At 69.3% G+C, this 115343-nt stretch carries 70 protein-coding genes and 6 pseudogenes (2 of these 76 cut by a window edge); 32 read left to right on the forward strand and 44 right to left on the reverse strand.

The genetic code is table 11. From position 1 onward, the window contains the following. From OG417_RS34025 to OG417_RS34035, 3 genes are all read right to left on the reverse strand, one after another. A protein-coding gene (locus tag OG417_RS34025) for a hypothetical protein (protein WP_329237437.1) crosses the window boundary here: on the reverse strand, positions 1–906 show its 5' portion. It extends 291 nt beyond the left edge of the window; the window shows 906 of its 1197 coding nt (coding positions 1–906); its start codon is at positions 904–906; its stop codon lies beyond the left edge, outside the window. 535 nt (positions 907–1441) lie between these two features. Beyond that, positions 1442–2296: an ABC transporter permease gene (locus tag OG417_RS34030; protein ID WP_329237439.1), complete on the reverse strand. Its 855-nt coding sequence runs from the start codon at positions 2294–2296 to the stop codon at positions 1442–1444. Beyond that, positions 2293–3330, reverse strand: a complete 1038-nt coding sequence (locus OG417_RS34035) for an ATP-binding cassette domain-containing protein (RefSeq protein WP_329237442.1) — start codon at positions 3328–3330, stop codon at positions 2293–2295. Before OG417_RS34035 ends, OG417_RS34030 begins: the two co-directional genes overlap by 4 nt. A gap of 125 nt (positions 3331–3455) precedes the next feature. On the opposite strand from OG417_RS34035, the gene OG417_RS34040 reads away from it, so the two are divergent. Together OG417_RS34040 and lanL are read left to right on the forward strand one after the other, a co-directional pair. After that, the gene (locus OG417_RS34040) at positions 3456–3611 is read left to right on the forward strand and encodes a hypothetical protein (protein ID WP_329237445.1); all 156 of its coding nucleotides are present in this window, start codon (positions 3456–3458) and stop codon (positions 3609–3611) included. A 137-nt stretch (positions 3612–3748) separates the two neighbouring features. After that, positions 3749–6403 carry a class IV lanthionine synthetase LanL gene (lanL, locus tag OG417_RS34045; protein WP_329237448.1) on the forward strand — a complete coding sequence of 885 codons (2655 nt, stop codon included), beginning with the start codon at positions 3749–3751 and terminating at the stop codon, positions 6401–6403. Positions 6404–6693: 290 nt separating this feature from the next. On the opposite strand, the gene OG417_RS34050 is transcribed toward lanL, so the two are convergent. Next, positions 6694–7860, reverse strand: coding sequence for a recombinase family protein (locus OG417_RS34050; RefSeq protein WP_329237452.1), 1167 nt, complete (start codon positions 7858–7860; stop codon positions 6694–6696). Between the two features lie 409 nt (positions 7861–8269). Between OG417_RS34050 and OG417_RS34055 the strand changes: the two genes are divergently transcribed. Beyond that, positions 8270–8578, forward strand: a complete 309-nt coding sequence (locus OG417_RS34055; RefSeq protein WP_329237455.1) for a hypothetical protein — start codon at positions 8270–8272, stop codon at positions 8576–8578. A 98-nt stretch (positions 8579–8676) separates the two neighbouring features. After that, a pseudogene (locus OG417_RS34060) lies at positions 8677–9323 on the forward strand (transposase); the annotation flags it as partial. A gap of 39 nt (positions 9324–9362) precedes the next feature. On the opposite strand, the gene OG417_RS34065 reads toward OG417_RS34060, so the two are convergent. The 3 genes from OG417_RS34065 to OG417_RS34075 form a co-directional block, all read right to left on the reverse strand. Beyond that, positions 9363–9890, reverse strand: coding sequence for a hypothetical protein (locus OG417_RS34065; protein ID WP_329237458.1), 528 nt, complete (start codon positions 9888–9890; stop codon positions 9363–9365). A gap of 435 nt (positions 9891–10325) precedes the next feature. Beyond that, complete coding sequence (locus OG417_RS34070) at positions 10326–11336, reverse strand: tyrosine-type recombinase/integrase (RefSeq protein ID WP_329237461.1); 1011 nt, start codon at positions 11334–11336, stop codon at positions 10326–10328. Beyond that, positions 11333–11845 carry a GNAT family N-acetyltransferase gene (locus OG417_RS34075; RefSeq protein ID WP_329237464.1) on the reverse strand — a complete coding sequence of 171 codons (513 nt, stop codon included), beginning with the start codon at positions 11843–11845 and terminating at the stop codon, positions 11333–11335. Before OG417_RS34075 ends, OG417_RS34070 begins: the two co-directional genes overlap by 4 nt. A 189-nt stretch (positions 11846–12034) precedes the next feature. Here OG417_RS34075 and OG417_RS34080 point away from each other — a divergent pair, with 189 nt between their 5' ends. Beyond that, positions 12035–12400, forward strand: a complete 366-nt coding sequence (locus tag OG417_RS34080; RefSeq protein ID WP_329237466.1) for a hypothetical protein — start codon at positions 12035–12037, stop codon at positions 12398–12400. On the opposite strand, the gene OG417_RS54500 is transcribed toward OG417_RS34080, so the two are convergent. Next, entirely contained in the window at positions 12291–12779 is a 489-nt protein-coding gene (locus OG417_RS54500; protein WP_442875589.1) for an integrase core domain-containing protein, read from the reverse strand. The genes OG417_RS34080 and OG417_RS54500 overlap by 110 nt on opposite strands. After that, positions 12665–12985 (reverse strand): hypothetical protein, encoded by a 321-nt coding sequence (locus OG417_RS34085; RefSeq protein ID WP_329237470.1) that lies wholly within the window; start codon positions 12983–12985, stop codon positions 12665–12667. The genes OG417_RS54500 and OG417_RS34085 overlap by 115 nt, the downstream gene beginning before the upstream one ends. A gap of 192 nt (positions 12986–13177) precedes the next feature. Between OG417_RS34085 and OG417_RS34090 the strand changes: the two genes are divergently transcribed. The 10 genes from OG417_RS34090 to OG417_RS34135 all read left to right on the forward strand — a co-directional run bounded on the left by OG417_RS34090 (position 13178) and on the right by OG417_RS34135 (position 24688). Beyond that, positions 13178–14527 (forward strand): NtaA/DmoA family FMN-dependent monooxygenase, encoded by a 1350-nt coding sequence (locus OG417_RS34090; RefSeq protein ID WP_329237473.1) that lies wholly within the window; start codon positions 13178–13180, stop codon positions 14525–14527. A gap of 80 nt (positions 14528–14607) precedes the next feature. Beyond that, positions 14608–15807: an LLM class flavin-dependent oxidoreductase gene (locus tag OG417_RS34095; protein WP_329237476.1), complete on the forward strand. Its 1200-nt coding sequence runs from the start codon at positions 14608–14610 to the stop codon at positions 15805–15807. Beyond that, positions 15804–16862, forward strand: a complete 1059-nt coding sequence (locus OG417_RS34100; RefSeq protein ID WP_329237478.1) for an LLM class flavin-dependent oxidoreductase — start codon at positions 15804–15806, stop codon at positions 16860–16862. The genes OG417_RS34095 and OG417_RS34100 overlap by 4 nt, the downstream gene beginning before the upstream one ends. A gap of 2 nt (positions 16863–16864) precedes the next feature. Beyond that, on the forward strand, positions 16865–17986 hold the full coding sequence (locus tag OG417_RS34105; protein WP_329237481.1) for an MsnO8 family LLM class oxidoreductase: 1122 nt from the start codon (positions 16865–16867) through the stop codon (positions 17984–17986). 34 nt (positions 17987–18020) lie between these two features. After that, the gene (locus OG417_RS34110; RefSeq protein WP_329237484.1) at positions 18021–18494 is read left to right on the forward strand and encodes a flavin reductase family protein; all 474 of its coding nucleotides are present in this window, start codon (positions 18021–18023) and stop codon (positions 18492–18494) included. A 32-nt stretch (positions 18495–18526) separates the two neighbouring features. Beyond that, positions 18527–20125 (forward strand): ABC transporter substrate-binding protein, encoded by a 1599-nt coding sequence (locus tag OG417_RS34115; RefSeq protein WP_329237486.1) that lies wholly within the window; start codon positions 18527–18529, stop codon positions 20123–20125. A gap of 3 nt (positions 20126–20128) precedes the next feature. Further along, positions 20129–21088: an ABC transporter permease gene (locus OG417_RS34120; RefSeq protein WP_329237489.1), complete on the forward strand. Its 960-nt coding sequence runs from the start codon at positions 20129–20131 to the stop codon at positions 21086–21088. Further along, positions 21085–21993 carry an ABC transporter permease gene (locus tag OG417_RS34125; RefSeq protein WP_329237492.1) on the forward strand — a complete coding sequence of 303 codons (909 nt, stop codon included), beginning with the start codon at positions 21085–21087 and terminating at the stop codon, positions 21991–21993. Before OG417_RS34120 ends, OG417_RS34125 begins: the two co-directional genes overlap by 4 nt. Continuing rightward, on the forward strand, positions 21990–23648 hold the full coding sequence (locus OG417_RS34130; protein ID WP_329237495.1) for an ABC transporter ATP-binding protein: 1659 nt from the start codon (positions 21990–21992) through the stop codon (positions 23646–23648). Before OG417_RS34125 ends, OG417_RS34130 begins: the two co-directional genes overlap by 4 nt. Continuing rightward, the gene (locus OG417_RS34135) at positions 23645–24688 is read left to right on the forward strand and encodes an LLM class flavin-dependent oxidoreductase (protein WP_329237498.1); all 1044 of its coding nucleotides are present in this window, start codon (positions 23645–23647) and stop codon (positions 24686–24688) included. The genes OG417_RS34130 and OG417_RS34135 overlap by 4 nt, the downstream gene beginning before the upstream one ends. Positions 24689–25227: 539 nt before the next feature. Here the strand turns inward: OG417_RS34135 and OG417_RS34140 are convergent. Continuing rightward, positions 25228–26124, reverse strand: a complete 897-nt coding sequence (locus tag OG417_RS34140; protein ID WP_329237499.1) for an MBL fold metallo-hydrolase — start codon at positions 26122–26124, stop codon at positions 25228–25230. A gap of 125 nt (positions 26125–26249) precedes the next feature. Between OG417_RS34140 and OG417_RS34145 the strand changes: the two genes are divergently transcribed. Further along, the gene (locus OG417_RS34145; protein ID WP_329237501.1) at positions 26250–26651 is read left to right on the forward strand and encodes a winged helix-turn-helix transcriptional regulator; all 402 of its coding nucleotides are present in this window, start codon (positions 26250–26252) and stop codon (positions 26649–26651) included. A gap of 347 nt (positions 26652–26998) precedes the next feature. On the opposite strand, the gene OG417_RS34150 is transcribed toward OG417_RS34145, so the two are convergent. Beyond that, complete coding sequence (locus OG417_RS34150) at positions 26999–27826, reverse strand: TetR/AcrR family transcriptional regulator (RefSeq protein ID WP_329237504.1); 828 nt, start codon at positions 27824–27826, stop codon at positions 26999–27001. A 108-nt stretch (positions 27827–27934) separates the two neighbouring features. On the opposite strand from OG417_RS34150, the gene OG417_RS34155 reads away from it, so the two are divergent. Genes OG417_RS34155 through OG417_RS34165 form a run of 3 tightly spaced genes read left to right on the forward strand, consistent with a single transcriptional unit; the run spans position 27935 to position 31326 of the window. Then, positions 27935–29416, forward strand: coding sequence for an MFS transporter (locus tag OG417_RS34155; protein ID WP_329237508.1), 1482 nt, complete (start codon positions 27935–27937; stop codon positions 29414–29416). A 3-nt stretch (positions 29417–29419) separates the two neighbouring features. After that, positions 29420–30502 (forward strand): LLM class flavin-dependent oxidoreductase, encoded by a 1083-nt coding sequence (locus OG417_RS34160; RefSeq protein ID WP_329237511.1) that lies wholly within the window; start codon positions 29420–29422, stop codon positions 30500–30502. 23 nt (positions 30503–30525) lie between these two features. Then, on the forward strand, positions 30526–31326 hold the full coding sequence (locus tag OG417_RS34165; RefSeq protein ID WP_329237514.1) for a GNAT family N-acetyltransferase: 801 nt from the start codon (positions 30526–30528) through the stop codon (positions 31324–31326). Here OG417_RS34165 and OG417_RS34170 read toward each other — a convergent pair. From OG417_RS34170 to OG417_RS34200, 7 genes are all read right to left on the reverse strand, one after another. Next, positions 31271–34030 carry a helix-turn-helix transcriptional regulator gene (locus OG417_RS34170; RefSeq protein ID WP_329237517.1) on the reverse strand — a complete coding sequence of 920 codons (2760 nt, stop codon included), beginning with the start codon at positions 34028–34030 and terminating at the stop codon, positions 31271–31273. The two genes, OG417_RS34165 and OG417_RS34170, sit on opposite strands and share 56 nt — an antisense overlap. Before the next feature lie 521 nt (positions 34031–34551). Next, complete coding sequence (locus OG417_RS34175) at positions 34552–36303, reverse strand: fatty acyl-AMP ligase (protein ID WP_329237521.1); 1752 nt, start codon at positions 36301–36303, stop codon at positions 34552–34554. Positions 36304–36317: 14 nt separating this feature from the next. Then, positions 36318–37199, reverse strand: coding sequence for a TIGR03621 family F420-dependent LLM class oxidoreductase (locus OG417_RS34180; RefSeq protein ID WP_329237524.1), 882 nt, complete (start codon positions 37197–37199; stop codon positions 36318–36320). After that, complete coding sequence (locus OG417_RS34185) at positions 37196–41131, reverse strand: type I polyketide synthase (protein ID WP_442875590.1); 3936 nt, start codon at positions 41129–41131, stop codon at positions 37196–37198. The genes OG417_RS34180 and OG417_RS34185 overlap by 4 nt, the downstream gene beginning before the upstream one ends. After that, the gene (locus tag OG417_RS34190; protein WP_329237530.1) at positions 41121–49448 is read right to left on the reverse strand and encodes a type I polyketide synthase; all 8328 of its coding nucleotides are present in this window, start codon (positions 49446–49448) and stop codon (positions 41121–41123) included. Before OG417_RS34190 ends, OG417_RS34185 begins: the two co-directional genes overlap by 11 nt. After that, positions 49445–54091 carry a type I polyketide synthase gene (locus OG417_RS34195; protein ID WP_329237532.1) on the reverse strand — a complete coding sequence of 1549 codons (4647 nt, stop codon included), beginning with the start codon at positions 54089–54091 and terminating at the stop codon, positions 49445–49447. Before OG417_RS34195 ends, OG417_RS34190 begins: the two co-directional genes overlap by 4 nt. Further along, complete coding sequence (locus OG417_RS34200) at positions 54088–62241, reverse strand: type I polyketide synthase (RefSeq protein ID WP_329237535.1); 8154 nt, start codon at positions 62239–62241, stop codon at positions 54088–54090. Before OG417_RS34200 ends, OG417_RS34195 begins: the two co-directional genes overlap by 4 nt. Positions 62242–62495: 254 nt before the next feature. On the opposite strand from OG417_RS34200, the gene ccrA reads away from it, so the two are divergent. Continuing rightward, on the forward strand, positions 62496–63821 hold the full coding sequence (gene ccrA / locus OG417_RS34205; RefSeq protein WP_329237538.1) for a crotonyl-CoA carboxylase/reductase: 1326 nt from the start codon (positions 62496–62498) through the stop codon (positions 63819–63821). Between the two features lie 20 nt (positions 63822–63841). Beyond that, positions 63842–65053, forward strand: coding sequence for a cytochrome P450 (locus tag OG417_RS34210; RefSeq protein WP_329237541.1), 1212 nt, complete (start codon positions 63842–63844; stop codon positions 65051–65053). On the opposite strand, the gene OG417_RS34215 is transcribed toward OG417_RS34210, so the two are convergent. From OG417_RS34215 to OG417_RS34235, 5 genes are all read right to left on the reverse strand, one after another. Next, a complete protein-coding gene (locus tag OG417_RS34215; protein WP_329237544.1) occupies positions 65019–66836 on the reverse strand; it encodes an ABC transporter ATP-binding protein in 1818 nt (605 codons plus the stop codon). The genes OG417_RS34210 and OG417_RS34215 overlap by 35 nt on opposite strands. Further along, a complete protein-coding gene (locus OG417_RS34220; protein ID WP_329237547.1) occupies positions 66833–67651 on the reverse strand; it encodes an ABC transporter permease in 819 nt (272 codons plus the stop codon). The genes OG417_RS34215 and OG417_RS34220 overlap by 4 nt, the downstream gene beginning before the upstream one ends. Beyond that, positions 67648–68589 carry an ABC transporter permease gene (locus OG417_RS34225; RefSeq protein ID WP_329237550.1) on the reverse strand — a complete coding sequence of 314 codons (942 nt, stop codon included), beginning with the start codon at positions 68587–68589 and terminating at the stop codon, positions 67648–67650. The genes OG417_RS34220 and OG417_RS34225 overlap by 4 nt, the downstream gene beginning before the upstream one ends. Further along, positions 68586–70232 carry an ABC transporter substrate-binding protein gene (locus OG417_RS34230; RefSeq protein WP_329237553.1) on the reverse strand — a complete coding sequence of 549 codons (1647 nt, stop codon included), beginning with the start codon at positions 70230–70232 and terminating at the stop codon, positions 68586–68588. Before OG417_RS34230 ends, OG417_RS34225 begins: the two co-directional genes overlap by 4 nt. Positions 70233–70346: 114 nt before the next feature. After that, a complete protein-coding gene (locus tag OG417_RS34235; RefSeq protein ID WP_329237555.1) occupies positions 70347–72161 on the reverse strand; it encodes an FAD/NAD(P)-binding protein in 1815 nt (604 codons plus the stop codon). A 424-nt stretch (positions 72162–72585) separates the two neighbouring features. On the opposite strand from OG417_RS34235, the gene OG417_RS34240 reads away from it, so the two are divergent. Both OG417_RS34240 and OG417_RS34245 read left to right on the forward strand, forming a co-directional pair. Next, positions 72586–73470, forward strand: coding sequence for an amidohydrolase family protein (locus tag OG417_RS34240; protein WP_329237558.1), 885 nt, complete (start codon positions 72586–72588; stop codon positions 73468–73470). A gap of 338 nt (positions 73471–73808) precedes the next feature. Further along, positions 73809–74879, forward strand: a complete 1071-nt coding sequence (locus tag OG417_RS34245; protein WP_329237561.1) for an LLM class flavin-dependent oxidoreductase — start codon at positions 73809–73811, stop codon at positions 74877–74879. A 138-nt stretch (positions 74880–75017) separates the two neighbouring features. On the opposite strand, the pseudogene OG417_RS54505 reads toward OG417_RS34245, so the two are convergent. From OG417_RS54505 to OG417_RS54515, 8 genes and pseudogenes are all read right to left on the reverse strand, one after another. After that, positions 75018–75245: pseudogene (locus OG417_RS54505) on the reverse strand (SbtR family transcriptional regulator); the annotation flags it as partial. A 377-nt stretch (positions 75246–75622) separates the two neighbouring features. Continuing rightward, entirely contained in the window at positions 75623–76186 is a 564-nt protein-coding gene (locus tag OG417_RS34250; RefSeq protein WP_329237564.1) for a hypothetical protein, read from the reverse strand. A gap of 34 nt (positions 76187–76220) precedes the next feature. Beyond that, positions 76221–76451 (reverse strand): annotated as a pseudogene (locus OG417_RS54510) (methyltransferase, FxLD system); the annotation flags it as partial. A gap of 521 nt (positions 76452–76972) precedes the next feature. Beyond that, positions 76973–77548, reverse strand: coding sequence for a hypothetical protein (locus tag OG417_RS34260; RefSeq protein WP_329237569.1), 576 nt, complete (start codon positions 77546–77548; stop codon positions 76973–76975). A gap of 1119 nt (positions 77549–78667) precedes the next feature. Next, positions 78668–79324: an N-acetylmuramoyl-L-alanine amidase gene (locus OG417_RS34265; protein ID WP_329237573.1), complete on the reverse strand. Its 657-nt coding sequence runs from the start codon at positions 79322–79324 to the stop codon at positions 78668–78670. Continuing rightward, on the reverse strand, positions 79321–80814 hold the full coding sequence (locus OG417_RS34270; RefSeq protein ID WP_329237575.1) for a sulfatase-like hydrolase/transferase: 1494 nt from the start codon (positions 80812–80814) through the stop codon (positions 79321–79323). The genes OG417_RS34265 and OG417_RS34270 overlap by 4 nt, the downstream gene beginning before the upstream one ends. Positions 80815–80932: 118 nt before the next feature. After that, the gene (locus tag OG417_RS34275; protein ID WP_329237578.1) at positions 80933–82285 is read right to left on the reverse strand and encodes a family 43 glycosylhydrolase; all 1353 of its coding nucleotides are present in this window, start codon (positions 82283–82285) and stop codon (positions 80933–80935) included. A gap of 526 nt (positions 82286–82811) precedes the next feature. Then, positions 82812–83258 (reverse strand): hypothetical protein, encoded by a 447-nt coding sequence (locus OG417_RS54515; protein WP_442875591.1) that lies wholly within the window; start codon positions 83256–83258, stop codon positions 82812–82814. 243 nt (positions 83259–83501) lie between these two features. On the opposite strand from OG417_RS54515, the pseudogene OG417_RS54520 reads away from it, so the two are divergent. Next, positions 83502–83627: pseudogene (locus OG417_RS54520) on the forward strand (IS630 family transposase); the annotation flags it as partial. A gap of 17 nt (positions 83628–83644) precedes the next feature. Here the strand turns inward: OG417_RS54520 and OG417_RS34285 are convergent. Then, on the reverse strand, positions 83645–83923 hold the full coding sequence (locus tag OG417_RS34285; protein WP_329237581.1) for a hypothetical protein: 279 nt from the start codon (positions 83921–83923) through the stop codon (positions 83645–83647). A gap of 282 nt (positions 83924–84205) precedes the next feature. Here OG417_RS34285 and OG417_RS34290 point away from each other — a divergent pair, with 282 nt between their 5' ends. Continuing rightward, on the forward strand, positions 84206–84847 hold the full coding sequence (locus OG417_RS34290; RefSeq protein ID WP_329237583.1) for a YrhB domain-containing protein: 642 nt from the start codon (positions 84206–84208) through the stop codon (positions 84845–84847). Positions 84848–84880: 33 nt separating this feature from the next. Here the strand turns inward: OG417_RS34290 and OG417_RS34295 are convergent, their stop codons facing one another. Next, the gene (locus OG417_RS34295; RefSeq protein ID WP_329237586.1) at positions 84881–85246 is read right to left on the reverse strand and encodes an ATP-binding protein; all 366 of its coding nucleotides are present in this window, start codon (positions 85244–85246) and stop codon (positions 84881–84883) included. A 415-nt stretch (positions 85247–85661) separates the two neighbouring features. After that, positions 85662–85895 (reverse strand): hypothetical protein, encoded by a 234-nt coding sequence (locus OG417_RS34300; protein ID WP_329237589.1) that lies wholly within the window; start codon positions 85893–85895, stop codon positions 85662–85664. Between the two features lie 776 nt (positions 85896–86671). Between OG417_RS34300 and OG417_RS34305 the strand changes: the two genes are divergently transcribed. Both OG417_RS34305 and OG417_RS34310 read left to right on the forward strand, forming a co-directional pair. Beyond that, positions 86672–87004, forward strand: a complete 333-nt coding sequence (locus tag OG417_RS34305; protein WP_329237592.1) for a hypothetical protein — start codon at positions 86672–86674, stop codon at positions 87002–87004. Positions 87005–87135: 131 nt separating this feature from the next. Next, a complete protein-coding gene (locus OG417_RS34310) occupies positions 87136–87801 on the forward strand; it encodes a S1 RNA-binding domain-containing protein (RefSeq protein WP_329237595.1) in 666 nt (221 codons plus the stop codon). A gap of 890 nt (positions 87802–88691) precedes the next feature. On the opposite strand, the gene OG417_RS34315 is transcribed toward OG417_RS34310, so the two are convergent. The 3 genes from OG417_RS34315 to OG417_RS34325 all read right to left on the reverse strand — a co-directional run bounded on the left by OG417_RS34315 (position 88692) and on the right by OG417_RS34325 (position 100409). Then, a complete protein-coding gene (locus tag OG417_RS34315) occupies positions 88692–89195 on the reverse strand; it encodes an SUKH-4 family immunity protein (RefSeq protein ID WP_329237598.1) in 504 nt (167 codons plus the stop codon). Between the two features lie 6 nt (positions 89196–89201). Beyond that, positions 89202–96068 (reverse strand): polymorphic toxin-type HINT domain-containing protein, encoded by a 6867-nt coding sequence (locus OG417_RS34320; RefSeq protein WP_329237601.1) that lies wholly within the window; start codon positions 96066–96068, stop codon positions 89202–89204. A 138-nt stretch (positions 96069–96206) separates the two neighbouring features. Further along, a complete protein-coding gene (locus tag OG417_RS34325) occupies positions 96207–100409 on the reverse strand; it encodes a LamG domain-containing protein (RefSeq protein WP_329237604.1) in 4203 nt (1400 codons plus the stop codon). A gap of 406 nt (positions 100410–100815) precedes the next feature. On the opposite strand from OG417_RS34325, the gene OG417_RS34330 reads away from it, so the two are divergent. After that, positions 100816–102615: an alpha/beta hydrolase gene (locus OG417_RS34330; protein WP_329237607.1), complete on the forward strand. Its 1800-nt coding sequence runs from the start codon at positions 100816–100818 to the stop codon at positions 102613–102615. A gap of 346 nt (positions 102616–102961) precedes the next feature. On the opposite strand, the gene OG417_RS34335 is transcribed toward OG417_RS34330, so the two are convergent. The 3 genes from OG417_RS34335 to OG417_RS34345 all read right to left on the reverse strand — a co-directional run bounded on the left by OG417_RS34335 (position 102962) and on the right by OG417_RS34345 (position 106251). Further along, complete coding sequence (locus OG417_RS34335; RefSeq protein WP_329237610.1) at positions 102962–104554, reverse strand: tyrosine-type recombinase/integrase; 1593 nt, start codon at positions 104552–104554, stop codon at positions 102962–102964. A 4-nt stretch (positions 104555–104558) separates the two neighbouring features. Continuing rightward, positions 104559–104828, reverse strand: coding sequence for a DNA-binding protein (locus tag OG417_RS34340; RefSeq protein ID WP_329237611.1), 270 nt, complete (start codon positions 104826–104828; stop codon positions 104559–104561). 361 nt (positions 104829–105189) lie between these two features. Further along, positions 105190–106251, reverse strand: coding sequence for a TRM11 family SAM-dependent methyltransferase (locus OG417_RS34345; RefSeq protein WP_329237614.1), 1062 nt, complete (start codon positions 106249–106251; stop codon positions 105190–105192). A gap of 472 nt (positions 106252–106723) precedes the next feature. Here OG417_RS34345 and OG417_RS34350 point away from each other — a divergent pair, with 472 nt between their 5' ends. Then, entirely contained in the window at positions 106724–107107 is a 384-nt protein-coding gene (locus OG417_RS34350; RefSeq protein ID WP_329237617.1) for a hypothetical protein, read from the forward strand. Positions 107108–107512: 405 nt separating this feature from the next. Here OG417_RS34350 and OG417_RS34355 read toward each other — a convergent pair whose 3' ends face one another. Continuing rightward, entirely contained in the window at positions 107513–108745 is a 1233-nt protein-coding gene (locus tag OG417_RS34355) for an IS256 family transposase (protein ID WP_329237621.1), read from the reverse strand. 606 nt (positions 108746–109351) lie between these two features. On the opposite strand from OG417_RS34355, the gene OG417_RS34360 reads away from it, so the two are divergent. The 3 genes and pseudogenes from OG417_RS34360 to OG417_RS34370 all read left to right on the forward strand — a co-directional run. Continuing rightward, positions 109352–110308 carry a hypothetical protein gene (locus tag OG417_RS34360; RefSeq protein WP_329237624.1) on the forward strand — a complete coding sequence of 319 codons (957 nt, stop codon included), beginning with the start codon at positions 109352–109354 and terminating at the stop codon, positions 110306–110308. Next, a complete protein-coding gene (locus OG417_RS34365) occupies positions 110305–111573 on the forward strand; it encodes a lanthionine synthetase C family protein (RefSeq protein ID WP_329237626.1) in 1269 nt (422 codons plus the stop codon). The genes OG417_RS34360 and OG417_RS34365 overlap by 4 nt, the downstream gene beginning before the upstream one ends. 56 nt (positions 111574–111629) lie before the next feature. Next, positions 111630–112334: pseudogene (locus OG417_RS34370) on the forward strand (thiopeptide-type bacteriocin biosynthesis protein); the annotation flags it as partial. A 96-nt stretch (positions 112335–112430) separates the two neighbouring features. On the opposite strand, the pseudogene OG417_RS34375 reads toward OG417_RS34370, so the two are convergent. The 3 genes and pseudogenes from OG417_RS34375 to OG417_RS34385 form a co-directional block, all read right to left on the reverse strand. Continuing rightward, a pseudogene (locus OG417_RS34375) lies at positions 112431–113354 on the reverse strand (IS3 family transposase); the annotation flags it as partial. Positions 113355–113422: 68 nt separating this feature from the next. Then, positions 113423–114685 carry a group II intron reverse transcriptase/maturase gene (gene ltrA / locus OG417_RS34380; protein ID WP_329237630.1) on the reverse strand — a complete coding sequence of 421 codons (1263 nt, stop codon included), beginning with the start codon at positions 114683–114685 and terminating at the stop codon, positions 113423–113425. 573 nt (positions 114686–115258) lie between these two features. Further along, positions 115259–115343: the 3' portion of a transposase gene (locus OG417_RS34385; protein WP_442875592.1), read on the reverse strand. 230 nt of this gene lie beyond the right edge of the window; 85 of the gene's 315 nt are visible here — the last part of the coding sequence; its start codon lies beyond the right edge, outside the window; the stop codon is at positions 115259–115261.

Consider the following 115343-nt stretch of genomic DNA (forward strand, 5'->3'; position numbering starts at 1 on the left):
CAGCATCGTGTCGATCGCGGGTGTCAGAGTGTCGTGTACGAGGTCGAAGTCGGCGTTCCACAGCGGGCATCCGCCGACGAGGGTCCGCCCGGTCATCTTGCCGCCTCCGGCCTCGGGGAAGATGGCTCGCACCCTGGCGCTGGTCGGTACCGGAGAGGGGTAGGACTGCAAGATCAGCTTGTAGCTGTCGGAGGGCGATCCGGCCGCGTTCATCACCTGGCGGATCTTGTCGATCGCTTTTCCGACGTTCGTGGCCACCTGCGGTAGTTGGTCGAGTATGCGTTTCCCCTCGCCTGTGGAGGCGCATGATGGCTTTTTGTTCATGTACTGATCGGTGCAGTGGCGCAGGGCATCGGAGACGTTCAGGTCGTTGCCCCCGATCGACACCACGATCAACTTCACCCGATGAGTGGCGGCCAGTGTTTGCAGCAACTGCGCCTGTGATGCTTTGTTCTCCTTGTAGGGCTCGCTGAGGATGTGCTGGGTCTCGGCTCCCGAGCAGGCCAGGTTGACCGGCGTGAGCGCGACCTGCCGGGTGCCGTTGATCTCGGCCACATCCGAGCGGTGGCATCCGGTGGTGGTGGGCCGTCGGGGATCGACCGCGGTGTCGCCATAGACCCGCTTCGGGTCATAGCGGCAGATGGCCGCGACGCGGTAGGCGGCGCGATCGGTCCCGCCACGGGTGCAGAACGCCGCGGCGGCGAGATCGCCGTTGCCCCACCAGCGGCCTGCCTCACCGGAGATGAAGCTGTCTCCCAGCGACACCGCCACCGGCCCGCCCTGTTGCGCGAGAGCCCCCTGGCCTGCGGCTCTGGCCTGGGGTACCCAGGCCGAGTAGGCGGCCAGCACCCCTGCGCTGACGGTGGCGAGTGCGATGAGACCAGCACGCTTGTTGCCTTTGGTCACGAACGGAACCTCCCAGGCGATATGAGGATGAGAGCCGTTCCTCCACTGCCTGGTCCGGAACCATGGAGAGAGGAGGGTGACGGCGTTCAGCGAACGCCTCGTACCCAAATAATTACACGCAGTAACAACCGTGGGATTGACTGAACGGAGAGTGCTTTCTGGCGGCCGGAATAGCGCACTGTGCATCGCCCGCCAGGACATCACCGCCGTCCCGGAAAAATCGGCGACATCATGCCGCGTCGGCGCTCCTATACGTCCATTCCTCGTCTATTTCGAGCATGGGCCACGGGACGTGAAATCCAGAAGATCACCACATGACGGATTGATAGATAGTCGACTGGAAGACACGCGCTGAAGCAGGCATGTTTCAGAGCATGAATAACGCGAGGGTTCCTCGGGCTGCGAAGAACTCAGATCATCCCGGCCGATATCGGGGACTGACCGCAGCGCTCCAACCTGCCTACATCGCGGTCCCCTCCGTGTTCGTGGGCACACCCTGCCGGCCCGCTGGCGGCAGCGGCGAGCCGCTCCCCCGTCATGGAGCGCGGCTGAAGCGGCGGCTCGCCAACGCGAGCATCGCAGCGCCCGCGACGGTGATGCACGCGAGTTCGAGAATCACGGGTGGATGCCAGCCGGCCCACTGTGGTCCGTCGAACAGCGTCGCGGGTACGGGGCCCGGCAGGCGGGCGACGGTCGTACGGCGGAGCGCGTCGACGGCGTAGCTCACCGGGTTGATGAGGACCGCGGAGAACAGCCAGCCGGGCAGGCCGTTCACCGGGAACATCGCTCCGGACAGGAAGATGAGCGGCATCGTGACGATGCTCAGCACGGCGTAGAAGGACTCGGTGCGGGTGATCGCTATCGCGAGCAGGACGCCGAGTGCGGTCATCATGAACGCGGTGATCACCATTTCGCCGAGCAGGAGGGCGAGTGTGATCGGGTCGTAGGGCAGCCGGGCGATTCCGGCCAGCGGCAGGAGCAGGGCGCCCTGGCAGGTGGCGATGCTGGCGCCCCCCAGGCATCGGCCGATGAGCACGGTCTCCCGGCGTACGGGGGCCATGACGATCTCACGCAGAAAGCCCGACTGCCGGTCGGTCACCAGCGCGACACCGGCGGAGATCGCCGGGGCCTGGACCGTCATCATCAACATGCCCGGGAACAGGAAGGTCCGGTAGTCGGCGCCTCCGGGGGTGGCGGGCAGCAGCGAGGCCAGGCCCGCACCCAGGACCGTGAGCATCATGATCGGCTGCAGGACCGTGACGAGGATCTTGAATCGGTCGCGGCGGTAGTGCAGCATGTCGCGTTGCCAGATCACCAGCAGGGCGGCCAGCTCGCCGGAGAGCCGCCGGGCGGCCCGGGGGGCGGCCAGGCCGGGTGCCGGCGCGCTCATCGCCTGCCCTCCGGCTGGTCGGTCTCGCGGATGGTGCGTCCGGTGTAGTGGAAGAACACGTCGTCGAGGCTCGGCCGCGTGACGGTGACCGATCGGATCGCGACGGTGAGGGCCGCGCACATGCGGGGCACGAAGGCGGCACCGTCTTCGACGCGTAGCCACAGGGAGTCGCCGTCGGCGACGGCGTCGAGGCCGAACCGGTCGCGCAGTTGCGCGGTGGCGGCCCGGTCATCGTTCGTGCGGAGTTCGACGCGGTCCGCGCCGATGACGGTCTTGAGCGCGGCGGGTGTTCCCTCGGCGATGATCCGGCCGTCGTCGATGATGGCGATGCGGTCGCAGCGCTCGGCCTCATCCAGGTAGTGCGTCGTCAGGAAGAGCGTGATCCCCTCTTGGCGGCGTAGTTGGTGCAGGTGGTCCCAGATCTGGGCGCGTGTCTGCGGGTCGAGGCCGATGGTCGGTTCGTCCAGGAAAAGCACACGGGGCCGATGCATGAGACCGCGCACGATCTCCAGGCGGCGTTTCATGCCGCCGGAGAAGGTGCCCACGAGGGAGTCGCGCCGGTGGCTCAGGCCGGCCAGGTCCAGCAGCTCCCGCGCGCGCGTCTGGGCGGTGGACGCCGGGACGCCGTGAAGACGCGCGTGGAAACGGAGGTTCTCCCAGGCGGTGAGTCCCTGATCGAGAGTCGTGTCCTGGAAGACCAGCCCGATATGGCGCCGTACCTGGTGCGCGTCGGTGGTCACGTCATGGCCGGCGACCCGGGCCCGTCCGGCGGACGGCGCCGTCAGCGTGCACAGCATCGCGATGGTGGTGGTCTTCCCGGCGCCGTTGGGGCCGAGGAAACCGAACGTCTGACCGGCCGGAACGGTCAGATCGATCCCTCGCACGGCGGGACCCTCCGGATAGGACTTGGTCAGGTTGCGAGTCTGGATGACCGGTACCGCCGTCACCGCGGTCGGCGCGGCGCTCAGGGAGGGCACGGCGTCCTCGATGCCAGGGGCGGGCCGGCTCCCGCTGTAGGGGAAACGCGCAGCCATCTGATCTCCCTTAGTTCACGGTTCGTAGTGATCGGCCGCTTACCTGCGTATGACTACGCAACTCCACCACCCGATGTTACTATGCGTGTGTAGTCAATGACCGAGCGTAACCACAGGAGGAGAGCATGCTCACACTGACCGAACCGCGCGACGCCGGTGTGATCGAGCTGGAGTCCCTGGCCGCCGTGCCGTCGGAGGCGCCGGACTTCCAGGCCGGTAGCTGCACGGTGTGTCACTGGGGTATGACCAGGCTGTGCGATGACTTCAGCACCCAGGCCTGACCAGACACCATGCTGACGCCCACGGCGAGCGTGCCCTGACCGACGGGCGACCGAGGGGCCATCGAGCGTGATGGTCCCTCGGGCATTTAGGGACCGGCCGTACGCCGGCGAGGAGATCGAGCGGAAGGCCGGCGAACATGCCCATCGACACCGCCCTCGGGCCGGAGGAGGACGCGGTCCGCGCCGAACTGGCCGAGCCGGTCGCAGGACACTCCCGGGTGCACTACCCAAACGGTATGTGGCTCGTCGTCGAGGATCCGGCGTTCCGGCTCCCGCCCCAGGGCTGGAAGATCCATTTGGCCGCGCGCCCCGCGACACTGCTGGAGACGCTCCGGCGAAGCCTGCCGGCGGTACTGTCCGTTCCCTGCCACTTCAAGGTCATCAGGTCCGGCCGACTACTGCGGGACCTCAACTCCTCCAACAATCATCCCGGCTCAATCGGCAAGGCGGTAACGGTCTATGCCGGTGAGAGGGACGTGGTGGGTCTGGCCCGCCGGCTCGCCGCCGACCTCGCCGGGCTGGAGGGCCCCCGCGTCTACAGCGACCGGCGCGTCGCGCCGGACGCCCCCGTCTACTACAGGTACGGGCCCTTCCGCGCGGCGTACGACGACAACGACGACGGAGACCTCGAACTCGTGGTCACCGGCCCGGACGGCCGGACGCTGCCGGGCGCCGCGGGTGAATCGTTCTGGCAGCCTCCTTGGACTCCCGACCCTTTCGTCACCGTCGCCGTGCGAGGCCAGGAGCCTCAGCCCGTACGAGAGGCCGAGCGTGTCGTCCCTGAGGGCGATGTCGACGTCGCGGTGGTCATGCTCGGCGGGCGCTATCGGGTGGTGCGGGCGCTGACCCGCAACGGCAAGGGCATCGTGTATCGCGCGGTCGACACCACCGGGAACCGGGAGGTGATCATCAAGGAGGCGCGGGCCTTCGTCAACGAGGATTCCCGAGGACGCGACTCACGGGCACGGCTGCGCAATGAGCGGTACGTCCTGGAGAAGCTGCGCGGGCTCGACGGGGTTCCCGCAGTGGTCGACCACTTCCGGCACGACGACCGAGAGTATCTCGCCATCACCGACATGGGCGCGCTGGCGCTCGGCCGGGACGTCGCCGAAAACGGGCTCTACACCGCTGATCCGGCGCCGTGCGGACGGAGCCTTCCCCGGCTGGCCGCCGCGCTGGCCGAGCTCCTCGACCAGGTGCATGAGCGAGGGGTGCTGGTACGCGACATCAGCCCGACCAACATCGTTCTCGACAGCGCCACGGGCCGTCCCTGCCTGGTCGACTTCGAGATCAGCCATGCCGAGGGTCCGCAGATATTCGGCTGGACCCCCGGCTACAGCCCGCCCGAACAAGAACGCGACGAACCGGCCACCGTGGAGGCCGACTACTACTCCCTGGGCGCCACGCTCTTCTACGCCGCGACGGGCCTGCCGCCGACCTGGCTCACCGACGATCCGCACAACCACGACATCGAACGCGCCGCCGCCCTACTGGACGGGCGCGGCGGAATCAGCGACACGATCCTCGGCCTGCTGGCCGCCGATCCCGCACAGCGGCAGATGGCGGCCGACGCCCTCCGCTCGCGTCGCCTCTTCGGCGAACCCGCCCCCGTACCGTCATCGCATGCCTGTTCCTCCGCCCCGGAGCCGTCCGCCGCCGGCGAGCGGACGGGCCGGCTGAACGCCGCGATCGAGCACAGCATCACGGAGGTCTCGCGGTACACCGTCCGGCTCATGACCGGCGCGGATCTCACTGGCGGCGTCGTGGCCAGCCCCGTCAACATCTACCGCGGCAGCGCGGGCATGGGCATGGAGCTGCTGCACCACGGGCCCACTCGGGACCTGGCACGGGCCCTGGCCTACTGGACCAACGGGCTGCGGACCCTGCGCCGTGGCCGGCCCGCGTTCTATACGGGCGACACCGGCATCGCCGTCTTCGTCACCGCGGCCGGCGTCGCGCTGAACGACGACGTCCTGATGTCCCTCGCCGCGCCCATGGCCCGGCCGGTCCTCTCCCGCGTGACCGGGGACGATCAGCACAACGGCCTGGCGGGCATCGGCACCGGGCAACTGCTGTTGTGGCGGCTCACCGATGACGCCGACCGGCTGGACCTCGCCTCGGGGTGCGCGGAAAGACTGCTCACGAGCGACCCCGTCCCGACCGAGGAACCGCCCGACTACGCCGACTGCGGGCAGGTGTCGCGCACCTTGGGCTTTTCGCACGGCCTCGCCGGCATCGTGCACTTCCTGCTCGCCTACCGCACGACCGCGGAGGGGCACACCGTCGAACCCGCCCTGCGCAAGCGATGTGACCTGCTCGCCCAGCACCTGGTGCCGTTGATCGACGCCGCCCGGTCCCCGTCGGCCAAGCCGATGCACGCGTCGTTCTGCCAGGGGCTCGCCGGGATCGGCGCGGCACTCCTACGGGCCGCGCACGAGCTCGGCGAGGACGGTCATCTGGAACTGACCCTCGACGCCGCCGCGGCCTGCCGGGATCTCGCGCCGCGCATGTACGCCCTCACACAGTGCTGTGGGCTAGCCGGAATCGGGGAGTTCTTCCTCGACCTCGTCCAGGTGACCGGAGACCGGACGCACCTCAGCCAGGCGCACCGAGTCGCCGACCTGATCATCAACCGGGCCGGAGGCCCTGCCGACGCCCCCGTGTTCCCCGACACCTCCCTCCACGGCAGCAGCGGGAGCTGGTCGACCGGCACCGCGGGCGTACTGTCCTTCCTACGTCGGCTCCGTGACCCCGGCTCGCCACGTCTCTGGTTGGACCCCGTGGCCCTGTAGCCGATCGGCGAAGCGGTACAAGACCCACACTCCGTCATCGAAAGGCGGGCTCCAGAGCGTGGTGTTGGCCAGGTCGGTGTTCGTGGTCACCCCGTCGATGTAACCGCAGCCGGTCGCCGGGTCGAATTCCTCCAGCCACGGGCCTCCGCTGGCGCCGGTGGTCAGCGGGCACGCCATCCGCAGGCGGCGCCCGGCCGGCATGTGCACTGTAAGCCGCTTTGGCTACCATGCCGATCGTGTTTAGTGCATAATTTTTCACCCCGTTGTGTCCCGGGGACACTTGTTCAGGCTCAAATCAGCCGGACGATGATGTCCCCTTGCTGCCCGCCGACGATGAGAGACTGCGCGAGACGGTCATACCGCAGCGTCAGCCCGAGTCGGCGACACACCGTCGCCTGCTGGTTCGTATCCCTTGGGATACTCGGCGGTGTGATGCATCCTCGGGATTCGATCGTGGCGCGGAAGAGCAACGCGGCCAGATGCGGTAGAAGCCTGTCCTCGCGGATTGAGATGGTTCCTGGTAGCTCTGAGTGTGCGGCGTGAGGGTGGTGGCAGCGGTAGTTGGCGCGCCCGTTGTTCCAGGCACCCTCCATACGACGACCGCATAGCGCGCAGCGGAGCAGTCCCTTGAGCAGGTATGTCCGCCGTTCCCCACGGATGGCATGAGTGTGCTGGGCACGTTCGAATTCCTCGTCGTTCACGATCGCCGGATGCGCCATCTTCGACGAGGAGACCCACTCCTCAGAAGGGTTCCACCGCATCGAAGTCCGCACGCCCAGGCCGACGTTGTGGGGGTCGATCAACACCTCGGTCTTGGACTGCTTGTTCCAGACCTCGTGACCGGTGTAGCGCGGATTTCCGAGGATGGCCAGGACTGTTCCTGTCGTCCAGCCGGCAGCAGATCGATGCCGATTGCGAGCCGGGTCATGCGCCGAAGGACACGATATGCCATCGGCGTCGAGCGCCCCGGCGATACGCCGTGCGCCGTACCCTGCGATCCGCATCGCGAAAATCCGCTCCACCACCGATGCCGCTCGTGGATCGAGTTCGAGCCGGTGCCGGCGCGCACCCAATGCAGCGAGCGCCGGATTACGGTGCGGACCCGCGTCAGCCAGCCGATATCCGTACGGCGGTCGTCCACCCAGGAAACGCCCCTCGCGCTCGACCTGAGCGATCATCGCCGACCGGACTCTGACTTGAATCCGCCGCCGTTCAGCCCTCGACATCCCGGCATACACCGACATGATCAAACTGTGGGCCTCCGAATTCGGATCGATCGGGCCACCGACCTCCGGCACCCAAAGCCCGACATCGAAGTGCTCGAACAGCGGGAAGACCAGCCCGAACTGGTTGTCGTAGAAGACCCGCTGTGGTTCACCGATCACCACAGCCTCAAACCCACGGTCCGGGTCCTCCACGCCGTCAGCAACCGCGCCGACTCCGGCCGCCGCAACCACGACACCGACCTGGACTGCCCGATGTCGAAGAACTCCGCCACGATGCGGCCGTGCTCGGCTACCAGCGGCTCCGCACGCGACAACTGCCACTGACGCGAAGCCACCGGATCCTGAAGATCCTCCGTCGACACCCGCCCCAAGAACGCGAACCTCATCCTCACCACCTCCCAGGTGACCACACCGACGAAGCCACGTGAGTTCACCGTTGCAAGAGCGTTCCACGCTGCCGGGCGGTGAGCTGACCGCAGGCCCGCGCCCGGACGGCAGCTTCGAGGTACGGGAGCACCTGCCACTGCGCCCTGAACCGGTGGTACGCCAGCGACATCACCGCAGCAGCCGCCAAGGACCAGATACTCGCTGCGCGCCGGTTTCGAGGTCCTGCTCGGCCTAGACGACATCGAGCTGGTCGATGAGGCGGCCGACGGCGGCCGAAGCGGTCGTACTCGCCCGCACCGACGTGATCCATGGACAGCCGCATGCCCTGCTCAACGACATCCGGGCCGCTAGGAAGATCGCCGCCACCGCCGGGCTGCACCAGGTGCGGGTCCTGAACTTGACCGGCTACGACACTGACACCTACGTGCACGAGGTGCTGGAGGCCGAGACCAGCGGCTTCCTCCTCAGAGACAGAGGACCGGGCGAGGTACTGCACGGCATCCGGGTGGTCGCCGGCGGCGCAACCCTGCTGGAGCAGAGCCCCCATCAAGCTCGACCATGAAATACCTTCGCGCCGATTCGACGAGGCCCAGCCCCACCCGACAAGGGGCAGTGTCTGACAATTTCTGCCTGTTTAGTTTACTGAGAACTCGCGCAGACTGCTCGGCCACCACCATCCGTAACCGCCGCGACGAGTGGATCACTCTGGGGCCATTCGCCCGCTCAAGCAGATCTCCCTGACCGCTTACGACCGGGTCATCGGGCTCGTTTTGGATCAGATCGCCATTGACGGCTCCATCACCAAGGCACCCGGCGGAGGCGAAGCCGCCGGCCGGTCCCCGGTCGACCGTGGCAAGCTGGGCATGAAGCGTTCTGGCATGACCGACGGGTATGGCATTCCGCTTGGACGGCTCCTGGCAGGAGCCAACCGCCACGACTCTCCGTTGCTGGAACCCACCCTCGACCTGCTTGACGACCTCGGTCCGCTCCCCGAGGAGGTCACTGTGCACCTGAACGCCGGCTATGACTCCGGCAAGACCCGCACCACGCTCGGTGAGCGTGGCCTGCGCGGGCAGATAGCCCACAAAGGCGACAAAGCCCCCATCCAAGCCGAGCGGAGGTGGCACGTCGAGCGCACCCACGCCTGGCAGAACGCCTTCACCCGCCTGGCCCGCTGCTACGAACGCCACACGATCGTCATCGACACGTTCTTCGACCTCGCTGACACGATCATCACCGTTCGTAGCCTGATTAGACGGGCATCGATCCACTACCGCTGGGACACCCGCCCCGAACGCCGCCGATAACGGCCCCAACTGCGTGACCCCAAAGGCTGCATGACGCTACTACGGCATCTGGAGTCCGAACCCCTCGCACATCGGCTGGCCCAGCCTGGCAGTGATCTCGGCCGACTCGAGATGTGTGAGGACCACAGCGCCAGCGAGCACGAGCACGGCCAACCCGCCCAACATCGCGAATCCGCTGGCCAGTCGTCCCTGCCACGTGGCGTCTAGATCCCAGCCGCGTGCCCGCGCATACCACCACAGGGCAATCCACAGCACCACGGCCCCCAGCGCCGCCAAGAGCCCGCCATAGCTGGTGGCCCAAATGGTCCACGGCAGCGGCATCCAATGGCATGCCTGCGATTCGTGGTGGGTGTGGCTATTCGACAGCGAGATGATCGCGCCGAACAGTGCACATGCGAGCACCGCAAGTGGCGGAACCGCCAACGCGGTACGCCGCCAGCAGCGCGAGGGCGCTGTTCGGACGCGATGGTGCAACCGGTCAGTTGCCGTATCCGTATCTTCCATGTCCTTCGGGCGAATGGCCATCAGTAGCGGGGCCGGCTCGTCGATATGCGGCCAATCGTGCACGCTACCAATCAGGGTGCGTACACATGACACGGAGGTTCTACCGATACCCCAACGATCACAGAACGTCACACCTTCGTGATCGACAGGCATAAGGCCCGTGCTGCATCCGGGGTACGGCTATGCACGCCTATTTGCGCTGGCTCTAAATCCTGCTCGCCTGCTTACTCTCCTTGCGTGCGATCAATGTTCAAGGGCCGCTGCTGCTGTTGAAAAAACACATCCGTCGCATCGGAATACGCCAAGTTCACTGACCGGACCCATATAGTCGGCTGCCCCCGCTCGTGCGGGTCTGCTAGCTGCGGGACGACTTCAGTCCCTTCCGGCCGCCGACATCACGTTGTTATGCGCGCCAGACCGACCGCTGCCATCGGAGGCTGCGATGAAGCCCCGGATCCGCTCGGGCGGGTCTTCGACCTGCGGTCGCCGCTCGGCGGGCTACCGGCCGAGGTAGGCCGCGATCTCGCCGGGCGCGGTCTCGCAGTAGTGCCGCGAGTCCGAGCCGGAGCACGGTGGCATGCGGGGGTCGGTGTGGCCGAGCAGGCACTGGACCTCGCGCAGGGGCACGCCGGCCTCGATGGCCAGGTCCGCGCAGGCGTCGCGCAGGGCGCGCGGCGTGAGGTCCAGGCCGGCGGCGCGTCCGGCGAGGTGGACGGTGCGGAACACCTGCGAGTCGGCGACGCGCCGGCCGTTCCGCGTCGCCACGATCGGGCCTTCGGCGCGCCCGCCGGCCGCCCGGCCGATGGCCCGTGCGACGCCGGGAGGCAGGACCAGCCGCCGGGTTCCGCCCCGGCGCGTCACGGTCAGTGTCCGGCGAGCGCGCTCCGGCCCCGGGGCTTCCGTGTCCCTGCCCGGTGAGTCGGGGGCGGCTGCGGCATGGCCGCGTGGATCTCGACCGGCTCTGCCGTTCGCGGGCGGGGCGTGGCCGGCCCCGGCCGGGGTGCGAAGGTCGCCCAGGTCCTCGATGCGGGCGGTCGTGACGTCGCGGGCTCCGCAGCCGAGCAGGAGGATCAGGCGGATGACGACGGCGGCACGCGGGCCGGTCTCGTCGGCGGCGTTGATGACCGCACGCGCCTGGTCGGCGGTCAGGTGGTGCGTCGCGCCCTCGCCGGTGCGGTCGACGTACGGGCGGCGGGCGCGGGCGGTCGGTTCGCGGGTCACCGTGAGGCCGAACCGCCGGCCCTCGTCGATCGCGTACGTGTAGAACGAGCCCAGGCTGGACAGCATGCGTGCGCGGGTCGACGGTGCCTTTCCCGAACGTTCCAGGGACGCGGCCCATGCGTCGACGTGGGCCCGGCTCGCCGTGAGCGGCTCGGCGTCGCGTTCGTTCAGCCAGGCCGCCCATGCCCGCAGGTCGTGCCGGTACGCGCGCCGGGTGTTCGGTGATCGGACCGATGACAGCCACGCGTCCATGACCGGGGCCAGCGCCGACGGCATCGGCGGAGTCATCGGAGGGCCTTCGCGAAACAGCGGGAGAACCATAACGTCTCGTACCCCGGCAGGATCGGGATCGGCGTGTAGCCCTCCCGTTCGTACAGCCGGACGGCGTCGGGTTGGCGGTCGCCGGTCTGCAGGACGATCCGCCGGGCGCCGCGGCGGCGGGCCTCCTCTTCGGCCGTGCGCAGCAGCGCGCCGGCCACGCCCTTGCCGCGGTACGGCGGGATCACGTACATCCGCTTGAGCTCCAGGTCGCCCTCTGCCGCGGGGCGCAGGACGAGGTGGCCGACGGGCAGGCCGTCGCCGGTGACCGCGATCGCCGTGTACACGACCGTGGCCGCCTCGACCCTCATCGCGGGCGAATGAACACGTGGATCGGCCAGCCGGTCGGCGTACCGGCGGGCCATCTCGGCGTCCAGCGCCCGCCGGAGCGATTCCGCGGCCGGGTCGGCGTAGTCCACGCCGACGACGGTGATCCGCGGAGGGCGCAGCGGGACCGGGTGCACGGGATCACCGATCATGGCGCCTCGATGGGGACAGGGCCGGCTGCTCCGGCAGGCCTCGCCGGGGCGACGGGCGTCTCACCGCGACCGTCAGGAGAACCACCGCCTTCCACTCATCGTGGAGGCCACCTTAGGCATATTATCTACTAAATTGGTAGGCAAGGTATTGTTACGTACGCCGATGCCCTTTGACGCCGCGGTCCTCCGATGGGCGCTCTTCCGGTCGTGCTGGTCGTCGTCGGCGGCACCGTGCCGCTCGAGCGCCTCAGCGCGCCGACCTGGAGCCGCTCATCGCGCGGGAGCCGACCTGCGCGAGGACCGCATGGACTGGACCGGCTCCCCGACCCGCTCGCGAGGAACGATTCACGGACCCCGAGGCGCTCCAGAAGGTACGTCGCCGCCGACGTCGAACGCCACGCCGACCCCGCGCACACCTCCGACCTGGCCGTCTTCTATGGCCCGCTCACCGTCTTCGGCGTGCCGGTCGACGCGGTGAACAACGGGCGCCGGTCGGCCCACTCGCAGGCCGAGGATGTCGGCGCATGGCCGCACGAGATGTTCGGCGTCCGATGATCCGGCGGCGCCCGATCCGGCCGACCGGCAGGCGGGCCATGCCTGCGCCATCGGCGGGAGCACGAAGATCCAAAGATCGGTGTGGCCTGCGCCGGTTGTAGTGGGTCACGTACGCGGTCAGCACCGTCCGCAGGTGCCGCTCCCCGAAGATCAACATCCGGTCGGTGCATTCGGAACGCACAGTGCGTACCCACCGTTCCGCGAATGCGTTCGCCCAGGGCGACCGGGGCGGGATCTTGATCACATGTGTGCCGTTATCGGCCATCACGTCATCAAAGACCCGCGTGAACTTGGCGTCCCGATCGCGGACCAGGAACCGAAACGCCCCACCCGGTCCCCCAGATCGATCAACAGGTTGCGGGCCTGCTGAGCGACCCATGCGCCATCCGGGTCGGCGGTCACGCCCAGAACATGGACGAACCGGGCCCCGACCTCGATCACGAAACCGCGCGACCGGTCATCCGCGCGCAGCGGCGCCGGCCCCTGGGTGCGTGTCGGGCAGCCGGTGGATGGCCCGCCGTGGCCGATCTTGCCGATCGAGTCGAGGATGTCCCCGGGTCCGCGGCCGTAAGCCGAACCGGCCACCCCGCCGCCCCCGCGATCCGCTCACCACCGTGACGTGATCGGCGGCGGGACGACCTCGAGTCCGCTCGCCCTGAGATCCAATGACGCGCCCCAAGCGGACAAGACAGGACATCGGGGCATTGACGGCTTAACGAACTTTTCCTACCTTTTTAATCAGGTTCTCTGAGCGCTCACGGCAGGGAGAAGCTATCGATGGCGCGCAAGCAGGTGCACCTCGCGGCGCACTTTCCCGGTGTCAACAACACCACGGTCTGGTCGGACCCACGGTCCGAGAGCCAGATCTCGTTCGACTCCTTCGTTCATCTGGCGCGAACGGCCGAGAGGGGGAAGTTCGACTTCTTCTTCCTGGCCGAAGGGCTTCGGCTGCGGGAGCTCAAGGGCCGGATCCACGACCTGGACGTCGTCGGGCGGCCGGAGTCGCTGACCGTCCTGTCCGCTCTCGCCGCGGTCACCTCCCACCTCGGTCTGGCCGCCACGGTCAACTCCACCTTCAACGAACCGTACGAGGTGGCTCGTCGCCTCTCGACCCTGGACCACCTGAGCGGCGGCCGGGCGGCCTGGAACGTCGTGACCAGCTTCGACGCCTTCACCGGGGAGAACTTCCGGCGTGGCGGGTACCTCGCTGAGGCCGACCGGTACACGCGCGCGGCCGAGTTCCTGCAGACCGCCAGGGAGCTGTGGGACTCCTGGCGGCCGGGCGCCGTCGTCGCGGATCCCGTACGGGGGGAGTTCGTGCGGCCCGAAGGTATCGAGACCTTCCGCCACGACGGGCGGCACATCGGCATCTCCGGGCGGTTCAACGTGCCGCGCGGGCCGCAGGGGCACCCCGTCATCATCCAGGCCGGCGACTCCGAGCAGGGCCGGGAGTTCGCCGCGTCCTCCGCCGACGTGATCTTCAGCCGGCACAGCAGGCTGGAGGACGGCCGGGCGTTCTACAGGGACGTCAAGGCGCGGCTCGCCAAGTACGGTCGCCGGCCCGACGACCTGAAGATCTTCCCCGCCGTCACGTGTGTGCTCGGGGACACCGAGGAGGAGGCGGCCGAGCGCGCGGCGGAGATCCGGCGGGCGCAGGTCAGTCCGCAGAACGCCATCGTCTTCCTCGAGGCGATCTGGGGGCGGGACCTGTCGCACGTCGATCCGGACGGGCCGCTTCCCGACATCGAGCCCGATCTCGGCGAAGGTGTCTCCAAGGGGAGGGCTCAGTTCCGCGGTGACCGAAGCGCCACGGTCCGGCAGTGGCGGGAGCTGGCCCGGCAGAAGGGCCTCACCGTACGGGAGCTGGTCATCGAGGTGACCGGGCGGCAGACCTTCGTCGGCACCGCGCGGTCGGTCGCCGACCAGATCGATGAGTTCGTCCAGACGGACGCCGCCGACGGGTTCATCTTCGTGCCGCACCTGACGCCCAAGGGGCTCGACGACCTGGTCGACCAGGTCGTCCCGCTGTTGCAGGAGAAGGGTGTCTTCCGCGCCGACTACACCGGCTCCACGCTCCGCGACCACCTCGGGCTCGGCGCTTCCCGTACGCCGCATGCCCGCTCGTGACAGGAGGGACCATGACCGAGCGAAGCGAGGGAATCAAAGGACGCGCCCCTGTGGTCATCCTCCCCGACGAAGGAGGGCACATGACCGAACTGCATCTCGCGGTGGCGCTCGACGGGGCCGGCTGGCATCCGGCCGCCTGGCGTTCGCCGGACGCGCGGCCGGGTGAGCTGTTCACCGCCGGGTACTGGGCCGATCTGGTCACCGAGGCCGAGCACGGCGGTATCGACTTCGTCACCTTCGAGGACTCCCTCGGCCTGCAGTCCTCCCGGCTCGACGGTCCCGACGGCCGTGCCGACCAGGTCCGCGGGCGGTTCGACGCCGTGCTGCTGGCGGCCCGGCTCGCGCCGCTGACCTCCCGCATCGGGCTGGTGCCGACGACGAGCACCACGCACACCGAGCCTTTCCACGTCGCGATCGGGATCGCCACGCTCGACCACGTCAGCGGCGGCCGCGCGGGCTGGCGGCCTCAGATCTCCGGGCGGGCGAGCGACGCGCGTAACTTCGGCCGCCGGGAGTTCCCCGAGCTCACCGGCGACCCGTGGAACGATCCCATCTTCGCCGAGCACGTACGCGACCTGTTCGCCGAGGCCGGCGACGCGGTGGAGGTCGTCCGGCGGCTGTGGGACAGCTGGGAGGATGACGCCGAGATCCGCGACGTGGCGACCGGCCGGTTCATCGACCGCGACAAGCTGCACTACATCGACTTCGAAGGCGCGCACTTCAGCGTCAAGGGCCCGTCGATCACTCCGCGTCCACCCCAGGGCCAGCCCCTGGTCACCGCCCTCGCCCATGACGTGCTGCCATACGAGTTCGCGGCCGGTGGAGCGGACGTCGTGTACGTGACGCCGCACGACCGCGCGAAGACAGCCACGATCATCGGGCAGGTCCGCGCCGCCGAGACGGCCGTGGGCCGGACCGGCGCGCCGCTGAGGGTCCTCGCTGACCTCGTGGTCTTCCTGGACGACGAAACCGCGGCCGCGCGGTCGCGTAAGGACCGGCTCGACGAGCTGGACGGCGCGCCGTACTCCTCCGACGCGTTCGTCTTCACCGGTACGCCGGGCGACCTCGCCGACCTGCTCCTGGACTGGCGCTCCGAGGGGCTGGACGGCTTCCGGCTGCGGCCTGGAGCGCTGCCACACGACCTGACCGGGATCACTCGGGGGCTGGTCCCGGAACTGCGCCGGCGCGGGGTTTTTCACCTCGAGTACAAGGCGGACACCCTGCGCGGTCGTCTCGGCCTCCCCCGGCCCGCCAACCGATACGCGGAGGCGACGCGGTGAAGTTCCTTGCGATCACCCTGATCGCGCACACCCCCGACCTGGTGACGGGGGTACGGAAGCCGACCACCGAACGGTTGCGCGAGGTGGTCGACAACGCGGTACTCGCCGAAGAACTCGGGTTCGACGGCTTCGGAGTGGGAGAGCGGCACGAGCGACCGTTCATCTCCTCCTCCCCGCCGGTCGTACTGAGCCACATCGCGGCGCGGACCTCCACCATCCGGCTCTTCACCGCCGTGACCACACTCAGCCTGCTCGACCCCGTACGCGCCTACGAGGACTACGCCACCCTGGACCACCTTTCCGGCGGGCGCCTCGAGCTGATGATCGGGAAGGGGAACGGTGCGGCACAGGCGAAGCTGTTCCACGTCACCGCCGAGGACCAGTGGGACCGCAACCGCGAGGCCTACGAGCTGTTCCGCCGCCTGTGGCGGGAGGACAGGGTCACCTGGTCCGGACGGTTCCGGCCGTCGCTGACCGACGCCGAGACCTGGCCGCGCCCGCTTCAGCAGCCGATCCGGATCTGGCACGGCAGCGCCACGAGCAAGGAGTCGGTCGACCTCGCGGCGCGGTGGGGCGACCCGCTCTTCTCCGCGAACGTCACCAACCCCATCGAGCCGTACGCCGAACTGGCCGACCACTACCGGGAACGCTGGGCGCACTACGGCCACGACCCGAAGGACGTCCTCATCGGAGCGGGCAGTGCCGGCTACTACGCGACGAAGCGGTCCCAGGACGCCGTGGACACCTACCGGCCGATCTTCGAAGCCCGGCTGGCGACCTTCCGGCGGTACGGCGTCGAGCCGGTGTTCCACTCGATCGAGGACGCCATCGAGCGCAGCTCGATCCTCGTCGGCAGCCCCGAGCAGATCATCGACAAGGTGCACCGATACCACGAGCGATTCGGTCACGAGGTCATGCACATCCAGGCGGACGGCGACGGCCTGACCACCCGGCAGCACCGCGCCTCACTCGAGCTGTTCCAGAGCGACATCGCTCCCGTGCTCCGCCGGGAGATTCCCAGCAGGCCGTTTCCCGCCGCCCCCGCCGGAAGGTGACCATGCCCGTACCCCTGTCCATCCTGGATCTCGCACCGGTCGTCGCGGGCGGCACGGTCCACGACGCGTTGCGCGCCACGATCGACCTGGCCCGGCAGGCCGAGGAGGCCGGCTACCACCGGTACTGGCTGGCCGAGCACCATCTCGCCCCCGGGGTGGCCAGCTCGGCGCCGGCCGTGCTCATCGCCCTGGTGGCGGCCGCCACCGAACGCATCCGAGTAGGGTCGGGCGCCGTCCAGCTCGGCCACCAGACGCCCCTGGCGGTCGTGGAGCAGTTCGGCACCATCGACGCGCTGCAGCCCGGCCGGATCGACCTCGGCCTGGGCCGGTCCGGACAGCGGCGCACCGAACTCGCCCGCGCGGCGAGCGCACCGGCGCCGCCCGTACGGGAGGCGCGTGTCGTCGACGGCCTCCTCATCCCACCCCCGTTCTCCTTCGCCTCGCTCGCGAGGTCACCGCTCCTGGCTCTGACGGCCGGGCTGTTGCAACAGCCCGGCGCGCAGTCACCGGACTTCGCCGACCAGGTGGACGAGATCGCCGCGCTGCTGGCCGGGACGTACCGGTCGCCCGAGGGTCATGAGGCCCACGCCATTCCCGGGGAGGGCGCGGACCTGCAGCTGTGGATCCTGGGCAGCAGCGGCGGGCAGAGCGCCCAGGTCGCCGCGGAACGCGGCCTGCCGTTCGCCGCGAACTACCACGTCAGCCCGGCCACCGTGCTGGAGGCGGTGAACGCCTACCGGGCGGCCTTCAAACCGTCGGCGACGCTGGCCGAACCGTACGTCCTCGTGTCGGCCGACGTCGTCGTCGCGCCGGACGACGAGACCGCGCGGCGGCTCGCCTCGCCGTACGGGCTGTGGGTGCGCAGTATCCGCAAGGATCTGCGGGCCATTCCCTTTCCGAGCCCGGAAGAGGCCGCCGCGCACTACTGGAGCGAGGAGGACCGGGCGCTGGTCGCGGACCGCGTCGGCACGCAGTTCGCCGGCTCGCCCCGGACGGTCGCGGAACGCCTGCGCGTGCTGCGACGGGTCACCGGTGCGGATGAGCTGCTCGTCACCACCATCACCCACGACCATGCCGACCGGGTCCGCTCGTTCCGGCTGCTGGCCGAGGAATGGTACGCATGACGACGCGGCGAGGCCGGGCGCCGGGGTGCCGTGCATGACCGCGGTCGAGGTCGACCTGCGTCGCGTCTACGGTGCCCATCCGACCGGCGTCACGGTGGTGGCGGGCCTCACCCGGGGCGGGCCGGCGGGGATCGCCGCGAGTTCCTTCGTTCCGGTGTCCCTGCGCCCACCGCTCGTGTCGGTGTGCGTGGCGCACACCTCGACGACCTGGCCGGCGCTGCGCGCCCTGCCGCGCATCGGCATCAGCGTGCTCGGCGCCCATCAGGAAGACATCGGGCGGCGGATCGGCGCGCGCCGCCGCGACCGCTTCGCCGGTGTCGCCTGGCGTTCGACCCCGGACGGCTGCGTGCTCATCGAGGGTGCGGCGGCGTGGTTCGACTGCACGATCGAGCAGCAGTTCCGGTCGGGCGACCACGACATCGTGGTGTTCCGCGTACATGACCTGGACGCCTCCCCCGACGTCGCCCCGCTGGTATTCCACGCCAGCGGTTACCGCCGGCTGCGGTAGGAACCGCGCTGACTGAGAAGGAGTTTTCTCCCGTGAGAGGAACCATATGGCTGGCCGCCGCCGCGCTGGTGGCGGTCGCCGGGACGTCGGCCGGGTGCGGTTCCGGTGACAGCGGTGCCTCGGCGTCCGGTGCCCCCCGGTCCGGCGGCACGCTGACCTTCGCGGTGGGCTCTGACGCGGGCTGCGTCGACCCCCAGCAGGTCGGCAGCAACGACACCATCTACTCCGTCCGGCAGCTCGTCGACTCGCTCACCGACCAGGATCCGTCGACCGGGAAGATCGTGCCCTGGCTGGCCCAGAGCTGGAAGGTCAGCGCGGACGCCCGGACGTTCATCTTCCGGCTGAGGCCCGGAGTGACGTTCAGCGACGGCACCCCGCTGAACGCCTCGGTGGTCAAGGCCAACTTCGACGCGATCCCCAAGCTGGGCCCGCTTGGCATCCTGGCGGAGGGCTACCTCAGCGGATACGCCGGCACGACCGTCGTCGACGACCTCACCGCCAAGGTGGCCTTCAAGCAGCCGAACGCCCAGTTCCTCCAGGCCACGGCCACACACTCGCTGGGCCTCGTGGCCGAATCCAGCGCGCGGAAGACTCCGCAGCAGCGCTGCGCCCAGGGCATCGTCGGGTCGGGCCCGTTCACGCCGGCCCGGTACACACAGAACCAAGAGATCACGCTGGCCAGGCGCAAGGGATACGCCTGGGGTTCGTCGCTGTGGAAGAAGCAGGGCGAGGCGTACCTCGACCGGGTCGTGTTCAAGGTCCTGCCCGAGTCGGGCGTCCGGACCGGCGGCCTCCAGTCAGGCCAGGTCGACGCGATCGGCAGTGTGGGACGCGCCGACGAAGCCGCGCTCAAGGCCTCCGGCGTCCAGCTGCTCGCCCGCGCGAACCCCGGGATCGTGTTCGGGCTCAGCCCGAACATCGCGCGTCCGCCGCTGAACGACGAGAAGGTCCGCCAGGCGATCGGCCTGGCGATCGACCGCGGTCAGGTCGCCGCCACCGTCTTCCCCTCCGGAACCCGGCCCGCGACCAGCGTCCTGGCGCACACGACACCGGGCTACACCGACCTTGGATCGCTGCTCGCTCACGACCGTACGAGGGCCGCGACGCTGCTGGACGACGACGGCTGGAAGACCGGCGCGGACGGCATCCGGGAGAAGAACGGCGCGAAGCTGCGCCTGACCGCCACCTGGTTCGCGAACGCGGCCACCAACCAGTCCGCGCTCGAACTGGTCCAGCAGCAGCTCAAAGCGGTCGGCGTCCAGCTCGAACTCAGGCAGCTGCCGATCGCCCAGCTCGTCCAGATCCAGCAGAGCGGCGAGTTCGACCTGCTCTGGGGCAACATCACCCGAGCCGACCCGGACATCCTGCGCACCTGGTTCTCCACAGACCTGTCGAACTTCTACCACCTGCCCAAGACCGGGCTCGACGGGCTCTTGAACGGGGAGGCCGCCGCGGCCGACGCCGCCAAGCGGAGTTCCGTCGTCGCACGGGCACAGCAGGACATCGCCCGGCACGCATACACCATCCCGGTCGTGGAACTACAGACCGAGCTCGGGGCGGCGAAGAAGGTCCATGACCTGAAATTCGACGCGTCGAGCCGCATCCAGCTGCACGACACCTGGATCGGATAGGCGATGCGGCGTTACGTGATCAGGCGCGTCGCGCAGGCGATCGGCGTGTTGTGGGCGGCCTACACGGTGTCGTTCCTCGTGCTCGACTACCTTCCCGGCGACCCGGTCTCGGCGATGGCCGGGCAGGGCGCCGACCAGGGGACGGCCGACGCCGCGCAGCTCGCCCGGCTCAAGGCGGAGTACGGGTTCGACAAGCCCGTGCTGATCCAGTACGCCGACTATCTCGGCAAGGCGGTGCGCGGCGACTTCGGCGACTCGGTGGCCACCGGCCGAACGGTCACCTCGACCATCGCCGGTGCGCTCCCGCAGACACTCGAGCTGGCCGGTGCGGCACTGCTGCTCGCGGTGGTCTTCGGCGGCGGGCTGGCGCTGCTGGCGACCTACACCTCACTGCGCTGGCTGCGCCACGCGTTGCTGTCGCTGCCACCGCTCGGGGTGTCCGTCCCGACCTTCTGGGTGGGGCTGATGCTGGTGGAGCTGCTCTCGTTCCGTGCCCGGCTGCTCCCCGCGTTCGGCAACGACGGGGTGCGGGGGCTGGTTCTGCCGGCCGTCACTCTCGCGGTCCTGAGCGGTTCGATGATCGCCCAGGTGCTGTCCAAAAGCCTGTTCACCGCGCTGGACGAGCCGTATGTGCAGACGGCACGGGCCAAGGGCGCCGGGCGGGCCCGCGTCCACCTGGGGCACGCGCTGCGCAACGCCTCGCTGCCCGCGCTGACGGTCCTCGGGGTGCTCGTCGGGCAGCTCATGGCCAACTCCGTCGTCGTGGAGACCGTCTTCTCACGCAACGGCCTGGGCCGGATCACCGCGAGCGCCGTGTCCACGCAGGACATCCCGGTCGTGCAGGGCGTCATCGTGTTCGGATCGCTGGTGTTCGTGGTCGTGAACCTGGCCGTCGACCTGGTCTATCCCCTGCTCGACCCGCGGATCGTCATGGCCGGCAGCAGCCGCTGGAGACTGACATGACACTCAACGAGGATTTCGTGGCCGAGGTCGCCCAGGGTGCGCCCATCGGCCCGGGCAGCGGCGAGTGGACGGCCTACCGCCGGTTCGACCTCACGCGCCTGGGACGGTTCCTCCTGCGTCGTCCGGGGCTGGTCCTGTCGGCCCTCATCGTCGTGGCGGTACTCGCGGCGTCCTTCGCGCCCGGCCTGTTCACCTCCCGCGACCCTCTCGCCGGGACGCCGTCGCAGGCGTTCCACCCGCCCAGCGCCGCGCACTGGTTCGGCACCGACGAACTCGGCCGCGACCTGTACGCCCGGATCGTGCACGGCGCCGCGCTGTCGCTGAAGGCGACGCTCATCGCGGTGGCGCTCGCTTTCCTCGTGGGCGGGCTGATCGGTCTACTCGCCGGGTTCGTCGGTCGGTGGGTCGAGGACGCGTTGATGCGCTTCGTCGACGTGCTGCTGTCCATCCCCGCGCTGTTCCTGTCACTGGCGCTGGTCACCGCCCTCGGCTACGGCACGGTGAAGGTCGCGGTCGCCGTCGGGGTGGCGAGCGTGGCCACGTTCGCCCGGGTGATGCGCGCCGAGGTGCTGCGGGTACGTCAGGCGGTGTTCGTCGAGGCCGCCCGCTCCTGCGGAGTGCGCTGGTACGACGTACTGGCCCGGCACGTGCTGCCGAACGCCATCGGGCCGGTGCTGGTGCTGGCCACGCTGGACTTCGGCACGGCGATCCTCGCGGTGTCCGCGCTGAGCTTCCTCGGGTACGGCGCGGCGCCACCGGCGCCGGAGTGGGGCACGCTCATCGCCGACGGCCGCAACTACCTGGCGAACGCCTGGTGGATCACCGCGCTGCCGGGCCTGACCATCGCGGCGACGGTCCTGGCCGCCAACCGGATCGCCCGCGCACTGGACGGGGAGTCGCGATGACCGAACCGCCGCTGCTCGAGGTCCGCGACCTCACCGTCTCCTACCGGACCCGCACCGGCCGGCTCACCGCCGTGCGCGATGTCGCCCTGGACGTACGGCCGGGTGAGATCGTCGCGCTCGTCGGCGAGTCGGGCTCGGGCAAGAGCACCACCGCACACGCCGTCCCCCGGCTACTCGCCGGCAACGCCGTCATCGACGCCGGTCAGATCCTCCTCGCCGGCCAGGAACTCAGGGGGCTCCCCGAACGCGGCCTGCGCGCCGTGCGCGGGGCGCAGATCGGCCTGATACCCCAGGACCCGACGGTGTCGCTCAACCCGGTCAAGCGCGTCGGCGAGCAGGTAGCGGAGGTGCTACGCCTGCACGGGCTGGCCACGCGCCGCACGGCACCGCTCGACGCGGTCGACGTGCTGGAGCGGGCGGGCCTGACCGAGCCGCAGGTACGCGCCCGGCAGTATCCGCACGAGCTGTCCGGCGGGATGCGGCAGCGTGCGCTGATCGCGATCGCCATCGCGGCCTCGCCCCGGCTCATCGTCGCCGACGAGCCGACCAGCGCTCTCGACGTCACCGTGCAGCGCCGGATCCTCGACCATCTGCAGCACCTGACCGGTGAACTGGGCAGCGCGGTGCTCCTCATCACCCACGACCTCGGCGTGGCCGCCGACCGGGCCCAGCGCATCGTGGTGATGTCGCAGGGCCGGGTCGTGGAGGCGGGCCCGACGCGGCAGATCCTCGACGATCCCCAGGACGCCTACACGCGGCGGCTGCTGCGGAGCGCGCCGAGCCTCACCGTGACCCGGCCGCCGCGCGTGCCGGCGGCCCCCGCTCCGGACCAGACCCCGCTGGTCGCCGTCGAGCATCTCGTCAAGGAGTTCCCGCTGCCGCACACACGGGACACCGCACGTACGGTACGGGTCGTCGACGACGTCAGCCTCACCCTGCACCGCGGCCGGACACTGGCGCTGGTCGGCGAATCGGGCTCGGGCAAGTCGACCACCGCACGGCTGATGCTGCGGCTCGTGGAACCCTCCTCGGGACGGATCGTGTTCGACGGTGAGGACGTCACCGCCGCACGCGGCGCGGCGCTGCGGCGGCTGCGGCGCCGCGCCCAACTCGTCTACCAGAACCCCTACGCTTCGCTGGACCCGCGGTTCACCATCGGCGAAGTGATCACCGAGCCGCTGCGGGCGTTCCGCGTCGGCGACCGCGCCTCTCGTACCGCTCGCGCGCGAGCGCTTCTCGACCGCGTCGCGCTGCCCGCCTCGGCACTCGGCCGCCGGCCCGCCGAGCTGTCCGGCGGGCAACGGCAGCGGGTCGCCATCGCCCGCGCGCTCGCGCTCGAACCCGACCTGGTGGTCTGCGACGAGCCCGTATCGGCGCTGGACGTGTCCGTGCAGGCCCAGGTGCTGGAGCTGCTCGCCGAGTTGCAGGCCGACATCGGCGTGGCGTACCTGTTCATCTCCCACGATCTGGCCGTCGTACGGCAGATCGCCCACCGCGTGGCGGTGCTGAAGGACGGGCGGGTCGTCGAGACGGGCACCACCGAAGAGATCTTCGGCGACCCCGCCCATCCCCACACCCGCGAGCTGCTCGCCGCCATCCCCGGCCGGCGGGCCACGGGAGGAACCGCCATGACCGTCGCGGGAGCCGACACATGACCCAGATCCGCTCGCTTTCTTTTCTCACGCCCGGCAACTATCCGGACGACGACCCGCACGAAGGGCTCGAAGCGACGCTGCGGCTGTTCGAGTACGGCGAACGCGAGGGCTTCGACGGCGCCTGGATCCGGCAGCGGCACCTGGAGCACGGAGTCTCATCAGCGGCCGTGTTCCTCGCCGCCGCGAGCCAGCGAACCCGGCGCATCGAGCTGGGCACCGCGGTGATCCCCATCGGGTACGAGAACCCCTTCCGGCTGGCCGAGGACCTCACGACCGTCGACGTGCTCTCACGCGGCCGGCTGCAACCGGGCTTCAGCACCGGGATGCCGCACGCCGACCTGCTGGGCGACCTGGTGCACGACGGCGACTGGCATTCCTACGACCTGTCGTACGGCCGCATCGGCCGGCTGCTTTCGAACCTGCGCGGAGCGTACCTCGGCGGCCCGGACACCGTCATCCACTCGCCGGGCAACGTGCAGCGGCCACGACTGCAGCCGCAGAGCCCAGGACTGCTCGACCGGGTCTGGTACGGCGGAGGCAGCCTGCGCTCGATCCGCTGGGCCGCCGGGCAGGGGCTGAACCTGCTGACCGGCAACGTCGTGCAGGGCGAGGGCACGGACGACTTCGTCACCGCGCAGCTCGAACTGATCAGCGAATACCGCCGTCTCCTGCCCGCCGGCCGTCCGGGCCGGATCGCGCTGGGACGGGTCGTCGTTCCACTCGACGGCGCCGACCCGGCTACCCGGACGCGCTATCGCACGTACGCGGCCGGCCGCCACGAACGCACCCTCACGCCCCAGGGCGAGCGGCGGATCCTGTTCGCCCCGGACCTGGTCGGCACCGCACAGGAGATCATCGAACGCCTGCACGCCGACCGCGCCGTGGCCGAAGTGTCCGAGCTCAGGCTGGAGCTGCCGTACGAGTTCGACGAACACGACTACGAACAGATCCTCCGCGACGTCCGCACACTGATCGCCCCCAAGCTGGGCTGGCAGCCCACCCGTGGCCAGTACGCGATCAACCCACACCGAGGCTCATGACCTCGGTGACCCGGATGAACCCATCCGAGCCGTACCCGGGCTGATGCGACGCGCCATGTCCTCGGCCGAACGCATCACGGTCGCGTCAATGTCATGGACTTCAACGGCGTCGATGGCGTGAGCCACGGACGACACCGCCGAGCTGATCAAATGGCCTCGCAGGAGGCGCAAATCTACCTGTCCGCTCCGGTCGAGGACATGATCGCCAACCTGGTGGCACACCACAGTCGCCGTGGCGGGTCGGCAGGGCAGGCCGAGCCAACCTCCTGGGCCACGGAGGGAGTCACTGGATGTGCAATTCGGTCGAACGGAGCGGCCGTGGCCTTGGGCAATGGCCGCCATTGGCGCAACGACCTGCTGCACCGGGCCAAGAACACCACTGGCCGACCGCCCAGGCCAGACCTGGCAGGAACGATTCGCCTTGCCCGATGCGCCTGGCCGAGGCCTTCACACCAAACGGAAAAGCACCCGCAAGGCAAGATGGACCAGCGCACCCGGGAAAGGCTTCCCGTCGGGCGAGGTTCGCGGCGATCCGAACCTCAACGGCAGGCCAGACCGTCGGAAAAACCGGCCCAGCGCTTGATCGTGAAGCGTGTACCTTCACGGCCGACTTCCACCGCCCCGGCGCCGCCGAAGTGCGCCGGGACCACGAGCGCCGTGTGGTCGGCTGCCCACTGCAACACCTTGCGACGCGACCGCGACGCCGCAGACGGGTCGTGGCAGAAGCAACTGGACGCTTCGGGCGCCAGTATCTGCACAGGCGTGTGGAGCAGGTCGCCGACGAAGACCGCGCGGTCGTCGCCTGATTCAAGCGTCAGTACGCCGTGTCCGGGGGTGTGGCCCGGCGCGAGGGTGAGCTTGAGGTTTTCGTCAATGACGTGCGAGTCGTTCCAGACCTGCGCCTGTCCCGCGTTCAGGACCGGCTCGATCGATTCGGCGTAGATGGCGGCGCTGCGTCCAGGTTCCTCGGTGAGGACATCGGGGTGGAAGAATTCAAGATCGGGCCGGGAGAACAGATAGCGTGCGTTGGGAAACGTCGGAACCCGGTCACCGCTTTCGGTGCGACGGGTGTTCCATCCCACATGGTCGGCGTGCAGGTGAGTGCAGATGACGAGATCGACGTCGGCCGGGGCCACGCCGACGGTGGCCAGAACCGCCGGCAGATCGGCACCGGACGGGACACCCGGGCGCGCCGTGTCGACTCCCAAGCCGGTGTCGATGAGGATCGTACGGCCCGCGCTGCGCAGTAGCCAGCTCTGCACGGCCACCTTGACGCGATCGGCTTCGGCATTCCAGAACGCGGGGCTAAGCCAGGACATGTTCGCCTCCCACAGTTCCGGGTCGCTCCCGGGAAGGAAGGCGGCGGGCGACAATGGCCAGTTATCGAAATGCGGGATCCGCGTCACCGAGACGCCACCCAACTCGATGGTGTGCATGCTCCGATTCTTGAGCGCATGGCCCGGCACAGAAAGTAGGCACATTCATGTCCACTGGCCCGGCCGGAGCACCTCGTGGGACGGTCGTCACGGTCGCCGCGTACGAGACCTGCCCTGTCACGCGTGTGCTGCGCCGCATCGGCGACAAGTGGAGCCCGGCGATCATCCGGTTGCTCTCCGAACGAAACCACGGTTTCAACGAACTGGACCGCTCGATCGAGGGCATCAGCCGGCGCATGCTGACACGCACTCTGCGGGCCCTGGAAGAGGAAGGGTTCGTCAGCCGCACGACGTACGGTCCGGCACCGGCACGCGTCGAGTACTCGCTGACCGAACTGGGTCGTTCCCTGCGGGACCAGCTCTTCACGCTCGGGCGCTGGGCGACCGCGCACACCGCCGACCTGTCGGCGGCTCTCCGCGTCGATGACCCGGAAGGCGCAGCGCCGGACGAGACGACGACGGAATTGACGCCACCGTCTCCGCAAGCAGAAGCGGGGAAGCGGAATCCCTCCGGCCTCCCGCAGTGACCTGCTGTTTCACGCGATCCCAGGACCTGTCGCGCGTCACCGCCTTCGGCTACCGGCGCCTCGCCGCAACAGCTCAGCCGACCCACGACCGCACTGTTCACCACGAGCACCCGGACAAGACATGGCCGATCGGAATCAGCAGGCCGGCGCTCCTACGGCTAGCTAGCTCCTGACGCTCGGACTCGCTCAGCGCACCGCCCCCGACTTGACCTCCGACCTCACTGTTCTGCTTGACCTCCGACCTCACTGGTCACAGCCCAACCTGGAAGCCTGACAGCCACCGCGCGAAGCCAGATCTCCGAACTTAACGGCGACAACCAAGGTTGTCACCAACTTGAGTCGGTCGATCAACACGCGCGACAATCGGAGTTGTCAACGACCTCAGCGGGCCAGCGCTTGCGTGCGGCCTGGCGGGTGATGCCCAGCGCGCGGCCGACCTCTCCGTACGAGGCGCCGGCGGCCAGGGCGGAGCGGGCGCGCCGGTCGAGCTCGTCGGCGGCCGCGGCGCGTGCCTGCTCGGCCTCGGCCAGCGCGGCCAGATGGTCCGTGGCGTTCCCGGACTCCACGGGTTCCTCCGGGCCTGAGCATGACCGATCCGGCGACCCTGTCAGGAGCGGTTGCAGACATGGGCCGAGGAGCTTCACCAACTGGGCGGCGCCGACTCGCTCGACCTCCGGAATTCGCAATAGGTAGCGGCCGACGAGCAGGCCGAGTACGAGCGTGCCGGCCAGGGCCGCCCGTAGTTGGGCGTCCTCGCCGCTCAGGATCTCGGCGAGCGGGTTTTCGTCGGGGTGGGCGACCGCGCAGCGCACCGTCTCGGCGGCGTGCGGGTGGGTGAGCATCGAGCGCAGCACCGGCAGGCCCGTGTCCGGCCCCCGTTCCACGTCCGCGAGCACATGCCGCAGCACCCGTTCGCCCAGTTGCTCGGGCGGCCCGGGCAGGGCCTCGTCGATCCCGATGCGGAGCTGCGCGACCGCGTCGAAGAGCGCCTCTTTGGTGCCGAAATGCTGCATGACCAGCGCCGGGTCGACGCCCGCCCGCGCGGCGACCATGCGGATGGTCGTCTGTTCGTACCCGTGGCCGGCGAACAGCTCCCGTGCGGCCTCAAGGATCGCCTCCCGTGAGCGGGCGCGCCGTTCGTCCCGGGTGAGCTCCCGCGGCGGTGCCATCCCCATGTGGCCACCTCACTCTACATCTGTTGACCTAAGCACGACCCTCTGCCTACGCTAGCCAAGTCTACAAGCGTGGAGTAACGCAGCGTCTCTCCCGAGTGAAGGATCTCCATGACCAGCCACGACCAGGTCGCCGCCGTGACGTCGCCGGGCACCACGGCCCCGCGCGCCGCCCGACGGGCGTCCATCGCCCTCGGTGTCATCGTGACCTGCCAGCTGATGGTGGCCCTCGACGGCAACATCGTGAACATCGCCATACCCAAGATCCAGAAGGACCTGGGATTCTCTTCCGCCGGGCTGGCCTGGGTGTTCAGCGCCTTCTCGCTGGCGTTCGGCGGCCTGTTGCTGCTGGGCGGCAAGCTGAGCGACATGCTCGGCCGTCGCCGCATGTTCGTCACCGGCCTGACACTGGTCGTTCTCGCCTCGTTGCTCGGCGGCATCGCGTTCGATCCCGGCGTGCTCATCGCCGCACGCGCCGCGCAAGGCGTCGGTTTCGCGATCTCCGCACCGGCCGCGCTGTCACTTCTGGTGGTCACGTTCGCCGAGGGACCCGAGCGCAACAGGGCACTCGGCGTCTTCTCCACCGTCGCGGGGCTGGGCATCACCCTCGGGCTGATCCTCGGTGGGGTGCTCACCACCGCCTCCTGGCGTCTGGTCTTCTTCGTCAACGTTCCGATCGGGATCGGCACCATCCTGCTGAGCCGGCCCTATCTGAACGAGACCCCGCGGCACCCGTCCCCGCTCGATCTGTTCGGCGCGCTCACTTCCGCACTCGGCATGACCGCGCTGGTCTACGGCTTCATCCACACCTCGGATGCCGGATGGAGCGACGCGGTGACGCTGGCCTCCTTCGCCGTGGGCGTGGTGCTGCTCGCCGCGTTCGTCGCGATCGAGTCCCGGGTGAGCCGGCCGATCCTGCCGCTGCGCCTGCTCGCGGTGGCCTCGCGGTCGGGTGCGTACACCACGTTCCTGCTCCTTCTGGCCTCGATGGGCGGCTCGTACTTCCTGCTCTCGCTGTACGTGCAGGACGCCCTGGGCTTCGGGCCGTTCAAGGCCGGCCTGGCGTTCCTCCCGATGGCGGTCGCCCAGTTCCTGACCGCGCGCAACGCACCCAAACTGATCGCGAAGTACGGCCCCAGGCCCGTTCTGCTGACCGGCATCGTGCTGATGATGGTGGACAGCGGCTGGCTGACCCTGATGACCGCGGACACCGGCTACTTCGCCGGGCTGTTCGGCCCCCTCCTGCTGCTGGGTGCGGGCCTCGGGCTGGCCTTCGTCCCGCTCAACATGACCGTCATGGCGGGGCTGGCGCCGCGTGACACCGGCTCGGCCTCCGGCCTGCTTCAGTCGTTGCAGCAGATCGGCCTGTCGGTCGGCGTCGCCATCCTGGCGACGATCTACAGCACGACGCTCCGCGACCACCCGCCCGGGCCGGGCACCGGCGCGCGGGCGCGCGACGCGCTGGCCGACGGCCTCAGCTCGGCCGTCGTCGCGGCCGCCGCGTTCGCCGTGGCCGCTCTGCTCATCGCGTTCATCACCGTACGGCCGAAGCCCCCCGCGCCGGCGCCCGCCGCCGAGAAGGCGGTGTCCTGATCGATGACCGCCGGATCGGAACTGCACCTCGCGATCGCTCTGGAGCCCGGGGGCTGGCACCCGGCCGCCTGGCACGACTCCGGGCCGCACTCCGACGGGCTGTTCGGTGCCGCCTACTGGGCGGATCTGGTCCGTGAGGCCGAAAAGGGGCTGGTCGACTTCGTCACGATCGAGGACGTGCTGGCCCCGCATCCGTCGGGTGGCACCGACGCCCCGGGACGCCTGGACGCGGCGCTCGTCGCGACATCGGCGGCGGCCCGTACCGACCACATCGGAATCGTCCCCACCGTGACGGTCACGCACGCCGAGCCCTTCCACACCGCGACCACGATCGCCACGCTCGACCGGTTGAGCGGCGGCCGTGCCGGATTCCGCGTACGGGTGTCGGGGCTCCGCCGGGATGCCCAGCGGATCGGCCGCACGGCGGGCTCCGACGTTCCCGATCTGGCCGATCCCGAGTTCGTCGCGGCGATGGCCGACCGGTTCGACCAGGCGGCCGAGCACGTGGAGGTCGTCCGCGAGTTCTGGAACGGCCGGGTCGACTTCGCCGGACGCTGGTACACCGCCCGCGGGCGCGCGGCCACCGCGCGCCCGCCACAGGTCGCCCCGCCGGTGACCGCGCTCGCCCACGTGACGATCCCCTACCGGTTGGCCGCACGAGCGGCCGACCTCGTCTACGTGACGCCCCGGGACGTCGATGACGCGCGCGCGATCATCGGAGAGCTCCAGACGCTCCGGGCCGAGGCCGGAGGAGAGCGTTCACCGCTTCTGGTCTTCGGTGAGCTCGTGGTCTTCCTCGACTCCGCACCGGGCGCCGCCGCCGAACGCGCGGCCCGGCTGGACGCCCGCGCCGCGTTCTCCTCCGACGCCCTGGTCTTCGCTGGAACGCCCGCCGAGCTGGCGGACCTCATGGAGACGTGGCAGGCGGCCGGGATCAGCGGATTCCGGCTCCGGCCCGGCGCCGTTCCAGCGGACCTGGCGGCCGTGACCCGCTTACTGGTGCCGGAACTGCAGGCCCGTGGGCTCTTCCGCAAGGAGTACGAGACGAGAACCCTGCGCGAGCACCTCGGCTTGCGGCGCCTGTAGTCAGCCACAGGAGGAGCATTCCCGTGAACGTCCCGCCCACCATGCTGCCCCCGCCGAACGCGGTGTGGGAGGCGTTGACCGGGCCGCACGCCCACCTCGCCGAGAGGAACGAGCGCGCCGCCCGCTACCAGCGCGACGTGGCACCGTTCGCGGCGCTCGCCTCCGACCACGGTCGGCCGCCCGGGCCCGATGCGCGGGCGTGGGCCGATCTCGCCGAACTGGTCGGACCGGGCGGGACGGCGCCGCTGGCCGGAGTGGCGAACCCGCCGCCCGAGGGATGGAGGATCGTCACCTACGCCTCGGGCGTCCAGTTCGTCGGGACGTCCGTCGAGGGGCGGCCCGATCCCGAGGCCGAACCACTCGGCCTCGACGACCTCCCCGACATGTTGGACCTCATCGCGCGCACGCGGCCGGGGCCGTTTCTGCCGCGCACCATCGAGATGGGGCGTTACCTGGGCATCCGGCGGAACGGCACCTTGGTGGCGATGGCCGGAGAGCGGGTGCGAGTACCCGGCTGGGCCGAGATCAGCGCGGTCTGCACCGACGCGCCCCACCGTGGCGCGGGACTGGCGACCCGGCTCGTTCTGGCGGTCGTGGCCGGCATGCGACACCGCGACGAGCTGCCGTTCCTGCACGTGGTCACCGCCAACGGGCCGGCGATCCGGCTCTATGAGTCGCTGGGCTTCACGCGATCGCGTCGGCTCGACTTCATCGTGGTCACGCCCCCTGGCGCCCAGGCGGTGCCCAATGTCGCCGCGGGCGCGGCCGTCAACCGGACCGGCGTACGCCCTCCGAGGACTCCGACAGATCCTCCCGGCCGTTGACGCCGAGCTTGCGGTAAACACGGGTCAGGTGCTGTTCCACGGTGCTGACGGTGATGAACAGCTCGGCGGAGATCTCCCGGTTGGTCCGGCCGGCGGCGGCGAGCTCGGCCACGCGGCGCTCCGCGGCGCTCAGATCACCCTCCTTGAGCAGCACGTACATCGGGTGCGGCGCCGCCAGCAGCGGGCCGCTGCCCGTACCGCCGGCCAGCAGCCGCTTCTGCAATGGGGCCAGGGCACATTCCTCCGCGAGGCGTTCGGCACGCCGGGCCGCCATCCGCGCCTTGCCCGCCTGCCCGAGGCGGCGATGGGCCTCGCTCAGCTCGCCGAGCGCGTACGCGAGCTGAGCTCGGTCACCGCCGGTCTCGAGAAGGTCCGCCGCCTCCTCCAGGAGTTCGGGACGACGGCGCGGCTCGGCGGTGGCGGCCAGGGCGCGCAGCGCGATCCCCCTCGTACGAGGCCTGTCCACACCGGGCCGGGTGAGCTGCTCGGCCGCCAGCTCCCCGGCCCTGTCCTGCAGTCCCAGCCGCAGGAGCGCCTGCACCGCCTCCAGCCGCCACGGGACGAACGCCGGGAGATCGATGCCCCACTCCTGCAGCAGGCGCCCGCACGCGAAGAGGTCGTCATGGGCCGCGTGCAGCCGCCCCAGTGACAGATTCCGTTGCCCACGGGCGTACAGGTACTGAGCGCCGAAGCGGCTCTCGTACATTGTGTCCGGCAGTGCGGCCCGTACGGCCTCGGGGCCGTCGTCGCAGCCCAGCCCGGTCGCCGCGATCATCCGGCTGGACAACGGCAGCCCGATCGCCACTCCCCAGCTCCGCGCGGGGATGAGCGCCAGCGCCGAGCCTGCGTGGCGCTGCGCCGCCCGCAGGTCACCGAGCCGGATGGACACCTCCGCGCGGGTCGCCGCCAGCAGCGCCTGCCAGCTGGTGGCGCGACGGAGGGACGTCTCGCGCAACATCTCGTCGCACCAGTGCGCGGCCAGGTCGGTCTGGTCGGAATAGACGAGCGCGAGGAGCGCGGACTGGATCGCGCAGAACGTCGCGTCGTCCAGTGGCAGCGACTCCAGGACCCGCTCGGCCGATCGGACCGTTTCATCGGCCGGGCCCTTCCGCAGCACGTTGACCAGCGCGGCCGCTCCCTCGAGCATCGCGGCCCCCGGGACCGTGAGCACCGGGGCGGACCCGGGGGCGTACTCCCCCTCCGCGGCGGGCGCCGGCGGAAACCGCGTCCATCCGCGCACCGCACCGGGCTCCACGGTGACACCCTCATCCCGGTCGTCCGTGACCTGTCCCAGCCGGCGAAACGCCAGCGCGGCCTCGTCGGCGCGGCCCTGCCAGATCAATGCGGGAATCAACGCCGCGGCGAGGTCGCTTCTGAGCTCTCCCTGGTGGAGGCGCCGAACAAGCGGGTCGAGTCGCCGGAAGGCAGCGACCAGATCGTTCCGGAAATCCACGCGCGTACGCAGGATCGTGACCCCGAGCCCGCCGTCCTCGTCGCCGCCGGCGAGTTCGGCGAGATCGAGACAGCTCATGGCGAACTCCAGCTCGTCTCCGCGCAGCGCCTCCCGCGCGGCGTCCTTGAGAACGTCGTGCGCCCAGTCCTCGTCCGGATGCCACGCCGCGACCAGGTGACGGGCGACGCACTCGGGCAGCGCGCCCACGTGATGCAGGATCCGGGCGGTCGCGCGATGCAGTTCCACCCGTTCGGCCATCGGGAAGTCGGCGAGCAGTGCCTCCGGTGCGGACGAATGACGGAAGGCCCCCTCGGCCAGCACGCCGGTCGCCTCCAGCGCCTCCACCATCTGGACGACCGCACCCTCCGGCATGTCCAGCAGGCGGCTCAACCTGGCGGGCGAGGCGTAGGAGCCGAGCGCCGCGAGGCCGCGGGCGGTGTTGAGGAGGTAGCGTCCGCCGCGGCGCACGCATGCGACGACGGCCTTGCCGTACTCTGCACCGACCTTGTCCGAGGTGTCCTCCGGTCCGGGCCGCCCGTCATCGAGGAGGGCCATAAGGAGCAGTGGGTTGCCCCCGGTGAGACGGTGCCAGGGACGGGCGAGGCGCTCGGCGTCACCGGGCGTCATCCGTTCGGCTATCACCTCGGCGACCCCCGCCTCCGAGAGCGTCGCGACCCGCACCGGATGGAACTCGCGCTGGCGGAGCAGGTCCGTGTGCCACAGCCCTTGGAGCCGGTCCACCACAGCGGGGGTCTCCGCTCCCGTCGCCACGATCAGGACACGCGCGTTGTGTACCCGTCCGGCGAAATACTCGAGAGTATGCAGCGAGGCGTCGTCGGCGTAGTGCAGGTCGTCGATCGTGAAGACGATCGGAACGCACTCGGACAGTGCCTGCACGGCCGCCCACAATCGCCGGTTGGAGAGGGAGGACAGCCGTCCCGAGGTGCTGACGGTCGGGTCGCACGGCGCCTCAAGATCGCCCTTCGCCAGCAGCCGTTCGGCCTCCCCGAGGTGCAGACCGTGGAAGAGCTGGCGCAGTACCCCGAGCGGCAGGTTTCGCTCGGGGCAAATGCCGGCCGCGTCCGCCACCAGTGCTCCCGCCGCCTCGGCATGCTCGATGAACCGTCGCAGAAGCGTCGTCTTCCCGACGGCGAGCGGACCCCTGAGTACGGCCGTGGCACCCCGGGATTCAATGCAGCCTTCCAGTAGACGAGAGAGTTCCGCTAACTGGACATCACGTTCCACGAGCACTATGAACCCCCGAGAAATGTCGAATCAGAACTCCATCGCATGGCGATCGAACTCGTTCTTTTACGTCAACCAAAGCGTTCTGTCACATAGGCCGGACATAGGCAAAACCCTTCTTTTCCGACTAGTTTAGTATACATCTTGGATGCGCGTGGCGATTACCCATCTGCGACGGAATTTATCGGTGTATTGGAACAGGGACCTCTCGTCGGCGTCGCTTTGGACCTGGAGGTGAAGGTGGGAGCGCGCCAGCGGTCGATACACAGACTACGGAATATACGGCCGTCAGACCAGCCTAATTTTCGCGTCAAGGACATTGCAGACCGTCCCTCCGGGACAGCCCGGGCAGGTAGCGGCCGGGACGCTCGGCGCCGGTGGTTCCGGATCCGGCCACGCCACGAACTTGGCGCATCCGTTCAGCACGGTTCGGGATCCGCTATCGAGCGCACCGATGGAACCACGCTTCGGGATTAGAGCTTCTGCTGATCAGAAGGGAGTGCGGGCGTCCTGGCCCGCCGGGACGATCAGTCGCGGTCCGACCCTGGTCCCGGCGCACCGAGCGCCGGAGCGGGTAAGGCGAGCTCGCCGGCCTCGTAACGGTTCCGGCAGGCGCGACGCTGAACCTTCCCGCTGGTGGTCTTGGGGATCGCGCCGCGGCGGACGACGACGATGTCGTCGGCCATAAGCCGGTGATTTTCGTGGACCACGTCGTGGACACGTTCGCGCAGTGACCGTTCCCCATACGCTCTGAGCACCCGGCCGTCCGCCTCGACGACGACCACGAGCTGTTCTTGCGTGCCATCGTCCACGGAAAAGGCGGCGGCGCAGTTGGGACGAAGGCCGGGAACGGCCGACTCGGCGGACAGCTCGATGTCCTGCGGATAATAATTGCGACCGTTGCGGATGATGACGTCCTTGACTCTCCCGGTGACGTACAGCTCGCCCTCGTGCAGAAAGCCGAGGTCCCCGGTACGCAGATGAGTCTGGCCGTGGGGTTCGCCGTGAATTCGTGCACGGAAGGTCTGTTCACTGAGCCCAGGGCGGCCCAGGTAGCCCGAGGCAACGCAGGGGCCGTCGATCCAGATCTCCCCGATGCGGCCCGGCGGGCATTCGGCGAGGGTTCGCGGGTCGGCGATGCGAATCCTGGTCGACCGGGCGGGGACACCGCTGCTCACGAGCGGCTTCGCCCCCTCGGCCGCCGCGCCGACGATGTCGGCCCGCCCCTCCCCGAGGGCCTGCTCGGACAGCCTCAACACCTCAGGCGCACGGTCCGGGGGGACGCCCGTAGCCCTGAGTGTGTTCTCGGCGAGTCCGTAGCCTGGACACATGGCCTCCCGCCTGAAGCCGTACGGTGCGAACGTCTCGGCGAACCGCTCGATCGTCCGGAAGCGGACCGGCTCCGCGCCGTTGGCCGCCACCCGCCAGCGGGAGAGGTCACACACGCGGGAGATCCGTCCTTCGGCGGCGGCCCGGACGCACAGGTCATAGGCGAAGCTGGGGGCCGCGGCGTGGGTCCCCCTGAACCGCGAGATCGCTTCCAGCCAGCGTCCCGGTCTGCGGATGAACGCCTCCGGTGGCATGAGGTAGGCGGGAACCCCCGCCCACAGTGGGAACAAGACCCCGAACACCAGTCCCATGTCGTGAAAGAGGGGGAGCCAGGAGACGACCGCCCCGTCCGTCTCGACGGGCCAGACCTCGTCGGTCTCGACCAGGTTGCTCACGAAGTTGGCATGGGTCACCATCACTCCCTTGGGATCCCCCGTTGAGCCCGAGGTGTATTGGAGCAGGGCCGTGTCGCCGGCATGGGGGAGTTCGGAGGGCGTCGGCGCCCCGACCGGCACACCGCCAGGTGCGTCCGTGGCGATCAGCGTGAGCCCGCTCAACAGGTCTCCGAAGCGTTCTTCGAGATCGTCGCGTACCGCGGCCGTGGTCAACACCGTGGTCGCGGCGGCGTCGCGGGCGATCCGCCGCAGTCGCCCGACGCTCTGGCGGCTGCGCGGCACCTGCACGGGAGCCGGCGTCAGCCCGATGTACAGGCAGCCGAACAGGGCACGGACGAAATCAAGTCCCGACGGATAGAGCAGAAGGACGTTCCCCGGCCCCAGGGCGGTGAAGGACGCGGCGGCGGCGCGTGCCGCCTCGTCCAGTTCCGCATAGGTCATCGTGGCCCCGATGCCCTCGCCATCAGGCAGATGGGCATAGGCGACGTCGTCGGGCTGCTTCGCCGAACGCAACCGCAGCGCGTCTATGAGGGTGCGTATCTCGCCTGCACTCAACTGATCCTCCATCGTCACTTGCCCGCCAGAACCTCCACGACCGGTCTGAACGCCTCCTGGTGGGCATCCATCACGGTGAGATAGGAGATCCCGTACCGGTCACGGATCTCCTGCACCTGGCCGATGATCTGCTCCACACTGCCGATGAGAAGCAGCGGCGAACGCTCGAGCTCCTCCAGCGGAATGGGCAACTGGGTCTGCTGGATGTGCCGGATCGCCGCGTCGCGGTCGTCGGTGACCACGACCGCCTGGATCAACAGGTTGCGCTCCACCTCGGCCGAGCGCGCGCCGACCACCTCCTCGAAGTACGCCACCCGCTCGGCGAACTCCTCCGTGGAGATGAGCCGCAGCCCTCCGGGCGAGGTCGGGTCGTAGCGCATGCCGATGAAGCCCACGATGTCGGCGTACTCGGCCGCCAGGCGCAGGACCCGGTTCCCGTTCCCGGCGATGAGCAGCGGCATCGGCTTCTGGACGGGTGCGGGCACGGACTCCGGGGCGGAGAAGATGGAGATGAGCTGGGCCACGGTCGCTTCGAGCCGGTCGACCCGGTCCTTGGGGGTGCCGGGGTCGAGGCCGAGTGCGTGGAACTCCGGATGCGCGTAGCCGGTTCCGAGCCCCAGTTCCAGCCGGCCGCCCGTCAGCCGGTCGGTGGTGGCGGCGTCCCGCGCGAGCAGCGGCGGGTGGTAGAAGCCGCTGTTGAGCACACCGGTCCCCACCCGAAGGCCGGTGACGGCGGCCGTGGCGACCAGCGGTGGGAACGGGGCGGTCTTCCCCAGATGGTCGGGGACCAACAGGATGTCGTAGCCCTCGTCTTCGACCTGCCGAGAGCTCTTCAGCCAGTCGTCGGAGTCGGGGATCTCCAACTTACCCAGGCCGAACCGGAACGGACGTGTCATGTCTGCCTCCTGGTCGTCGTCGTGCCTCGCCGTGCGGGGTGGTCATCCGCGAGCGTGCCGATCCATTGCCTGATCGCGTCCGCGGTGGTGTCGGAGTGGTCCTCGAGCACCGTGAAATGGTCGCCCGGGACGTCGGTCGTCTCGTGCGGAAGACGCCAGAACGCGCGCCAGTCCGCGCCGGTGGTGGCCATGCCGGGCAACGGATCTCCGGCGCGGACCAGAAGAGTCGGGACGGCGAGCGGACGGGGCTGCCAGTGGCCGAAGACCCGCAGGTACGCTCCCATAGTGGTGAGGCCGGTCTCGGTGAGCGACAGCTCCAGTCCGTCAACACGGGCGAGCATCCCGTTGATCATGGAGGGCATCCACCGCTCCATGCCCGGCAGCTGCGGGGTGTCCATCGGATAGGTGTCGATCACCGCCAGGCCGGCCGGGCGCAGGCCGCGCTCCGCCAGACCGGTCGCGACCGCGTGCGCGACGCAGCCGCCCAGCGAGCGGCCGACGATGACGAACGGCGCGTCGCCGACGAGCCGCTCGACCGCCGCCACCTGCGTCCGTACGAACGCCTCGGCCGAGCCGGGTAGCGGGGAGCCGTCGGCGTAACCTGGAGCGGGCACCGCGAACACGTCCCGCTCGCCCTGGAACGTCCGCCCGAACCGCGCGTACTCGTGCGGACCCGACAACGCGGTGAGCGCCGGGAAGCAGACCACGACCGGGCCTGTTCCGCCCTCGGCGAGGCGGACGGCATGCGCGGCATGCGCGGTTGCGTCCCCGATGCCGTACGTGGACCGTAGCTCCGACGCCGCCATGAGGACGGTGGTCGCCTCCGCGAACTTCTGCGCCTCGCACAGCCGCAGATAGACCGACCCGAGGGCGCTTCCGCCACGCGTGTCCACGCCCGCGGGAGTGTCGTGAATCTCGGCCAGGTGCCGCGCCAGCTCCGCGGGCGTCGGATATTCGATGGTCAACGTCCCGGACAGGTCGAGTCCGGTCGCCGCGTTCAGCCGCGACCGCAGCTCGACCGCGATGAGCGAGTCGAACCCCAGCTCCACGAACGGCCGGCTCGCGTCGATCTCGTCGGCGGAGGCATGCGCGAGCACGGTGGCGACCTCCGCCACGACGAAGTCGAGCACGGCCTGGTCACGGTCCTCCTTGTCCAGCCCGGCGAGCCGTAGGCCCCAGGTCCGGTCCGCGGGCTGCTCGGCGTCGCTCTCCCGGCCGGTGATGACGGTGTCGAGCCAGTAGCGTCGCCGCTGGAAGGGATAAGTGGGGAGCGCGACCCGGCGCGGTCGCAGGCCGCGGAACACGGGCGCCCAGTCGACCTCGACGCCGTCGGCGTGCAGCCTGCCCAGCCCGGACAGGAACGAGATGGTCTCGGAGCGATCGCGGCGCAGGAGCGGCGCTCGTACGCCCTCCGCCAGCAGGCCGGACAGCACGGCGTCCGGCCCGAGCTCCACGAACCGGGTCACTCCGGCGTCCCGCAGCGTCCGTACGACGTCGGCGAACCGTACCGGATCACGGACGTGGCCTGCCCAGTACGCGCCGTCGGCCAGTTGCTCGGCCGAGGCGATCTCGCCGGTCCGGTCGGAGACGAACGGGACGGCAGGGCTCGCGAAGACCGCCTTCTCAACGATCCGCTGGAACTCTTCCATCATTCCCGACATGCGGTGCGAGTGGAAGGCGTGGCTGACGCGCAGCCGCCTTGTTCTGCGCCCCTTGTCCGCGAAGGTCGCGGCGGCCGTCAGTACCGGGTCCTCGTCCCCAGAGATGACGACGGAGTCGGGACCGTTGATCGCGGCCAGACCCGCACCGGGCTCCAGCCCGGCGAGGACCTCCCGCACCTCTTCCTCGTTCGCCGCGACGGCCATCATCGCGCCCCCGGACGGCAGCGCCTGCATGAGCCTGCCCCGCGCCGCGACCAGAGCCGCCGCGTTCTCGAGGGCCAGCGCCCCTGCGGTGTGGGCCGCCGCCAGGGCCCCGATCGAGTGGCCGGTCACGAAGTCCGGTCGTACGCCGAACGACTCGACGAGCCGGTACAGTGCCACCTCGATCGCGAACAGTCCGGCCTGCGTGTATACGGTCTGGTCGAGCCGGCCGGCGAGGCCGGCCTCGAAGACGACGTCCCGGACCGGATGTGGTGTGTACCCGTCCAGATGCCGGTCCAGCTCCGCGCATGCCGCGTCGAAGGCGGCGGCGAAGACCGTGAACCTGTCGTACAGCTCCCGCCCCATGCCGGTGCGCTGGCTGCCTTGCCCGGTGAACAGGAAGGCGACCTTCCCCGATCGCCCGACCCGTGGCGGTGTACGGCCCTCGGCGACCGCCCGGAGACCGGCCCGGAGCTCGTCTTCGTCCGCGGCCACCACGACCGCGCGGTGATCCAGGTGGTCTCGGGTCGTCGCGAGGGACCACGCCACGTCCAGCGGATCGTCCGCGACCAGTTCCGCCAGGCGGCCGGCCTGCTCCCGCAGCGCGTCCGGGCTCCGGCCCGACAACAGCCAGGGCGGGAGGAACGGTGCTGTCTCCTGTGGTTCGTCGTCCTGGGCCGGGATGGGGGGTGCCTGTTCGAGGATGACGTGAGCGTTGGTCCCGCTGACGCCGAACGAGGACACCCCGGCCCGGCGCGGCTGCCCGGTCTCTGGCCACGGCCTGGACTCGGTCAGCAGCCGCACCGACCCCGCGGACCAGTCCACATGCGGCGACGGCTCGTCGACGTGCAACGTCCGCGGCAACACACCGTGCCACATCGCCTCGACCATCTTGATGATCCCCGCCACCCCCGCGGCGGCCGCGGTGTGTCCCAGGTTCGACTTCAGGGAGCCGAGCCAGAGCGGTCTCTCCTCGGCCCGGTCCCGCCCGTAGACGGCCTGCAACGCCTGCGCCTCGATCGGATCGCCCAGCGTCGTGCCCGTACCGTGCGCCTCGACGGCGTCCACGTCGGCGGGTCCGAGCCCGGCGGCGGCGAGGGCCTGCCGGATCACCCGCTGCTGCGCCGGGCCGTTCGGGGCCGTCAGCCCGTTCGAGGCCCCGTCCTGGTTGACCGCCGTACCCCGGACGACGGCCAGCACCTCATGACCCAGCCGTCGTGCGTCCGACAGCCGCTCCACCAACAACAACCCGACGCCCTCGGCCCAGCTGGTGCCGTCCGCCGCCGCCGCGAACGCCTTCACCCGGCCGTCGGACGCCAGACCACGCTGCCGGGAGAACTCGATGAATCCCTCCGGCGAGGACATCACCGTCACGCCTCCGGCGAGCGCCAGATCGGCCTCGCCCGAACGCAGCGCCTGCACCGCCAGATGTAACGCCACCAGCGAGGACGAACACGCCGTGTCCACCGACACCGCCGGCCCCTCGAACCCGAACGTGTACGCGATCCGCCCCGACGCCACACTGGCGAGATTTCCAACGCCCAGGTGGCCTTCGAGTTCGACGGGTGTGCTGGTCAGCCGGGAGTGGTAATCCTGGGACGTCAGGCCGGTGTAGACGGCGGTGCGGCTGCCACGCAGACTCGACGGCGGAATACCCGCCCGCTCCAACACCTCCCACGCCGTCTCCAACAACAACCGCTGCTGCGGATCCGTCGCCAACGCCTCACGCGGCGACATCCCAAAAAACCCAGCATCAAAATCCGCAGCCTCATACAAAAACCCACCATGACGCGTATAAGACCGACCCACCCGATCCGGATCCGGGTCATACAACCCCTCAACATCCCAACCCCGATCCGACGGCCACTCCCCGATCGCATCCCCACCCGACGCCACCAAATCCCACAAACCACCCGGCGAAACCACCCCACCCGGAAAACGACACGCCATCCCCACGATCGCGATCGGTTCGCGCAGGGCCGACTCCACCTCGTGCAGACGCCGCCGCGCGTGCCGCGTGTCGGCCAGGGCGCGCTTGAGGTACTCCCGCAGCTTCTCCTCAGACGCCATCGTCACCCTTCCCATCGACCAGCGCGAACAGTTCTTCGTCGGAGGCGGAGTCGAGGTCGGCCGTATCGCCGGGCGGCTCCGCCCATCTCGCGGTGAGCTCGCGAAGCCTCGCCGCGACCTGCGCGTGCTCCGTCGTGCCGGAAGGCGTCGCGGTGAGGGCCTCTTCCAGAAGCTTCAGTACGTCCATGGCGGGCGGCCGCTCCTCACCGGCGGCCCCGGAGGACAGGCGCGCGTCGAGGAACGCGGCCACGGCGACCGGTGTCGGGTAGTCGAAGAGCAACGTCGCGGGCAAGGCCAGCCCGGTTGCCGTGCCCAGCCGGTTGCGCAGGTCCACCGCTGTCAGCGACTCGAAGCCGAGGTCCCGGAAGGCGGCGGCCGGGTCGACCTCGCCGGGTTCGTCGTAGCCGAGTACGGCGGCCGCGTGCACGCGTACGAGGTCGACCAGCGCGTCCATCCGTTCCCGCTCGTCAAGCGCCGCGAGCCGCTCCGGTAGCGGCTCCTCGTCCTCCGCCTCTGGCTCCGGGACCTGGGACGCCGTGCCCGCCGCCGCGACCGGGTGCCCGTCGCCGTCGAGCCAGTAGCGCCGCCGCTGGAACGCGTAGCCGGGCAGCTCGACAGGGGGCGCGTGAACGCCCTCGAACAGGGGCGACCAGTCCACCTCCGTGCCATGGACGTGGACGGCCGCGACCGACCGCAGGAGCCGGTCGTACCCGCCCTCGCCTCTGCGCAGGGTCTCGGTGACAGCCACGTCGGCCGCTGCCGCCCGGCCCATGGTCTCGACGGTGTCCAGGATGCCGCTGGTCAGCACCGGGTGCGGGCTCACCTCGATGAACACCGTGTGGCCCTGCTCGGCAAGGGAGCGCACGGCCGGTTCGAAGCGGACCGTGCCCCGCAGGTTGCGGTACCAGTACGCCTCGTCCATCTGGGCGGTGTCGATCCAGTCCGCGGTGACCGTCGACATCACGGATACGTCGCCGGTGCGCGGCCGTATCTCGCCGAGGCCGTCGAGGAACTCGTCGCGGATGTCATCGATCACGGGCGAATGCCCGGCGACATTGGCCGCCCGGATCCGACGGGCCCGTACGTCCTCGGCATCCAGTACGACCTTCAGCTCGTCGAGCGCCGCTGCGTCCCCCGCGATGACGGTCGCCGACGGGCCGTTCACCGTGGCCACCGAGAGCTGTCCGGGCCAGGCGGCGATACGCGTCTCGGCCTCAGCGGCGGGCAGCGCGACCGACATCATGCTGCCGCGCCCGATCAGCGTCGCGAGCAGCCGGCCGCGCAACGCGACGATGCGCGCGGCCTCTCCCAGCGGGATCGCTCCCGCGACGCACGCGGCCGCGAGCTCGCCCTGGCTGTGCCCGACCACGGCGTCCGGGCGAACACCGAACGACCGCCATACCTCCGCCAGGGCGACCAGCACCGCCCAGAGCGCCGGCTGGGCCACGTCGACGCGCTCCAGCGGCGGCGCGGACTCCGCACCGCGCAGGACGTCCAGCAGCGACCAGTCCAGGTACGGGGCGAGGGCCTGTGCGCATTCGTCGACCTTCGCGGCGAACGCCGGTGAGGTCTCGAGCAGTTCGGCGGCCATCCCGTCCCACTGCGAGCCGTGACCAGGGAAGACGAAAACGGTCTTGGTGGACTTCCTGGCCATGCCCCGGACGACCTCGTCGGCGGGCTCGCCGCGGGACAACGCCCGCAGTCCGGCCAGCAGGGCTTCCCTGTTCTCGCCGACGACGACGGCTCGGTGCTCGAACATGCTCCGGGTGAACAGCAACGCCCGGGAGACGCCGGCGACATCGGCGTTCTCGGCCACCGGAACGAGCCGGGCGGCCTGAGCGCGCAGCGCACGTGGGCTCCTCGCCGAGATCGCCCACGGCAGCGCGGGCGGCGGTGCCGCCTTCCGTGGTGTCTGGTCCTGGTCCTGGATGGCGGGTGCCTGTTCGAGGATGACGTGGGCGTTGGTCCCGCTGACGCCGAACGAGGAGACCCCGGCCCGGCGCGGGCGCCCGGTCTCGGGCCAGTCCACCTCCTCGGTCAGCAACCGCACCGACCCCGCCGACCAGTCCACATGCGGCGACGGCTCATCGACATGCAACGTCCGCGGCAACACACCATGCCGCATCGCCTCGACCATCTTGATGACCCCCGCCACACCCGCAGCGGCCTGAGTGTGACCGAGGTTGGACTTCAGTGAGCCGAGCCAGAGCGGGCTCCCCCCGGCCCGGTCCTGCCCGTAGACGGCCTGCAGCGCCTGCACCTCGATGGGATCGCCCAGCCGGGTGCCCGTCCCATGAGCCTCCACCGCGTCCACGTCGGCAGGTCCGATCCCGGCGGCGGCGAGGGCCTGCCGGATCACCCGCTGCTGCGCCGGACCGTTCGGCGCCGTCAACCCGTTCGACGCGCCATCCTGGTTGACCGCGCTTCCCCGCACCACAGCCAGCACCTCATGGCCCAGCCGCAGCGCATCCGACAACCGCTCCACCAGCAACAACCCCACACCCTCGGCCCAGCTGGTGCCATCGGCCGCCGCCGCGAACGCCTTCACCCGGCCGTCGGGTGCGAATGCCCGGTGGCGCGAGGACGCGACCATGCCTGCGGGCGAGGACATGACGGCCACACCTCCGGCGAGCGCGAGATCGGCCTCACCCGAACGCAGCGCCTGCACCGCCAGGTGCAACGCCACCAGCGACGACGAACACGCCGTGTCCACCGACACCGCCGGCCCCTCGAACCCGAACGTGTACGCGATCCGCCCCGACGCCACACTGGCGGCACTGCCGTTGTGTACGTAGCCCTCCAGGTCCGGCGGGAACTCTCGCAGCCGGGAGGCGTAGTCGTTGTACATGACGCCGGTGTAGACGGCGGTGCGGCTGGCACGCAGACTCGACGGCGGAATACCCGCCCGCTCCAACACCTCCCACGCCGTCTCCAACAACAACCGCTGCTGCGGATCCGTCGCCAACGCCTCACGCGGCGACATCCCAAAAAACCCAGCATCAAAATCCGCAGCCTCATACAAAAACCCACCATGACGCGTATAAGACCGACCCACCCGATCCGGATCCGGGTCATACAACCCCTCAACATCCCAACCCCGATCCGACGGCCACTCCCCGATCGCATCCCCACCCGACGCCACCAAATCCCACAAACCACCCGGCGAAACCACCCCACCCGGAAAACGACACGCCATCCCCACGATCGCGATGGGGTCTTCCGTCTCGCCGGCCGGCGCGGCGACCACGGTGTCCGGTGCGCTTGCCTCATCCAGGAGCTCGGCCCGCAGCCGCCGGGCCAGGTCGTTCGGCGTCGGATGGTCGAACACCAGGGTGGCCGGGAGCCGCAGCCCGATCGTGGCGGCGAGCCGGTTGCGCAGGTCGACGGCCGTGAGGGAGTCGAACCCCAGGTCGCGGAATGCTCGATCGCCGTCGGGGACGTCCTCCCGGCCGAGGACCGTGGCGGCCTGCTCGAGCACCAGCGACAGCAATGCCTCGTCGCGCTCGCCGTCCGCCAGCCGCCGCAGCCGCTGGACGAACGACGGACCGGTCTGGCCACGACCGGACGCTGCGACCGGGCGGCGGGGCTGGAAGATCCCGCGCAGGAGCGACGGCACCGGGTCGGGGGCCGTCAGCCCGGCCGGCACGAGAAGCGCGGCATCCGAACGACCCGCCGCGTCGAAAAGCGCGATTCCCTCCTCCACCGACAACGGGCGGAAGCCACGTCGGGCGATCCTGCCGCGGTCGGCGCCCACGAGGTGTCCGGTCATGTCGCTGGCACCGGCCCACAGGCCCCACGCCAGCGACGAGGCGGGCAGGCCCTCGGCGCGCCGATGCGCGGCCAGGGCGTCGAGATAGGAGTTGGCCGCGGCGTAATTTCCCTGGCCCGGGATTCCGACCACGCCCGCGGCGGAGGAGAAGAGGATGAACGCGCGCAGGTCGGCGTCCCTGGTGAGCACGTGCAGGTTCCACGCCGCGTCGGCCTTGGGGCGCCGGACCGAGGTGAGCCTTTCCTCCGTCAGCGCTGTGATCACTCCGTCATCGAGCGCGGCCGCCGCGTGCACGACCGCGGTCAGCGGATGGGCGGCGGGGATGCCCTCGATGACGCGGGCCAGGTCGTCGCGTTCTGCGGCGTCGCACTCGGCGATCGTCACCTGTGCGCCCAGGCCCGTCAGCTCGGCCGCGAGCTCGTCGGCGCCGGGCGTGCCGGCGCCCCGCCGCCCGAGCAGTACCAGGTGCCGGACGCCGTACCGGTCCACGAGGTGCCGCGCGATGAGCCCGCCCAGAAATCCGAGCCCGCCGGTGATGAGAACCGTTCCCCCGGGCGCGAACGACCACGAACCGGCGGACGTCGTCGCGGCGCGCTCCAGCCTGGGGACCAGCGCCTTCCCGGCCCGCAGGGCGAGCTGCGACTCGTTCGCCGCCTCGGCGGCCGCGACCACGGCCGGAAGCATCCGGGCCGACTCGGGATCGGAGTCCAGGTCCACGAGCAGCAGCCGGTCCGGATGCTCCGCCTGCGCCACCCTCAGCAGTCCCCAGACCGGAGCGGTCGCCAGGTCCGGCGGCTCATCGTCGCCGACGGCCACCGCCCGCCGTGTCACCACCGTCAGGCGCTCGTCGGAGCCGGTCAGCCACGACCGCACGACGTCGAGCACGCGCGCCGTCTCCTCCCGGCCGGGCTCCACGTGGACGGTACGGGTGAGGTCGTGTGGTGTCCCGGCCGCGACGTCGAGCGCCGTCCAGTCGAGGCGGTAGAGCTCGTCGTGGTCTGCTTCGGCGTTCAGCTCCGCGACCGGAATGGCCCGCGCCACCAGGGACTCGATCGTGACGACGGGCATGCCGTTCGGGTCGGTCGCCTCCAGGGACAGCTCGCCGTCCGCCGCCCTGGTGAGGCGTACGCGAAGCTCCGTGGCGCCCGTCGCGTGCAGCCGCACGCCTCGCCAGGCGAACGGCAGCAGGCCGGTGAGCCGCGCAGCGTGGAAGGTCACGTCCAGGAGCGCGGGATGAATCCCGAAGTCCCCGGCGTGCAGGTCCTCCGGGAGCGCGACCTCGGCGTACACCTCGTCACCCCGCCGCCAGGCCGCCTGCAGTCCCTGGAACGCCGGGCCGTACTCGATTCCGGACTCGGCGAACTCCGCGTAGACCTCGCCGATCGCCTCGGCCGCGCCCGGCGGAGGCCAGTCCCATGACGGGCTCGGGTGAACACTCGCGCCCGTGGTCAGCGCGCCCTGGGCATGCCGGGTCCACTCCGTGCCCCGGCCGGCGCCCGAGAAGACGGCGAAGGGACGCCGGCCCGCCTCATCCGGCGCGTCGACCCGGACCTGGATCCGCACGTCGCCCTCGGCCGGCAGGACCAGCGGCGTCTCGATGACGAGTTCGTCGATCGCCGGCCGGCCGACCTCGTCTCCGGCCCGCATCGCCAGCTCGGCGAACGCGGCCCCGGGCAGCACCGCGCGGCCCCGCACGCGATGGTCGCCGAGCCAGGGCTGAGCCCCCTGGGAGACCCGTCCCGTCAGCAGGACCGCGTCCTCACCGGCGGGCCGCACCACCGACTCCAGCAGCGGATGGCCCTCGGCGCCCGCGGCCCCCACCGGCCGCGGCTCCAGCCAGTAGCGACGCCGCTGGAAGGCGTAGGTCGGCAGGTCGAGGGGACGAGCCCGCCACCCGTCGAAGGTGGGCAGCCAGTCCACGGCGACGCCGCGGACGTACGCCTCGGCCGCCGAGGCGAGGAAGCACGCGATTCCGCCCTGGTCGCGGCGCAGTGAACCGGTGACCACGACGTTCACGGCGGCGTTCTCCTCGGCGATCTCCTGGACCGAGGAGGTCAGTACGGGGTGCGGGCTGACCTCGATGAACGCGTCATGTCCCGTGTCGAGGAGGGCACGCGCGGCAGGCTCGAACCGGACGGTCCGCCGCAGGTTGGCGTACCAGTAGCCGGCGTCCATCGTCGAGGTGTCGATCCAGTCACCGGTCACCGTGGACAGCAACGGCACGTCACCGTCGCGTGGGCGGATCCCCCGTAGAGCCTCCCTGATGTCCGCCTCGACCGCCTCCACGTGGGCGGAGTGCGAGGCGTAGTCCACCGGAATCCGGCGGGCCCGCACCTCATCCTCCGCACATGCGGCGACGAGCTCGTCGAGCGCCTCGGGCTCGCCCGCGACCACCACGGCGGACGGGCCGTTGACCGCCGCCACGGACAACCGGCCGTCCCACCTCGCGATCCGCTCCTCCACCCGGGCCACGGGCGATGACACCGACGCCATCCCGCCCCGGCCCGAGAGCGCGCCGATCGCTCTGCTGCGCAGCGCCACGACCTTCGCCGCGTCCTCGAGGGAAAGCGCCCCGGCTACGTACGCGGCCGCGATCTCCCCCTGACTGTGCCCGACGACCGCCTCCGGCCGTACGCCGTGTGACCGCCAGAGCTCGGCCAGCGACACCATCACCGCCCACAGGGCGGGCTGCACCAGATCGACCCGGTCCAAAGGCGCGGAGGTTCGCAGGATGTCGGTCAGGGACCAGTCCACGTACGGGGCGAGGGCGTCCTCGCAGACCTCGATCGACCGCGCGAACACGGGCGAGGCGTCCAGGAGCTCGCGGGCCATGCCCGCCCACTGGGAGCCCTGTCCGGGGAAGACGAAGACGGCCCGGCGGTCCTCGGCCGCCCGGCCCCGGATCACCGAGTCACCCGTCTCCCCCCGGGCCACCGAGTCCAGCCCCGCGAGCAGCTCGTCGCGGCCGTCCGCCACGATCAGCGCGCGCTCCTCCAGTCCGGCCCGCGTGGTGGCCAGGGCATGCGCGACCGCCGCCGCCTCCGGGTCTTCGCCGCGGACGAACGACGCCAGGCGGGCGGCCTGCGCGGCGAGCGCCTCCGGCGTACGCGCGGAGACACGGAAGGGCAGCGGCCCGGGGAGTTCGCCGTCGCCGGTCTCCTCGTCCGCCGGCGCGCTCTCCAGCAGGATGTGGCTGTTGGTCCCGCTCACGCCGAAGGCGGACACGCCCGCACGCCGCGGTTCGCCCGTCTCCGGCCACGTCCGCGCGCGGGTCAGGACCCGTACGGCTCCCGCCGACCAGTCCACGTGCGGTGAGGGCGTGTCGACGTGCAGGGTCCGCGGCAGCAGCCCGTGCCGCAGCGCCATGACCGTCTTGATGATCCCGGCGGCGCCCGCGGCCGCCTGCGTGTGCCCGAGGTTGGACTTGACCGCGCCCAGCCACAGCGGCCGGTCGCCGGGACGGTTCTGCCCGTAGGTGGCCAGGAGCGCCTGCGCTTCGATCGGGTCACCGAGGGACGTCCCGGTGCCGTGGGCCTCCACGGCGTCCACCTGGGCGGCCGACAGCCCGGCGTCCTCCAGCGCGGCGCGGATGACCCGCTGCTGTGACGGGCCGTTGGGCGCCGTCAGTCCGTTCGAGGCCCCGTCCTGGTTGACCGCCGTACCCCGGACGACGGCCAGCACCCGATGCCCGAGCCGCTGCGCGTCCGACAGCCGCTCGACCAGCAGCAGTGCGGCGCCCTCCGCCCAGCCGGTGCCGTCGGCGCCGGCCGAGAAAGCCTTGCAGCGCCCGTCCGCCGACAGCCCGCGCTGCCGGGAGAACTCGACGAAGACCGTCGGGGTCGTCATGACGGTGACGCCGCCGGCGAGGGCCAGGTCGCACTCGCCTGAGCGCAGCGACCGCACGGCCAGGTGGAGCGCGACCGACGACGAGGAGCACGCGGTGTCGATGGTGATCGCGGGCCCCTCGAAGCCGAAGGTGTAGGAGATCCGGCCGGAGGCGACGCTCGCCGCGTTCCCGATGGCCAGATAGCCCTCCAGCTCCCCCGACGCCGCCGTCCCGTGGCTCGCGTAGTCGTTGCCGTTGGTCCCGATGAACACACCGGTCCGGCCGCCGCGCTGCGCGTACGGGTCGATGCCCGCCCGTTCGAAGGTCTCCCAGGCGACCTCCAGCAGCAGCCGATGCTGGGGGTCCGTGGCGAGGGCCTCACGCGGCGAGATGCCGAAGAACTCGGCGTCGAAGTCGGCCGGGCGAGTCAGGAACCCGCCGTGCCGGGTGTAGGTCCTGCCCTCCCTCCCGGGCTCCGGATCGTAGAGTCCCGCCACGTCCCAGCCACGGTCCGTGGGGAACTCCGAGATCGCGTCGCGGCCGTCGACCACCAGCTCCCACAGATCCTCGGGAGAGTTCACCCCGCCGGGGAAACGGCAGGCCATCGCCGTGATCGCGATGGGTTCGGTGGCTTGGCTCTGCTCCTGGCGGAGGCGTTCGCGGGTCTCCTGCAGCTCCACGGTGACCCGTTCTAGGAGGTGCCGGATCCGGTCGTCGTTCATGAGATCCCAAGCTCCTTGCCGATGAGGTCGACGAGTTCGTCGTCGGAGGCCCCCGACAGCCGTTCGCCGAGGCCGGCCGCCGCGCCTCGCGGCGCCGGCGCGCATCGTTCGGCCAGCGCGGTCAGTCGTCTGCCGGCCTCGCCCCGGTGCGGATCGTCTGGCGGGATGACCGTCAGCAGCGCCTCCAGGCGTTCGATCTCATCCAGCACCGCCGCACCTCCGCCGGTGACGTTCGCCGCCAGCTCGGTACGGAGGAACTCGGCGAGATCACGTGGTGTGGGATGGTCGAACACGAGCGTCGCCGGCAGCGACAGGCCGGTCTCGGCGACCAGCCGGTTGCGGAGCTGAACGGCGGTGAGCGAGTCGAATCCCTGCTCACGGAAGCCGCGGGTGAGGTTTACCTGCTCCGGCGACGACCGGTCCTGAAGGGCGGCGGCCAGCGATCGGACCAGCCCGGCCAGGATGTGCCGTTGCTGCCGCTCGTTCGCGCCGCCCAGCCGGGCGAGCAGTTCGGCGGGCTTGTCGCCCCCGTGTTCCGGGTCGCCGCGGCCGCCCGTGAGCTCGGCGAGCAGCGGGTGCGCCCGCCCCTCCGCGAGCCGCGCCCAGTCGGCGTCGCACACGATCATGTGCGTCTCGTCGAGCGTGTCGCCGAGCGCCGCGACCGCGAGGTCGGGGTCCATGGGCCGGAAACCGTGCTGCGCGACGCTGCGCTCGCCGTCGCCACGCGCGATGCCGTCGCCTGCCCACAGTCCCCAGCCGATGGACGTGGCGGGGAGGCCCTCCGCGCGTCTTCGCGCGGCGAGGGCGTCAAGGTACGCGTTGCCCGGCGCGTAGTTGCCCTGCCCGGGAACGCCGCAGACTCCGGCGATCGAGGAGAAGAGCACGAAGGCCGACAGGTCCCGGTCCCGCGTCAGTTCGTCGAGGTTGCGCGCGCCCTGAACCTTGGCCCGCAGAACCCGTTCGAGCCGGTCGGCGGTGAGGGAGCCGAGCACGGCGTCGTCCAGCACGGCCGCGGTGTGCACGACCGCGCTGACCGGATGCTTCCGCAGTACCTCGGCCAGGCGGTCACGATCGGCGACGTCACACGCCGCGAACGTGGTCTCGGCACCGGACGCGGCCAGCTCGGCCGCCAGCTCCGCCGCGCCGGGCGCCTCGGCGCCCCGCCTGCTGACCAGGAGCAGGTGGTCGGCGCCCGCGGCGGCGAGCCACCGGGCGGCGTGCCGGGCGAGGGCTCCTGTCCCACCGGTGACCAGCGCCGTGCCGTGCGGCCGCCAGGCGCCCCGGGTCTGCGGCGCGCGGACAAGCCGCCGCGCCAGCACGTCACCGGACCGGACGGCCAGCTCGGCCTCGCCGTGGCCGCCGGTGAGCGCGGCCACCGCCCGCGCCGCGTCCTCCGGGCGGACGTCCTCCGGGAGATCGATCAACCCGCCGAGCAGCCGCGGAGCCTCGACCGCCACGATGCCGCCCAGTCCCCACACCAGCGCCGCCGCCGGGTCGGTCACCGGGTCGCCCGGTGCCGCCGCGACGGCCCCGCGCGTCACCGACCACAGCGGCTCGTCCGAACCCGCCGCGTCCAGGGCCCGCACGAGCGCGGTCGTCGCCGCGAGGCCCCAGGGAAGGTCCGCGTGACCGGGGGTCGGCCCACTGTCCAGGGGCAGCAGGGACAGAACGCCCGCGACCGGATGCTCCGACACATGGGCGGCCAGCCCGTCGGCGTCCTCGGGCGTGACGACGATCCGGCTTACCTGCGATCCGGCGTCCGCCAGCGCGCGGGTCAGCGCCTCGTCCCAGCCGTGTGCCGTCTCCCGGCCCGGAACGAGCACCAGCCACCGCCCGGGCTCCCGCTCGGCTCCGGCCGCCGGGCGGGGCAGCGGATGCCAGGCGATCCGGTGCCGCCAGCCGGCCACACCCGCGGTCGCGGCGGCCGGCGCCTCGGCCCAGTACCTGTCGTGCTGGAAGGCGTAGGTCGGCAGCTCGACGTGCCCGGGCCCGCCGAACATCGCGGTCCAGTCGACCGCGACGCCAGAGACGTACGCGCGGGCGACCGCGGTGAGCAGCGTCACCGGCTCCGGCCGGCCTCGCCGCAGCACCGGCGCGGTCACGGCGCCCGGCAGCGTCTCCTCGACCGCGGAGCTGAGGACGCCGTCGGGTCCGAGTTCGAGGAACGTGGTGATCCCGCGGTCGGACAGGTGGCGGACCACGTCCAGAAAGCGGACGGCACCGCGCGCCTGATCGGCCCAGTAACCGGCTTCCGGTCGCGTCAGCTCCTTTCCGGTCAGATTCGACACCACCGGAACGGCGGGGGCGGCAGGGGAGAGCTCGGCCGCCACCGTACGGAAACGCTCGAGCATGCCGTCCATCCGATGAGAGTGGAAGGCGTGGCTGGTCCTCAGCCGCCTGGTCTTGCGTCCCTCGGCCGCGAACCGGGCGGCGACGGCCAGGACGTCGTCCTCCTCGCCGGAGATGACGATCGACGCCGGGCCGTTCACGGCGGCGATCGAGACGGCGCCGGTGAGTCGGGGCAGAACCTCCTCCGCGCTCGCCTGGAGGGCGACCATGGCGCCACCGCCCGGTAGCGCCTGCATCAGCCGGGCGCGCGTCGCGACGAGGCGGGCGGCGTCGGGGAGGGAAAGGATCCCGGCGACGTGCGCGGCCGACAGTTCTCCGATGGAATGCCCGGCAAGACTCTCGGGCCGCAGGCCCCACGATTCCAGGAGCCGGTGGAGGGCCGTCTCCAAGCCGAACAAGGCGGTCTGGGTGTAGAGGGTCTCGTCGAGGTCGCCGGTCTCGTCCACGGTGAACGCCACGTCCCGGACGCGCCGTCGCGCGTGCCCCGCCAGCTCCGCGTCCAGCGCGGTGGCGACCGCGTCGAACGCCTCGGCGAAGACCGGATACGTCTCGTACAGCTCACGGCCCATCCCCGCACGCTGGCTGCCCTGGCCCGTGAAGAGGAACGCCGGCCCGACGGCCGCGTCGGCGGCCGATCCGAGCACCACGCCCGCCCGGGATTCGCCCCGGGCCAGCGCGTCGAGTTGCTCGACGTGCTCACTCGTGTCGCCGGCGATGAGCACCGCGCGGTGCCGGAACGCCGTCCGGGTCGTCACGAGGGAACGCGCCACGTCCGCCGGGTCGAGGTCCGCGCGTGCGCGGACGAACTCCGCCAGCCGTGCGGCCTGGTCGCGGAGCGCGTCGGCGCTCCGCGCGGACAACACCCACGGCAGCGGGCCGCCGGGCGCCGCGGCCCGGTTTCGGACCGGCGGCGGCGCCTGTTCGAGGATGACGTGGGCGTTGGTGCCGCTGATGCCGAACGAGGACACCCCTGCCCGGCGCGGCCGACCGGTCTCCGGCCACGGCCTGGACTCGGTCAGCAGCCGTACCGCGCCGCCCGACCACTCCACGTGCGACGATGGCCGGTCCACGTGCAGGGTCCTGGGCAGCACCCCGTGCCGCATCGCCTCGACCATCTTGATGATGCCGGCGACCCCCGCCGCGGCCTGGGTGTGGCTGATGTTCGACTTGACCGACCCCAGCCAGAGCGGCCGGTCGGCAGGGCGCCCCTGGCCGTAGGCCACCAGCAGCGCGTGCGCCTCGATCGGGTCGCCCAGCGTGGTTCCGGTGCCATGCGCCTCCACCGCGTCGACCTCGGAGGGAGCCAGTCCTGCGGCGTCGAGGGCCTGGCCGATGACCCGCTGCTGCGACGGGCCGTTCGGCGCGGTCAGCTGGCTGCTGCGGCCGTCCTGGTTCACGGCGGTGGAGCGGATGACGGCCTGGATGGGATGGCCGTGGCGCACCGCGTCCGACAGCCGCTCCAGTAGGAGCAGGCCCGCCCCCTCGCCCCAGCCCGTGCCGTCCGCGGCGTCGGCGAAAGACTTGCAGCGCCCATCCGGCGCGAGGCCGCGCTGGCGGCTGAACTCCACGAAGATCGCGGGCGTCGCCAGCACGGTCGCTCCACCGGCGAGCGCGAGCGAGCAATCCCCCGAGCGCAGCGCCCTGACCGCCAGGTCCACCGCCACCAGCGACGAGGAGCAGGCCGTGTCCACCGTGATCGCCGGCCCCTCGAAGCCGAAGGTGTAGGCCAGCCGGCCCGACGCCACGCTGCCCGCACTTCCGACGACCAGGTAGCCCTCCAGATCCTCGGGCGCCCGCTGGAACCGCGTGCCGTAGTCGCCATACATGATCCCGGTGAACACTCCCGTACGGCTGGCGCGCAGCGACTCGGGCACGATGCCGGCGCGCTCGAACGCCTCCCAGGCCACCTCCAGCAGGAGCCGCTGCTGAGGATCGATGGCGGTCGCCTCTCGCGGTGCCACGTCGAAGAACTCGGCGTCGAAGTCGGCTGCGTCGCGCAGGAAGCCACCCTCCCTGGCGTACGTCGTGCCGGGGTGCTCGGGGTCGGGATGGTAGAGCCCGCCGGACCACCCGCGGTCGCCGGGCAGCGGTCCGACGACGTCCCGCTCCTCCGCCACCACGCGCCACAGGTCCCCGGGCGACCGGGCGTCGCCCGGGAAGCGGCAGCCCATGCCGATGATCGCAATCGGTTCGCTCCTGGCCGTCTCCACCTCATCCAGCCGCATGCGGGTCTGCCGCAGCTCGGTCGTGGCGCGCCGCAGATAGTCGCGGAGCTTCTCGTCGCTCGCGGTCACGCGGGCTTCCCCTCTCTGCTCGCAGCCGGGATCGTCAGCTCGTTGTCGAGCACGTCGAAGAGCTCCTCGTCGGTGGCGGCGGTGAGATCGGCCGTGGAAGCGGTGGTGGCAGGGGTGGCCGCCGCGTCGGTCTTCCAGACCCGCAGCAGGTCCTGGAGTCGGGCCGAAACCGCTCTGTCCCGCCGGGAGGCCGCCGAGAGCTCGCGCAATGCCCCTTCCACCCGGTCGATGTCGGCCAGCAGGGTCTCGACGGGGTCGGCGTCCGCGGGAGCGAGCAGCGCGCTCAGATGCGTTGCCAGCTCGGCGGGGGTGGGGTGGTCGAAGATCGCGGTGGTGGACAGCCGGAGCCCGAGCCGGGCGCCGAGCCGATTGCGGAACTGCACGGCCATGAGCGAGTCGAAGCCCGCAGCCTGGAAGCCTCGGCCGGGCTCAACCGAGCTCGCGTCCGCGTGGTCGAGGACCTCGGCGGCCGTTTCTCGTACCAGTTCGACGAGCAGGCGCTGCCGCTGTTCCGGCTCAAGCCCGGCCAGCCGTTCGCCCTCGCCCGGTCCCGGCGCCCCGGCGCCGGCGGCACGGCGCCGCGGACGCCGAACGAGACCGCGGAGTACCGCCGGCGGCTCTTCGCCGCCGGGCCGGGGGCCGGTGTCGATGCGCGCCGGTACCAGTGCCGCGGACGGGCCGGCGAGGGCGGTGTCGAACAGCTCCAAGGCCTGCTCGGTGTCCAGGGGCAGCAGTCCCGAGCGCCCCATGCGCCGTACGTCGGCCTCGGTCAGGTGACCGGTCATGCCGCCGCCCTCCGCCCACAGCCCCCAGGCCAGGGAGGTCGCGGGCAGCCCGCGGGCGCGGCGATGCTGCGCGAGGGCGTCGAGGAACGCGTTGGCCGCCGCGTAGTTGGCCTGTCCCGCGTTGCCGAGGATCCCGACGGCCGACGAGTACAGGAGGAAGAACGCGAGGTCCCGGTCCTCGGTGAGCCGGTGCAGGTTCCAGGCCGCGTCCACCTTGGGCCGCAGCACCTTCGCGAGCCGTTCCGGGGTCTGGGCGGTGAGGACGGCGTCGTCGAGGACACCCGCCGTGTGCACCACCGCGGCGAGTCTGGGGACCGTGGCCAGCAGCCCCGACAGGGATGCGAAGTCCGCGACGTCGCAGTCCGCGAGCGTGACCTCGGCACCGAGTTCTTCGAGCTCCGCCCGGACGTCTCCGCCGCGGGTCGCGTCGCGGCTGACCAGGAGCAGGTCCCGGGCGCCGTGGTGGGTCACGAGCCTGCGGGCGGCGAGCCGCCCGAGGGCGCCCACGCCTCCGGTGACGAGCACGGTCCCGTCCAGCGGCGCGGCCGCGGTCGGTTCGGTCCGGGTCATGCGGGCGAGCCTCGGCGCGTGGATCTCCCCGGCTCGCAGCGCGAGCTGGTCCTCCCCCGTGGCGAGGGCCGCCGGGAGGGCCGCCGCGGAGCCGGGATGCCCGTCGGTGTCGACGAGCACGATCCGTCCTGGATGCTCGGTCTGAGCGGTTCGGGCGAGCCCCCAGACGGCGGCGGCCGCGAGATCCCGGATGTTCTCCTCGCAATGTGCCGCCACGGCGCCATGGGTGAGCAGGACGAGGCGGGCGGGGTCGTCGGCGTCCTTCGCGACCCAGTCACGGAGCAGGGCCAGGGCATGTCCCGTTGCGGCGTGCGCGGCCTCCGCCGGGTTCTGTTCGGAGTCCCGTGCGGGCAGGGGGACGACCACGTCGCCGTTCTCGTGTCCTGAAGGGGCGGGCAGCGTGGGCCAGGTCAGCTGGAAGAGCGTGTCCGGCCGTCGTCCGGCGGCGCGCAGCCGCCCGGACGGCACCGGGCGCAGCGTGAGGGACCCCACCGTGGCGACCGGCCGGCCGCCGGGGTCGGTGAGCCGGAGCGCGATCGCGTCGCCGTCACCGGGCTCGACCAGAACCCGCAGGCCGGTGGCGTCGACGGCGTCGACGAAGACGTCGGTCCACGCGAACGGAAGGTCGGGCGGCCCGTCCCGGTCTCCGATCGCGGTGTGCAGCGCGGCGTCCGACAGCGCGGGGTGCAGGCCGAAGCCGCCGGGGTCGGAGATCGAGATCTCGGCGAACAGCCGGTCGCCGAGCCGCCAGGCCGCGGTCGTCCCGCGGAACTCCGGCCCGTAGTCGTAGCCGCGCTCCGCGAGGTGCCGGTAGAGGCGCTCCGGATCGATCGGCTCGGCGCCCGGCGGGGGCCAGGTGGCGGACGGCTCCGCGTCCTCGGGCGGAGCGGTACGGGCGACGGCGGCGAGCAGACCGGTCGCGTGGCGGGTCCAGTCCTCGCCGTCGGCACGCGCGTGCACGCCGATCGGGCGCAGGCCGTCCTCCTCCGGAGGCCCGACCACCACCTGAAGGTCCACGCCGTCCTGCTCCGGCAGCGGCAGGGGCGCCTCCAGGGTCAGCTCGGCGACCCCCGCGTACCCGGCCTCGCCGGCGGCGTACAGGGCGAGGTCCAGGAACGCCGTGCCGGGGAGGACGGGAGTTCCGTACACCCCGTGGTCGGCGAGCCAAGGGTGGTCGCCGAGCGAGATCCGGCCGGTGAGCACGAGCGTGCCGGTTTCGGCGATCGGCAGAACGGCCTGCAGGAACGGGTGGTCCGCAGGGGCCGCTCCGGCCGTCGTGGCCGGCCGGGCGGTGGGCGTGTCCAGCCAGTACCGCCGTCTCTGGAACGGATAGGTGGGCAGCTCGATCACCCGCCCCGCACCCTCGGCGACGGGCCAGTCGAGCATCCGTCCGCGCACGTACGCCGCGCCGAAGGACTCGTGGACCCGTGCCAGGCCGCCGTCGTCGCGGGTCAGCGTCCCGGTGACCGTCACCCCGTCCTCGTCCTCGATGCCGACCGTGAGGACGGGGTGCGGGCTGCACTCGACGAACAGGTCGTGGCCGTCCCGCGACAGCGCCCTCGTCGCCTCGTCGAACCGGACCGGCCGGCGGATGTTGTCGTACCAGTACTCGGGTGTGAGCCTGGCGGTGTCGATGCGATCGCCGGTGACGGTCGAGTAGAACGCGACGTCGGACGTGGCGGGGACGACGCCGGTGAGCGCGGCGCGGATGTCGGCCTCGATGGCGTCGATCTGCCGCGAGTGGGAGGCGTAGTCCACCGGGATCCGCCGCGCCCGTGCGCCGTCCGCGGTCAGCCTGGCCGCGAGGTCGTCGAGCGCCTCCGGGGTACCGGAGACCACGGTGCTGGCCGCGCCGTTGACCGCCGCGATGTCCGCGGCGCCGTCGTAGGCGTCCAGGTATCCGGCGACCACGTCGGCGGGCCGCAGCACCGAGAGCATGCCGCCCTCGCCGGCGAGGGCGATGAGGGCCCTGGCGCGCAGCGCCACGATGCGGGCGGCGTCGGCGAGGGTGAGCGCCCCCGCCACGTACGCGGCGGCGATCTCGCCCTGGCTGTGCCCGACGACGGCGTCGGGACGGACTCCGTTTGCCTTCCACAGCTCGGCCAGCCCGGTCATCACCGAGAACAGCACCGGCTGCACGACGTCGACCCGGTCGAGCGAGGCCGAACCCGGCCGCGCCTCGAGGACCTCGGTCAGGGACCAGTCCACATGGGGCGCGAGAGCCTCCGCGCAGGCGTGGATGTGGGTACGGAACACCTCCGACGTCCGGAGTAGTTCGACCGCCATCGCCGGCCACTGGGAGCCCTGCCCGGGAAAGACGAACGCCGTCTTCCCGTCGCTCGTCGCGCCGACGACCAGCCCCGGTGCGGACCGGCCGTCGGCGAGCGCGCGCAGTCGCTCCCGGTATCCCGCCGCGTCCCGCGCCACGATGACCGCACGGTGATCGAATTTCGTCCGCGTGGTCAGCAGGGCCCGCCCGACCGCCGAGGGATCGGCTTCGCCGAGGGCGTCGTCCAGGCGGGCGGCCAGGGCGCGCAGCGCCTCGGGGCTCTTGGCCGACAGCACCCACGGCGGCGGCCCGGCGACCTCCGGTCGCGGGCGCGCGTCGTCCTGAGGCTCATCCTGGGGCGCCTGTTCCAGGATGACGTGGGCGTTGGTGCCGCTGATACCGAACGAGGACACCCCGGCCCGGCGCGGCCGACCGGTCTCCGGCCACGGCCTGGACTCGGTCAGCAGCCGTACGGCGCCCGCCGACCAATCCACGTGCGGCGAAGGCGGGTCCGCGTGCAAGGTCCGCGGCAGCATCCCGCGTCGCAGGGCCTCGACCATCTTGATCACACCGGCCACGCCTGCAGCCGCCTGCGTGTGGCCGATGTTCGACTTCAGCGAGCCGAGCCGCAGCGGGCGGTCCGCCGGGCGTTCCCGCCCGTACGCCGCCAGCAGCGCCCCCGCCTCGATCGGGTCGCCCAGCGTCGTGCCCGTACCGTGCGCCTCGACGGCGTCCACATCGGCGGGTCCGAGCCCGGCGGCGGCGAGGGCCCGGCGGATCACCCGCTGCTGGGAGGGTCCGTTGGGGGCGGTGAGACCGTTGGAGGCCCCGTCCTGGTTGACCGCCGAGCCCCGTACGACCGCGAGCACCCGATGGCCGAGGCGCCGGGCGTCCGCGAGGCGCTCCAGCAGCACCAGTCCCACACCCTCGGCCCAGCCGGTGCCGTCGGCGGCGGCGCCGAACGGCTTGCACCGGCCATCGGCGGCGAGGCCGCGCTGGCGGCTGAACTCGACGAACATCCCGGGCGTGGCCATCACGGCGACCCCGCCTGCCAGCGCGAGTGAGCACTCCCCGTCGCGCAGCGCGCGCGACGCGAGGTGCAGAGCGACCAGCGAGGACGAGCACGCCGTGTCGACCGTGAGCGCCGGACCCTCGAAACCGAAGGTGTAGGCGATCCGACCCGACGAAACGCTGTTGGTGGCGCCGGTCAGCAGGTAGCCGTCGTGCCCGCCCGCGGCCTCGTGCAGCCGCGGTCCGTACTCCTGCTGGGTGGCACCCACGAAGACGCCCGTACGGCTGCCGCGCAGCGACCGCGGCACGATCCCGGCCCGCTCGAAGGTCTCCCACGCCACCTCCAGCAGGACCCGCTGCTGCGGGTCCATCGCGGCCGCCTCGCGCGGCGAGATGCCGAAGAACTCGGCGTCGAACTCCGTCGCGTCGCGCAGGAACCCGCCCTCCCGGACGTAGGAGGTGCCCGAGTTGTCCGGATCTGGGGCGTAGAGCCCGGACAGATCCCAGCCACGGTCGCCCGGGAAGCCGGTGATCGCATCCGTGCCCGACAGTGCGAGGTCGAAGAGCTGCTCCGGCGTGTCCGCGCCGCCCGGCCACCGGCCGGCCATCCCTACGATCGCGATCGGCTCGTCCGGCGCGGTCGCGACGATGTCCTCGGTCGCGACGTCGTCCGATGCGAGGAACCGGGCGACGGCGGCCGGCGTGGGGTGATCGAAGGTCAGCGTCGCGGGCAGCCGGCGACCCGTCGCCGCCGCCAGCCGGTCGCGGAACTCCACCGCGCCGAGCGAGTCGAGACCGAGCTCCCGGAACGTACGTTCCTCGCCGACCGCGTCGGGGGAACCGTGGCCGAGCACCGCCGCCACGCTCCGCCTGACGAGATCGATCGGCTCCTCGCCGGCTCGCGGGGCCGGTGCCGGTGCCTCCCGGTCAGGCGCCTCCTGCCCGATCCAGAAACGGTCGCGCTGGAACGCGTAGGTGGGCAGCGGCACGCGCCTGCCAGGTGTGACGGAGGCCCAGTCCACGACGGCGCCGTTGAGGTACGCCGCGGCGACGCCGGCCAGCGCCGACTCGGGCTCCGGCAGCCGGTCGCGCAGCAGGGGCACGGCGACCGTGCTCCCGGCCTCGGTGTTCTCGCGGACCAGCGCCGCGAGAACACCGCCCGGTCCCAGCTCCAGACACGTCGTCACGCCCGCGGCCGCGAGCGACCGCACGCCATCGGCGAAACGGACCGTGCCGCGGATGTGGCGGGCCCAGTAGTCCGCGGAGCACAGCAGCTCGGCGTCCGCCGGCCGTCCCGTCGCGTTGGAGATCACCGGGATCCGCGGCGGCCGGAAGCGGACTCCCGCCACGACCTCGCGGAAGCGCTCGACGGCCTCGTCCATGTGCGGCGAGTGGAAGGCGTGGCTGACGCGGAGCCGCCGGGTCTTCCTGTCCAGCGCCGCGAAGTGCGCCGCGACCTCGTCGACCGCCTCCGCGTCACCGGAGACCACCACCGAGGCGGGGCCGTTCACCGCCGCGATGGACACCCGCTCGGAGAGCAGCGGGACGACCTCGTCGCCGGAGGCCTGTACGGCGATCATCGCTCCGCCCGCCGGCGCCTCCTGCATCACCCGGCCCCGTGCGGCGACCAGCGCGGCCGCGTCGGCGAGCGGGAACACTCCCGCGACGTGCGCCGCCGCCAGCTCGCCGATCGAATGGCCCAGCACGAAGTCGGGGACGAGGCCGTAGCGTCCGGCCAGCCGGAAGAGCGCGACCTCGATGGCGAACAGGGCGGGCTGGGCGTACCGGGTCTGGTCGATCAGCCCGGTGTCGGCGGCGGGGAACATCACCTCCCGGAGCGGCCGGTCGAGGTGCCGGTCCAACTCGGCGCAGATCTCGTCCAACGCCTCGGCGAACACCGGCTCGGCGTCGTACAGCTCGCGTCCCGTGCCCGCCCGCTGGCTTCCCTGGCCCGAGAACAGGAACGCGGTACGCCCCGGGTTCCGGCGCCCGACGACGACCCCGGCGGGTTGCTCGCGGCGCGCCACGGCCTCCAGGCGGCCCAGCAGGTCGGCACGGTCGCAGCCGATCAGCACGGCACCGTGCTCGAAGGCGGTGCGCGTGGCGGCCAGGGAATGCCCGACGTCCGCGGCGTCGAGCTCGGGATGCTCGCGCAGGTGCGCGGCGAGCCGTCCGGCCTGCGCGCGCAACGCCCGATCGCTCGTCGCGGACAGCGTCCAGGGGATCAGCTCCGGCCGGCCGTCGGCGGCCGGCGGGTCGTCGCCGGCGGGGCCCTCGCTCAGGATGACGTGGCAGTTGGTTCCGCCCATGCCGAAGGAGCTGACTCCCGCGATCAGCGGTCCCCCGGTGTCCGGCCACGGCCCGGCCTCCGTCTGGACGCGCAGCTTCAGCTCGGCGAGCGGGATCCGGGGATTGGGCGTCTGGAAGTTGAGGCTCGGCGGGATCGTCCGGTGCCGGATGCTCAGCACCGCCTTGAGCAGGCCCACGATGCCCGCCGCGCCCTCCAGGTGCCCGACGTTCGTCTTGGCCGAGCCCACCACCAGCGGGTTCCCGGGCGACCGGCCCGCCCCGAAGGCGGCGTGCAGTGCCTGCGCCTCGATCGGGTCACCAACCGGCGTTCCCGTCCCGTGCAGTTCCACGTACTGGACGTCGAGCGGGTCCACGCCCGCCCGCTCGGCGGCGCGCAGCAGCACGTCGCGCTGTGCGCCGGAGTCGGGCACGGTCAGCCCGTCGGTCTGCCCGTCGTTGTTGATCGCGCTGCCCAGGATCACGCCGTACACGGTGTCGCCGTCGGCGAGCGCGTTCGCCAGCGGCTTCAGCACGACCACGCCGCCGCCCTCGCCGCGCACGTAGCCGTTCGCCCTCGCGTCGAAGGTGTAGCAGCGGCCGTCCGGGGAGAGCCCGCCGAACCGTTCGGCGGCGGTGGTGCTCTCCGGGGTCAGGATGAGGTTGACGCCACCGGCGAGCGCGAGCTCCACGTCACCGCCACGGAGGCTTTCACAGGCCAGATGCAGGGAGACCAGCGCCGACGACTGCGCGGTGTCCACGGTCAGGCTCGTGCCTCGCAGCCCCAGCGCGTACGAGACACGGTTGGCGAGAACGCCCCGGTTGAGCCCCGTGAGGGTGTGGCGGGTGAGCGGTCCCGCGTCGTGCCGGTGCCGCAGCAACGCGTAGTCGTTCGCCATCGCACCGACGAAGACGCCCGCACGCCGGCCGGCCAGCGCGGCGGGCACGATTCCGGCGTCCTCCAGCGCCTCCCAGCTCAGCTCCAGTAACAGCCGCTGCTGGGGGTCCATCTCGCCGGCCTCGCGCGGTGAGACGCCGAAGAACGCCGCGTCGAAGCGATCGACCTCGGGGAGAAAGCCGCCGCGCGCCCGGCTCCGGTCCGCGGGCGGCTCGCCGACGGCGTCGCCGCCGTCGGCCAGCAACCGCCAGAACGCCTCCGGGCCGGGAGCACCGGGCAGGCGGCACGCGAGCCCGACGACGGCGATGGCCGAATCATCAACGCGAGTCATCGTGTGCGGGATTACCTCTCGACGCGGGAAAGTCGTTGACCAATTCCGAGTGTCGTGATTTACCGGGCATGTTCAACACCTTGCCCGCCCCTAACCCTGCACGACTCGATAGGGGCGTACCACGATGGAATTCACGTCGCGCGCACAGTACACCCCTAAACGATTAACGGCCCGATAGGGGTTGTCTGGGAAGACATTGACCGTAGCGTTCTATGCAAGGGCGATCTATCACTTCAACTGCGAGGAGAATTAATATGGATGCGCTCATCGCGGCAGCGGTCAGCGGCGCGACGCCGGACGAGCTGATCCGCACCCCGGTCCCCAAGGATTACCTGGCCGCCCATCTCCGCCACGAGGACGTCGGCCTGCAGGCCGGCGAGGCCGACAAGGACGTGCGCCGGACCCTGCGCGTCGGCCGGGTGCCGATGCCCGAGCTGGCACCGGACGAGGCGCTGGTCGCGGTCATGGCCAGTTCGATCAACTACAACACCGTCTGGCAGTCGATCTTCGAGCCGGTGTCGACGTTCGACATGCTCAAGCGGCTGGCGAAGTCAGGCGGCTGGGCGGCCCGGCACGACCAGCCGCACCAGGTCGTGGGGTCGGACGCGGCCGGCGTCATCGTGCGCACCGGCGCGGGCGTGCGCAACTGGCAGGTCGGCGACCACGTCTGTGTGAACCCCGCCTACGTGGACGACCAGGACCCCGTCACGCACGCCGACGGGATGCTCGGCGTCGGCCAGAAGGCCTGGGGGTATGAGACCAACTTCGGCGGGCTCGCGCACTACGCGGTGGTGCGCGCCAGTCAGCTCCTCCCCAAGCCACCCCACCTGACGTGGGAGGAGGCCGCCTGCATCCCACTCTGCGGCGGGACCTCCTACCGGATGCTCGTCAGCGACAAGGGGGCGCGGATCAAGCAGGGCGACATCGTGCTGATCTGGGGTGCCGCGGGCGGGCTCGGTTCGTTCGCCGCGCAGCTGGTGCGCAACGGCGGCGGCATCGCCGTCGGCGTCGTCTCCTCCGAGGAGAAGGGCGAGTTCGCCAAGAGGCTCGGCTGCGACGTCGTCATCAACCGCGAGGAGGTCGGTCTCGGCGACGACTCGGAGGACACCGGCAAGCGCGCCAAGCGCCTGGGCCGTGCCGTGCGCTCGGCGGTCGGCGAGGACCCCACCGTGGTGTTCGACTACGTCGGCCGGGCGACCTTCGGCATCTCCGTCATCGTGGCGGCCCGCGGCGGCACCGTCGTGACCTGCGGTTCGAGCACGGGCTACGAGCACACCTTCGACAACCGCTACTTCTGGATGAACCTCAAGCGCGTCATCGGCAGCCACGGCATGAACCTGCACGAGGCGGCACAGTTGCTGCGCCTCTACCGGCAGGGCCGGCTCTCCTCGGTGCTCTCGGCCGTCTACCCGCTCGCGGAGACCGGTGAGGCGGCCCGCCTGGTACAGCAGAACCGGCACGTCGGAAAGGTCGGCGTACTCTGCGCCGCCCCCGAGGAGGGGCTCGGTGTCACCGATTCCCGGCTGCGCGCCGAACTCGGCGCGCAGTGGCTCAACCCGCTGCGATCCGTCTCGAACTGACAGGTCCGGAGAAAGCGCTGATGACAATCACCCGGGAAATCGACGTATTCGACCAGGACCGGTACCTCGAGGGCGTCCCGCACGACGACTTCGCGCTGCTGCGCACCGAGGCGCCGGTGTACCGCAACCCCGATCCCCAGCTGCCCGAGGGGCACTGGGCCGTCACCCGGCACGCCGACGTCCTCTACGTCGCACGCCATCCCGAGCTGTTCTCCTCGTACGCCAAGGGCGCGCAGCCACTGGAGTTCGACGAGGTCGCCGTCGCCATGCAGCGGATGATGATGCTCAACCAGGATCCCCCCGCGCACAGCCGGATCCGGGGACTGGTCAACCGCGGCTTCACCCCACGCGTCATCGGGCGCATGCGGGACGACATCGCGCGCGAGTGCGAGCGGATCGTGGACGCGTTCCTCGCCTCGGGTGCCGAGGACCTCGTCGGCCCGGTCGCGGCCGAACTCCCCCTCGTGGTGATCGCCGAGGTGATGGGACTGCCGCGAGAGGACCGGCATCGGATCTTCGAATGGTCCAAGGGCATCGCCGGCGAGTCCGACGACGGTTCGGGCGGGGCCGAGGCCGCCCGCGTCGCCGCCGCGGAGATGATGGCGTACGCGGGGGCCGTGGGCGCCGAGAAGCGCACCTGCCCGGCCGATGACGTCGTGACCAAGCTGATCGCCGCGGATGACGCGGGACACGCGCTGACCGAGGGAGAGTTCCAGGCGTTCTTCGTGCTGCTCACGGTGGCCGGGAACGAGACCACCCGCTACGCCATCGCGGGCGGTGTCGAGGCCTTCGCCCGGCACCCCGAGCAGTGGGAGCGGCTGCGGGCCGATCCGGCGCTGGCGCGCACCGCCGCCGAGGAGGTCGTCCGATGGGTCACGCCGACCAAGGTGTTCCGGCGCACCGCGGTGGCCGACATGGAGCTCGGCGGGCAGGCCGTCAGCGCGGGCGAGAAGATGGTGATGCATCTGACGTCGGCCAACCGGGACGAGGACGTCTTCGCCGGCCCGTTCACCTTCGACATCGGGCGCGATCCCAACCCGCACCTGGGATTCGGTGGCGGCGGCCCGCACTTCTGCCTCGGCCGCCACCTCGCCCTGCTGGAGATCGAGTTGATGTTCCGCACGCTGGCCGACAGGGTGGCCCGGTTCGAGATCACCGGCCCGGTGAAGCGGCTCCGTTCCTATCAGTTCAACGGGATCACTGACCTGCCGGTGCGCCTGGTGCCCGGCTGAGATCCGTCAGACCCCGCGCACGCGGGATCGCCGCGAGGAGTTCCCGCGTGTGCGGGTGCGCGGGAGCGGTGAAGATGTCCCCGGCCGCGCCCGTCTCCACGACGCGCCCCTCCTTCATGACCATGATCTGGTCGCTGATATGGCCGATGACGCCCAGGTCGTGAGAGATGAACAGGATCGCCACGCCGAACTCCTGACGCAGGTCCGCGAGCAGGTCGAGGATCTGCGCCTGCACCGATACGTCCAGTGCCGACACCGGCTCGTCACAGACCAGGACGCGGGGCTCGGGCGCGAGGGCGCGCGCGATCGCCACCCGCTGGCGCTGACCGCCCGACAGCTCCGAGGGCCGCCGCCGCGACAGCTCCTCCGGCAGCCCGACCAGGCCGAGGAGCTCAGCGATCCGCTCCGCGCGCTGCCGCCCTCTCGGTACGCCGGCCGCCCCGGCCGCCTCACCCAGGATCCACTCGACCGTGTACCGGGGATCGAATGAGCTGAGCGGGTCCTGGTAGATCGCCTGGATGCGCCCACGCCGTCCGCGCCGGGCGCGTTCGCCGATCCCGGACCACGGCTCGCCGCCGAACCGCACGACGCCACCGTCGGGCTCCAGCAGGCCGAGCACGATCCGGGCGACGCTGGTCTTCCCCGAGCCCGACTCGCCGACCACCCCCAGCGCCTCTCTCGCCCTCAGCTCGAACGACACGTCGCGTACGGCGTCGCGCCAGGCGCGGCCGGGCGACCGGAACCGGCGGGAGATCCCGCGTACCTCGACCAGTACCTCGTCGCTCGCTCGCGTCTGACGGTCGAACGCCGTGCGTCCGGGCGCCTCGACCGGACCGGATTCGGGATGCCAGCACCGTGCCCCGGTCCCGGTCGGCTCGGGGAGGCGGGTGCGGCATCGCTCGTCGGCGCGGGGGCAGCGGGCCGCGTACGTGCATCCGTCCGGACCCGGGGCGGGCCCGTTCGCCCGCGCGAGCGACAGCCGTCCCGCCCGTGAGTGCAACCCCGGAACGGCCGCGAGCAGGGCACGCGTGTAGGGGTGCCGCGGCTCCTTGGTGATCTGCTCGGCCGGACCGTGCTCGACGATCCGCCCACCGTGCATGACCGCGACCCGGTCGGCGAGCCCCGCGACCACGGCCAGATCATGGCTGATCAGCAGCAGGGCGGTGCCGTCGCGCTTCAGGTCGCGGAGCAGATCGAGCACCTGCGCCTGCACGGTCGCGTCGAGGGCGGTGGTGGGCTCGTCGGCGAGCAGCAGCTCCGGCCCGGCGGCGACCGCGGCGGCGATCAGCGCCCGTTGCCGCAGCCCGCCCGACAGCTGGTGCGGGTACTGGCGGGCCCGCACGGCCGGTTCCGGAACGCCCACCTCGTCGAGGAGCGAGCGCACCTTCTCGGGCACGTCGCGACGGGCGGTCGCACGGTGCGTGAGCAGGGTCTCGGCGATCTCCGCACCGACGCGGCGCAGCGGGTCCAGCGCCACCAGGGCGTCCTGATGGATGAGGGCGATGCGGCTGCCTCGGATCTCGCGCCAGCGGGACTCCCTCAATCCGGTCAGGTCCGTCCCGGAAAAGGCGATCCTGCGAGCGCGCACCGTGGCGCGGCGGCCGGCGAGGCCGACGAGGGCCCGGGCGGTGACGCTCTTGCCGGATCCCGACTCACCGACGATCGCCAGGCACTCGCCCCGGTCCAGGTCGAAGGACACGTCCCGTACGGCCGACACCGGCTCCCCGCCGTTACGGAAGGTCACGGCCAGGTCTTCCACGGTCAGCAGCGGCGATCCCGTCACTGTGGGGTCCTTCCGGCGAAGCGGGCCCGGGCGTATCCGCCCACGACATTGACTGCGATCACGACGAGGGTGAGGGCCGCGCCGGGAAAGATCGCGATCCACCAGGCCGTGGCCAGGAAGTCGCGGCCCTCCGAGAGCATCGATCCCCACTCGGGATCGGGCGGCTTGGTGCCCAGCCCGAGGAAACTCAACACCGACGAGTAGAGCAGGGCCGTGCCGAAGCCCACGGTCGCCAGGGTGAGCACCGGGCCGAGCGAGTTGGGCAGGATGTGTCGCACGATGAGGAGCGGGCGTGGCAATCCGAGCCCCACCGCGGCTTCGACATAGCCCGACCTTCGCACGACCTTGGCTTCCGCTCGTACGACGCGCCCGTACGCGGGGATGAGCGCGGTCGCGACGGCGAAGGCCACGGTGCCCGTTCCGGCTCCCATGACCGCGACCACGAGCAACGCGAGCAAAAGCGGCGGCAAAGCCAGGAAGACGTCGGCCAGGCGCATCGTGATCTGGTCGGCACCGCGGCCGCCGAGGCCGGCGGTGAGGCCCACGACGATTCCCCCCAGCACGGCGAGGACTGTCGCACTCAGGGCGAGGAGCAGCGCGGGCCGGCTGCCGTAGACGACCCGTGCGAAGATGTCGCGGCCGAGCTGGTCGGTTCCGAACCAGTGCGCGCCGCTGGGGCCCTGGAGCGCGGCACTCAGGTCGGTTCCGGTCGGTGATGCCCCGGTGAAGAGGCCGGGCGCGATCGCCACCAGTGCGAACAACGCGAGGACCACGCCCGCGACGACGATCACGGGCCGCCGGGCGAGCCCGGTCATACGGCCGCCTCGCCGGCTCGCAGACGTGGGTCGATCGCCAGGTAGAGCAGGTCGACCACCGTGGACACGATGACGAACACGAGCGCCGAGAGGAGCACGAGGCCCATGACCACCGGCATGTCGCCGCTGGTCACCGCCTGCAGGATGAGCGTGCCGAGTCCCGGACGGCCGAAGACCGTTTCGATCGGGACCACACCGCCGAGCAGGGTGCCCATCAGCCAGCCCGTCAGGGTCACCAGCGGCAGCGCCGCGTGCCGGAGTGCGTGCCGCAGCCGCACCGCGGTCTGGCTCAACCCGCGCGCCTGGGCGGTGAGTACGAACGGCATTGCGAGCGCCGTCTCAAGGCCATCGCGGAGCACTTGGGAGAGCACACCCGCGATCGAGAGCGCGAGCGCGAGCGCGGGCAACACCAGCGAGACCGGTCCCTCCGCTCCGGTGACGGGGAAGAGCCGAAGGCGGAACGAAAAGACCGTCAGCAGCAGGATGCCCATCCAGAACGACGGCGTGGAGACGGCCACCAGCTCGACGGCCGAAACGGCGGCCCGCAGCCGCGGGCGGCGCCCGGCCGTGGCGATGGCGCTGACCGCGGCGATGAGCAGCGCCAGGACCAGGGCGGCCAGCGCGAGCTGCACCGTCGGCCAGAGCTGCTTGCCGATCAGGGACACTACCGGTTGCTGCAGCTGGTAGGAGGTGCCGAGGTTCCCGCGTCCCAGGTCGGCGAGATAGCGCGCATACTGCACGATTACCGGCCGGTCCAGCCCGTAGTCACGGCTGATCTGCTCGCGTACGGCGGGCGACGCCGAGGTCATCGGGCCGAGCAGCCGGGACACCCGGTCGCCCGGCAGGAGCTGGAGCGCGGCGAACGCCAGGGTCGCGGCGCCCAGCAGCACGGTCCCCGCGCCCAGCAGACGCCAGGCGGCTCCTCGCAGGATGCTCATTTACCGTCCCGCCAGGCGTCGTAGAAGAGCAGCCAGTTGTTCGGGTCGAGGGTGACCCCGTGGGCGTGCGGCCCGACACCGGTGAGTGCCGTCGGCACGTAGAGCGGGACGGCCGCACCGAGCTTGATCACCTTTTCCTGCGTCTTCGCATAAAGCGCGTTCCGCGTCGCTCGGTCGACGGTGGCGGCGGCGTCGTCGGTCCACCTGTCCACCTCGCCGTCCTTGAGGAACGAGGCGTTCTGGCCCGAGGGCGGGCCGCTGGCGCTGTTGAAGAAGGAGCGGAGCAGGTCGGGTTCGAAGCGCGCCCAGCTGAAGTCGAGTATTCCGAACCTGCCCGCGTTCACCTTCGTGCTGTACGCACCGACGTCGTAGCGCGGCCGGATGACCTGCACACCGATCTTCTTGAGGTCCGCCTGGACGGCCTGCGCGAGCATCTCGCGGTTCTCTCTGGCGTCGCCGGAGGGCAGCGCGGGCCATTCCAGCGTCAGCCGCCGGCCGGCCTTGGTGCGAAAGCCTGCCTGGTCGCGTCCCGTCCAGCCCGCCTGGTCGAGCAATGAGCCGGCCATCGCCGGGTCGTAGGGCCAGCTTCCGGCCAGGCGCGCGTCGTACCCGGGCGTGCTCGGCGACAGCGGGCTCCACGCACGCTTGTACTGGCCGAAGTACACCGTCCTGACGTCCTGGTCGATGTTGATCCCACGCTGGACGGCGACACGGACACGCTCGTCGGTCAGCGGGCCGTTCGTGGTGTTGAGGTAGAGACCGTAGATGCCGCCCGGGGCGTCCCTGCGGAGGATCTTGACGGTCCGGCCGGCCTCGACCGTCCTCATTTGGGCGGGCGGCAGCGCCCTGGCCACGTCGACCTGGCCGCTGGTCAGCGCGCCGACGCGGGTCGAGTTCTCCCGGAGAATGCGGAAGTTGACGCGCTCGAGATAGGCGGGCCCGCGGTGCTTGGCCGGCTCCGGCGGCCAGTTGTACTTAGGGTTGCGGACGAACTCGATGCTCTGCCCCTTGACGTAGCGGACCTCAGTGAACGGTCCGGTGCCGACCGACGCGCTCCCGCCGCCGCAGAGCTTGTCCGCGTTGTCCTTTAGCGTCCTGGGAGAGTAGATCCCCAGGTAGCTCGTGCTGGCGGCCTGCAGAAAGGGGGCGAAGGGCCTCGTGAAGCTGACCCTGACACGGTACCGATCGAGGACCTCGGTCTCCCGGTACGGGCCGAGCAGGTTCACGGCGTACTGCGATTTGGTGTTCTTGGCGGTGATGTGGTCGAAGTTGGCCTTCACGGCCTCGGCATCGAAGGGGGTGCCGTCGGTGAAGGTCACGTCCCGCCTCAGCTCGAACGTGTAGCTCTTGAGATCCTTCGCGATGCTCCAGGACGTCGCGAGCCAGGGATGGAACGCGCCGGAGGCGTCCTCGTACACCAGGGAGTCCAAGACGTTGCGCTGGACCTCGGCGGTCATGTCCTCGGTGCTGACGTGCGGGTCGAGACACAACGGCGCCGTGTCGATGGCGTACGTCAGGGTTCCGCCGCGCACCGGAGTGGCCGGTACGGTCCCGGAACCGCCGCCGGCCGTACACGCGGCCAGCGACAGCAGGACCGCGGCGAGACCATAACCGAGGCGGAATTCGCTTTTCGAGGAACGCATTAACGATTCTCCGGCGGTTCGCTGAGAAATGGGGCTGCAGGATATTCTGGGCACTCTCCGAAAAAGACCGCGACCCCTGAATCCAGGATTCTGTTAGGGGCCGCATCGGCCGGATCAGGGGTTGGCGGCGACGCCGATCTCGATCAGCAGCGTCCGCGCCAGCGCATCCGCATTCCGGAAGGCGATGCCGTTGGCGCGCGGCCGGGTGAACCCGACCGGTGTGAAGATGCCGCCCACCCCGTACCCGAGTGCGAACCGGCGGGCGTGAACGCCGTTCCGGGTGATGAGCCGGTGGGCGTCGACCGCCACCCGTCCCAGGCGGTACACGGTCCCCGATTCCTCGAGCGTCTCCTCGGTCACCTCCCCCCGCCCGTAAAGCGCGCGCAGAAGCGGGTCACGGGTACGGCGCAGAGTGGGCTCGGGAAGTCTGGCCTCCACCAGGGCCCGCGCCTCCAGCGCGACGCCGGGCACGGTGGCGCTGGTGACGCGGAAAACGCCATCGCCGGCCGTGAGGGTGTCCATCGCCCCCACGAAGCGCACGACTCCCGCCCGGGCCAGCCCTTCGAGTTCGAGCAGCCGACGCGGCGGCGGACCGCTGGAATAGAAGCTGAAGACGCCTCGCGCCCATGTGCCCAGTTCGACCGCGCGGGCCCGGGCGGAGAGACGGCCCGTGGCCAGCGCGTGCGCGAGCGCGCCGAAGACGGTCAACATTCCGTGGGAGATCCCGAGGTCGGCGCTGTGCGCGGGATCGGCGTGGCGACGTACGTTGCGGGCGACGTGCCGCAGCATCCACGCCCGCAGTTCGTCCAGATCGCCGAAGGTGCGCTCGCCCAGGGGATCGACGAGCCGTTCAAGACCGAACCGATCCTCCGGCCTGGGAACCGCCGCCTCGATCAGTGCCGCAACCGCGCCCACGTCGTCGTAACGCTGCTGGAAGTCCCTCCAGGGCAGTGTCACGCGGCCGGGATGGCCGTTGAAGAGCTCATGGTAGTAATGCCAGCCGAGCTCCTTGGTGATCAGCGGCCCGAGATCGTCCAGCGCCAGCGGCCCACGCTCGGCGTGCAGCCGCGCCACGGCCTCCGGGGTGAAGTAGCGCGGCCCGGCCGGCCGATCGGCCCTGAGGCTCGTGGTGATCTTGGAGTGGTGCGGCACGCCCCGCCGGGACGTCACATACATGATCGGTTCCCGTCCCGACGGCAGGTAGCGGAACTTCGCGTCGAACCGGCCGCCGCGGCCCTCGGTCAGCAGCACCATGTCGTCGATGAAGCCGAGTCCCATCCCGCGCATGATGACCGGCTCGCCCGGGGCGAGAACCCCCAGGTCGACGTCGGAGGCGTAGTGCGGCGGTAAGTACGTGAGGCCATGCGTGTCGGCATATAAAGCGAGCTCACGGTGCTCCCCTCCTGGTTCGGCGTCGAGGTGCCCCTGCGTCAGCACGACGACATCGGCCTCGATCGGTGCTCCGCGACCCGCCATCCAGACACGCTGGCGGCCATGTTCCTCAGTGAGGTCGACGGCCTCACCCCGGTGCGCCCGCACGGTCACCTCCGGCGGCGCCGAGTCCGCGATGCGCCTGAAGCACCAGGAGAGGTAGTCGTTCAGCTGTCTCCTTGTCGCGAAAGACCCAGACCCCAGCTCGGCCGACCACTCATACAGCGACGGCCCGCTCCGTACCGGCCCGTCCATGCGTACGGTGTCGTCGGTGAACACGGTCACGTCGGCCGCCAGTGAGTTCATCCAGAGCAGTTCCGGCTGTTCCCGTCGCCACACCCGCCCTCCTCCGGGCGGATACGGATCGATCAGGTTGATCTCGAGCGACCGCCGACCAAGGACTGCGCAATTGGCGACGAGGCGTTCCAAGAGGATCGTCCCGGCGGGCCCCGCCCCAACGATCGCGATGACCAACGGTGAACGCGAATCCTCCCGCATGCCCCTCCTCGGCCGCACCCATAGAGCGACACGACCCTAGAAAGGGCTGGGGACCGCTCCCAACCCGCGCCTGACCCCTATTTCCGATATACGGGACCACAGACTTAACCTCGATCACCGGTGAATGTCGGTGATGGTCTTTCGGTCGTTTTTCGCTTAGGTGATGGGTTTCTGGTCTGCGGTGGGTAGGGGTGATCGGCTGGTCTGTCCAGCTTTTCCACGTCTCGGGGGGTGGTCGGGCCCTGTCGGACGGGGTGGATGAGGCAGGTCAGATAGTTTCGGGTGGGGCGTGAACGGTGTCGAACAGTTGTATCCAGGCGTGCTGCCAGTGCCAGTGCCAGTGCCGGGGCAGGTGGAGGGTGGAGGGCACGATCGCCGGTAGGACCGGACACGATTGATCAACCGCGGTGCGCCGCTGCAATTCATGGACGAGCAGGGCATCGCGTTGCAGCTGCTGTCGATGCCGGGTGCGCTGGACGCGGAGCAGGCGAGGAAGTGGAACGACCGAACCGCCGACATCGTGGCGGCGCACCCGGACCGGTTCGGGCTGCTGGCGGCGCTGCCGATGGCGGAGCCCGACCGCGCCGTCGACGAGATCCGTTACGCGACCGATCAGCTGCACGCTGACGGGTTCGCCGTCGCGACCAACTACGACGGCGTGTACTTCGGCGACGGCCGCTTCGAGGCGGTGTTCGCCAAGCTCGACCAGCATCAGCTGCCGTTGTTCGTGCACCCGGCGCTGCCGCCGGCGTTCGACCAGTTGGGGCTCGGCCGGCCGGGACCGCTGATCGAGTACCCGATGGACATGGCCCGCACCATCGTCGACGCGATCTTCGCCGGAGTGTTGCTGCGGTACCGGAATCTCCGCCTTGTCCTCGCCCACGCCGGGGGCGTACTCCCCACGCTGCAGGACCGCATCGCGCTCCTCGGACGCGAGTCCTGGGTCGCGAACCCGCTACAGCTGGCCTCGGAGCAGCTGACGGAGCAGCTCGGCGGCCTCTATCTGGACACCGCGATCGGCGGCGGGGCCGCCGGCATCGTTCCCGCGGTACAGATGGTCGGGGTGGATCACCTCGTCTTCGGCACGGACTACCCGCCGCGCGGGCACCGACACCGTCGCCGACACGTCAAAGAACCTCCGGACCACCCTCGACCGTGCCGCGCAGCAGCAACTGGAGGCCACCTTCGCCCACCTGTTCCCGAGCGCGGCCGAACGCGCCGCCGCACCAGGCACGCCCAGCACGGCCGATGGGTACCGCTAATGAGCGACGAGACGTTCTCACCCCTGACCGGCTATCGTGTGACATAGGTCATATGCATCGGGTTGACATCGTCTGCGCCGCTGACTCCCCATCCCGCTCAGCGACATCGTCATGGACGTCCTTGGCCCGCCGGAAGAAGATGACCCCGCGATCCTCCCGACGCGGGCCGCCGAGATGAGATCCCGTCCTGCTGGAAGTTTCACCCTTGCATCTCGCGGGTGTTCTCTCCAACCGCGGATGTGGAACCGTAGGAAGTCCCATCATCCCAGCTCAGAGGGAATCCGCGCCCTCATGTCCGGCCTCTGACACGGCCGTTAATCGGTGGATCGAGGCTTAGAGGGTCGTCACACGCGCTTTAAATTGAGGAGCGGCAGGAGACGGCTTCGTGGCTCTGCTCTCCTCCTACGGTCGGATCTCTCAAGGGGGCACGATGCCGCTGAGCTCGAAACCGCTGCGGAAGCTGGGCTTTTTGACCATTGGCCTGTTCGATGAGGCCGCTCCTCGTCTCGGTCACGACTCGACACTTCAGATCATCGAACTGGGTGAGGAGCTCGGTTTCGACAGCGCCTGGGTACGGCACCGTCATCTTCAGTACGGCATCTCCTCTCCGGTCGCCGTCCTGGCGGCGGCCTCTCAGCGCACGAGCCGCATTGATCTGGGCACTGCCGTGATTCCCCTCGGCTGGGAGAATCCGCTGAGACTGGCCGAGGACCTGGCAACGGTCGACGTCCTGTCCGGCGGGCGCCTCAATCCGGGTGTCAGTGTCGGTCCGCCGATGCACTACGACCGCGTCAAGCAGGCGCTGTATCCCGACACCGCCGACGTCGAAGACTTCAGTTACGACCGCGTGCGACGACTGCTCGACTTCGTACGCGGTGAGCCGGCCACCGAATTCAGCGGCATGGGGGGCTTCGAGGTGTTCTCCGACCGTGTCCAGCCTCACGCCGAGGGGCTGGGCGGCCGCATGTGGTATGGCGGCGCGAGCCTGCGGTCGGCTCGTTGGGCCGGCGCCCATGGCATGAACTTCTTGACCAGCAGCGTCGTCAAGGCGGAAGAGTCGGAGAACTTCGCCGAAATCCAGCTCTCCCACATCCGGGCGTTCCGCGCCCACCATCCCGACGGCCAACGGGCCCGTGTCTCTCAGGGGCTCGTCGTCATCCCGACCGACACCGCCTCACCGGAGCAGCGCGCGAAGTACGAGGAGTACGCGCGGAAACGGATGCCACGTACCGCCGCGCCACAGGGACCGGCACGCATGATGTTCGCCCCCGATCTCGTCGGCACCTCCGCGGAGATCGCCGAACGGCTCTATTCCCACGCCGCGTTTCAGGAGATCGACGAGGTCGCGTTCGCGCTGCCCTTCACCTTTGACCATGACGACTATGTCCAGATCCTTACCGACCTGGCCACCAAGCTCGGCCCGGCACTCGGCTGGCAGGCGCATCAACCTGCTTAGCCGTGTCCTCCATGCCCGGTTCCGTGACAACGATCCGCATGGAAGCGAACCACCGACGACCCGCGCGACGACACGGGGCTGCGGGGGCACTGACCCGCTGGTTCGGCGCCCCGGTCGGCGCGTCCCGGCTCGCAGGCCGTCGCAGATGACTGTCATCATGCGCCGTGCCATCACCACGCCGCCGTTCTCCCGTTCGGCGGCGAAGTGCATGCTGTTGAGCAGCGTGCGGACGTCGACCATGTCGATGTCCGCGCGCACCGAGCCGGCGGCCTGGGCGCGCTCGACGAGCCGCTCCAACGCCGCGTCCCGGCTCTCGGCCACGCCCATCACGCGGGCCTTGGCGTCGACGCCGACGCCCGCCAGCACATCATCGTTGCCGCAACCCGGGGCACTCTCAGCACGGTCCCGTACCGGCCGACCGATCTAGGCACAAGGCGGTCCACCGCCCGCCGAATGCGTTCTTCCTGACCTCCTGGTCGAGGTCTCGCCGCCGCAGCAGCTCAGAAGCCAACTCAGCCAGGTCCACCAGACCTCCGGTTACCGTTGTCGGGTGCTTGCCAGCTATATGGGCCGCCAGGCTGCTCGATCGGGCAACGGAAACTTGAAGCTCAGCTGACCGGCGCGGTTCGAACAATGATGCGCGTGTGCCGTTTTTCCGCGACCAGGTGGCCGACGACCTCGGTGGCGGTTCCGGCTGGGTGAACCTCGATCCAGGTGTTGGTCAATGATCGGCCGTGACGGTCTCAGCGGCGAATCTGCTCAGTGACACGGTCGGCCAGCTGTTCGCCCTGCGGGCCGTATGCGCACACGCCCAGTTCGAAGGTTCTCGTCCGGTCGTCGCCACGGGGAGCCTCCCGCATGGTGAGGTAAGCGAAGGTATCAAGATCGAAGACGCCCATACTGCCCCAGCGGTACATGGGCTCGACGAGCATGCCTTCGATCGCGTCGCCGCGTGCGAGGAGGTGGCAGAACCCATCCATGGTGGCCAGCCAAAACTCAATGTGGCCGAGCTCGGATTCCGTGGCGTTCACGCCCAGCCAGGTGTGGCAGGCGGGGTGCTTGAGGGCGCCACCGAGTGCCTCGGGGTCCGCGGATTGCCGGTCATCGAGTCGCAGGAAGACCTCGATGTCGTCGCGGAGTCTGACGGTTGACTCGGGGCAGTACCCGGCGCCTCGCATCGGAATGAACCCGCAGTAGATCATGGATCGACTCCGCCAGAAGCCATTCCCGCGTTCGAGTGCGACCGAACGCGTCAGCCCACGCACCCGCAGCGGCACCACGATCCTGCCGTTCGACGACGTCTCCATCGATATCGATAGTCGTGACGTGCCCGTCCGGGCCCACCAGATGCGCAAGGAGCGCAGCGTTGTAGCCCGTCCCCGCCCCGATCTCCAGGACGCGGTGGCCCGGCTGCACGTCGAGTTGCTCAAGCACCTGCGCGACGATTCCCGGCGCGGAAGCCATGCTGCGAGGTCGGCCGTCTGCCCCCGGGTGGGTGATGACGCCGTCGTGAGCATAGGCCTTCTCGACCGCGGCGTCGGGGACGAACAGATGTCGTGGGACTCCACGCATCGCAGCCTCGACCCGCGGTGTATGGAGCGACCCCCACGCAAGTCGCTGGTCAGCCTCGTATGAGGCACGTATGACCCGACCTCGTTCGCCGCGGGGCTCGTATCAGGCACCTGCGCACGCGGCGTCTTCCGGGCGGCAGCGTGCCTGACCTGGCGCACCCAGAGCTCGTACGAGCCGATCAGAGCACAGCTTGGCCAGGCGGCGATCAGCCGGCCAACCGCCGAAGGCTCAGCGACGGCCACGTTCGCCGCCAGGCTCGCCGCGATCCCAGCCAACACCACCACACTGAGAGTCGTATAGACCGATCGCCCAGCCGGACTGAGGATTCGCCATGATCCCTTACGCCTCCGGCCCGTCGACCAGCGAGGCGACATCGAGAGGGACATACCCGAGAGGGATGACGATGGTGGGAAATTGGTTTAACTCCGGCCTCGGACACGATCCGACCGCACATGTGGAGGCTCCGGGATAACCCGGGCCTCCACTAGTTGCTTCTGCTGGTAACCACTACCTCAAGGACGTCAGTCCACGAGGTAGTGGGCTTCGATGTAGGCGACGGTGGAGTCATACGGTTCCCCCACCGGTTTCAGCATGTACCGGCGGAAGACGGCGGCGGTGGCGCGACGGACGCCTCGGTTGCGAGCGTCGGCGTTGTCCCATGACCGGGCGAGGGTGCGGGTGACTACCTGGTCGATCTTCTCGGCCAGGTTCCTCTCCGTGATTGTGAGTCCGGGCGGTGCGTGGTCGTGGATGATCCGCGACAGGACACCTACGTGGTCGTCGTCCAACACGACGACGGCCTCGTCGGGGTGTTTCTCGGCGTCCACGATGGCGCGAGCGATTCGGAGTGCTTCGGACAGGAACTCCAAGGCGTCCTGGGCGTTCTGGATGATCCGGTCCCGCAGGAGCTTGATCCGCTCCGCGAGGGCGGTGTACTTCGCGGACCCTGGTTCGACGCCCTTTTCTAGGGAGGCCTTGATGTGGTCAAGGATTTCTGCTGCGGACGGCGGCGTCTTGTCCTCGCTGTCGCCCTTGTCGGGCTTGGGGCGGACGAGGGCCAGCAGCTCCTTGAGTATGGCGATGCCCCTGGCCGCCATGGGTCATAGCGTGGGTACGGCCACTGTCTGGAGAATCCTGCACAAGGCCGGCATCGATCCCGCTCCACGACGGTCCGGACCGAGTTGGGGCGCTCAGGCATCCGGGATTCTGGCCTGCGATTTCTTCCACGCCGACACGATCACCCTGACCCGGCTCTACTGTCCGCGGTGCCCGAAGCCGTACCGGACATGCTCCGACTGTGGAGCGTGCCGGCAAGCCGCCCGCTCGCCATCGACTGGAACGCCGAACCCCCAGACCACCGCGGCGTCTGCCCGAGCGCGGATATCGGCCCGGCCATCCTGGCAATCGTTCCGACATCACCGAACGCGCGGTCATCAACGCTCGGCATGCGTGGGATCACCAGCCCGCGGACGACCGGATAGCCTTCGCGGAGGTGACCTCCGGGTTCGCCGGCCGCTGGCCCGCCGACCGGACCGCGGAGATGCTCGCCGACGCAGCCCGGCGGCTCAATGCCGACGAACCTCTCGCTACCCCTCTCGGGGAGCTGGTCCACGGCGGGCGCGGCGAACGTGACGAGACCGCCTACCTGGGCGTAACGGTGACCACCGGCTGGATCGATCCGACGAAGGTCGCCGCCGCGTCCGTCGCCAGCGGCGGCAATGCCTGGAACGACTTCAAGAACCACCGGCCCAACACGCCCGAAATTCTGACCAGAGCCCTACTCGGCGGCGACTCCCAGGCGGTGCTCAAGGCGTGGAATTTCGACGGCGAACCGCTCGACGTGATTCGCGTGCCCGGCCCAGCCGGCCCGCTCTACGAACGCGGCTCCAGCGGCACCCACCGCATCCACACCGCCCGCATGATCGGGCTGCCCCTGCTCTGGGCTGAGATTCAGCAGTACACCCTGCCACTGCGCATCCACGCCCACGAGTTGTTCGCCACACGTGGACGCGCCCCTCCCCTACCGGGGCCCGCACGGTCATCGACTGCTGGCGCGGCCTACTCGACCGCGGATTCCTCGTCGGCGACCTGGAGGAGGACACCGACGTCCCAGGCATGTCCGCGCTCTACCCGGACTGGTCGGTCGCGCCCTGGTTGCTCGCCGAACCCGGAGACGCCACCCGCCGGGCCGCCAACCACCCCTCGGAGGGTGCGTTTCACCTGTGGGTTCTCACCTTGCGCACCAGTTCGAGATAGTGGTCCCAGTCCCAGTTGGCTCCGGGGTCGGTGTGGGTGGCGCTGGACACCTCGTGGTGACCCAAGATGTGGGTACGGTTCAGTGGAATCGCATGGCGCGCGCACACGGCCGCGGTGAGCGCCGCGGACGCGGCGTACATCTCCTCGGTGAACCAGGCGGTGGAATTGACCCAACCCTCGTGTGTGATGCCGATGCTGCGGTTGTCGTAGTCGGGATCATTGGCGTGCCAGGCGATGTCCTTCTCCCGGACACACTGGCCGATGTGGCCGTCGGCCGAGCGGACCACGTAGTGGGCGGAGGTCTTCCGGGCGGGGTTCTGGAAGACGGCGACGGCGTCGTCGAAGTGCTCCTGCGTGACGTGGATGACCACATAGTCGATCGGATGGCTGCGAGGGCGCCGCGCGGTGCGGTAGTTGGCGGGGTCGGCGGGCAGCCACTGCGCGCCCGGGTAGTCGACGACCGTGGAGGAAGGGCTGGCGCCGGCCGCGGAAGCGGTTCCGGCGGTGGCTGCGGCGGCTGCCGTGGCCAGGGTGATGGCGGCGGCGCCGCGCAGGACCGTACGGCGCGACGGGGGAGGCTGCCGGTGGCCGTCGCTGCGGCGGGTCGGTCCCGTCATGCTCCGTCCTCCTCCGAGGTCCGATACCAGTTGTGCGGAGCGAGCTTGGCGTTGTACTGCCCCTTCGGCAGGTCGTCGGTGAGCCGGACCGACCATCGCTGGAGTCGCTGCATGAGATCGGCCTTGATCTTACGCAGGCTCGGATCGTCCCAGCGGTTGTGCAGCTCCATCGGGTCCTTGTCGAGGTCGTACAGCTCACCGGCGTCCGCGACATGCTCGTAGAGCTTGTAGTGGTCGTGCCGGATCATGCGCGACGAGCCGCTTTGGGTCACGCTGTTCAGCTCGTCGTACCTGGTGCCTTCGTAGGGGAAGTGCAGCGGTGGCCGGGCGTCGTCGGGATAGGGGACGCCTCCGTAGCCGCGCTCGGTGACGATGTCGGCGAACTCCGCGGCCGGGTAGTCGGAGCCGGTGAGGATCTGCCACAGACTGCGGCCCTGGACCCCCAGGGGGATGGGGCGGCCGATCGCCTCGCACACGGTGGGCAGGATGTCGGCGATCGAGACGAAGTCCTCCTTATTGTCCTGGGCCTTGATTCCGCAGCCGTGCACGATCATGGGGATGTGCGCCAAGACCTCGGGGATGCCGGCGCCCTTGCGTTGCAGGCCGTATTCGGCGGTGTAGTCGCCGTGGTCGGCGAGGAAGATCAGCAGGGTGTTGTCATACAGTCCCTGCGCCTTCAGGTGGTCGACGAGCCGACGCCACTGGTCGTCGATGAGGCGGAGCATGCCGCAGTAGGTGGCACGGTAGCGGCGCCAGATGTCGTCGTAGCCGGGCCGCTTCTCCTCCACCAGGTCGCGTAGCCACTTGTAGGCGCCGCCTTTGGCCTCCGCGGCCGCGGGGCCGGAGATGCGGTTGGGGATCTTGTCCTCGGCGAACATCGAGAAGTACGGCTCCGACACCTGGTACGGGTTGTGCGGTTCAGGCGTGGAGACGAAGGCGAAGAACGGCCTGTCGGGGTCCCGAGCGTCTATCTGTTGGATGGCGTCGGAGACGATCCGGTACGGGTACTGCTGCTCCGCCGGGAACGGGGTGGGTTCGGTCGTCGGGCCCATGTCGATGGAGTTCAGATAGGCAGTGAAGGCGCGCTGCTCGTCGGTGGTATCCGGCGCCATCGTGTGCCCGTACTGGGAGAAGGCGTCGTAGTCCGCCGCCTTGTTTCGGTACATGTGCGTCTTACCGGCGTAGAACAGCTGGTAGTGGGCGCCGCGCAGCACATCGAGCAGGTCGTCGCCGCGCGACACCAGCTGCGGGTCGGTGTTGGAGTTCTGCCGTATGCGGTGGGTGCTGGGCCATCTGCCGGTAAGCAGGCTGGTGCGCGCCGGGACGCAGGCAGGGGCGGTGGTGTACGCGCGGCGGAAGCGGGTCCCTTGGGCGGCGATGGAGTCGAGAAAGGGCATCGTGTCGAGTTCGAAGCCCATGCCTTTGGTGAAGTCGGCGCGGACCTGATCGGACATTGCGAAAATGATGTTCGGAGCGGTCGGGCAGGTCACAGTGCCCCTTTCCAGTAGAAGTACGCGGGCGGAGCAGCCGGGCGGGGACGCGGATCAACCAGCGGGTGCGCTGGGTGGGCTGACGCTCCGTACGGAGAGATCCCCTCGCCTTGGGCCCTCACTCGCTGACGGCACGGCCTCGGCTCTCACGTTTGACGTACAGGCGGTTGCCCTGTGGGCCGGTCCATTCCAGGCGGACGACGCCTGGCACCGCAGCGTCGGCGATGCGTGCCGGGTCGGCCCAGTAGCCGAAGTTCGGGTTGCGGAAGAAGGTCGCCCACAGCCGGCCGTCGACGTCCGCGAAGATGTTGTTGTGGCCGGCGCCCACGCCCAGGGTCCAGCGGCGGGAGTACGGGCCCTCGAAATGGTCGGCGACGGCGGCGATCGCGTCATAGTGGTATTGCGTCCGGCCGGGGGCGTCCGTGTCGTAGGCGTAGCGGGTGCTGCCGCCCGCGGCCGTCGAGGTGCGGTCCCACGCGGCCTGCAGCAGGTAGTACTTGCCGCCGTGCTTGAAGACGTACGCGCCCTCCAGGTAGGGCTCAGGGGTGTAAGGCTGCTGCTGGAACACCGGGAGATTCGTCGTCGGGACGATGTCCTCCATGTCGTCCCGGAACCGGGCGTACACATTGTTGTGCAGCACCAGCCAGGCGTCGTCGCCCTCGGTGTACATGCTGCCGTCGATGTGAAAACGCGCCCCGGGATCGATGTACGGCGCGTCGGGCAGCGCATCGCCGAAGGGCTTGTCGAGGTTACCCTCGATGAGCCGGTACGGGCCCTCGAGCCCGCCCTCGCTCACCAGCAGGAACGAGCCGACTTTGTGCGCGCGATCGCCCATGCACGCGACGATGTACCAGGTGTCCCGGAAGTAGTGCACCTCCGGCGCCCAGACGTTGCCGCGCTTGCCGAACCGGTCGTCGTACCAGTACTCCTGCCACGGGGCGACGACCGTGCGCCCGGGCCGGTTCTCGCCGGCGAACTCCGGAGACCAGACCTTGCCCTTCTCGGCGCCGGGCCGGATGCCGGTCGTGTCGGCCAAACGCCACGGACCGCGCAGAGAGTTTGCCGTCCACATGAAGATCCCGTCGTTCCAGGGGCCAGCCGTCTCCAGGCCGGGTACGCGGGTGGTGCCGGTGGCGACGTAGAGCGGGCGGCGGCCCGCGATTTTGAAGCAGTTGACGTACGCGTCGCGTATCCAGACCCGGCCGAGCTCTTCGTCGCGCGGGCGCAGCTCGAGCGGCAGGACGAAGGAGTTGTCCTTTCTCGGCCACAGATCCATGCGGGTGTCCGCGAGACCGTAGGGCTCAAGGTCGGGCCAGTTCGACGGATAACGGCCGCTCGCCGCGCCGTCCGCGGTCGCGGCCGCGGCCGGCGCCGCCGCGCCGGCGAACCCGGCCGCACCGGCGAGGCCGACCGCACCGGCCAGCAGCGCCCGTCGGCCGATGGGCGGCCCGTTCTGGGGATCGGTGCTCACCAATCGCACCCACCTTCGTCGTTCTGGACGCCGGTACCGGCGCGCGCAGCATCGCGCAATAGCTCGAACAGGAGATCTATATTCGTATTCATGCCAAGCGGCGCCGGCGAGGCGTCTCTGAATGACGCTGAGCCCAGCATGCGAATCTCTCCGATTTTTGTCAACAGGCCGGAGAATTAATCCGGAGGGGGTCCGGATTAATTCATATCCCTCTCCGGGTTCGTCAACAGGCTGGAGAATTATGGATTAACTACATGCTCAACGTGGACCAACATGGACCGCGACCACCTAACCGACGGCCGCCCTACCTCGGATGGGCCGACCGCCATGGCCGCCATGCTCCAGTCGATGGTCGGCCAACCAGTCCGGTGCCCGACGCCCTCGATCACCGACTGGCTACAAGGTCGGCTTGACGACAACGAGCCGGCCGACCGCGCACCGAACACGAGCATCGCACCGCCGCACCAGCGCCGGAACGCCCTGGCCGTCCTCAAAGACCTCCGCACCGGCGGCGACGAGGCCTCTGTCACATCAACGCCTCACCAGGCGACATCCTCATCGGACATAGCGGCCTGATGCTCATCGACCCCCGCGGCATGGCATGAGCGGAGAAGTCGAATATGACGCCGCCGTCATCGCCCGTAAAGCGGCGAAGCACGTTCCCGCCGTGGGTGTGCGCCTTTCCGGAATACCAAAGATCGATCGCCTCGTCTTTGAGGCTCATCGTCGTCTCGGCACACCGGTCGGACTCGATGATCGTGCCGTCGGTGATCAGGTGCGACAGGCCGTTGTTCTTGGCGCGTTGGAGTGCCTCGTGCAGGTCGACCGCTTGGCCGGCGAGTACCTCGATGACTTCGTCGATGTAGCGGTAGGCGGTTACCCGCGAGATGTCGTGATCACGTCCCAGGGCGGTCGGGTCGGTGCGGTCGCGGAACCATCGCAGGACCAGGACGGCCTGCCAGAAGCAGGTCAACGCCCTGCTGCCCTTGGGTGTGGCGCGTCGGCGGCGTTCGGCCCACAACAGCCGGGCGACATGGCGCGTGAGTTCACGGGAGACATCGAGCGTGGCTCGATAGGTGACGTGGAGCTTTCCGCAGAAGGTTGTTCTTGTGGTGAGACCTCTTCTATCGGGGGCTCCACGCCTGTTCCGGATGAGTGATCCATCCGCGTGTCTACCCGGATGGCGCTGTCTGTGCCCGTGAAGGCGCGTTATTGTCTGCGCTGGCGCAGCAGGAACGCCCGCCATCCCGACGTGCTGGCCGCTCAACGCCGCGAGCAGGCCCGTGTCCGCGGTGAAAAGGGCATCCGATGGGACGGACGCCCCATCCCTGAAGCCGCGTGACCTTCGGTCCTCAGGACTCAACGATCAAGGCCCAGTGCATCTGGAATACCTCGGATCCAGACGGCCCGGCCCGGCTCTTCCGCGGCGACGCGCTCTAGCACCTCGATGAACTGCTGGCGCTTACTTGAATCCATCCTGCCGAGCTCATAGGCGATGTCTTCCAGGGTGCTCAACGCCGATTGCGAGTCATGCCCTACCTCGACGAGATCCTCCAAGGTCGCCATGGCCGTCAGCAGGGCCCTGACCACTTCATCTCCCTGAACCACAGCTTCGCCCTCTTCAACGCGAGTGATCACGAGACGATGCTGCCACGCGCGCAGGTGTCCAGGACACCACCACCAGTGTCAAAGCCCACAACCGCGCCGGAATCTGGCACCACGTGGCAAAGCTCTAGCACGCTGGCAAAGAGCCGCGTTACTGACCGAATCGATTTCACTGAGATCACCTCACTTTAGTGATCTTCGGCGGGTGTTCGGTGAACGACAAGTGGCCCCACCTCTGCGAGAGGATCGTGTCGTCAAGCAAGGTGATCAAGAAATCGGGTGGCCGCTGGTCTTGGCTTCATCGATGATGGATGGGTGATCGACAAAGACCGCGCCGTGCGCTTGGTCGAAGGACTACTCCGCGCCGAGGAGCGGGAGTTCGCGGAGCGCGGCCAGCCGATCACTCTCGCGATCAGTATGGTCACCGAGCACCGCTTCGGCTGGATCATCGGATCGCAGTCGGAGGCCTACCTTCGCAGTGGCAACACCAGCGGCGCGCTCGCCGGCGGTGGTCCCTATCTGGTCGACCACCACGATGGAAGCATCCACCACATCCCGATCACCGACTACGTCTGCGGGCTCTGGGAAGAGGACTACGAACAGCGCATCAAACCAACCGGAGCCGCTGAGGCCGATCCTCACTGCGGCCTCCCGTTCGCGACCGAGATTCGTGAAGCGTTGGAACAGGAGGGCCGGGTCGCGGCCATCCGGCTCCTCAGGCGATGTGCTCCCAGCGTGAGTATGACCCAAGCCAACGAGTACGTTGCCGCGATCGCGGCCGGAGAGCGACCATCAGCCGGGCTGATCGAACGGGTCAGGCCACCCGATCAGTTCTCGGGCCGACTGGGGGTTACGACCGTCGCTGGCCCTCTGCTGTCGCCTGCCGACTCCTCTGAATTCCCTTTCGGTCAGAGGGCACCCCACTCAGGCGGCTCCAGCACCGAAGCTGCAAAGTAGCCCGAACGATCATCGCCGATGTAGATCAGTTGTTCAGCTGGTTGCGTGTTCGACGGCTTGCCGGGCACGGGTCTGGGCGAGTCGGCAGGAGTCGGTGCCGGTTTCGATGATGGTGGCGTTGAAGGTGAGCCGGTCGACGATGGCGGCGCAGAGGCGGGGTTCGGTGAAGGTCTTGGTCCAGCCGCCGAAGCCTTCGTTGGAGGCGATGGCGACGCTGGCCTTTTCCTCGCGTTCGGTGAGGACCTGGAAGAGCAGGTCAGCCGCCGCGTTTGTCGAGTTCCATGTATCCCAGTTCGTCGATGCAGAGAGATCGACGCGGCCGTGGCCGGTGATGGTCTTGTTGAGCGCGCACCGCCATGGGGTTCGGGCAGGAGCTGTTAGAGAAGGGAACACAGTCACCTGTTCCCCCGCCCCAGCGTCCCGCGCGCTGTGCGGCGGGCTGTGCCGTTTGATATGGGGTCCGGGCACCTGCAGGTTCAGGCGGGGTGAGCCCGGGCATTTCATAGGCACCCGATCGGCACCCCCTTGTCGGTCCGCCCGCCAGTACGGCGATCCGGTTGCTGCCTGCAACGGCCTCGCGGACGATCTGCTCGAGACGGGCGTCGTGCTCGCGCGAACACGTACGCCGGGGGCGCTCCCAGTTCCTCGCTCGCGTGCTTGGTTCGACGGGCCGGTGGGCCTCGCGGTCGAACGGGTCGTGCGCTGCTAGGCGAGAGGTACTCCCACCAGCCTGGAAGGTGCGGGACCCGACTGGGGTTGGACGCCGACGGTAATAGCACCGTGGACTATGCCGGCCTGCACGGCGTTCTCGAGGTCACCACCGCTGAGGGCGCTCCTGATCGGCCCTCGGCCGGAGCCGGCCGAAGCCTGCCGGGCGGTGTGCAGCCACGAAGCCGAGGTCACGATGGATCCGGTCGAGCTTGAGGTGCGCGCGCTCCACCGCGGCGCCGGCCTCGCCGAACCGGCCCTCCAGGCGGTTCAGGCTTGCGGCGAGTTCGGAGCACAGATTGCGATCACTCTGTGACACACCGACCCCATCGAAGATCAACGTGAGGTCGCCTTGCGGCACAGTGGCCCGCCGACCTCCAGAACCTCCTCGAACCGCCCGGCCAGCCACTCCTCGGCCCGGTCCAGACTCGCGTGGCGACCACCGGCTACACGACCGGCCAGACCAGCCACCTGCGGGCGTACGCCCTTGGCCGCATCGCTTCGACCGCAGCATCCCCACTGTTTCTGACGTACGAGCGTCCGGCGAACGGGAGAAGCTCAAGGCCGGATCGGCCAATGTCCACCGACCACCACATACCACCGGCACTAACCCGCGGATTAAGAGTCCGCTGCTCTCATGTCAGATCGGTATTCTCGCTGTCGTGTTGTGCCGGTTCGGACGTGACTCCGTTGGTTCGGCGGCCGGATCGTGTCGCTTCCTGACGGCACGTACCGCGACGTACGAGCACCCACGGAGCACCCATCATCCCCGACATCGTGGTCAGCAAAGCCGGGTCATCGCGACAGCTTGTGTGTCCGAAATCCTGCAGGGAACGGGGCGTGGACTTGGAGGTGCGAGTCGGGGGGCGGTGCGTGCCGGTGGGGACGCGGCCCACGCGACGCCTCCCGCTGCCTCGCGCTGGGCACGAACCAGGTACTGGAGGACGCCTGTGGTGCTCCTGCGCCGCCTGGCCGCCGACACGGCGACAGCCCTGCCAGGCCTACGAACGCGACCGCCGCGGATCGGCGGCACTCGCCTCGCTGGTCGGACCCCATCACACCGACCACGCTAGAGGGGTTTCCGACCACTACGTTCCGGTCGTCGAGGGCCTCGGGATGAGGGTTGTCCGGGCCGACTCCCTCTACGGCGGTGAGACGGTGCTGGAGAGCGTGTGGTGCGGCCTGCGGGAGGGCGGGATCGTCCTCGTCGACCTCACGGGGTCCAACCGGAACGCGGTGATCGAGTTCGCGTGGGCGTACCTGCTCGGCAAGAAGATCATTCCGCTCACCCAGTGCAAGAACGACATGCCCTCCGACATACCGGGGCTGCGGTACATCTCGTACACGCCCCTCTGGAAGGACACGAAGCGGATGGAAGACGAGTTGCGGAGCCGCCTGCAGATCCTACGCGGCGAGACGATGGCCGAGCGCAAGCTCGTACCGGTGTAGACCACCAGCGTCCGTCCGGCCACCGCCCGGGTCGTCAGCCGGACGCGCGAGCATGTCGTGGTCGAGGCCGACCAGGGTCGGCTGGGCGTGCTGGGGGCCGCCGACGTGGAGTGGGGCCGGATCGTCGCGACATGACCCATCTGTTCACCATCGGCCAGGTGCTCCACGGAGCGTTCGAGACGGTCGACGGCTACACGCGGTACACGCTGCTGGCCGGCCAGGCCAACCCCTGGCACCTGCTCGTGAAGGAGTTCCCGGAGGGGCACATCTTCACCGGCCGGGTCGTCAACATCGTGGAAGGTCTGGACGCGTTCGTCCACGTTGGCCATGGCGTGCGCGGCCTCATCCCGGAGAAACTCCTGCCGCCCGCCGGCATCGGCACCGAAGTGCGGGTCGGGGTCGTCCGCATGGACGTCGAGGTACGCAAGATCCAGCTCCGCCCGATCGGCTCGGGCGACCGCCATTCCGAGCCCGACGACCGCCGCCCGTCCCGCTCTGCGACGGCCGGCCTCCCGCGCGGGGGCGAGCGACACGACGCCGAGGTGGTCCGAACGGTCCCCGAGAACGGCAGGTCGGGCGGCTACGCCTTGGTCCGGCTGGCCGACGGGCCAACGGTAATGCTGCACGCAGATGTCCGAGGAGGTCCGGTCCGACCTCAACCGGGGCGAACTGGAGGTCGGAGAGCTCCTGGAGGCGTCGAGGTGGTCCGCGTCAACGGCGAGCGCCGCATGTGGGTCCGGGACATCCCGAACCCGGTCGAGGAGGGAGAGACGGAGGCGAAGCCGCAGGCGGCCTGACCGCCCGCAAGTCCCGCAGCGGCGTGCCGACCCTGGCAGGTCCCTGCGGGCTTTGAATCTCAGGTCAGCCCCGTTCCCACTTGCGTCGCTTCCCTCATCGGATCCGAATTTGCACCATCGTGGCGACCATTGCGGGATGGCTGCGGCACCAAGGGTTAACGCGCCGCGTGGCGGATGGGCTGGTGCTCTGGGCGCCGACCGCGCGAGCATTTCTGGTAACGACGAACGACAGTCCATCAGCGAGATTGTCCTGACTACCCTGTAAAAGTGGCTGGCGGGAACAAAGTGGCAGTCGAGGCGAGCCAACTGTTGCGGTCACTCCTACGTCTGGCGGGGCCGGCTGGGCGACTATGAACTGGCAGATCGGCGTTGACGCGTCCCGTTTCAAAGCGTCCGCAATCGCCACGGTGCATCATCTGCAGGGGGGCCAACAACCACAGGCGACAAGATCATGGCTTTCGAACACCCACCGAGCAACTTACGACCTTGGAACCACCTCAGAACGAACGCTAGGCATTTTACGTATTGTCGAGAATGCCCAGTTCAGAACGGGTGCGCTGCCAGAGACTTGAACCACGAATCCGCGAATTAAGAGTCTGCTACTCAGGTATCGAATGGGTGCTCTTAGTTCCGGTCAACAATGCTTCGTCCGTGACCCCATCGGCTCCCATACCCTATCACGCCGCCCTACGCCGAGATGCACCACAACATACGAGCACCCACCGAGGAGAACAAGACCGCCGATAACCGCTTGCGGCTGACAGGCCGCGAGTTCCGCATGCCGGCCGTTACGTTCGAAACCGGCTGGCGTCCCATTGTCCCGTGCAACCTACGACACACGATACAAACGCTAAGATGAGGATCGAACGGACACCTGCAATAGCTCGCCGTTACTCATAGTCACCGTTTGCCACATCACTCAAAAAATCAGACCAATAACTTCCATCAAAGAGCGACGGAGGGTCAATTATCGCTATCCGCCCCCGAAGGTCATTCGATGTCTCGATCCAGCGTTCGATGAACTCTTCTTCCAATTCTTGCTCGTCATCATTCACACGTTCGTGACCGGATATTACTTCTTCACATATTGCCATTATTTCCAAGAACGCATCGAGGTTTGAATTTATTAGAGAATGAGCACCGTCTGACCTAGAGGATACTTCCCATACAGATGAATCCACCTTTTCCAGGCAGACCATATCCTGGTCTCGAGTGAGCCCGAAGCAGATTAGCCCACCGACCGGCACCAAAGTATCTGTAGCCGTGAAATAGTAGAAGAATCTCGCAGGAATTTTCCGATCCAGCAAATAATTTCTCGCCCAAAATGCGATCCCCTCCTCTCCCGCTTGAGGGTAATCGGCTGTTCCATAATCCCATTCGTGGTGCTGATTCACCGAAAGTTACCTTCCCCACAGTTCGCCGATTGCCGCAGCACGGGCTTTGCGCGCCGCAGCCTGCACCACCTGGTCAGCGTTCCACTCGAAACTCCAGGTGATATCGGCGTTTTCGAACCTTGGTATCCAGCTATCGGCACACCTGCCGCACGGTTGATATTCAACGTACAATTCTCGCACGGCGGAAGGTGAAACTCCAAGTTCGCCCAGTCGAGCCACCATGTTCTTCTCTGCATGTCCGGACGCGTCAGAGTTCACCACCAACGTACGGAGTCCACCGGCCGAATCTTCGTACCGAGCAGCAGCATACGTGTTCGCACTCTTTGCGCCGTCACGAACCCGCGCATCCAAGGTTTCCAGACTAAGGTCAGTGCTCCCGTACCTTACCTGTCGGCCACAGTTGTGGACGAGAACGGGCGCGGCGCCTGCCTCTACATAGAAGGTGTGGGTGTGCGCGATGGTGAGATCGCGTACGACCGGGTGGCCTGGGTACCGGATGGTCGCGATGACGCGGATGGCTTCGCCACTCGCGGTGCGGAGTGTCGCTCGATCGGTGAGGTGGTCGGCCCGGACCCAGGTGCGGGTGGTGGGGTTCCAGAATTTGTGGTGTTCGGTGGCGATTATAACGCCGGTCTTGTGCCCGCGTTTACCGTCGGTGTCGACGGTGATTTTGATCAGATTTTTGTACTTGGTGCCGCCGAAGGAGGCGATGACAGGTTCCGGGCCCGTCTTGCCGGTCTCCGGATCGGTGGCAAGAACCTTGTCGCCGGCCTTGACGTCCTCGATTGCCTTATATTTGCCGTTTGCGAGCAGGACCTTCGTCCCGGCGACGAAGCTATTGCACCTCCTTCTGAGCGCTCTCGCGAGCCGAGGGAGTACCCGTCCGCCTTGCGCGGCGTCGGCTTCCTCTCCCGCACCGGGGATAAGGAGCGGTAGGGCGTATTCTCCAGCCCCAACACCAAGCTTGTAGCCTGGATCGTCGACGTCGCCGCCCAGCGGGACATGGATATGGTCTGCCGGATTCCCGCAGAGGGCTTTAATCGACAAGAGAGCACAGGCACCGTCAAGGCCCACCTGTCCACCGGACACCTGGAGGCCAAGGCCCGCCGCCGCGCGCAGGCCTCCGTCAATGGCGCCGTTGGTGAAATTGCGAGCGAAGCAACTGAAGTCACACCGGGGTGGTTCGGGTTTCCAGGGGAAGTGGTTGCCGGGTTGGGCGATGATTTCTCGGTTGCTGGACTGCATACCGAAGTTGTCACATTGCCCGTTGTCGCAATTGCCAGGGGTCTTGGACCCTCCGGCGTTCCCGGTGGTGCCGCAACCGCCGTGTCCGGTGGCGCAGTCCACCATCTCTCCGGACGGGTCGCTGCTGTTGACGGGGTTGTTGTCGGCGTAGGCGTAACCGTTCCACGATTGCGGATCGGTCAGGTCCATGAGCGGATCGGCGGAGACGAACCGGCCGGTATCGGGGTCGTACTGGCGGGCGCCTAGGTTGGTCAGGCCGGACGGGTCGATGGTCCCGCCGACGAAACCCTTGTCCGTTGGCCAGATGCCCGTGGGCGAGCCGCGGAACTGACCGAAAGGCCCGAACCTTCGCTGCGCGAGCGCCTGCGTCGAACCATTGACCGATAGTTCCGCGCTGCCGTGCGGATCGGCGGATTGGAACTCGATGCCGCTCGCGGTCCTTACGGCCACGAGCGTGCCGCCGTGGCTGTAGTAGCGGGTGCCGTAGACCGTGTTGGTGGTCTTGTCCAACCGGAGTTCCATGTCCGGCAGGTACAGGGTCGTGCTGGTGGGATCGCGGCGCAGGAGCCGGGTGCCGCCGGCATCGTAGGCGTAGGTGGTGGTGCCGGTGCTGTCGGTCGTGGTGGCCAGGTGCCCCTCGGTGTCCCAGGCGAGAGTCTGGCCCGCGCTTCCGATGTCGCGGGTGGTCGTGTCGCCCGCGGCGTCATAGTCGTAGGTGTCGGTACGGCTGCCGGCGGAGCCGGTCTGGGTCACCGAGCTCAGGCGGTGCTGGCCCTGGCCTGGGTCGGGGTAGTGGTAGGTCCGTGTCGTGTCGGCGGCCATGGCGCCGACGCCGTGCTGGGTCTCGCTGGTGCGGTTTCCGGTGGAGTCGTAGGCGTAGCTCGTCCAGTACGGCGCAGGTCCGCCGAGGAGGGTCTTGTCCGGTGCGCCGGTGCACCCGCCGGTTGGTGTCCAAGCCTCGGTGAGGCGCTGGAGGTAGTCGTAGGTGAAGCACTGGGTGTCGGTGCCGGCTCGGGAGGTGTCGGTGATGCTCTTGACGTTCCCGGCGTCGTAGTAGGAGTAGGTGGCGTCCCGGTCGACGCCGGCGATGTTCTCCCGTTCCGTACGCGACTCGGCGAGCCGCTGGGTGCCGTACTCATAGGCATAGCTCAGCCAGGTGTGCTTCGCGCCGGTGGAGGACAGTTCGAGCTGCTGGAGCCGGCCGGTGGGCGAGTACTGCGTGTTGGTGACGAGCGGGGTGTTGCCGGTCGTGGTGGTCGGGCGGCCCAGTTCGTCGTACTTGTAGGAGACCGTCTCGCCCGGCATACCGGCGGCCTGGGCGACGGCGGGGAAGCTCGCCGTTCTGAGGCTCTCGTCGAGGTTGTAACTGTTGATGTAGAGGTAGCTGCCCGCGAGCCCCTCTTCCCCGGTTACCGACGGGACGGTGTACGTCGTGCGGAGCGGCTGGTTGAGGTTGTCGTAGAGGTTGATCGTGGCGACGTAGCTCGCCCCGCCGATGTAGCGGGTCGTGCTGGCCAGTTGTCCCTTCCGCGCCGTGTCGTAGGTCCACTTGGTCAGCAGCGGGCCGGTCAGTGAGTCCGCGTGTTCCTCGGTCTTACGGCCGATCGGGTCGTAGACGTAGAAGATCTTTTTGCCACGGGCGTCCTCGGTCGAGGTCACCTGGTCCAGGTCGTTGAAGGTGGTCTTCGTGGTGCCCTTGTCCGGGTCGTCCGTCTGGTACTCGCGGCCCCGCAGGTCATAGGTGTGGGTCCAGGTGTTGCCCGCGGTGTCGGTGACCGTCTTGAGCTTGCCCGCGGGGGTGTAGGTGTACTTGGTCGCGTCGAAATCACCCGTGGGGCTGCCGGCCTTGTACTGGCGTACTTCGGTGGTCTGGCCTCGAGCGTTCGTGATGGTCGTGGTGGGTGTGCCGCCGTCCGGCGGGTCGACGGTGACGCGGTCTCCGGAGTAGCTGGTGGTGGTGTGCCATTTCTCGGTGCCCGAGCCGCCGCCGGTGAGAAGGGTTTCGGTGGTGACGCGGCCAAGCCCGTCGTACTGGTAGGCGGTCTGGGTCTCGACGTTCCCGGGGGTGTCGAGGCCAAAGAGCGTCGTGTCCGGAGCGCCGTCGGCCTGATAGGCCGCATACGCCCGCGCGGTCTTGCCCTGGGAGTCGTAGAACGTGTCGCTGATCAGCCGGGTCCCGTTGGGGCCGGCGTTCTGGGTCTGCCGTGGCCGTAGGAATCCGTCGTAGATCTGGTAGCTGGTGAGCTGGCTGCTGTCGGGCCGGATCGTCTTGGTCTGCACCGCGACGGGCGCGTCCTTGGTGACGGTGTAGGCGTAGGCGATGTTGGGGACGTTGCCCGCCGCCTTGGTGGTGTTGGGCAGCCAGACCCGGATCAGCCGGCCGAGCGCGTCGTACTCCAGTTGGGTGGTCTTTCCGCCCGCGTCGGTCTGCGAAGTCGGCAGGTTCCAGGCGGGATCCAGTGTGCTACTGGTCGACAGCGCGGTGGAAGAGTCGCCGGGGGTGGCCGGCGGTCCGGTCACCGTGGCGGAGGTCGGCAGGCCCGTCGCCGGGGTGTAGGTCGTCGTGGTCGTGTGGCCGGCGACATCGGTCACGGCTTTCGGCCGGCCGTAGGCGTCGTAGGTCGTGGTCGTATCGGTGAGGTACACCGGCGTGGTGCCGTTGTAGTCGGTGATCTTCTCGACCTTGGTGAGGTCTCCCTTGGACGGGGCGGCGTCGAAGGCGCCGTCGTCGTAGTAAGACCGCACGTCGGAGATGACCTGCCGGGGTCGCTCAACCGGGTCGCCGCACTTGACCGCGACCGTCTCCACCCGGCTGGTGTAGGTCCACATCCAGGCGGTCGCATCGGTCGCGTACTCAGTCTGGCTGCACCGGTCATCGTCGGCGGTCGAGGTGTCGCCCTCGTCGTCGGTCTGGGTCAACAGGCCGACGGTGTCCTCGAAAGTGTTTTTGACGAGCGTCTCTCGCCAGGTACCGCCTTCCAGGGCGGTCAGGGTTCGGGTGCTGGCGGTGCCGGTGAGGTTGGCGGTGGTGGTGCCCCAGGAACGGACCCGCCGGGCGGTCTCGTGTGTCCAGACGGTGTTGATGGTCTTGGAGGTGATGGCACCGCCCGGGCTGAGGTAGGCGGTGGTCTTGAACTCGAACCCCTGGCGGGCGTCGGTGTCGGGGTAGGTGCCTCCTTCTCCGTCAGAGACGGTGACATCCTTGGTCCCGCCGTCTTTGTTGAGGCGGTCGCCGTCCATGCCGCGGAAGTACTGGTGATCGGTCTGGGTCCGCATGTCGTTGTCGCCGCCGGACTGCACGCTGACGGTGGCGTAGCCGCGCCATTGTGACCAGGTCTTGTACTTCTCCTTGGTCAGCCCGTCATCGTCGTCGTAGTGCCAGGCGGCGCCGCCCTGGTAGTCGTAGTTGGTGACCATGTCGGGGGCGTGGCCGGTCCGGTCGGTCTGGATGACCTGGGTGACGACGTACTTGTGGAACCAGTCGATCTTCGGGTCTTTGGTTCCGTCCGGTGGGATCCAGTAGGTCGGGAAGCAGCGTTTGGTGTTGGTCTCCGGTGTCGGGAGTGCGTCGGTGGTGCATTCGGGTTTGGAGTAGTTGACGTCGATTTGCCCGCCGGACTCGTCGTAGATCGTGCCGAGCCGGTATTTCACGTACGGGCCGATGTCGTCGCCGAGCTTGTCCACCCGGTTCTCGAGTTGTACGTGGTTGAAGGTGACCGACGGCAGGGCGACCGGAGTGTTCGGCGTCGTGGTGAGTCCCTTGTAGGACCCGGTGTGGGTGATGGACTCGAGCAGCAGGTCACGGTCGACGTCGGCCAGCCCCCAGTCCTGGGTCATCGCCCAGGAGTCGACATCGAGATAGGTGCCCGAACCGTTGGGGTTGAGGATTTGCGTCGTGACGCTGGTAAGGCGTTTACGCGACCAGAACGTCGGCGACCCCATGATGGTGTTGAGGTCGGTGTCCTCGCAGTCGGTGCCGTCGGCACAGTTCTGGTCCCACGGCACGTCCCACCAGTAATCGGGGTGGGAGCCGATCTGGTCCGGGTCGCAGTTGAAGTTCGCGTCGGGGACGCAGCGCTCTGAGACACCGAAGTTCACCAGAGCCGACGGTTTGGCGGTGAGGTTGTCCGAGCGCAGGCCGTACTCGATGTGATCCAGGTAGCCGCCACGGGTGTAACTGGTGCTGTTGGAGGCTTTCAGGTCACGCGCGTAGCGGTTCGTCTCGGGCGTGTAGTAGTAGACGGCGGCATCGCCGTGTGGGTCGACGACATAGTCCAGGTTCCAGCGCCAGGCCTGCTGGCACCAGGAGTCGGCGAAGCCGGTGTCCTTGTGGCACGGCTCGTTGTCGTCGTCGCCGAAGACCGGCACCGTCCAGGTCGAGCGGGTCGCGGCCTTGCCGGTGGCAACATGGTCGCGGCCGAAGAAGTACTGGGTGCCGTCGGTGGTCGTGACTTTCCAGTACTCGCCGTCGTTGTCGCCGTTGTCGGCACCGGTGAGCTTCTGGATCCGGGTGCCGTCGTCGTCCTTCATCCGCCACGTGCCGTCCCCGGTGGGGATGAGCTCTCCGGCTTTGCCATTGAAACTCATGGTGGCGTTGTCGTAGCCCCAGCACTGGTCGCCGGGTTCGTTGCCGAACTCATCCTTCGGTGCGCCGTCGTCGGAGCACGCCTTGTAGCGGCGCTCGATGTAGCCCGACCACAGGTCGAAGCCCTCACCGAGCCAGGACGGCTGGTTGTTGGTGTTCGACGTCCGCCCGTCCACGCCGCCGGAGTCATAGCTGATGGCCAGTTTCGGGGCCAGGCCCCCGGGCACCGGCGGCACGCGCAGGGGGTAGGACCAGCTGAAGTCGCCGGTCTGCGTGCCGACCTGCCAGGTCGCCGATGCAGACAGCGACGTCGCCTTGTAGTCGCCCTTGTCGCTCGACGATCCGGCCGCCGCCGCCAGCACGGTTGCCCCGGACGCCGCCGGGGCGACGTTCACGGCGGCGGAGAGTGTTTTGGCCTCGCCGTCGTTGCGGGTCGGAACGGGCGTCGCCTGCCGGCAGTTGGAACGCTTCGGCGTCGTCAGCGCGCAGGCGGGCAGCTGGACCAAACTCAACCGTGAACCGTAGGAGCCGCCGAAGGCGTTGACGAAACCGGAGTAGTCGACCTGGATGCCGAGGCGACCGGCGGTCTGGTCGCCGTCGGTACGCGCCACGGTCAACAGCAGGCCATCGACTCCGGTGCGGCGGGCGGTAGCGTGGTCAAGGACGCGCACCTTGACCTGCCGCGGGATTTGCACCGGCTGAGCGGACCGCGTCGTCTTGGCCTCCTTGCCGGGCGCACCTACCCACACCGGCAACTTCCCCGCACGGACGGCGGCCACGGGCTTGGGTGAAGATGAGACGGCGTTCGCCGACACCGTGGCATCGGGCAGCGTCACCTCCGCTTCGGCGGCCTTCGGCCACTTCGTCTTCGGCGGTAGCTGACGCCGCGTGGCCGGGTCAGGCGTACGCGGCTTGGCCTTCACCCGGTGGCCCTTGGCCGGCTTGGCCGACCGCTGAACGGCCGGCCGGCCCCCGTCAGCGGCCTGGGCCGGGAACGCCGGTGCGAGCACGCCGGCCAGCAACACCGTCACCACCAGCGCCACCGACCGTCTGATGCGACCCAGTTCGTATCGCGACGTCGCCGCTCGCTTTCTCACCATGTCCTCCGGGGGGAACGACCGCCGCGTCCTGCGCGCCGCCGGTAGAGGGAAGAAGTCGAAGAGCCTGCTGGTATGCCGGGCTCACAGGTCGTTGGTCGGGTACTCCAGACCGCCGGACAGTTTCGCGATCTGATCGTCATCAAGGACGCCGTTGAACGCCCATACGTCATCGATCACGCCAGGCCAGTACTCGCCGTAGGCGCCGTCGGTCTTGGAACGACCGATTTGGAAGGCCTGCACCGCGTTGAACGCGAGTGTGTTCTTGCGGAAGGACACGAGGCCGTCATCGGTCTCCATCAAATTTCCGTTGACGTACAGGCGCATCTCATCGGCGAAGGCGTCGTAAACGATGGCCACGTGGTCCCAGCCGCTGCCATCGGACTGGAAGCTCCTGTTCTCGGCCACTTGGTGCGTCGCGCCGGTGGCATCCTTGTCCGGCATGTCGATCTGATAGCCCCCCGCGCCTGGATCGGCGGCGTCAGGGTGGTAGCGGAGGGTGAACCCGCTGTTGACGTCGCCTTCCTGGCTGAAGGCCGCCGCATCCCGGGTCGGCCGTCCCGCGGTCTCGACCCAGCCGCCTACGGTGAAACTCTGATCGGTACGCACCACCGGGCCCGCGGCGGCGGCGTAGTCGCCATCACCATCGAGCACCAGGCCGCCCGGCGGACTACCGATCCATCCCGCGCCCTGGTCGACGAAGGCGTTACCGAACAGCGTGACATGGTGGCCGTAGACGGTGTCGTCGGCGCTGGTGATGACCGAAGTCGGCGCTCCTCCAGCGAGCTGGGCCGCTTCGGAATCGTTGATCGGCTGGTCGAAGACACGCACGTCGTCGAGGCTGCCGTTGAAGTAGCTGGTGTAGGCGCCCTTGGACTTAAAACGTCCCAGGTCGAGCGGGCCGGTGGAGGCCCAGGTGTTCGGCTGGTCGACGGTCTGCTGCAACTTCCCGTCCACGTACAGACGGATCTGCTGGGTGTCCGCGTCATAGACACCGGCCAGATGCGTCCAGGTGTTCAGCGTTGGTGGTTGCGTGGACTGGGCTCGGATGTAGGTGGGGGTGTCGGTGTCGGGGGTCTGCATGTTGAAGATCCAGCGGTCGTAGTTGCTGGAGTAATACAGCGCGAACGCCGACCCCTCACTGCCCTCCTGGCTCACCACGACCGGTGTCGCGGACTTGGCGGTCATCTTCGCCCAGGCGGAGACGCTGAAGCTCTTCGTGGTGTCGACCACCGGTCCTGAGGTCGCCAGATATCCCGTCGAGCCGTTCAGCTGAACCGCCTTGCCGGCCTTGCCGGTGGCGCCGAACGTGACCCCGCCATGGGCGCCCGCAGGGTAGGTACCCATCGTGTCCTCGGCGCGAGCCGCGCCTGCCGCCTCGTCCAGCTTCCAGTACGCCGTCGCCGGGCGAACAGCCGCGGCCGCGTCATTCAGCTTCCACCGGGCACCCACGACCGGCCGCTGGGTGAACAGGTCCCGTGCCTCTTGAGCGGTGACGACCCGATCGAAGACCCGTACGTCGTCCACATCGCCGGAGAAGAAGCTGCCCGGCACAGCGCCGTAGGAGCCGGCACCGATCTGTAGTCCGCCGGTGGCGTTCCATGGCGTGGTGTAAGCGACGGTCTGGGCTAGCGTGCCGTTGACATAGAGGCTGAGGGTCTTGGCGACCGCGTCGTAGACGCCGAGCAGGTACGTCCACTCCCCTCCCTGAGGAGCCGTCGATGGGGTGGCGCGGACGATCGTCGCGTCGGCGGTGTCGCTGGCGTACCGGTTGAACGCCCACCGGTCCAACGCCGAGGAGTAATACAGCTCGAATCCGCTCTTCTGCGCGCCCGCCTGGGTGGCGATGATGCCCGCGTGGCCGGGTTTGGTCGCCGTCAGCCGCGCCCACGCCGAGACCGCGAAGCTTTTGGTCGTGTCCAGGAGCGGGCTGGAGGTGGCGGCATACCCGTCTGTGCCGTTCAGTTCCATGCCGGTCTTGGTGATCCCGTCGACGCCGAGGGTCACCCCGCCGTGGACGTCCGCCGCGTTACCGCCACCGGTGTCCTTGATCTGGGTAGAGTCGATCGGTTCGTCGAGTGCGTAGGTCGCTTCGGCGTCTGCGCCGGCCTTGACTCGGAAGTAGTAGGTCGCTGTGGCGCTGGCGTTCCCGCTGGCGTCGATCGCCTTGACGCTCAGCCAGTTCGGGCCCGCGGTCTGGGGCATCACATCGATGGTGACCGGCGCACCTGCCGTCGTGACGGTCTCGTGTGCGGATGAGGGGTCTTCGTTGACGCCCCACTGGTACTTCGTCACGTCCGAATCGGCAGGCGTGAGGGTGAATTTGCCGTAGCGGCCGACCCCGTCGTACCACGGGTCGTTCTCATCGTCGGGGTTGGATTCGGGGTATCCGTCGGTGGCGTTGGAGGTGATCGTCGGGGCGGCCGGAACGGTGTGGTCGTAGAGGAAGTAGCAGCCGGTGGCGTTCCCCGCATAGCTCCACGGGCTGTAGCTCGTGCCGTCATAGGCGCGCACGTGCCACTCGATGACCGTGTTCTCCGGAATGGTCGAGGGCAGCGTCATCGTGAACGTCGAGCCGCTGGCCTTGGCGCTGGTCAGGTCCGATGTCCATCGCTGGGCCCAGCCGGTCCCGTCGTCCCAGGCCGCCTGAAACTGGCCGCGGACCTTGCCCGCGTCCTCGGTGTCCGGGTCGGTCAGTACCGCGTAGGCCTTGGGCGGCATATTCACCTTGGCCGGACTGCTCGGGCCCTTGCACGCGCCGCCCGGTGAGGAGGTCAGGTTGGTCATCTTCGGCTGCGGAGGCGGGGTGTTGTAGTGCACCCGCAGGTAAGCGTCGTCAGCGAACCGTTTCCACGCGAGCTGGGAGTCCTCGGTCGCCGCCTTCAGCCCAAGCGTCAAGGTGGACCAGCCGCCGGCAGCGGCCTCCTTCATCCCCTGCGTCGCATCCAAGATCACGTCGCCGGCCGGGCAGCCGGAATAGCCCTTGGCGGTGTCCTGGGAGTCCAGGTGCTCCAGCCAGTTATCGCTGGTGGAATCCCACGTCGAGGACGTGCCGAAGGCCTTGGTCTTCCACAGCTGAACGGTGCGGGTCTCACAACTCGGCGCGAAGGTCTCCTTGACCTGGAACTCGGCCGACAGGATCGTCTTGCCGCCGAAACCGCTGGTTGGCATCCGGTAGAACAACCGCTTTATGTGGTGGGACCCACACGACGTCGTGTAGTCGTACGGGCAGTAGCCCATGCCCTCATCGCCAGAGAAGTCGTAGTCTTTCCAGCCGCCGCTGGAGACCATCAGCCAGGCCGAGTCCTTCACCGTCTTGTACACCGGGTCGATGTAGACCGGGAACGTCGTGTCCGGGTCGGTCAGCATCGTCTGGTCCGGCGTCAAGGTCACCGCGTTCGAGGAGACATCGACGTCGATCGGCGCGCGGTGGGAAGACCCTTCGTCCCCGTCCGCGAGATCACCGGCTGCTGCGGCCATCGACTTGGTGGCGTTGGGAGCGGCCGTACCGGTGGCCGAGTCCCACATCATCGGTTGGGGTGCCTCGAAGACCACACCGCCGCCGCCGGCATCGGTCGCCTTGAGCCCGCCGGCCTCATCCTCGGCCAGGCTCACCCCGGCCGCGGCGGTGGTGAACTTCAACTGGGCGAGTTTGGGGTCTTGGGCGGCTTCGCGGGTCTTGACGACCAACAGGTCGGAGAACCCGTCGGTGTCGGCGTTCAGTTGCAGGTCCACGCCGTCGATGACGTCCTTGTACGTCGCGGTCGCCCCCGACAACTCCGGCGCAGGCAGGCTGCCGGGCCAGGAGAAGGACAGTTTGCGGCCGGCCTTGACCATCGTGGCCATCGGACCGGTGCCGCCGCCGGAGAACGTCAGGTCCACGGTGGAGGCGGCCGGGCTTACCGTGCCGTCGTCGTGCTTGTGCAAGGTCGTATCGATGTCGACCCACTTGCCGCCCTGCCGGATGCGGACCGGGCGCAGGTGTTCGACCGCTTCGAACGTGCCGTCCGGCTGGGCGTACACCTCACGGGTCTCCCCCCGCAGCGAGGCGACCTCGACCGGCTCATCCGTGGCGCGTGCCTGCTTCAGCGCCGCCGACTCCCCCGCCCGTACAGACGAATCATCAGACCCGGAGGCGGCCTGCGCCGGGACCGTCGAAGCGATCGTGGAGGTCAGTGCCGCGGCGAGGGCCGTGGCGACCAGGCCGGCCCGTAGCCTGCGAAACGGTTTCCCGCCGGGGCGGTAGGAGCCATCGGGACGACGCCAGCGGGTCACGTCCGCCTCCACAGAAAGTAAGCATGAAGTAAAACAAACGGACGGAAAGTAACAAGCGGCACGAACCTCGTACAGAGGCACAACCCGCCGCCGCAGCCGCCGACTGGCCAGAGAAAGCCACACAAGCATGTAAACCGGGCAGGCAGCGCAAGCGTCTTCTCTCAATGCGCTCCGTCACACCGAAGCTGGCATGACCCGCAACCTGCGGTGATCACATAATGCGCCGGGCCGACACCACCCACCCGTGAGCGTCACCATCCAAGCCAAGGGCACCCGAAGGCGAAATTGTTACCAGTTCCACGATCTCGTGTGATTTGTATCACCTTGCTGAGGGTCATCTTTCTTGTCAAGATCTGGCGGTTCTTACCTCCGGTACGCCGGGTGATCGCGCGTACGACGGCCTCAAAGGGGATGTCACGTGCGCAGATGGTTGACCCGGCCTGGGCTGGTGCTACTCGCCGCCGCGACCGCGGTCGCGGCCGTCACCTCCGGCTCCCACGCCGCCACCCGGCACGAAGCCGCCTACACCTATGGCAGCGCCACCCGCCAGGGCATCGACGCCTACTGGTACGACTCCGACACCCCCCGGCCAGCACTGCTCATCCTGCACGGCGGCTACTTCAACTCCGGCAGCAAGACCGACTGGGCCTCCACCGCGCGCTACTTCGCCGACCACGGGTTCGCCGTCTTCTCCGCCGATTACCGCTACAACACCGATGTGGCCTGGCCCGGCCCCCGCGACGACGCCCTCGCCGCCCTCACCTGGATCAAAACCCACGCCGACGACTTCGACGCCGACCCCGCCCACGTCGCCGTCCTCGGCTCCCAGGCCGGCGGGCAACTGGCCACCAGCCTGGCCACCTACGGCGCCGGACGCGACCAGGTCGACGCCGCCGTGGGCCTGTCGCCCATCAACTCCCCCTACCGCGCCTGGACCCAAGCCCCCACCACCAGCGCCACCGCGACCCGCCGCAAGATCCGCGACGAAACCGTCATCCTCAACCGCTGCTACCCCGACAAGGCCGACACCACCTGCTGGGCGCGCTGGAACGACTCCGTCGTCAAAACCCATGCCTCCGGCGCCGACGACGCCCCCATGTACCTGACCCACTCCACCGGCGACCCCATCCCGGCCGCACACTCCACCGACCTGCGCGACGCCGAAATCGCCAAGGGCGCCAACCCCACCGACATCACCGTCAACGTCACCTCCGGCAGTTCCTCCGGCGGCCCGCTGTTGACCACCACCCTCAAAAACGCCCTGGTCATCTGGCTCAAAGCCCGCGCCCACTTCACCCCGCCCGTACAGGACGACGGGAACCCGCCCCCGCAGGACATACCGACCCCGCGGACCACCGCTCACCCGATCACCACGGCCCCGTACGAGGATGACCCGGTTCCCCCACCACCGGCCGATGAGAACACCCTGCGCTCGGCCGTCGTCACCGTGACCACGGGCACCTACTCCTACGGCACCGACCCCAAGCAACAACTCGACGCCTACTACGTCCCGGGGAAAAAGCAGCCAGCCTTGGTCATCATCCACGGGGGCTACTGGTACGAAGACGACAAATCCAGCTGGGTCGCCACCAGCCAGTGGTACGCCGAACGCGGCTACGCCGTCTTCTCCATCAACTACCGCCTCAACGCCCAATCCGGCTGGACCGCCCAGCGCACCGACGCCCTCAACGCCATCGCCTGGATCAAGGCTCACGCCACCCAGTTCAGCAGCGACCCGAACCGCGTCCTGCTGCTCGGGTCCTCGGCCGGCGGACAGATCGCTACCGCCGTGGGCACCTACGGCACCGGCACCAAATACGTCAAAGGTGTCGTCGCCCTCTCCCCCGTCGCCTCCCCCTACCGCGCCTACGGCGACGGCCAAAAATCCAGGGCCAGCGCCTCGAAGCAGAAACTCCGCGACAACTCCACCCTGCTCGCCCGCTGCTACCCCACCAAAACCGACACCACCTGCTGGAACCGCTGGAGCGACGCCGTCGTAAAAAACCACGCCTCAACCGCCGACGCCCCCATGTACCTCCTCCACTCCCAAGGCGACTTCGTCCCCTCAACCCACTCCAGCGATCTCTGCACCGCGATGAAGGCCAAAAACGTCTCCTGCACCCTCACCGTCGTCACCGGCAGCGGCCACGCCAGCGCCATCCTCAAAATCGACGGCATCCACACCAAAATCCTCAACTGGCTCCAAGCCCACGACTAACCAACCTGGCCACCAGCGCTTTGTTCCTTAAGCTGCTACCGCTGACGCTAAAACGCCTGTGAATTGATGGCCAAGCCGGTCCTCATCTTCGCGGAGACAGCGGCACAGTCGGGCGCATCGAGGCCGACAACGCGTCACCCGGCGAGGGACCGCGGCGAAGGAGGAGCAGGAAGTTAAAGCGGCTGTCGAATCCAGCTCCACCTCCTGTCTACGACGAAAAAGCTGAACCGATTGGTCAGGGCGGCGCTGCGTCCTACCGCCCACACCCCAGATATGCCCAGTCCGGTGCAGGTCGCGTCGTGCCCGCTGTCAGCCTCGGCGAGCGGCATGGCGAGTGCGGCATGAATTACGGGCTGACTTTACGTCCGTGGCCGATCGCACGACGGCCGGGAGCGGGTGGCAGGAGGGCGGCGACGTCTTCGGCGGCTTGACGGGCCAGCTCGGGCAGGACGGAGGTGTAGGTGTCGGCGGCAATGGTGATGGAGGACAGGCCGAGGGTTTCTTGGACCATTTTCATGTCGTGTCCGGCGGCCAGCAGAAGGGTGGCGGCGCCGTGGCGGAGGTCGTGGAGGCGGATCGGTGGCAGGTCGGCTTCCATGCACAGCCAATGGAACTGCTCGGTCACCTCCGCTGGGTGCAGCGGCTGCCCAGTCTGCGTGGTGAACACGAAGCCGGTGTCGGCCCAGTGTTCGCCGGCGGCGAGGCGTTCGTTGTTCTGCCGCGCCTGGTGTACGAGCAGGACGTTGACGGTGCGGCGGTCCAGGGCGATCTGGCGGTCTCCGGCGTCGGATTTGGGAGGGCCTTGTGTGGTGGTGGCGCCGATCTGGACGATCTGCCACCGCACCGTCGCCACCCGGTTCATCACGTCCAGTTCGGGCCGGCGCAGCCCGCATGCTTCGCCACGGCGCAGCCCGCGGAATGCGACGAGGTGGAAGAGCGCATACAGCCGGTGGTGTTCGGCGCGGTCGAGGAACCGCTGGGTCTGCTTCGGGGTCCACACCATCACCGGGGACGGCCGGGGTGTGCCGATATAGGAGTCCAGTGCGGTGACGGCGGTGCCGAGCTTGGCGCCGTGCGGGCTGCGGGCGGCCAGGATCTGCTTGCGCCGCCGGATCTCCTCCACATACGCCTGGCGGGCTTGCCGCCACTCGTCGATGCGCTCGTCTGTCCAGACGAGCGCTTTGGGGCGTCTGGCCGGGGGCAACTCGATGACGGCGGCGGGGTTGAAGTCGATCAGCCGTTGTTTGATCGCGGTGTTCAGCGCCGAGCGCAGGGTGGCGCGGATCCGGTGTTTGGTCGCCGGGCCTACCGGTCGTCGTCCTTTGACTTTGGCGCGGATCGCCGGGTCACCGGTCTGGCGGGCGGTCTCGATGGTGTCGTTGAGTTCGTCGATCGCTTCGAACACCTCCAGCACGTGGGAGACCTGCAGCCGGTCCAGCCGGATGTGTCCGATGACGGGGTTGAAGTACAGGCGGATGTGGGAGGCGTAGGCGGCGGTGCTGCTGTCGCGGAGTTGTTGTTTGCCGGCCAGCCAGGTGTTCAGCCAGTCGGTGACGGTGCGTTGCTGGTCGAGTTCTTGGCCGGTGCGGACCCGGCGCCGGATCTCGCTCGTTTGCGGGAGCTTGCCGGTGTCCTTGACCGTGGTGGTGATGATGTCGGCGATCCGTACGGCCAGTGCCTTGTCCTCTCCGGCGAGGGCCAGCAGCTCACGAGCGGCGTCCATGTCGGCTTGGGCGGCTGTTTGGTCGGTGAAGCCGCCCCGGCGTAGCGGTGCCCGCCGTTTCCCGTCGCTGGTGGGTGGGAGTTCGAGTTGGTAGTGCCAGGTCCCGTGGTGGGGGTTCCAGCCGTTGCGGCGTTTGAGTTTGGGGCAGTTCCCGCCGAGCCGTGCCCCGTCGGTGGTGCGGCAGCCGCAGCGTTTGAAGGTTCGTCCCTTCGCCATCGCTTCACTCCTTGGCGACCGGTCCCGCGCTGGTGTCCGGCCGGTCGTCGGGCTCGCGCGGCGTGCCAGCGGGTGGGAGGCCCAGCAGGGACAGCAGCTCGGCGGTGGGCACCAGGTAGCTCTTGCCGACCCGGATCACCCGGCAGGGGAAGTCGCCGGTCCGGGCGAGGGCGTAGGTCTTGGTGCGGCCCAGGCCGAGCGCCTGTCCTGCGGTGACCAGGTCCACCACGGCGGGCAGCCGCCGTATCTCGGCCAGCGACAACCCCGCCTTCATCTCCGCCCCCCGCCGAACCCACCGCTTCGGTAGACCCGATGCCGCTCGGTGACGGCAGTCGTGGCAGCCAGGTACGCCGGGCATGGCGCTCACCGGCGGAATCGAGCCACACCTCCAGCGGTGGGATCAAGGCGAATCCGCTGGCCCGGCCCCCCGGAACCACTCGCCATCGACCCGCACCGCAACGGACGCGGATACCACCGGATGCGGCAGCCGGCCAGCGGAAGGTTGAACGCGAAGGCATGCGGTCCGTCCGCCGCTCGAGGGACGTCCTCCAGAGGCTTCCGGCCGCCGAGACCGCAGCGGGCGGGGCGGGTTGTGTGGTTACCGGCCCGGCCGGAAGAGCAGGTCTGCTGCCAGATCATTGGTTCTCCGCCGACCTCGTGGGCTCGCCGTCGGCCACAGGCAGCTGGGGTCCGGGTGGGCGTCGGAGGATGAGCACTTCTTCGTGGGCGTTGACGTGGAGGGGAACGCCGGCGGCGCGGGCTTTGCGGGTTTCGTGCATCGCAAAGAAGCTCGCGCGGGTGACCAGATGGTCGGCTTTGATGCCGCATAGCAGGGCGACGAGGCGCTGGAGTGGTTCCAGGCCGGCGTTTTGGGCGGCGGCCCAGACCTGGTTGGGGAAGTCGATGAGGTGGCCGTGGCGGCGAAACGGGCGGGTGGTGATCGCGACGATGCCACCCGGCCGCAGCAACGGCACACATCCGAGCAGGATGTCGGTGAAGCCGGACAGGAGCCGGTCATGGCTGCCGCGGGCGAGGTTGCTGCGATTCTTGCCGTAGGCGTAGTCGTATTTACGGACGCTGGTGTGGCCGGTTTCGCGGCTGGAGCGGACCTGCCCGTGGGTGCTCTGCCCGTACGGCGGTGAGGTCAGCAGCAACGCGACGTTCCCCACGACGTGGGGATCGGTCATGAGGGCGCTGGCGTTGCGGGCATCGCCGGTGATGACGGCGCCGGTCCCGGGCGCGCCGTGGTCGCGGGCGAGGTCGAGGTTGGCGCGGGCCAGGTTCGCCCAGCGGGCTTCGCACTCGATCCCGATCGCGGTCCGATCCAGGTGGACGGCTTCGACGAGCGTGGTTCCGATCCCGCACATCGGGTCCAGCACCAGATCGCCAGGCTTGGTGTAGCTAGCGATCGCGGTGGCCGCGAGCGCGGGCAGCATCTTGGCCGGGTTAGCGGTGGCAACGGGCAGGTACCGGCCGCGGCGCTGCCAGACGGCGGGGCGCTGCGCGCACACCCACACCGACAATGGCAACGGTTCGACCTTGTCCGAGGCTGCCGCAGCATGGTCCGGGTCATGGGCGCGGTTTCGGCTCGGACTGCCGTGCCGTGCCAGGTCTGCGGCCTGGTGCTCGGGGTCGGGCTGAGGGCACGGCCGAGCCTCGTGCTCGTGCTTGTCGTCGTGGTTCTGGTCCTGGGGCATGGTGGGTGCTTCTGCGCATCCACCCCTCGCGTACGGCACGCTCCCAACAAAACCTCGCGGGCTAGGCATTCCTTAGGCACACGCGTGGGCACCGGGTCGGCAGGGCTTGGGCACGCCGAAGAGGTGCGTAGGCAGGTGATCGGCACCTTTTGGGCACGGTGAGGCCGCGCGGCTCGCCTTCCCGGTCGAGAAGAGCCAGGGCCGTCATCGGGATGTCTGTACCGGTCTTTCAATAGGTGCTTGAGCGCGTGCCGACTCTCGCTGCAGAACGGGTGCCCGTCGGCGTCCCCTACTCCAGTTCGGCATCTACGACGCCCAGCGGTGGGGCGTCTTCTCAATCAGCTTTTCAGCTTTCGCGAAGCAGCATCGACGGCTTGCTATTTCACATGGTTTCCGATGCCATACACCGACCGGCACCATTTCATCGGCGATCTTCCCAACCACTTAGTAAACCGCGTAAAGGAATCCGGGCATGGAGAAGAATCACGCGCAACGTCATCATGCGGCAATGATGCGATTGATCGACCTGTACTCGACGATCGAGGAGTGGTCGTCCCGGTTGCCGCTGCGGATCGAGGTTCCCCTGCTTCACGGCGAAGAGCTGTACCGGGCTGAGGTATGGAGCGGTCTTACCCGCGCGTTCACCATCCTGGCCGATCTACCGATGGACCGTGAAGCCAGACAGGTGTTGCGTAAGGTGATCGGCGACTGGCTGATCGCGATGGACTTGTTGTTCCGCGATGAGGAGGACGAGGCCGCCTGGCACCTGGATATCGTCCGAACCCAGCTGCAGCGCATCACCAGTGCGATTCAGGCCAAGGCGGCGCTGTTCGCCGGACCCACTGGTCACAGCTGACCGACGACCCACAGGGCACACCGCGCCGTCCTGTCCCTATACGGGACCGCAAACTTGTGCACGTCCAGCTTCGCTCTGGTGGACGCTGAGGCAAGTACTTAAGCAACCCGTAGGCAACCCGTAGGCCGTGGATGTCCACCGGCAGGCAAGTCGACCACGGCGTTAGACAAGTCGCTCTCCGCCAGCGTCCACCGTAGACACGCTCATGTCCGGTTGAGCGCCTCGCGCGGCGCGTGTTCGTCCACTCTGGGCACGCCGTAGGCACGCCAGTGTCCACCCGCCGGCAAGCCGACCGTCTCAGGAACATCTGCCGACACCATCGAAGTCCACCGTGGGCGTTCCGGTGGCGTCCCGCGTGGTGGTGTAAGTGATCGTCACCGTGTGCGGGTCAGCGAGTAATGCTGATCATGCCGTGAGCAGTGCGGGTGTTTCCACCTCCTTGCTGGCTTTTGCGGGCTGGTCGAGCAGGGCCATGGAGCTTTCGGATAGGTAGCGGCGGTCGGTGACCTGCCATTCGTCGTGGGTTTCGACCAGCACCGAGCCGGCCAGGCGGAGCAGGGCGGCGGGGTTGGGGAAGACACCGACGACGTCGGTGCGGCGTTTGATCTCTTTGTTCACTCGCTCCAGCGGGTTGGTGGACCAGATCTTCTTCCAGTGGGAGAGGGGGAAGTCGGCGAAGGCGGTCACGTCATCGGCCGCCTCGGTGAGCATGGTCTCGACCTTGGGGAGCTGACGGCCGAGCATGCCGGCGATGGTGGTGAGTTGCTCACGGACGTGATCAGGGTCGGGCTGGGCGAAGATGGTGCGGATCGCAGCGGCGACCATCTCGGCGTGGCCTTTGGGGACCTGGGCCAAGACGTTGCGCAGGAAGTGAACCCGGCAGCGTTGCCAGGCCGCGCCGAGCAGCACGGCCTGGATCGCGGTTTTGAGGCCGGCGTGGGCGTCGCTGATGACCAGCTGCACTCCGTGCAGCCCGCGGGTCTTCAAGGTGCGCAGGAACGCGGTCCAAAACGCGCCGTCTTCGCTGTCGCCGACGTCGAAGCCGAGGACTTCGCGGCGTCCGTCGGCGGCCACGCCGGTCGCGACCACGACGGCTTGGGAGACCACCCGATGGTCGACCCGGGCCTTGCAGTAGGTCGCGTCCAAGAACACGTAGCGGAACGGCTGATCGGCCAACGACCGGTCGCGGAACGCCGCGACCTCGACGTCGAGCTCGGCGCAGATCCTGCTCACTTCGGATTTGGAGATGCCGGTGTCGGCACCCAACGCTTTGACCAGGTCATCGACCTTGCGGGTGGAGGTGCCGTGCAGGTAGGCCTCCATGATCACGGCGAACAGTGACTGGTCGACCCGCCGGCGGCGTTCCAGCAGGGAGGGGAAGAACGACCCGGCCCGCAGCTTGGGGATCTGCAACTGCAGATCACCCGCGGTGGTGGTGATCGTCTTGGGCCGGTGCCCGTTCCGCAAACCGGTTCTGGCCTCGGTGCGCTCATGCGGTGCAGCACCGATCACCGAGGTCAGCTCCGCCTCGATCAGAGCCTGGTAGATCGTGGTGGCCGCCTGACGGATCCGGTCTTCGACATCAGCGCCTTTGAGCGCATCCAAGACCTCCAGCAGGGCAGACTGGTCCAGAGCCATCGTGTGATGTGTCCCTTTCGCGAGAACCATTGGCGTGGGTCTTGCCGACCATCACACGGTGGCTCCTTGGCGCGTGGCCACCACGCCGAGGAGCCCGATCTCTTACACCACAAGCTGGGACGTCACCGGCGTTTTCCAGCGCCCGCCTTAGCCACGCTCGTGTCCACCCGGACATCTCGGTGGACATCCCTTTCTCAGCCGTGGGCACTCCATAGGCACACCGATGTCGTCCCGAGCACGTTGTTGGGCACGTTCTCATCCGGCCTGCGTCGTGCCGTAGGCACGCTCAGATTCAGCCCTGGGCACCACGTAGGCACGGCGGCACTTGCGAGGTCTTTCGGCTCGGCACGGTCGTCGGCAGGTGCCGTACTTGGGCGGATCCTGGGCAGACGGCCGGTAGGCACGCAGCTCCAGCGGTGTGCCCATGAACTGCCTAGGCGGCCTGGCTTTCTGGATCGCAGTTGTCCGCGACCAGAAAGGGAGCCGGTGATGGCCGGTACCGAACGCTCACCCCACCCCGCGAAGCCGACGGCGCCCCGTCCGCGTAGCCAGCGGCGTACGCGGCGTCGGCGTCGCGCCCGCGTTGATGCGTCCTCGCCGCTGGGAATGATCGTCACGTCCTTCCGAGCGTTGACCACGGGCCCGGATCCGCTGTCCGTTGATGGCAAGACGATCGGGTACGGGTTGCCGCGCAGGGTGATCCGGCTGGATGAACTGCGGTCGATCCTTTGTCATTTGGCGACCGGTCGGGCGTGCCGGGACGCGGCCTGGCGGCACCTGGTCCACGCCGCCCGTACGCAAGGCCCCTCCTGGGTCGTCGGTGCGGCCGGGGTGGCGATGCCCGCGCTGCGGAAGATGGCCACCGAGTTGTCCGAGGGCTACCGCGGCGATGCCACCGACATTCACTCGGCCGTGTTGACCGGTTTCCTCGAAGGACTGGTCCGGATCGATCTGGACCGTGCCGGCGTCGTCACCCGGCTGCGGTGGATGGCGTACCGGGCCGGGATCAAAGCCCGCTACACCCGCGACGGCATCCCGGCGATGCCGTTGCCGCCGCTGGAGTCTCAGCCTCCGCCTCCGCCGTGGGGGCACCCGGACCTGATCTTGTTCGACGCGGTGGCCAAGGGCGTGCTGTCACCGGTGCAGGCCGAGCTGATCGGCCGCAGCCGCCTGGAGAACCTCACCCTCAAGCAGGCCGCCGCCGAACTCGGCGTCGGTTATGAAGCGGCGCGTAAAGCGCGTCAGCGCGGTGAGGCCCGGTTGACCGCCGCGATGGCTTCGGGCGATGTGGAACAACGCCTGTCCCCTCCCGCCGCGATTTCCGGTCTTCAACAAGCGGGGGAACAAAACCCTGAGCCTGGTGTGCGGGGCCGATCCATTCCCCCGGACGGCACATCCGAACAATCCATTCCCGATGAGAAAGGAGCCTTCTGCGGCCCCGCGCACCGCCTCCCCCACCCGCATAAGCAATCCAGCAACACGGTGGGCATTTCCGCGGACGCCCGCGGGCCCGAGCCGATGCGGGACCCGGAGTCTCCCGGCCGGGAGGGGGACACCTCATGAAACGCCCCGCTCGAAAGCTCATCGCGTGGCTTTCGATCGCGCTGCCCGCCGTCGCCGTCGTGCCGATGACGGTCGCTGTGATGCTGCTGGTTCCGGCGATCGACGCGTACGCGGCGGCCGTGGGAACGGGGCCCAAGGACCTGCCCACGGTCATCAACAGCATCACCAAGTGGCTGGTCGGGCTCTTGGTCTCGCTCGCGACGTTGTTCTTGACCATCGGGTTCTTGCGCCTGCTGGTCGCCGGTGGTGACCCCGGAGAGGCGGCGTATCAGGCGCTCGAGGAGGCTGTCGCCGGTGGCGTCAGCATCACCGGCGGCGCCAGCCTCCACTACGGCGCTCCCGCCCTCGCCTTCGTCCTCGCCGGGTACGACCATCCCAGCCTCGCCCAGGCACGGGCCGTCGCCGCCGCCGGGACCGCGACGGTGACACGCCGCCGGCTGGAGGCCGCCCACCGCCGCATCGACCAACACCACCCGCCGCCGCACTACGCCGAGTTCGACCTGATCCGCGGGCTGACCGGACTCGGCGTCGCTCTGCGCCGCATCGGCAACGTCGATCTACTCCGCGACGTGCTGGACTACCTTGTCCGGCTCACCGAGCCCATCAGTGGGCTTCCCGGCTGGTGGTGCACGACCGGCCCCAACTACCGGCAGCCGCCGCCGGTAGGAGGTCACAGCAACCACGGGATCGCCCACGGCATCACCGGACCGCTCGCACTCCTCGCGCTCGCGATGAGCGACGGGATCACCGTCGACGGGCACACCGAGGCCATCCAGCGCATCTGCCGGTGGCTGGACACCTGGGAGCAGCACACCAGTGGCAGTGCCTGGTGGCCGCAGATCATCACGCTCGACGACTTGCGCCGCGCCGAGCCGAGCCAGTGGGGCCCGCTGAGACCGTCCTGGTGCTACGGCACGCCCGGCATCGCCCGCGCTCAGCAGCTCGCCGCCCGCGCTCTCGGCGATACCACCCGGCAGCACAACGCCGAAGCTGCGTTCACCAACTGCGTGAATGACCCCTCCCAGACGACCCGGCTGATCGACCGGAGCCTGTGCCACGGCACCGCCGGCCTCTTGGCGGCCGGGCATCGGATCGCCGCCAACGCTCTCACCCCGATACCGCTCACGCTGCTGCGGCACCTGCACCAGCACGCCACCGCGGCGGTCGACGAGCCCGCCGGGTTCCTCGACGGGGCGGCCGGCGCCACCCTGGCCGTCGCCGGCACCTCGACGACATCGTGGGACGCCTGCCTCCTGCTCTGCTGACCCTGCGAAAGGACCTGCTCGTGGACGAGGCCCTCTACGAGACCCCCTGGCGGCAGGTGAACATCGCCTACCCCGGGGACCGGCAACAGCGCGAGCACCACGCCATCCGCCACCTCGCCGGGGTCCTGCCTGCGGCCGAGGCCGACGGCCTCATCACCTCCTGGTGGTGGATCCGCAAGGGTGCCTGGCGCGTCCGCTACCTCCTCGCCGAGGAGACCGGCGGCCATGACCCGGTGCACCCGCTACTCACCGCCGGTGTCGCCTGGACCGACGACATCTACGAACCCGAGGTCCACGCCTTCGGCGGCCAGGTCAGCATGGACGCCGCCCACATCCTGTGGCACCGCGACAGCCGCCACCTGCTCTCCTACCTCGACAACAACCCCGCCGACCGGCGCGAACACTCGCTCGTGCTGTGCACCGCACTCATGCGGGCCGCAGGTCTGGACTGGAACGAGCAGGGTGACGTCTGGGCCAGGATCGCCGAACAGCGCAACGGACTTCAGCCGCCTGCCCCTGCCCCTCAGGCGTGGGCCTCCTTCGTAGGCGACGTCCGCCACCTCCTGCTCGGCACGGCCCGCGCGGACACTATCCCGGGCGACTGGCTCACCGCGTTCAGCGAGGCAGGCCGAGCAGTCCGGACTCTGCGCGAAACCGGCGGACTCACCCGAGGTCTACGCGCGGTGATCGCACTCCATGTGATCTTCCACCTCAACAGAATCGGGATCCCAGCGACCACACAGGCCGCCCTCGCCCAAGCCGTGAAGGACGCCGTATTCGGCAAAACCGCATTCTCGCCCGCCAACTCGGCGACGACGGGAGCCTGGGGCTTCCCCCCGAAGTGCGGACACCGGTTGTTATGCGGCTTGTGTCACCGTATAGGACAGTTGTTCGTAGTTGATCGGGCTGGTCTGGCCAAGGGCAGAGTGCCGACGGGTTGTGTTGTAGCGGGTGGCCCACCGGAACACCGCCAGCCGCGCCTCGCGGGCCGTTGACCAGCGCTGCCGGCCTTGCAGGGTCTCTCGCTTCAGACTGGCGTTGAACGCCTCGGCTGCGGCGTTATCGGCGCTGGTGCCCACCGCGCCCATCGACTGGATGACGCCGAGCCGGGCGCAGGCGGCGGCGAAGTCCGCCGAGGCGTATTGCGCCCCGTGATCCGAGTGGAAAATCGCGCCATCCAGGCCCCCGCCCCGCGTGCGGGCTGCGGCCTCCAGCGCGTCGATGACCAGTTCCGTGCGCATGTGATCGGCGATCGACCAGCCGGCCAGGCGCCGGGAGCACAGATCGATCACCGTGGCCAGATACAAGAACTCGCCACCACCGACCGGCAGATAAGTAATGTCACCGACATACCGCTGGTTCGGCGCAGGGGCAGTGAAGTCCCGCCTGATCAGGTCCGGCACCTTTTGATACGACGGGGCCGGCACGGTGGTGCGGACCTTGCGGCGCAGATACACCCCGACGATCCCGAAGATCCGCATCACCCGCTCGATGCGCTTGTGGTTGACCTTCTGGCCGGCATCGCGCAGCTCGGCCGTGATGCGCGGCGACCCGTACGTCCCATCGTGTGCGGCGTGGATCCGCCAGATCTGTTCCGCCAGCGCCTCATCGGCACGACGCCGCTCGTCCCGGGCAGCACGGGTCTCACGCCACCGGTAGTAGCCCGAGCGAGAGACGTCCAGGACATGACACAGCCGCTTGATGCTGAACAGCTCCCGGTGGTCATCAACGAACTGGAAGCGGCTCACCAGTTCGTCTCTCCCGGTCGAGTAGCCGGGGGCATCGCAGCCCCCGGCTCTCACAGAACCGTGCGTAACAGTCTCCCGTTACACGGCTCTTGTCATCCTGATCACCAGGTCATGGACGCGCTCGTCGTCCGCTTCCAGTGCACGAACATGCCGGGGTGGCGTTCGGCCGCCCCTTGCATGGCCCGCAGGGCTTTCTTCAGTGCACGCAGCCGCCGATACTTCGCACGGAGCCATCGCACCAGGTAGGCGTTGATGCGGGTCAGGAGGGACCGCAGCGCCGAGGGGTAGAACCGGCCGTAATACCGCAGCCAGCCCGCCACGATCGGGTTGATCCGGCGGGCGATTTCTGTGAGCGTGAGCCCGATCCGGTGGTGAAGCCGCCAGGAGCGGACCTGCCCACTGATCTTCTTCAAGGCCTCCTTGCTGATCGCGGGCAGGAAGGTGGAGAACTTACTGCCGTCCTTCCTGCGCGCCGAGCGTTGCCGGAAGGTGAATCCCAAGAACGTGAACGAGGTGTGCTCGAACACACCACGTCGCAGATCGTCCTTGCAATACACAATCCGGGTCTTATCGGGATGCAACCGCAGCCCGACCTCGCTCATCCTGTTCGCCAGCGCGGCCAAAACCTGCCGGGCCTGCCGCTGGGTGACGCAGTGAACCACCGCGTCGTCGGCATAGCGTTCGAACTCCACTGCCGGGAATTCCCGGGCCAGCCACGCGTCGAACGCGTAATGCATGAACAGATTCGCCAGCACGGGCGAGACCGGGGACCCTTGGGGAGTTCCCCGATCGCGCGCTTTCAGGGTGCCGTCGGGTAGTTGCAGCGGGGCTTGCAGCCACCGCTTGATATACAACACCACCCACGCGGCGTCAGTGTGTTCCTCAACGGCCTTGAGCATCAGATCCCACCGGACACTGTCGAAGAACTTCTGGATGTCCAGATCGATCACCCAGTCCTTCCGCCAACAGCGTTCCCGGCAACGCTCCAACGCGTCATGGGCCGACCGCCGGGGCCGGTATCCATATGAGTCCGGGTGGAGCACCGGCTCCACCAGCTCCATCAGATGCCGCGCCACCACGGTTTGCGCAACCCGATCAGCGACACACGGAATGCCGAGCATCCTGGTGCCTCCGCCGTGCTGCTTGGGGATCTCCACCGCACGCACCGGCGGCGGGAACCACGTCCCCGAGGACATCCGGTTCCAGACCTTGAACAGGTTGTTCTGCAGATCGGTCTCGAAGTCCTCGATGGACTGGCCGTCCACCCCCGGCGCACCCTTGTTCGCCTTGACCTCACGCCACGCCTCCCAGACCTCCCACTTGGAGATCTCGAACGGCTTGACCTGTGACTTCAGCTTGCCCATCGGCTCCTCCCGGAGAAACCCCGGTTGGCCAGACACACATAGCCACGAATGACCCGGCCCCTTGGCTCCACCCTCATTACAAAGGCTTCAGCGCTACTACGAGCCGGTCCGCCGGCGCGTCCCGCATCGGTACTCAATCCCTCACAGATTCGGCCGTTTGGGATGCTCCCTCTCGCCCAGCCCCTACCCCGGGGCGAGGCAGTATCGGCACGCGCCTTCTCCTGTTCCACGTGATCGCAGCAGATCGGGCTCACGTCGTCTCTATGCCGGACACCGCCTGGCCAGTCAACGGGCACCCGCCAGACTCCTCCCGGGACCATTTCGACGCCCCGGTTTCGATGCCATCTCACAAATCTCGACACTTCAGCAACGATTCACTTGCGTTCGTCTTCCCGATCCCCACCTGACACCTCTTGGGCGCCTTTTCCCCATCGCTCACTACGACGGTCGTTAACCAACGCAGCATGAGGTGGTTTGAAGCCTCCCCCCGCAGGGCGACTCCGAAGGGCCTTCCTTCATCAATCACGCAGCACCGCGACGAGAAACCCGCCTACATCGAGTCCCTCCTCGTGTTCAGGACACACCGAAATATTTGGCCGCCCGGCGCAGGATGTCCCGCTCGGCCTCCAGCTCCCGCACCTTCTTGCGGAGCTGCAGG

Origin of the sequence: Actinoallomurus sp. NBC_01490, assembly GCF_036227085.1 — a bacterium.
GTDB lineage: Bacteria > Actinomycetota > Actinomycetes > Streptosporangiales > Streptosporangiaceae > Actinoallomurus > Actinoallomurus oryzae.

What these genes read in the sequence shown, in the direction of transcription:
- OG417_RS34095 (WP_329237476.1), top strand. Translation starts at nt 14,608, where the DNA reads ATGACCGAACTGCATCTCGCGGTGGCGCTCGACGGGGCCGGCTGGCAT.
- OG417_RS34360 (WP_329237624.1), top strand. Translation starts at nt 109,352, where the DNA reads ATGATCGTCACGTCCTTCCGAGCGTTGACCACGGGCCCGGATCCGCTG.
- OG417_RS34310 (WP_329237595.1), top strand. Translation starts at nt 87,136, where the DNA reads ATGACCCATCTGTTCACCATCGGCCAGGTGCTCCACGGAGCGTTCGAG.
- OG417_RS34190 (WP_329237530.1), bottom strand. Translation starts at nt 49,448, where the DNA reads ATGAACGACGACCGGATCCGGCACCTCCTAGAACGGGTCACCGTGGAG.
- OG417_RS34180 (WP_329237524.1), bottom strand. Translation starts at nt 37,199, where the DNA reads ATGACACGTCCGTTCCGGTTCGGCCTGGGTAAGTTGGAGATCCCCGAC.
- ccrA (WP_329237538.1), top strand. Translation starts at nt 62,496, where the DNA reads ATGGATGCGCTCATCGCGGCAGCGGTCAGCGGCGCGACGCCGGACGAG.
- OG417_RS34345 (WP_329237614.1), bottom strand. Translation starts at nt 106,251, where the DNA reads ATGCCCCAGGACCAGAACCACGACGACAAGCACGAGCACGAGGCTCGG.
- OG417_RS34110 (WP_329237484.1), top strand. Translation starts at nt 18,021, where the DNA reads ATGACCGCGGTCGAGGTCGACCTGCGTCGCGTCTACGGTGCCCATCCG.
- OG417_RS34030 (WP_329237439.1), bottom strand. Translation starts at nt 2,296, where the DNA reads ATGAGCGCGCCGGCACCCGGCCTGGCCGCCCCCCGGGCCGCCCGGCGG.
- OG417_RS34250 (WP_329237564.1), bottom strand. Translation starts at nt 76,186, where the DNA reads ATGGAGACGTCGTCGAACGGCAGGATCGTGGTGCCGCTGCGGGTGCGT.
- OG417_RS34155 (WP_329237508.1), top strand. Translation starts at nt 27,935, where the DNA reads ATGACCAGCCACGACCAGGTCGCCGCCGTGACGTCGCCGGGCACCACG.
- ltrA (WP_329237630.1), bottom strand. Translation starts at nt 114,685, where the DNA reads ATGGGCAAGCTGAAGTCACAGGTCAAGCCGTTCGAGATCTCCAAGTGG.
- OG417_RS34340 (WP_329237611.1), bottom strand. Translation starts at nt 104,828, where the DNA reads ATGAAGGCGGGGTTGTCGCTGGCCGAGATACGGCGGCTGCCCGCCGTG.
- OG417_RS34210 (WP_329237541.1), top strand. Translation starts at nt 63,842, where the DNA reads ATGACAATCACCCGGGAAATCGACGTATTCGACCAGGACCGGTACCTC.
- OG417_RS34160 (WP_329237511.1), top strand. Translation starts at nt 29,420, where the DNA reads ATGACCGCCGGATCGGAACTGCACCTCGCGATCGCTCTGGAGCCCGGG.
- OG417_RS34140 (WP_329237499.1), bottom strand. Translation starts at nt 26,124, where the DNA reads ATGCACACCATCGAGTTGGGTGGCGTCTCGGTGACGCGGATCCCGCAT.
- OG417_RS34035 (WP_329237442.1), bottom strand. Translation starts at nt 3,330, where the DNA reads ATGGCTGCGCGTTTCCCCTACAGCGGGAGCCGGCCCGCCCCTGGCATC.
- OG417_RS34125 (WP_329237492.1), top strand. Translation starts at nt 21,085, where the DNA reads ATGACACTCAACGAGGATTTCGTGGCCGAGGTCGCCCAGGGTGCGCCC.
- OG417_RS34235 (WP_329237555.1), bottom strand. Translation starts at nt 72,161, where the DNA reads ATGCGGGAGGATTCGCGTTCACCGTTGGTCATCGCGATCGTTGGGGCG.
- OG417_RS34365 (WP_329237626.1), top strand. Translation starts at nt 110,305, where the DNA reads ATGAAACGCCCCGCTCGAAAGCTCATCGCGTGGCTTTCGATCGCGCTG.
- OG417_RS34130 (WP_329237495.1), top strand. Translation starts at nt 21,990, where the DNA reads ATGACCGAACCGCCGCTGCTCGAGGTCCGCGACCTCACCGTCTCCTAC.
- OG417_RS34055 (WP_329237455.1), top strand. Translation starts at nt 8,270, where the DNA reads ATGAGGCGGCCGACGGCGGCCGAAGCGGTCGTACTCGCCCGCACCGAC.
- OG417_RS34120 (WP_329237489.1), top strand. Translation starts at nt 20,129, where the DNA reads ATGCGGCGTTACGTGATCAGGCGCGTCGCGCAGGCGATCGGCGTGTTG.
- OG417_RS34080 (WP_329237466.1), top strand. Translation starts at nt 12,035, where the DNA reads ATGGGCGCTCTTCCGGTCGTGCTGGTCGTCGTCGGCGGCACCGTGCCG.
- OG417_RS34090 (WP_329237473.1), top strand. Translation starts at nt 13,178, where the DNA reads ATGGCGCGCAAGCAGGTGCACCTCGCGGCGCACTTTCCCGGTGTCAAC.
- OG417_RS34070 (WP_329237461.1), bottom strand. Translation starts at nt 11,336, where the DNA reads ATGACTCCGCCGATGCCGTCGGCGCTGGCCCCGGTCATGGACGCGTGG.
- OG417_RS34335 (WP_329237610.1), bottom strand. Translation starts at nt 104,554, where the DNA reads ATGGCGAAGGGACGAACCTTCAAACGCTGCGGCTGCCGCACCACCGAC.
- OG417_RS34265 (WP_329237573.1), bottom strand. Translation starts at nt 79,324, where the DNA reads ATGACGGGACCGACCCGCCGCAGCGACGGCCACCGGCAGCCTCCCCCG.
- lanL (WP_329237448.1), top strand. Translation starts at nt 3,749, where the DNA reads ATGCCCATCGACACCGCCCTCGGGCCGGAGGAGGACGCGGTCCGCGCC.
- OG417_RS34240 (WP_329237558.1), top strand. Translation starts at nt 72,586, where the DNA reads ATGGACGAGCAGGGCATCGCGTTGCAGCTGCTGTCGATGCCGGGTGCG.
- OG417_RS34075 (WP_329237464.1), bottom strand. Translation starts at nt 11,845, where the DNA reads ATGATCGGTGATCCCGTGCACCCGGTCCCGCTGCGCCCTCCGCGGATC.
- OG417_RS54500 (WP_442875589.1), bottom strand. Translation starts at nt 12,779, where the DNA reads ATGGGTCGCTCAGCAGGCCCGCAACCTGTTGATCGATCTGGGGGACCG.
- OG417_RS34105 (WP_329237481.1), top strand. Translation starts at nt 16,865, where the DNA reads ATGCCCGTACCCCTGTCCATCCTGGATCTCGCACCGGTCGTCGCGGGC.
- OG417_RS34135 (WP_329237498.1), top strand. Translation starts at nt 23,645, where the DNA reads ATGACCCAGATCCGCTCGCTTTCTTTTCTCACGCCCGGCAACTATCCG.
- OG417_RS34040 (WP_329237445.1), top strand. Translation starts at nt 3,456, where the DNA reads ATGCTCACACTGACCGAACCGCGCGACGCCGGTGTGATCGAGCTGGAG.
- OG417_RS34230 (WP_329237553.1), bottom strand. Translation starts at nt 70,232, where the DNA reads ATGCGTTCCTCGAAAAGCGAATTCCGCCTCGGTTATGGTCTCGCCGCG.
- OG417_RS34260 (WP_329237569.1), bottom strand. Translation starts at nt 77,548, where the DNA reads ATGGCGGCCAGGGGCATCGCCATACTCAAGGAGCTGCTGGCCCTCGTC.
- OG417_RS34150 (WP_329237504.1), bottom strand. Translation starts at nt 27,826, where the DNA reads ATGGGGATGGCACCGCCGCGGGAGCTCACCCGGGACGAACGGCGCGCC.
- OG417_RS34220 (WP_329237547.1), bottom strand. Translation starts at nt 67,651, where the DNA reads ATGACCGGGCTCGCCCGGCGGCCCGTGATCGTCGTCGCGGGCGTGGTC.
- OG417_RS34305 (WP_329237592.1), top strand. Translation starts at nt 86,672, where the DNA reads ATGAGGGTTGTCCGGGCCGACTCCCTCTACGGCGGTGAGACGGTGCTG.
- OG417_RS34200 (WP_329237535.1), bottom strand. Translation starts at nt 62,241, where the DNA reads ATGACTCGCGTTGATGATTCGGCCATCGCCGTCGTCGGGCTCGCGTGC.
- OG417_RS34225 (WP_329237550.1), bottom strand. Translation starts at nt 68,589, where the DNA reads ATGAGCATCCTGCGAGGAGCCGCCTGGCGTCTGCTGGGCGCGGGGACC.
- OG417_RS34185 (WP_442875590.1), bottom strand. Translation starts at nt 41,131, where the DNA reads ATGGCGTCTGAGGAGAAGCTGCGGGAGTACCTCAAGCGCGCCCTGGCC.
- OG417_RS34350 (WP_329237617.1), top strand. Translation starts at nt 106,724, where the DNA reads ATGGAGAAGAATCACGCGCAACGTCATCATGCGGCAATGATGCGATTG.
- OG417_RS34355 (WP_329237621.1), bottom strand. Translation starts at nt 108,745, where the DNA reads ATGGCTCTGGACCAGTCTGCCCTGCTGGAGGTCTTGGATGCGCTCAAA.